This window comes from Streptomyces sp. NPDC096046, assembly GCF_040303285.1.
GTDB lineage: Bacteria > Actinomycetota > Actinomycetes > Streptomycetales > Streptomycetaceae > Streptomyces.
On the sequence record NZ_JBEOSZ010000009.1, the window covers coordinates 1 to 111520 of the forward strand.

A 111520-nucleotide genomic window follows, 5' to 3' on the forward strand; every position below is an offset into this window, starting at 1 on the left:
AGTACACCCAGTACGAGGGCTTGCACCCGGCACGCCGAGAGCACGCACCGGACGCCGCTCCTTGACGGGCAAACGTTGCCTGCCGCGGCACTAGAACGAGTTTCCATGGGAGGCGCCCCGGCGGTGTGCGGTCCGTGGACTCCTCGGGGCGGGGCTGGTATCAGTGGGCATACCTGATGCACCGTCAGAGCATGCTCCCGGGGAGGCAGTCGGCCATGACCGAGCTCGTGGAACACGGACAGCTGTTCATCGGCGGGGAGTTGACCGACCCCCTGGGGCGGGACGTCATCGAGGTGATCTCCCCGCACACCGAGGAGGTCATCGGACGCGTCCCGCACGCCTCGACGGCGGATGTGGACCGGGCCGTGGCGGCGGCGCGGCGGGCGTTCGACGAGGGGCCCTGGCCGCGCATGAGCCTCGACGAGCGGATCGAGATCGTGGGCCGGATCAAGGACGCCGTCGCCGTCCGGCACGACGAGATCGCCCGCCTGATCTCCGCCCAGAACGGCTCGCCGTACTCCTGGAGCGTCCTCGCCCAGGCCCTCGGCGCGGTGATGGTCTGGGACTCGGCGATCACCGTCGCCCGGAACTTCACCCACGAGGAGCGGCGCGACGGCGTGCTGGGCAGGATCCTCGTGCGCCGCGAGCCCGTCGGGGTCGTGGCCGCCGTGGTCCCCTGGAACGTCCCGCAGTTCGTCGCGGCCGCCAAGCTCGCCCCGGCGCTGCTCACCGGCTGCACGGTCGTGCTCAAGCCCTCCCCCGAGTCCCCGCTCGACGCCTACCTGCTCGGCGAGATCGCCCGCGAGGCCGGGCTTCCGGAGGGCGTGCTGTCCATCCTGCCCGCCGACCGGGAGGTCAGCGAGTACCTGGTCGGGCACCCCGGCGTCGACAAGGTGTCCTTCACCGGGTCGGTCGCGGCCGGCAAGCGCGTGATGGAGGTGGCCGCCCGCAACCTCACGCGGGTGACGCTCGAACTGGGCGGCAAGTCCGCGGCCGTCGTCCTGCCCGACGCCGACGTCGAGACGGCTGTGGCGGGCATCGCCCCCGCGGCCTGGATGAACAACGGGCAGGCCTGCGTCGCCCAGACCCGCATCCTGCTGCCGCGCTCCCGCTACGACGAGTTCGCCGACGCCCTCGCCGCCGCGGCGGGCGCCCTGACGGTCGGCGACCCGCTGGACCCGGCCACCCAGGTGGGGCCGCTGGTGGCCCGGCGGCAGCAGCAGCGCAACCTCGACTACATCCGTATCGGGCAGGAGGAGGGCGCCAAGATCCTCACCGGCGGCGGACGCCCGGCCGGCCTCGGCCGCGGCTGGTACGTCGAGCCGACCCTCTTCGGCGACGTCGACAACTCCATGCGCATCGCCCGCGAGGAGATCTTCGGCCCGGTGATCTGCCTGCTGCCCTACGACGACGAGTCCGACGCCGTGAGGATCGCGAACGACTCGGACTACGGCCTGAGCGGCAGCGTCTGGACCGCCGATGTCGAGCACGGCATCGACATCGCCCGCCGGGTGCGTACGGGCACGTACTCGGTCAACACCTTCAGCCTGGACATGCTCGGCCCGTTCGGCGGCTACAAGAACTCGGGCCTGGGACGGGAGTTCGGGCCCGAGGGGTACGGCGAGTACCTGGAGCACAAGATGATCCACCTCCCGGCGCAGGCGTAGCGATGGGCGACCGCTGGCACATCGAGGTCGACCGCTCCCTGTGCATCGGCTCCGCGCAGTGCCTCCACCACGCACCGGACGGCTTCCGCCTGGACGCCGCCCGCCAGTCCCGTCCCCTCGCCCCGGACACGGACGCGAACGAGCGGGTGCTGGAAGCCGCGGAGAGCTGTCCCACGGAGGCGATCACGATCACGCTGCGGGACGGCGGGGAGGCGGTGTTCCCGCCGGAGGAGTAGCGCCCGAAAAATCATGATGTGAGGGGTTTCATTCCCTTATGCGGGCTTCTATTCTGGAAATCGGCCTACGAGGCGAGTGAGGGAGTCCGACCGGAGTGGCCGACGTCGGCAGGAAGCCTCGGCTTCCGCGGGTGCCGACTGCGACGGTAGGGCTGAGAGGCCGAAGGGAGCGGGCCGAAAGGCCGGCACCCCGAGGCGACCCCCATCACCTGATCCGGACCATGCCGGCGAAGGGAACCCGTCTCGTAGGTCCTCGTCGTGTCCGGGGGCCGGGGCTGGGGCTGGGGCTGGGGGCTTACGAGGCATCCGGGGCTATGGGGCTCACGGGGTGCTCGGTGCCCTCAGGTCGATCAGGCGGCACACCGTCTCGATGTCGATCTTCACCTGGGCGATCGAGGCGCGCCCCGACAGCCAGGTGATCAGGGCCGAGTGCCAGGTGTGCTCGATGACCCGGACCGCCGAGAGCTGCTCCGGAGTCGGGTTCTCCTGGCCCATCGCGTCCAGGATGATCGCCGTCGTCTGCCGGGAGACCTGGTCGACCTCCGGGCTCACACTGCGGTCCGCGAAGGTCAGGGCCCGGACCATGGCATCGGCCAGATGCGGCTCGCGCTGCAGCGCCCGGAAAGCCCGCATCAGCGTCTCCGCGACCCGCTCGGCAGCCGTCTCGCCCTGCGGGGGCTTCTTCCGCAGGGTGCCGTGCATGTGCTCCAACTGGTCCTGCATCGTGGCGACCAGGAGGTGGATCTTGGACGGGAAATAGCGGTACAGCGTGCCGAGGGCCACCTGCGAGGACTCGGCGACCTCCCGCATCTGCACGGCGTCGAAGCCGCCCCTGCTGGCCAGTTGCGCGCTCGTGTGCAGGATGCGGCGCCGACGGGCCTCCTGCCGCTCCGTGAGGGGGGCGGAGGCGGGCGCCGCCGCTCTGGCTTCCACCTGGGCCGGCTTGTTCACCTTGGCGCTCACCTTGGCTTCTGCGGGCATGGTTCGAATCCCGTTCCGTGACCGTCCGTGAGGACGAGTGATCACACAGCATGGCACGGGACCGGCCGTGGCGTGAATCACCTGCTCCACTGGTCACAGCGCCCTTACCTGCCGGTAGATTCGGAGCCTCCGAACGATCAAGTCTGGAACTTGTTCTAGATTAGCGTCCCGGCGTAATCTCGCGGGACAGTGCAGGGAGAAGGGGGCTCGGAGTGACCGCTGAGGCCAGGGAGGCCGGGGCCCCGGAGGACCCCGCTGCCGACGGCTTGCGACCGCTCGACATCGCGCTCCTCACCTATAAAGGGAACCCGTTCTGCGGCGGCCAGGGCGTCTACGTCCGGCACCTGTCGCGCGAACTGGCCCGCCTCGGACACCGGGTCGAGGTCATCGGCGCCCAGCCGTACCCCGTGCTCGACGAGGGCTACGACGGGCTGAGCCTCACCGAGCTGCCCAGCCTCGACCTGTACCGTCAGCCGGATCCTTTCCGCACACCGGGGCGCGGCGAGTACCGCGACTGGATCGACGCGCTGGAAGTCGCGACGATGTGGACGGGCGGCTTCCCCGAACCCCTGACCTTCTCGCTGCGCGCCCGCCGCCACCTGCGCGCCCGCCGCGGCCGGTTCGACGTCGTGCACGACAACCAGACCCTCGGCTACGGCCTGCTGGGCGATGTCGGCGCACCTCTGGTGACCACCATCCACCATCCCATCACCGTCGACCGGCAGTTGGAGCTGGACGCGGCGGACGGCTGGAAGCGGCGCGCCTCGGTGCGGCGCTGGTACGCCTTCACGCGCATGCAGAAGCGCGTCGCGCGCCGACTGCCGTCCGTGCTCACCGTTTCCGGCACCTCGCAGCAGGAGATCGTCGACCACCTCGGTGTCCGGCGGGACCGCGTCCACGTGGTCCACATCGGCGCCGACACCGACCTGTTCTCGCCGGATCCGTCGGTGCCGGTCGTGCCGGGCCGGATCGTGACGACGTCCAGCGCGGACGTGCCGCTCAAGGGCCTGGTGCATCTCGTCGAGGCGCTGGCCAAGGTACGGACCGAGCACCCCGGCGCCCATCTCGTCGTCGTCGGCAAGCGGCCCGCCGAAGGGCCGGTCGCCCAGGCGATGGAGCGCTACGGCCTCGCCGGGGCCGTGGAGTTCGTCAAGGGCATCTCCGACGCGGAGCTCGTCGATCTCGTGCGCTCGGCGCAGATCGCGTGCGTGCCGTCGCTCTACGAGGGCTTCTCGCTGCCGGCCGCGGAGGCCATGGCCACCGGGACGCCGCTGCTCGCCACGACCGGTGGTGCCCTCCCCGAGGTCGCCGGCCGTGACGGGGAGACGTGCCTGGCGGTGCCGCCCGGCGACGCGGGCGCGCTGGCCGCGGGCCTCGGCCGGCTGCTGGGCGACGCGGACCTGCGCGCACGGCTCGGCGCGGCCGGGCGCGAGCGGGTGCTGCGGCACTTCACCTGGGCCAGGGCGGCGGAGGGCACGGTGGCCCGCTACCGCGAGGAGATCGACCGGGCCGGGATCCGCACCCTGCCGAGGACTTCCGGCCGTTCGGCCCTCCCGACGGGTACCGTCCCCACGGCACCCGCGAGTACGGCACCCGCGAGTACGGCACCCGCGAGTACGGCACCCGCGGTACCCGCAGGCACAGCAGGTGCTGTCTCCGCAGCCCCGGCAGATGTAGAAGGCGTCAACTCCGAAAGCAGGGCCACGTGCTGACCGTCGACTTCTCCCGGTTCCCGCTCGCCCCGGGTGACCGTGTCCTGGATCTCGGCTGCGGGGCCGGGCGGCACGCGTTCGAGTGTTACCGGCGGGGCGCACAGGTCGTGGCGCTGGACCAGAACGCCGAGGAGATCCGCGAGGTCGCCCGGTGGTTCGCGGCGATGAAGGAGGCAGGCGAGGCCCCCGAGGGCGCCACCGCCACGGCCATGGAGGGCGACGCCCTCGCGCTGCCCTTCCCCGACGAGTCCTTCGACGTCGTGATCATCTCCGAGGTGATGGAGCACATCCCGGACGACAAGGGCGTCCTCGCGGAGATGGTCCGGGTGCTCAAGCCCGGCGGGCGCATCGCCGTCACCGTCCCGCGCTACGGCCCCGAGAAGGTCTGCTGGAGCCTCTCCGACGCCTACCACGAGGTCGAGGGCGGCCACATCCGCATCTACAAGGCGGACGAACTGCTGGAGAAGATCCGCGAGGCCGGCCTCAAGCCCTACGGCACGCACCACGCGCACGCCCTGCACTCGCCCTACTGGTGGCTCAAGTGCGCGTTCGGCGTCGACAACGACAAGGCGCTGCCGGTGCGCGCGTACCACAAGCTGCTCGTCTGGGACATCATGAAGAAGCCGCTTGCCACCCGGGTCGCCGAGCAGGCGCTGAACCCGCTGATCGGCAAGAGCTTCGTGGCGTACGCGACCAAGCCGCACCTGCCGCGTCTGGCCGGCACCGGGGCGGACGCCACGTGACCACTCCCCGGACGGAACATCTGGTCCTGCCCGGGGTCCTCACCGCAGGGCAGGCCGCCGCGACCGTCGCCGGCATCCTCGCCGTGCAGCGCGAGGACGGGGCGATCCCCTGGTTCAGGGGGCACCACCTCGACCCGTGGGACCACGTCGAGGCGGCCATGGCCCTCGACACGGCCGACGAGCACGAGGCCGCCGAGCGAGCCTACCTGTGGCTGGCCCGGCACCAGAACGAGGACGGCTCCTGGTACGCGGCCTACACCGACGGCGAGTTCGACGCGGTCACCGACCGGGGCCGGGAGACCAACTTCGTCGCCTACATAGCCGTGGGCGTCTGGCACCACTACCTGTCCACCGGCGACGACGCGTTCCTGGACCGGATGTGGCCGACGGTGTCCGCGGCGATGGAGTTCGTGCTGCGCCTCCAGCAGCCGGGCGGGCAGATCGGCTGGCGACGCGACGACGACGGTACGCAGACGGCGGACGCCCTGCTGACGGGCAGCTCCTCCATCCACCACGCGCTGCGCTGCGCGCTGGCCATCGCCGAGCAGCGGGAAGAGCCGCAACCCGACTGGGAGTTGGCGGCCGGTGCGCTGCGGCACGCCATACGCCACCACCCCGAGCGGTTCCTCGACAAGAACCGCTACTCGATGGACTGGTACTACCCGGTGCTCGGCGGTGCGCTGACCGGCGCGGCGGCCAAGGCCCGCATCGAGGAGGACTGGGACCGGTTCGTCGTCCCCGGGCTGGGGGTGCGGTGCGTGGACCCCAACCCGTGGGTCACGGGCGGTGAGTCCGCCGAACTGGCCCTGGCGCTGTGGGCGATGGGGGAATCGGACCGTGCGCTGGAGATCCTCCAGTCGATCCGGCACCTGCGCGATCCGGAGAGCGGGCTGTACTGGACGGGATACGTCTTCGACGACGACGCCGTCTGGCCGCGGGAGCTGACCACCTGGACGGCGGGGTCGCTGTTGCTGGCCGTGGCCGCGCTGGGCGGGCACGAGGCCACCTGCCAGGTCTTCGGGGGCGAGGAGTTGCCCAGCGGGCTGGACACGGACTGCTGCGCCTGAGAGCCCGGATGGCCGGTGCCAGTGGCGGGCGCGGGTCGGATGCGGCTCGTCGCGCAGTCACCCGCGCCCCCTGGGGGCCTCAGTGCCGGTGCACTCGATTGGCGATGGCGTGGCCGATGAACAGGTACACCACCGCTGCCAGACCGTAGCCGCAGACCACTCGGGCCCAGGCCTCGTCGAACGTGAACAGGTCGTGCGACCAGCCGGCGAGCCAGCGGGCCGCGTCGTGGATGAACTGGACGAACGAGTTGCCGGGGTTGGCTTCAAGCAGGTACATCAGAATCCACAGGCCCAGGATGAGGGCCATGATGTCGGCCACGACCGCGACGATCGTGCCGGCCTGATTCGCACCGTTGCGATATCGAGGGGACATACCTTCCGGATTGCCCTGGAACCCGGGATGAAACCCGTGGATTCGCTCAGGAGTTCAACTCCGCCAGGACCCGCAGGGTGGGAAGGTCGGGGCCGAGCAGCAGCAGATCCGTCACCGGGCCCTCGCGCCACAACTCCAGTCGCCGTGCGATCCGTTCGCGCGGACCGACCAGGGAGATCTCGTCGGCGAAGGCGTCGGGGACCGCCAGCACGGCCTCCTCCCGGCGGCCGGAGAGGAACAGTTCCTGGATGCGGCGGGCCTCGGCCTCGTAGCCCATGCGGGCCATCAGGTCGGCGTGGAAGTTGCGGGCCGCGTGGCCCATCCCGCCGATGTAGAAGCCGAGCATCGCCTTGACGGGCAGCAGGCCCTCGGCGACGTCGTCGCAGACCCGGGCCCGGGCCATCGGCGCGACAAGGAAGCCCTCGGGCAGCTCGGCCAGGGCCGGGCCGTAGACCTCCGGGCGGGTCGGGGACCAGTACAGCGGCAGCCAGCCGTCGGCGATCCGGGTCGTCTGGGCGACGTTCTTCGGCCCCTCCGCGCCGAGCAGGACGGGCAGACCGGCGCGCAGCGGGTGGGTGATCGGCTTGAGGGGTTTGCCGAGGCCCGTGGCGTCCGGGCCCCGGTAGGGGTGGGAGTGGAAGCGGCCGGCCAGTTCGAGGGGGGCCTCGCGGCGCAGCACCTGCCGCACGACGTCGACGTACTCACGGGTGGCGGTGAGCGGGGAGGCGGGGAACGGGCGGCCGTACCAGCCCTCGACGACCTGTGGGCCCGAAAGCCCGAGGCCCAGCATCACGCGGCCGCCGGAGAGGTGGTCCAGGGTGAGGGCGTGCATCGCGGTCGTCACCGGTGACCTGGCCGCCATCTGAGCGACGGCCGTGCCGAGCCGGATGCGGGAGGTGTGGGCCGCGATCCAGGTGAGCGGGGTGAAGGCGTCCGACCCCCAGGACTCCGCCGTCCACACGGAGTCGTAGCCGAGCCGCTCCGCCTCCTGGGCCAGGCGCACATGGTCGGGGGACGGGCCGCGGCCCCAGTAGCCGAGCGCGAGACCGAGCCGCATGCCTGCCTCCTGACGGTGCGTCAGCTGACGGGACGCCGACTGTACGACAACGGCCCCCCGCCCGGAAGGGCGAGGGGCCGAGAGGCGCTGCGGGGCTCAGCCGCGCTGGATGCCCGACGTGTCCTGGAGGACACCGCGGCGGCCGTCCTGCGTCTGGGCGACCAGGGCCGCCCCGCGCTGCTCGACGGCCAGGTACCAGGTCCCCGGGGCGAGTTCGGCGATCGGCGTGGGCGAGCCGTCCTCCGCGAACAGCGGCCGCGGCACCGGCACCGCGAACCAGAACGGGGAGAAGTCCCCGGCCGGCGGCTGCGGGGCCTGGGCCTGCTGGGGCTGGGGCTGTCCGCCGAACGGCTGCCCGGGCTGCTGCGCCTGACCCGGCTGCGGCTGACCCGGCTGCGGGTGGCCGTAGCCGCCGGGCTGCTGCGCGCCCGGGTAGCCGTAACCACCGGGAGGCTGGGCGCCGTAGGGCTGCGGGGAGGCCGGACGGGGGGCCGGGAGCAGGGCGCCCTTGAGGGCGGGGACGAGGGGGGTGGCGAGGGCGGCGGCGGCCATCAGCAGGGCGCCGATCAGGCCGAGGACCAGGCCGGCGCCCACCTCGACGTCAAACCCCGCCGTGTCGATCGACCCCGCCGGGTCGATGATCGTCCAGAACGCGGCCCATGCGGCGAAGATCGTCAGCGCGACACCGACCTGACCGAGTTCGAGCCCGATGACGGTGCGTGGCTGCGGCAGCGCACGGGCGACGACGATCAGGACCGCGCCGATGATGCCGCCCACGTACACGCTCATCAGCAGGCCGAGGTTGTCCCAGGCGTTGGGAATGTTGCTGCTGTCGCCGCCGTAGGTGTCGAGGAACGACGCGATGAACAGCAACACCGCTGCTCCGATCACCACGCCGTCGCCTCGAGTGAGGGAGCGGATATTCACTTCAGTTCCTTCGCCAGTCGTCTCGTCGTCGGTGGAGGCGCCGCTGTCACCACGGCGCCGCGAGGGCGTGGTGGGAAGCGCGGGGGTGGCCCCTCATGGTACGGATGAGGGTATCCCTCGCTCGGCAGGGGTGTCTGCCCGGATCAACGGCCGTCCTGCGTCCTCTGCGAGAAAGCCGCCTGCCGGGAGACCGGCGGGCGACTCTGGCGCATGCGGGTGACAGTTCCCGCGGTGTGCTACTTCTCCGTGTACGTGAAGCAGACGCCGATCGGCTTGTAAGCCGTCTTGTTCTTCTCGACGATCTTGAACCGGATCTTGTCGTAGACGTCGAACTTCTTGCCGCTGTACTTGGCGTAAGCGGTCAGTGTTCCGTGCTTGCCGCGAGAAACTTCCCGGCTCCCGCTGACGGTAATGCTGCGGCTCTTCTGCACGTCCCAGCCGACGCCCGCGCTGATGGCGGTGTAGGTCACCCCGATGTTCTTCGACAGAGTGGTGCTCACCGACTTGGTCTCGGAGATGCCGAGCCTGGTGCCGCCCGGGCCGGACGCCTTCGCGAGCGGCTTCTTGCCGCACTTCGTTCCGATGGACTTGACGTGCACCAGCTTGCCGTACGGGTAGAAGGGGGCTCCGGCCGCTTTGACCGTTCGGGTCTCTGCGGTGAGCGATACCGGCTGGGCCTGAGCGGTGGTGGCGGTGCCCGCCAGACAGGCGGTCAGAGCGACGGTCATCGCTCCGAACTGGGCTGTACGACGCTTCATCGCGTTCCCCGTTCCTCTTTGGAGGCCAAGAGTGCCTCCGGTCGAAGCAAGTTGATCAAGTTGTCATGCGCACTTGCGATCAACTTGAGGAAGAACTGAGCATGTGCATGGCGGAGTGGGTTGCGTCGCTGTCAAGGCTGCGCAGCCGCCTACCTGTTCAGGAACCCTCTGATGCCCTCGGAGATCCCTTGCGCCGCCTTCTGTCGCCACGCGCCACTGGTGAGCAACGCCGCGTCCTTGCTGTCGCGCATGTTGCCGCACTCGATGAACACCTTGGGAACCGTTGACAGATTGAGACCGCCCAGGTCCTTACGCGTGACGAGTCCGCTGCCGTCGCCGAGGTAGTTGGAGGGCGTGCTGCCGGTGACCGCGACGAAGCGGCCCGCTACGCGCTCGCCGAGGTCGCGGGAGGGACCGACGATCGCCCCGGTGTCCGCGGCGCCCGCCTCGACCGCGCCGGGCAGGATCACATGGAAGCCGCGGTTGCCCGCGCCCGAGCCGTCCGCGTGGATCGAGACCACGGCATCGGCCTTCGCCCGGTTGCCGATCCGGGCCCGCTCGTCCACGCACGGCCCGTACGGCCGGTCGCCGTCCTGGGTCAGTTTCACCGTGGCGCCCTGCTTCTCCAGGAGGGTGCGCATCCGGTGCGCCACATCCAGCGTGAACGCGGCCTCGGTGTAACCGTCGTTGGTGGACGTGCCCGTGGTGTCGCACTCCTTCCGGTTCGTTCCGATGTTCACCTTGCGGTTGATCTCGGACGCGTGCTGGAAGTTGCCCGGGTTGTGCCCCGGGTCGATGACGACGACCTTGCCCTTGAGCGGGCCGGAGGCGGCGGGCGCGGCGGCCGAGGACGGGGCCGTGGGCTCAAGGGAGGGGCCCGGCTCCTTGGCGTCGTCGGAGGGCGCGCTCGACGCGGCGGGCGGCGAGGACCGTACGGCCGCCCGACCCGAACCGCCGTCGTCCCCCGAGACTCCCACCGTCTCGTACACCAGCCAGCCGAGCAGCGCCCCCGGCACCAGCGCGGCGAGCGCCACGGTCAGGGGGCCGCGGCGGGGGCGGCGGTTCTGGGGAGGTTCGAAGTCCGGGCCTACGTACGACACGCCTGCCACCCTAGCGGCCGTCAGCGGGGGCGGCGGGCCGAGGACGGCCCGCCGCAGCGCTGACTACGCCCCGTTCCCGTCGGCGTCCCCGCGCCGTACCGCCTCCTTCACCCGGGACTCGACCTCGGGACGCGGTGTGCCCTCCTGCCTCGCGTACCCGGTCACCGCCGCCTGGACGTCCCGGGCCAGATCGCGCCAGGCGCGCCAGGCCGTCTCCCACGTGGTGGTCTGCTGTTCGCTCCACTGGGTCTGGGTGGGCGGCCCGTACGCGTCCTGGAGGCGACGCACGCGCGCGTACGCCTCGTCCGCCGCGCGCTGCTTCTCCACGAGCTCTGCGAAGGTGTGTGCCACGCGCCCGGATCCTTGGGCAGTGGCCGTCGCCCGCCGACTCGCCACGCCGCCCGTGGGCCGACCGGGAGGGGCCGGACGGGGCGCGGTTCACCCGCCCAGCCGCCCCCTCAGACGCCCGGGCCCGTGCGGCGCAGGACCCGTAGCGAGTCCGTCGCCGAGACCTCCGTGAAGGCGCCGGACGCGAGCGCCCGGAGGTAGATCCGGTACGGGGCCTGGCCGGTGAACTCGTCCTGCGGGTCGGGGAAGACGTCGTGGATGAGCAGCAGGCCGCCCTCGGCGACGTGCGGGGCCCAGCCCTCGTAGTCGGCCGTGGCGTGCTCGTCGGTGTGGCCGCCGTCGATGAAGACGAACCCCAGCGGGGTCCGCCAGAACGCGGCGATCCGCGGGGAACGCCCGACCAGCGCGACCACGTGGTCCTCCAGGCCCGCCTTGTGGAGCGTGCGGCGGAACGTGGGCAGCGTGTCCATCAGCCCGATCTCGGGATCGACCGTCTCCGGGTCGTGGTACTCCCAGCCCGGCTGCTGTTCCTCGCTGCCGCGGTGGTGGTCGACGGTGAGCGCGCCGACCCCGGCCGCGCGGGCCGCGTCGGCGAGCAGGATCGTGGACCGGCCGCAGTAGGTGCCGACCTCCAGCAGCGGCAGCCCGAGCCGCCCGGCCTCCACGGCCGCCGCGTACAGCGCCAGGCCCTCGCCGGTGGGCATGAACCCCTTCGCCGCCTCGAACGCGGCCAGGATCTCGGGCTTCGGGGCCGCGGGCATGGGATTCCTCTCGGTCGTACGACGGTCAGGGCGCCATCGTGCCGTACCCCCTGCCGCGAGGACGACAGGGGGTACCGGCGAGTAACGGAATCGGGCGGCGGGTCAGGCGGAGACCGTCTCGCCCGGCAGCGACAGGTCCAGGCCGACCGGGCGCTCGTCGCCCCCCGGGGGTCGCGGACGAGGTCTGCATCACCGCGACAACGATGCCCGCGAAGGCGAGCACCGGGACCACGGCCCCGCTCGCTCTGCCGGCGGGGCCGTCTGCCGTCGTCTGCGTCATGAAGAGGGCCTCCGGGCCGGGATGCGTCGGGGTACGTCGGGGTACGTGGGCTCTGAACCTCGTACGTCCAGGCAACTATTCCGTTGCTTTGGCAGCCTGACGAAATCTTGACCCGTCCTTGGGATTCAGCGGGGTCCTAGGGCCCGGGACGGAGGTCACGACCCGGCGAAATCCCGATGCAAGGGGTGCGAGGCGGTTGAGAGCATGACACCCATGCTCGAATCCGCCGACGCCGACGCCGCCCGCACATCCCGCATATCCCGACGGTCCCGGCTGCGTCCGCGCGGGGCGCCGCCGATGTGGCTCGTCGTGGCGCTCACCTGCGCCGGGCAGTTCCTCGTCGTGCTCGACGTGTCCGTCGTCAACGTGGCGCTGCCCTCGATGCGGACCGGGCTCGGGCTCAGCGAGCAGGGCCTGCAGTGGGTCGTCAACGCCTACGCCATCGCCTTCGCCGGGTTCATGCTGCTCGGCGGGCGCGCCGGGGACCTTTACGGCCGCAAGCGGATGTTCCTCGTCGGGCTCGGTCTGTTCACACTGGCCTCGGCGGCGGGCGGGCTGGCGCAGGCCGACTGGCAGCTGCTCGTGGCGCGGGCCGCGCAGGGGCTGGGCGCGGCGGTGCTGGCGCCCTCGACGCTGACGATCCTCACGGCGTCGGTGCCCGAGGGCGCCGCCCGGGCCCGGGCCATCGGGACGTGGACGGCGGTCGGGGCCGGCGGTGGCGCGGCCGGCGGCCTGGTCGGCGGGCTCCTGGTGGAGACGCTCTCCTGGCGCTGGGTGCTGCTGATCAACGTCCCCGTCGGGGCCGTGGTGCTGTGCGCCGCCGCCTGGTTCCTCACCGAGGGCCGGGCCGGGGACGGCCGGCGCCTCGACCTGCCCGGCGCGCTGCTCGTCACGGCCGGCCTCGGCACGCTGGCCTACGGCATCTCCCAGACGGAGGCGGCGGGCTGGACGGCACCGGCCACCCTGCTGCCCCTGCTCGCCGGTCTGGCCCTGCTCGGGGCGTTCCTCGCGGTCGAGGCCCGCACGGCCAGTCCGCTGATGCCGCTCGGCCTCCTGCGCGTCCGCTCGGTCTCCTCCGCGAACGTCTCGATGTTCCTGTGCGGCTCCGCGATGTTCTGCATGTGGTTCTTCATGACCCTCTACGCGCAGAACGTCCTCGGCTACACCCCGCTCGAAGCCGGCCTCGCCCTGGTCCCGAGCTCCCTCGCCGTCATCCTCGGCTCCAAGCTCGCGCCCCGCCTGATGCGCCCGATCGGCCCGCGCGACGTCGCCGTGCTGGGCACCCTGGTCGCCGTGGCCGGCTTCGCCTGGCAGTCCACGATGACGCCCGACGGCTCCTACGCCACGGCGATCCTCGTCCCCGGCGTCCTCATGATGCTCGGCGCGGGACTGGCGGCGACCCCCCTCGCCTCCCTGGCCACCTCCGGCGCCGCCCCCGAGGAGGCGGGCCTGGTCTCCGGGCTCGTCAACACGTCCCGCACGATGGGCGGCTCCCTGGGCCTGGCCGTCCTGTCCACCCTGGCGGCGGCCGAGTCGGCGGGCCACACGACCCCGCAGGCCCTGACAGCGGGCTACGCACTCGCGTTCCGGGTGGGGACCGGGGTGCTGGCGGCCGGGGCCGTGCTGATGTGGGTGTGGCTGCCGCGGCGGGCGGCCCGGGTTCCGTGAGCCGGGTGGTCAGGTAGCAGTCCGCCGCGTCGTACTCCAGGTGGAAGACCAGCCGGGGGCTCGGCGCCCAGGAGTTGACGATCAGGTGGTGCGTGTCGGTGATGACCAGCCGGGGGCTCGGCGCCCAGGAGTTGACGATCAGGTGGTGCGTGTCGGTGATGACCAGCCGGGGGCTCGGCGCCCAGGAGTTGACGATCGGGTGGTGCGTGTCGGTGATGACCAGCCGGGGTCCCGGCGTCCAGGAGTTGACGATCGGGTGGTGCGTGTCGGTGATGACCAGCCGGGGTCCCGGCGTCCAGGAGTTGACGATCGGGTGGTGCGTGTCGGTAATGACCAGCCGGCCGGTCTCGGCGCCCAGGAGTTGACGGTCAGGTGGTACGTGTCCGTGATGACCGGCCGGTAGCGGGGGAGGGCTCAGGAAGTCACCCCGGAAGGCGACCGCGTCTCGGGGGCCGGGGCAGGGCGCTCGTACGCACTCCGGAAGGACACATGTCATCCCGCCGACCGACCTGACACGGCGTCAGGAGGCTTCACAAGTGCCGGGGCCTCGGCTATACAGAGGGCGCGGGACTGGAACGCGTTCCAGTTCGTGTTCCCGTTCGGTCCCAGACGGCCTCGGTGCGGCCGACGGTGCGGACGGCCGTACCGAGGTCCCTCCTTCCGGCGATCAGGAGCCCCATGCCCATCGACGCAGCCACGGCGCTCGCGGCCGAACCGCGGACCGGCGAGCTCTCCTGGGACCACAGGGACGTGCAGCTCTACCACCTCGGCATCGGCGCGGGCAGTCCCGCCACCGATCCCGACGAGCTGCGCTACACCCTGGAATCCCGGCTGCACGTCCTGCCGAGCTTCGCCACCGTCGCGGGCGGTGGAAAACCCGGCGTGACCAGCGGACTGTCCATGCCCGGCATCGAGGTCGACCTGGCCCGCGTCCTGCACGGCGGCCAGAGCCTCGTGATCCACCGGCCCCTCCCGGCGACGGGCACCGCCACCGCCACCCACCGGATCGCCGCCGTGTACGACAAGGGCACCGCTGCCGTCCTCGTCCTGCGCACCGAAGTCGCCGACGCCCAGGGGTCGTTGTGGACCAACGACGCGCAGATCTTCATCCGCGGCGAGGGCGGATGGGGCGGCGACCGCGGCCCCTCGGCCCGGCTCGAGCCTCCCACCGGCGAACCCGGCCGGACGGTCGAGCGGCCGACCCGCGAGGACCAGGCCCTGCTCTACCGGCTCTCCGGCGACTGGAACCCGCTGCACGCCGACCCCGAGTTCGCCAAGGTCGCCGGGTTCGAACGGCCCATCCTGCACGGCCTGTGCACCTACGGCATCACGCTCAAGGCCGTCGTCGACACGCTGCTCGGCGGGGACGTGACCCGGGTGCGGACCTACGCCACCCGGTTCGCCGGAGTCGTGTACCCGGGCGAGACCCTGCGGATCCGCATGTGGCACGAACCCGGATCCACCCGGGTCGCCGTCGCTGCCGCGGAGCGTGACGACGCCCCCGTCCTCGCCGACACCGTCGTCGAACACACCTGACCCAGCACGCCGTACGAGGGGAGCCCGCACCATGCGCGCAGCCGTACTGCACGAGATCGGCCAGGACAAGCTGGAGGTCCTCGACGACGTCGAGGCGGTGGGGTTCGGGCCCGGCAAGGTCAGGATCCGGGTGCGTGCCACGGGGCTGTGCCACTCGGACCTGTCCGCCATGAGCGGGGTACTGCCGCAGCCCGCGCCGTTCGTGCCCGGGCACGAGGGCGCGGGCGAGATCGTCGAGGTGGGTGAGGGCGTCACGCACCTGAGGGCCGGTGACCGGGTCGTGGTGTGCTGGCTGCCCGCCTGCGGCACGTGCCCCGCCTGCGAGCGCGGGCAGACCGAGCTGTGCCTGGCCGGGTTCATGAACGCGGGCACCCCCAACTTCAAACGGCCGGGTGGGGACGTCTTCGGCTTCGCCGGTACCGGCACCTTCACCGAGGAGGTCGTCGTCGACGCCGGCTGCGCGGTGCCGATCCCCGACGACGTGCCCTTCGACATCGCCGCGCTGATCGGCTGCGGGGTGACGACCGGCCTCGGCGCAGCCCTCAACACGGCCGACCTGGAGCCTGGTTCGTCGGTGGCGGTCATCGGTTGCGGGGGCGTCGGCATCTCCGTCATCCAGGGCGCGCGGCTCAAGGGCGCCGCCGAGATCGTCGCCGTCGACCCGATCGCCGCGCGCCGCGAGTCCGCGCTCGGGTTCGGCGCCACCCGGGCGATCTCCCCCGACGAATTGCCCGACGCCAAGCAGCAGGTCACGGCCGGCGAGGGCTTCGACCACGTCTTCGAGGTCGTCGGCAAGTCCGCCACGGCACGCACCGCGTACGACAACACCCGGCGTGGCGGCACCCTCGTCGTGGTCGGCGCCGGAGCCATGGACGACTTCCTCCAGCTCAACATGTTCGAGCTGTTCTTCGACGAGAAGCGGATCCTGCCGTCCCTGTACGGCGGCGGAGACGTGCTGCGCTCCTACGCGCGCACCATCGCCCTGTGGCGCGCGGGCCGGATCGACCTGGCCGGTCTGATCACCCACCGGGTCCCGTTCGCCGACATCAACGAGGCCCTGGACCAGATGCGGACCGGGACGGCCCTGCGCACCTGCATCGAGATGTGAGGGCCCACGCCATGGCGCTGCCCCTGGAAGGACGGTCCGCGATCGTCACCGGCGCGGGCCGCGGACTCGGCCGGGCCGAGGCGCTGGAACTCGCCCGGCTCGGTGCCGCGGTCGTCGTCAACGACTACGGACAGCCCGGCCGCGACGGTACCGGCGAGGCCTCGGCCGGACCCGCCGAGGAGGTCGCCGCCGAGATCCGCGCGGCGGGCGGGACCGCCCTCGCCCACACCGGCGACGTCTCCGACTTCGAGCAGGCGCGCACGCTCGTCGAGTCGGCGGCCGACACGTTCGGCAGGCTCGACATCCTCGTCAACAACGCGGGCATCCTGCGCGACCGCATGGTGTTCTCGATGTCCGAGGAGGAGTGGGACTCCGTCCTGCGCGTGCACCTCAAGGGCCACTTCAACACCACCCGGTTCGCCGCCGCGCACTGGCGCGAGCGGTCCAAGCGGGCCGGGGAGCCGGTGTTCGGGCGGATCGTGAACACCTCCTCGGAGGCGTTCCTCGCCGGATCCGCCGGGCAGCCCAACTACGCGGCCGCCAAGGGCGGGATCGTCGGCCTCACCACCTCCACCGCCCTCGCCCTCGGCAAGTACGGCGTCACCGCCAACGCCATCTGCCCGCGCGCCCGCACCCGCATGACGGAGGACGTCTTCGCGGGCGTCGAGCAGCCGGCCGGCCCGGGCCTCGACCCGCTCGCCCCCGAGCACGTGGCCCCCCTCGTCGGATACCTGGCCTCACCCGCCGCCGCCCACGTGAGCGGGCAGCTCCTCGTGGTGCACGGCGGGACGGTCGCCGTCGTCGAACGGCCGCGGATCGCCGCCAAGTTCGACACCGAGCAGGACACCTTCACCTACGACGAGCTGGAGGCCGTCCTCGGGCCGTACTACGCGGACCGCCCGGCGGGGGAGACGTTCGCGGCGGCGGAGGTACTGGGGCTGAAACGCGGGTGAAGGGCCAGGGCGCGGACGCTGGTGTGAAAGACACGGAACGGCCCTCCCCGCTGGTGGCGGGAAGGGCCGTTCGCCGTCTGGTGACCGACGTGCCGTCAGGCAGCGGTCACGGCCTGCCCGGTCTCCGCCACCGGCTTGCGGTGGCGTCCGCGCGGAGCCGTCTCGCCGTCCTGCGTGGAGACCTCACCACGGTGCCGGCCGTGGCCGGAGGAAGTGGAGGGCTGCCGGACGTCGGCAGTACGCGGCTGGTTCGTGCTGGCGTCACTCATCGGATGGAATTCACCCCGTCAACATGATCTTTTTTACAGCCGGGTGAGTCTAACCGGCACCCCTGACCTCGAATCCAGGCGGCCACGCCAACCGGCACTAGTTCGTTACAAGGCGTCCCAACGGAGCTTCCCGAAGCGGCACGGGGCGCGGCGCCGAGGGTGCGGGAGGAGGAGCGGACGGCGCTGACGGGGCGGGGGACTCGTGCTCCCCGCGCCCCCCGGGGGGTTCCGGAACCGGGGCTGTCGGCTCCGGCGGCACGGCCCCGGGCGGACTGACCCGCGCCACCCCGCACGGCACGGCCTGCGTCGCGTACGGCAGCCGCAGCACCCCCTCCGGTGTCCACAGGCCCGTGCCCGCCAGCCACCCCTCGGGCGCCCGGAGATGGTGCACCCGCCGCTCGGCGGGCCGCCAGACACCGACCCAGCTGCCCGCCGGCCCGTCCAGCCGCAGCGCCACCGCGCAGCTCTCGGGTGTGAGCACCTGCCCCGGCTGGATCGCGAACGGCGTGACGGAGCAGTCGCGCAGCCGCAGACACTCCGGGAAGCGCACCGGCAGCGAGCTGCCCAGCACGCCCCAGCCCAGCCGGTCCTGCCCCGGCGAGGGCGCGTCCGAGCGGACGATCAGCAGTCCGCTGTCGAGGTCGGCGAGCAGCAGCCGGTCGTCGCTCTCGGCTGCGATCTGCAGCAGCGGCGACACCTCTCCACCGCCGTCCAGGTCCACCACGACGGTCTTGACGCGCCCCCCGGCCTCCCGGTCCAGCGCCAGCAGCCGGCCCGTCCGGTCCAGCCAGACCCCGCCCGTGCAGCGGCCGGGCAGTTCGGCCAGTCGCTCGGGCCCGAAAGCGCCGCCCGCCACCAGCCACACCGACGTCGACCGCGGCCCGACGGCGAGGGCGTAGGCCCGTTCACCGCCCGGGGCGGGCGGCAGCAGCCGCAGCCGGGCGGTCGCGTCCGCGCACTCGACCGCACCCAGGGGCAGCTCGCCGGTGCCGGGCCCGGTCGGGTACAGCAGCGAGAAGGCGTGCCGGGCGGCCACCACCCGGTGGATGAGGACCCGCCCGTCGCCCATCGGCTGCACCTCGGTGCCGGGCTCCTCCGGCTGGTTGCGGGGCAGGGGCACCGCGTACGGCTCGGGGCCGTCCAGGGTCCAGCGCTCCGGGAACCAGGAGTCGCCGGCCGACGCGAGACGCGCGCCGTAGGCACCGTCCGCGGTGAGTGTGCAGCCTGCCGGCGCGGTCCCGTCCTCGTCCTCGGGTCCCGCCGAGGGTTCGATCGCACAGACCGTCATCGTTCGGTCACCTCCAGTGACGAACGTAGTTCTCGCACGCACGGGCGGGGAATTCCTCGGGCGCAGGCTTCACACATAAGGGTGTTCCAGGAACGATTCGCCTGAGGAAAAGGGGACGATTGTGCTGAGCGGGACGACGGGCGCCCGGAGCGGGCGGTGACGGTGCAACGCCACAGATCAGGCGGGTAGCCTTGCTTCCGTGCCCCGTCTGTCTGAAGTCATCGCCGCCCTGGAGACCCTGTGGCCCGCCGAACGGGCCGAGTCCTGGGACGCGGTCGGCACCGTCGCGGGCGACCCGGACCAGGAGGTCACGCGGGTCCTGTTCGCCGTCGACCCCGTCCAGGAGATCGTCGACGAGGCGGTGAAACTGGGCGCCGACCTGCTCGTCACCCACCACCCGCTCTACCTGCGCGGCACGACCACGGTCGCGGCGACGCACTTCAAGGGCCGTGTCGTGCACACCCTCATCAAGAACGACATCGCGCTGCACGTCGCCCACACCAACGCCGACACCGCCGACCCGGGTGTCTCCGACGCCCTCGCGGGCGCCCTGGACCTGCGGATCACCGGGCCGCTCGTGCCCGACCCCACCGACCCCGAGGGCCGCCGCGGCCTCGGCCGCCTCTGCGCGCTGGACCACCCGCTGACCGTCCGCGAGCTCGCCGCCCGCGCCGCCGAGCGGCTGCCCGCCACCGCGCAGGGCATCCGCGTCGCCGGTGACCCCGAGGCGCTCGTGCACACCGTCGCCGTCAGCGGCGGCTCCGGCGACAGCCTCTTCGACCACGTCCGCGCGGCCCGAGCCGACGCCTTCCTCACCGCGGACCTGCGCCACCACCCGGTGTCGGAGGCCCGCGCCCACAGTCCCCTCGCGCTGCTCGACGCGGCGCACTGGGCCACCGAGTGGCCCTGGTGCGAGCTGGCCGCGAGCCAGCTCGACGAGATCTCCGACCGGCACGGATGGGACCTGCGCGTCCACGTCTCGAAGACGGTCACCGACCCCTGGACCGCGCACGCGGCCTCAACCACTTCTGACCCCCTTGGAGCCCCGAACTGAACGCCGCGCCCGCCGACCAGATCCGACTCCTCGACCTCCAGGACCTCGACGTCCGCCTCCAGCAGCTCGCCCACAAGCGCAGGTCGCTGCCCGAGCACGCCGAGATCGAATCGCTGACCAAGGACCACACCCAGCTGCGCGACCTGCTCGTGGCCGCGCAGACCGAGGAGAGCGACACCGCCCGCGAGCAGACCAAGGCCGAGCAGGACGTGGACCAGGTGCGCCAGCGCGCCACCCGCGACCAGCAGCGCCTGGACTCCGGCGCCGTCACCTCCCCCAAGGACCTGGAGAACCTCCAGCGCGAGATCGCCTCCCTCGCCAAGCGGCAGGGCGATCTGGAGGACGTGGTGCTGGAGGTCATGGAGCGCCGGGAGTCCGCGCAGGAGCGGGTCGCCGAGCTGACCGAGCGCGTCACCTCCGTCCAGTCGAAGATCGACGACGCCACCGCGCGCCGCGACGCCGCCCTCGAGCAGATCGACGGCGAGGTCACCACGGTCACCAAGGAGCGCGAGGTCATCGCCGGTTCGATCCCCGACGACCTGCTCAAGCTCTACGACAAGCTGCGCGGGCAGCAGGGCGGCGTCGGCGCGGCCAAGCTGTACGCGCGCAGCTGCCAGGGCTGCCGGCAGGAGCTCGCCATCACCGAGCTGGCCGAGATCCGCAAGGCGGCACCCGACACGGTGATCCGCTGTGAGAACTGCCGCCGCATCCTGGTGCGCACGTCCGAGTCCGGTCTCTAGGCCTTCAGGGAGCCGTTCCGGTGCGGGAGTTCATCGTCGAGGCCGACGGCGGGTCGCGGGGCAACCCGGGGCCCGCGGGCTACGGGGCCGTGGTCAGCGACGCGGCGACGGGGGAGACCCTGCGGGAGACCGCCGAGTACATCGGCGTCGCCACGAACAACGTCGCCGAGTACCGCGGCCTCCTCGCGGGCCTGCGCGCCGCCCACGCGCTGGATCCGGCGGCGACGGTCCACGTCCGGATGGACTCCAAGCTCGTCATCGAGCAGATGTCGGGCCGCTGGAAGATCAAGCACCCCGACATGAAGCCCCTGGCGGCACAGGCGGCCCGCGTCTTCCCGCCCGGGCGCGTCACGTACGAGTGGATGCCGAGGGAGCGCAACAAGCACGCCGACCGGCTGGCCAACGAGGCGATGGACGCGGGGGCGAAGGGCGAGCGGTGGACGGAGTCGGCTTCGACGGCGGAGCTGGACGCGGGTGCCGGGGGTGCCGGGGGTGCCGGGGGTGCCGGGGGCGCCGTGCGCGCCGACGCCGCCGCGCTCTCCGGCCCGCCCGGTGACGCGGTGGCGGGTGCGGCGCGGGTGCGCGGGGCTCTGGCGGCGGGGCGTGCCGCCGCCGCGCAGGCCGGCCCCGGGGCGGACGCCGTGCCGCCTCACGCCCGTGGGGCGACCGGCCCGTCGGGCGGCGGCGACACGGAACGGGCTGCCGGGACGCAGGCCGATGCGGACGCGGACCCCGGCAGGCCCGGGGCTGCCGTTCGCCCGGCGGAGGCTGCCACCGATGCACGTGCCGCGCAGGTCGTCGCGAAGGGCGGCATCGCGAGGGCCGAGGCCGATGTCCGTGCTGCGGCGGCCGAGACGCCCGTGGTGAAGGCCGACGCCGGTGTCCGCGATGCTGAGGCCGGGTCTGCCGCCGATGGTCACGCCGTGATGGCGGACGCCCCTGCCGTAGGTCCCGGCGTGGGTGGCGGCGCCGCGAGGGCCGACGGCGACGATCGCGATGCGAAGGCCAAGGGTGTCGCCGACGCCCGGGCCGCCAAGGCCGAGGGTCCCGCCGACGGCCGCGCCGTGAAGACGGACGCCCCTGCCGCCGAAGCCGCCTCCGACGCCCGCGTCGCGAGGGCCGGGGCATCCGCCGAGAATGCCGACGCCGACGCCCGGGCCGCCAAGGCCGTCGCCGCGCCCGGCTGGGCTCCCGCCGACATGGGTGCGCCCGCCACCTTCGTCCTGCTCCGGCACGGCGAGACGCCGTTGACGCCCCAAAAGCGGTTCTCCGGCAGCGGCGGAACCGACCCCTCCCTCTCCGACACCGGCCGGGAACAGGCCGAACGGGCCGCCGCGATGCTGGCCCGGCGGGGCACCATCCAGGCGGTCGTGTCGTCGCCGCTCGCCCGGACGCGGGAGACCGCCGGGATCGTCGCCGCCCGGCTCGGACTCGACGTCGGCATCGACGACGGGCTGCGCGAGACCGACTTCGGCGCCTGGGAGGGGCTCACCTTCGCCGAGGTGCGCGAGCGCCACCCGGACGACCTGAACGCCTGGCTGGCCTCCCCGGACGCCGAGCCCACCGGCGGCGGCGAGAGCTTCGCGGCGACGGCCACCCGGCTCGCCGCCACCCGCGACAAGCTGGTCGCGGCCCACGCGGGCCGGACGGTCCTGCTCGTCACGCACGTGACCCCCATCAAGACGCTCGTCCGGCTCGCCCTGGGCGCCCCGCCGGAGTCCCTGTTCCGCATGGAACTGTCGGCCGCGTCCCTGTCGGTGGTCGCGTACTACGCGGACGGCAACGCCAGCGTCCGCCTCCTCAACGACACGTCCCACCTGCGCTGAGCGCCGCCGCCTCCCGGGCCAGCACCTCCACACGGTCCCAGTCGCGAGCCGCGACGGCGTCCCGCGGCAGCATCCAGCTCCCGCCCACACAGCCCACGTTGGGCAGGGCCAGATAGTCCGGGGCCGAATCCGGGCCGATACCGCCCGTGGGGCAGAACCGGGCCTGGGGAAGCGGCCCCGACAGCGACCTCAGATACGCCGTGCCGCCCGCGGCCTGCGCCGGGAAGAACTTCATCTCCCGCACCCCGCGCTCCAGCAGCGCCACGACCTCCGACGCGGTCGACACCCCCGGCAGGAACGGCACCCCGGAGGCCCGCATCGCCTCCAGCAGGACGTCCGTCCAGCCGGGACTGACCAGGAAGCGGGAACCCGCGGCCACCGCCTGCGCCACCTGCCCGGGACGGATCACCGTCCCGGCCCCGACCACGGTCCCGGGCACCTCCCGCGCGATCTCCCGGATCGCCTCCAGAGCCGCGGGCGTCCGCCACGTCACCTCGATCGCGGGCAGCCCGCCCGCGACCAGGGCACGCGCCAGCGGTACGGCGTCGGCGGCGTCCTCAATGACGACGACAGGGACGACGGGCGCGAGGTCCAGCACGGAGGCGGGCAGGGGAGGGGAGGCCATGGCGTCATCCTGCCGTCGGCGTGCAGACTGCGCAAAGGCCATTGCGTAGCATGCAACGCGCGTCAGTGGACCTCGTCCACCAGCACGTCCAGCGACCACGCCTGCCCCGCCCTGGCCGGCGCCTGCGCCTCCACGACGTACCCGAGATCGCGGAGCGCCTCCACCAGCTCGGCCGGCCCCTTCGGGTCGGTCCGGGAGGTCAGCAGGCTGCGCACGATCCGCCCCTTCGTCGCCTTGTTGAAGTGGCTGACCACCTTCCGCGTGGGCGCGTGCAGCACCCGCACCGACGCCGTACGCCCGGCGACCTCGCCCTTCGGCTTCCAGGCGGCGGCGTACGCGGCGGACCGCAGATCCAGCACCAGCCCGCCCCCGGCCACCTCCGGCAGCACCGACGCCATCGGCGTACGCCAGTGCGCGCCCAGCGCCCCGAGCCCCGGCAGCTTCACGCCCATCGAGCACCGGTAGGACGGAATCCGGTCCGTCACCCGCACGGCACCCCACAGCCCGGAGAACACGAGCAGCGAGCGCCCGGCCCGCCGCTTGGCGGCGGTGTCCAGGCTCGCCAGGTCCAGGGCGTCGTAGAGCACGCCGGTGTAGATCTCCCCGGCCGGCCGGGTGCCCGCGGTCCGCAGCTCCGTGTTCTTCGCGACCTCGCCCCGCAGCCCCTCGCTCAGACCCAGCACCTCACGTGCCTTGTCCTCGTCGCCGGCGCACAGCTCGACCAGCTCGCCGAGCACCGCCTCCCGGGCGGCGGTCAGACCCGGCAGCGACAGTGACTCCGGCTTCAGCGGCGCGCCACGACCGGACGATGCCTTTCCTTCGGACGGCGGCAGCAGGACAAGCACGGGTACTCCTTTTATCGAACTCCGCCGACAGCGTACGGGGGTGCGCGGGAAGCTCAGACGCGCGCCCGGCCGAGGGCGCGTACGAGCCCGTCGGCGTCGTCGGCGTGGAAGCGGACGACGCGTACCGCGCGGCGCCGCCCGAGGAAGGTGACGTGCGTGACGGGTTCCGACAGTTCGAGCGTGATGCTGGTCTGCGACCCCACCTCGACGTCGAGCTCCCCCTCGGCCCGCTCGTGCGTCATCCGCAGCTCACGCCGCACGGAGGCGATCCGCTCCAGCGGCACGCACAGGTCGACGTGGACGTACCGCCGGATCCGCAGCGAGCCGCGGTCCGCGTCCAGCACATGCGGACGCACGACGGACGAGGCGTGCAGCGCGATCACGAACACGATCGTGTACACGTCCAGGAAGAGAACCGTCGCGTGCACGGCCGGCCAGTCCCGCAACAGCACGGACATCGCCGCCGTCTCGACCAGGCACACGAAGCCGAACCCGGCCATCATCGCGCCCTGCCCGCCCGCGTACCCGAAGGCCCGGCCCCCGCCCGTCCCGTGCGTACGCCGCGCCACCCACAGGGCGAGACTCGCGAACAACCGCACCTCGTGCCGGACCAACAGCCGCCCGACCCTCATCGCCGCTCCTCGCCGAGGATCCGCAGGGCACGACGGACCGCCTCAGCCTGGGCCGGGGCGAGATCGTCGTAGAACGCGCGCAGGAAACCGTCGTCCTGGCCGCGCTCCCCGGGCTGCGGGAACAGCCCCGGCGGGATGCAGTCCGCGAGCACCCGGGCCGCCTCGGCGACGCGCGGATCATCGGGTTCGGCACCGGACAGCGCGTCGAGCAGCGCGTAGGCCTCACCGGCCCGCGCCACCGCCCCCGGACTCCCCAGCGCCTCACCCACCGACGACACCAGCCGCTCCCGGTCCCCGGCCGGCATGGCGGTCTCCAGGAAGGCGATGATCTCGCGGTCCTTGGCGGCCATCGGCGAGTCCGACAGATGCGCGGTCCCGGCGAACAGCGCGGCCAGCTCCGGCGACACGGGCCCTTCGGCAGGCACCCCACCCTCCGCGTCCAGCAGGGTCCGCAACCGCGCCCGCCGCTCCCGCAGCGCCTGCTCCTGCCGCGCCAGATCCTCGTCCAGCTCGGTCAGCACCTCGACGAGGTCCTTCCCGGCGTCGTCCGCGAGCACGTCCCGCACCTCCGCGAGCCCCAGCCCCAGCTCGGTCAGCCGCCGGATCCGCGCCAGCACGACGGCATGCCGCAACCCGTACTCCCGATACCCGTTCGCCCGCCGCTCCGGCTCGGGCAGCAGCCCCACATGGTGGTAGTGCCGCACGGCCCGCGTGGTGACGCCGACGACCCCGGCGAGTTCTCCGATCCGCATGCCACCAGTGAAGACGTTGACGCCGCGGCAGGGTCAAGCGGACGGCTCGGTGCCTGACGGTGACGTTGATCGTGTGCCACGATCGGGGCAGGGGATCCCCATCTCACGGACAGGTGATCAGCCGATGTCCCAGTCTGGCGAGCGACAGAAGGAGGGGCGCGACATGACTGCCATGGCCCACGAGCCGCTCTCACAGGAACAGGTCCTGCTGGAGGGCTTTCTCGCCCTGGACACACCGGAGGGTTTCCGGGCCGAGCTGATCGAGGGGGAGATCGTTGTGACGCCGCCGCCGGACGGGGATCACGAGAAGTACATCAGCCGAATCGTGAGGCAAGTGATCAGGCGCTCCAGGACCGACATGGACGTCTCGGGGAACAAAGGGCTGAAGATGAGGAGCGGGGGTGCCTGCCCGAAGAACCACCTGGTTCCGGACGTCACCTTCGGCCCCATCGAGCGCGACTTGTTCGGAGGAGCCGAGTCCTGGATGCCCTGCGACGGCGTCGCCATGGTGATGGAGGTGACCTCCACCAAGCCGCAGGCCGACCGCGAGGCCAAGCGCCGCTGCTACGCCCGCGCGGGCATCCCGCTCTATCTGCTGGTCGACCGGGACACGGCTCAGGTCACGGTGTTCAGCGAGCCGAAGGAGGACGACTACCGCGAGCACTGCGCCCGCCCCTTCGGCAAGTCCGTCACCCTTCCGGAACCGTTCGCCTTCGATCTGGACACCGCGGATCTCCTCTGATCCCCTGAGGGCGGGGGGCGACATGGGGATACGAGAACAGGCGAGATGGACAAGGGCACGAATCGGCCGGTCCGGCCCGCCGCTCGACCTCCTCACCGCCCACTTCGACCAGCACGTCTACGCCCCCCACGCCCACGACGAATTCACCATCGGCGTCACGGTCGGCGGCTCGGAGGTCATCGCGTACCGGGGCGGGCACATCCACTCCTACCCCGGCTCGATCGTCGTCCTGGAGCCCGGCGAGATGCACACCGGCGGCCCGGCCGCCTGCGACGGCTACGCCTACCAGGCCCTCTACGCCGAACCGGCCCTCCTCACCGACGGCACCCTCGGCGGCCTCCCGCACTTCCGCGACCCCGTCCTGCACGACCCGGAGCTGGCGGCGGCCCTGCGCGCCGCCCACACCGACATCAGCGCCTGCCCCGACCCACTGGAGGCCGAGTCCCGGCTGCCCTGGCTGCTCACGGCGCTGGCCCGCCGCCACTCCACGGCCCGGGCGGGCGAGGACACGGTGCCGGGTGCCGACGGCATCGCGAGGACCGTACGCGACCGCCTCGCCGACGAACTGCTGGAACCCCCGTCCCTGGCGGCCCTCGCCACCGACCTGGGCCTGTCCCGCTACCAGCTCCTGCGCGCCTTCCGCACGACCATGGGCGTACCGCCGTACGCCTGGCTCGCCCAGTACCGGGTGGCCAGGGCCCGCGGCCTCCTGGAAGCCGGGCTGCGCCCCGCCGAGGTCGCCGGACTCGTCGGCTTCGCCGACCAGGCGCACCTCACCCGCTGGTTCCGCCGGGTGCTGGGCGTGACCCCGGCGGCGTACCGCAACAGCGTTCAAGACCCGGCGAGGTGAGACGGCCCAGAATCGCCCCATGACTGCACGCGGCTGGTTCCTGTTCTCCCTGATGGGAGTGGTCTGGGGCGTCCCCTACCTGATGATCAAGGTGGCGGTGGACGAGCTGTCCCCCTCCATGGTGGTGTTCGCGCGCTGCGCCCTCGGCGCCGCACTCCTGCTCCCCTTCGCCCTGCGCCAGGGCGGCCTCGGCCGCACCGTCCGGGCCCACTGGAAGCCGATGCTGGCCTTCGCCGTCATCGAGATCGTCGGCCCCTGGTGGACCCTGACCGACGCCGAACGCCACCTGTCCAGCTCCACCGCAGGACTCCTCATCGCGGGCGTGCCGATCGTCGCCCTCCTCCTGGCCCGCTTCTTCGGAGCGGGGGAGCGGGTGGGCACCCGCCGCATCGCGGGCCTGGCCCTCGGCCTCGCGGGCGTCACCGTCCTGACCCTGCCGCACCTCACCGGCGGCGACGCCCTGTCGATGGCCGAGGTGCTGGTGACGGTCGTGGGCTACGCCACGGCCCCGCTGATCGCCGCCCGGTACCTCAAGGACGTCCCGACCCTCCAGCTGATCACCCCGTGCCTCACGCTGGCCGCCGTGGTCTACGCCCCCGCGGCCTTCCTGACCAGGCCCGCCACCATGCCGTCCGGTGAGGTCCTGGCAGCCCTCGCCGGCCTGGGCGTGGTCTGCACCGCGATCGCCTTCGTGGCCTTCCTGGAGCTGATCAAGGAGGTCGGCCCGACCCGGGCCGGTGTGATCACGTACGTCAACCCGGCGGTGGCGGTCGCCGCGGGCGCGCTGTTCCTGGACGAGAAGCTGACCCTCGGCATCGGCGTCGCTTTCACCCTGATCCTGGCGGGCTCGGTGCTGGCCACGGCCGCGGCGCCGAAGCGGGACGTGCGCCGGGTACCATGGTCGACACGGCAGACGAGCCGGGCGGACGGCCGCGTGGAGTCCCCCTGACGGGGAACTTCCCGAGGAACGTCCGGGCTCCACAGGGCAGGGTGGTGGCTAACGGCCACCCGGGGTGACCCGCGGGACAGTGCCACAGAAAACAGACCGCCCAGCACCTAGGTGCTGGGTAAGGGTGAAACGGTGGTGTAAGAGACCACCAGTGCCCAGGGTGACCTGGGCAGCTAGGTAAACCCCACCCGGAGCAAGGTCAAGAGGAGACACCTCTTCGAAAGAAGGGCGTCTCTGCGCGGACGATCGAGGGCTGCCCGCCCGAGTCCGCGGGTAGACCGCACGAGGCCGGTGGCAACACCGGCCCTAGATGGATGGCCGTCGCCCCGACGACCGCGAGGTCCCGGGGTACAGAACCCGGCGTACAGCCCGACTCGTCTGCCGCCTAGGCCCCTGACCGGTGAAATTGCTATCAGGGGCGCTTTTCTGTCGAATCTGAGACTCAGCCAGACCCGGTTCCGTACCGGTTTAAACGGGGTCGCACGGCTCCGTAGGTCGCCATGAAGGTAGCCATGGCCGACAACACTCAAGTGGACGCGCTTGCCGCCGTGCTTGCCGAGTCGATGACGATCCCGGACGTTGAGCGCGATGAGCTTCAACGGCGCCGCCGAGCCCCCATCGAGGCGGGCAGGAAGGGCGAGAGTACTGGCGGGAGTTCTACGGAACCGACTGGATTCGAGGCAATGACCTGCGATGTCGAGTAGAGCCTCGAGCCAATTGATCGAGGCCGTAGCAGCGGACCAGGAGGCTGAGAAGGGCGGCAGCAGGGCTGAGGCCGGTGGTGTGCCCAGCCCTGCTGAGGTTCGCCTTTCGTCGCTGCGACTACGGACGCCGACTCGTGAACACGACCCGCGCAGGCCGGGCCGGATGACGTTCGCAGCTCGGCGGTAGAGCCGTTTCGCGAGTCACACGGAACCGGCCGCCGTGTAACGCTCAGCGCTCTATGCCCCGCCCGCCAGGCGTCCCGCCGCGAGTCCGTCGCCGAGGCCGCGGACGAGGTCCGCGCCGAGGTCGGCGGCGCGGCGCAACACCCGCTCGGAGGAGTCCAGTTCACGGAAAACCTCGCCGTAGCGGCGCTGTTCGCCGAGCGGGACCTGGCGGACCTGGAGGCGGCGGACATCGATGCGGGAGGAACTCGTCGTGTGGGTGCCTGCCTGCCGGGCGTTGGCCGGGGCACGGAGCGAACCGGCGAGGAACCAGGCGTCGAGCTGTAGCGGCCGTCGATCAGCTCGCCTGTCGCCATGTGATGGACCCTCATCGCAACTCTCGCATTCCGTCGTCGGCCAGGGCTGCCTGCGGTCGCGGAGAGGATGGGAGTCGGAACGGCCGCGTTACATCCATAGCCGCCTCTGGAACCGAATCCGACGATGCATCAGGTGTAGACGAAGGGACATGGCGGGCTAGGAGGGAGTGCACCGAGGTGGCGTCGGCGGGCCTCTCGTCGGGGTGCTTCGCAAGGAGCCGGACGACCAGATCTTCGAGCTCCGGTGGGACATCGGGGCGGAGTGACGTGAAGGTTGGGGGCGCACTATTGCGGTGCGCCAACATGACGAGCGCTGGTGTCGGGGCGGTGAACGGGGGCTTCTCGGTCAGCATGAAGTGCAGTACGCAGCCCAGTGAGTAGAGATCGGCCCGTTGATCGACATGGGAATGGGGGCCGCCTTCCTGCTCCGGGGCCCGATAGTCCGGTGCGCCGATGTCCTCTCCGGCGGCGGTCAACCGTGTGGGCGTAGCGCCGGGCACGGCCACCAGGCCGAAGTCGGTGATCTTCAAGATGCCGTCGGGTGCAACCATGATGTTCTGCGGCTTGAGATCCCTGTGTACGAGACCTGCCGCATGTACGGCGGACAGCCCGGCAGCGATCTGCGCGCCTGCGGCGGCGGTTGCCTCCACAGTGAGCGGGCCATGCTCCGCCACGAGATCCGCCACAGTCGCCACGCCCGGCACGAGTTGCATGACGAGATACTGCATCGTCTTCCACTCACCGGCGTCGTGCACGGTCGCGACGTGGGGATGGTCGACCCCGGCGAGAGCGGCGGCCTCACGCCGGAAGCGCCGGATGACGCGCTGCCGTTCGTCGTCGGAGTCGAGGAGATCCGGACGGATGAACTTGAGGGCGACCTGCCGTTTCAGGCGCAGGTCGGTGCACTCCCATACCTCGCCCATCGCGCCGTGGCCGATCGGAGTGCACAACTCGTAGCGATCGGCGATGCGTTCTCCCCGAGACATCCGGGGCCTCCCCAAGCTCGTACGTCCACGTGACATGACAGTGCGTAAGCGATTGCTGACGATCCTAGGGCAGCTGAGCGAGCTGTCTGCAGCGAAGCCGGAGAGGGCTTTGTCGTCAGGTCATGGGGGTGGGCCGCGTGTGGCATGGTCAGAGGGTGCCCTTGGCCAGGATGAGGGCTGCTCGGCCTGGTGCGTCCGCGTGGCCAGGGAACCGGCGCACTCCATTTCGGCCTGACACGCGCCACGCGCCTGCCGGTGGGGGGACGGAGGCGTCACCCCGTGGTGGTGATGAGCTCGTCGAGTAGCTGCTCCAACAGATTGTTGTCACCGAGGAAGCTCTTCACCGAGGCGTCCTCGTTGCGTTGAGGGTCCATGCCCGACCAGTTCAGGGCGTATCCCGCGTCGGCGCTCAGCTGGGCCAGGAACGCCCGCTGGGCACGGCCGTTGCCCTCGCGGAACGGGTGTAGGACGTTCATGTCGCCGTACAACGTGGCCAGTTGGATGACGAATTCCTGCCGAGGGAGACTCCGCAGCCGGCCGGATGAGGCGAGACGGCCGAATACCTCTCCGGCGTAGGGCACCAGGTTTCTCGCCGGGCAGAAGGGTGTGCGCTTGGCGATGTTCACCGTGCGTAACTCGCCTGCCCACGGATAGATGTCGCCGAAGATCGCGGCATGGAACGCTTGGAAATGGCCGAGGTCGTACGCGCCGGGTAGGGGGCGTTCGGCGAGCATGACGAGGCGCGCCCGGGTGATGTCCGCCTCTGCTGCCGCGAGCAGCTGATGGTCGGTGATGCCGAGCTTGTTGCGCAGCACGCCGTTGGGCATGGCGTACGGATCGTTCACCCTGCCCGCCGCTCCGAAGTCTGTCGGTGGCGGGCGATCGCGCGGGCGACCAGGGTGTCCGCGTCGACGTCGCCCTTCACATACGCCTCGGTATCGCGGTCGGAGGCCTCGGAGGCGTGGAGCCCTTCGGCCTCGATGGAGCCGGTGGCCGAGGCGACGGCTGCACGTCGTGCCGCCCGGCCGCTCAGCGCCTCGAAGGCCTCGACGGACAGGAGGACGCCCTGGGGCTTGCGGTGGGCGCCGATCAGGACCGGGTCGGCATCCGCGCCGGACTCCGACAGGTCAGCCAGGATCTGCGACAGTCCCGCGCGCGCGTCGCTGACGGTCACGACCTCGGGGATCACCATGCTGTCACCGTACCCATATAGAGGCTTGATTCTGTACAGATTCTAGTACGGATTCCGGTGAGTGTCCCGTCCCGGGCGGGTTCGCCGTCCTGGAAGCGGAGCTGGACAACGGGCCGGTAGCGCCACAGGGGGCGGCCAGGTGCCGAAATGACCCGGGACTGCGAGGTTCTCGCCGATGTCGGCGGGGTTGAACCGGACTACCGGCACATCGCGCCGGTTGAGTTCGGTGATCTCCATGTCGGCGGTGATGCCGTCCGCCTCGGTTTCCACCAGAACCGGCCTCTCCGAGAACGACGAAGCCCCGTCCGGACCGCTCCGGCGCGGGGCGCCTCCTTACGTAGCCATCAAGGTAGCCACGGAAACGCCCTCCCTGAACGTTTGTGCAGGTCATAGCGTTGCAGTGATTCTCCCCGGCGTACAGCCCGACTCGTCTGCCGCCACCAGCGGCTTTGCCTGGGAAAGGGCCTCTGATCTGGGACGGAGGCTCTTTCCGGTCTTTCGGGGCTTGCTGCGTTACGCGGCGGAAAGTCCCTCGGAAGTCCCTCATACAGGGCTGAAAGTCCCTGAAAGGTCCCTTGCGCGGAGGGGCGGGCGAATCCTCTGGGCCGGGCACGCTGACCCTGCCACCGGGGGCAACCACCTGATGCCGACGGGCCTGAAGAAGAAGCCGACAGCCGGGGACACGGTCCCCCACCCTCCACATGGGCTTCGCCGCGTCCGACACGATCACCGTCAAGGCCCCGGTCGAACCGACGACGTACCAGCCCTCCAACTGACCCGGGACGAGGCCCCGGAGGCTCACTCGCTCCGCCGGGCCCTCGTCCGGGCCGCCCCTGCTTTGGGCCGCGCCCGCGACAGGGGTCGCGCCGATGGTGGGCGGCTGGCGGCTCACTGCCGACGCCGCGGGTGTGTGACGCCGAGCGAACATGGGCGGAGGGTGGCCGGGCCGTTCCGCGGGACGGGGCCCGGCGCGTCTTCGCGCACCGCCGACGAGATCGCGGCCATGCACGCGTGGCCAAAGCCGCGGCCCCACGCAAACAGCCGCTACCGCAGGGCCCCGCTGGGTCCGGTCCCGGCCGCTTCCCTCTGCGGTGCACGGCGAGGGCGTTCCTGTCGCCACCGGGAAGGCACAGGGCGAGGACCGGGCAAGGGTGGCCCGCAGGGCCGGCGATGGATTCGCGTGGGTGAATCATCGGAAAACTCCGTTCCCGCGCGCACTTCGACCACGTGGCGGACCGGGAGCGGTTCGCCGCGCAAGGGGCCGCCGAGGCCAAGGCCCGGGAGGACTGGGTGGCCTATCTGGCGGAGCGGCCCAGCGACGCCCAGATGGCGACCTGGCTGGACTACGACCAGCGAGCCCTTCGGATGGCGGCACTGGACAACTACGGGCTGACCAACTGGGAGGTCATCAACACCTTCTTCCTGCTGGAAGCCGCCGACGGCTGCAAGCGGGCCAGGGTGCGCAACGGGCCGCCCCGCTACTCCGCCTACGTAGTACGGCTGTTCATCCTCACCGAGGACGGTGTCTGGTACAACAAGTGGCCCCTGGACTTCCTGATCGGCCAGGAAGGCGACCGGTACGACGAAACCTTCCGGTACGAGGTCATCGCCCGGTGCCGGGTCACGGAAGCCGGCGTCTACCACGCGGACGGCCGCCGCCGGCGGGTGGACCTGAACACGGACGGTTCGCTGTCGTCGACATCCGTGCACGCGGGCGGACAGCGGGATCTGATCCTCTCCCAGACGGTGCAACTGGAATTGATGCACGGCGAGAAGATCCAGGTCCTGATCGACAACTTCGACCGGTTCGTTGACTCGGGGGAGGACGCGGAGGCGTTGCGGGACCTCGCCATGGAGGTGTCCGGCGCGACCGACGCGGTACGCATCCTGCAAGCCGTCGGGGGTGGAGGGAAGGACTGGTTCAAGCGCCAGCGTGAACGCTCCCGCCTCAGGCTGGCCGAGCTGATCCCCCACGACCCGGCCCTGCCACCGTCCCCCCGGCGCCCTCAACTGACGGCGGCCGAATCGACCCCGGACGGGGACGCCGAGGAGTGAACTTGTTCAGACCCACCTGAGCCACAGCACGACACCACGAGCGACCTCAGCAGACGCGCGCACCTCACGGGCTCGTCGGCGTAAGGTCCTGCAAACCGACCACCCGCAGCAGCTGCAAGCGCTGGTAGGACTCCGTGCCCGGGCGGGCCGTGTGGATGACGAGCTGCTGGTTGTGGCCGGAGTTGACCAGGACCTCGCAGTCGAGTTCGAGGATGCCGATCGCAGGGTGCCGGAAGCGTTTCGTGGAGGCGCGGCGTACGGCCACCTGGTGCTCGTCCCAGAGGCGGGCGAACTCCTCGCTCGCGGCGCGTAGTTCCGCCACGAGCGCGGCGGGTTCGGGGTCCGTGGGGCGGGCCGAGGACACCGCTCGCAGGCCGGCGACCTGCTCGCGGGCACGCTCGGGGCGGTCCTCGGGTGGGAACAGTTCCTGGGTCGCCGGGTCCAGGAAGAAGCGGCGGATCAGGTTGCGTCCTCGGGGCGGGCGGGCGAGGACGTCTCCGCTCAGCGCCCGCGACAGCGCGTTCTGGGCCAGGACCTCGCCGCAGTCGGTCGCCACCATCGCCGGGGTGTCGTGCAGCCGGTCCAGCATCAGGAGCAGAGCCGGGCGCACGTGCCTGCTGGTCGCCTCCCGGCGCGGCGGCTGTTCACCGGTGAGGTGGAAGAGGTGGTCGCGTTCGTCCTCCGTCAGGCGCAGGGCGCGGGCCAGCGCGGTGAGCATCTGGCGGGACGGGCGCGGGCCCCGGGACTGTTCCAGCCGCGTGTAGTAGTCCACGGACATGCCGGCCAGCTGGGCCACCTCCTCGCGGCGCAGCCCCGGCGTACGGCGGCGGGCTCCCGCCGTGAGACCCACGTCGGAGGGGTCCAGGCGGGCGCGGGTGCGGCGCAGGAAGTCCGCGAGTTCGCCTCGGTCCACCCCTCCAGGGTGCAGGAGGCCGGCCGGCTTATCCAGGGACTCCCGATCCCCTGATGAAGAGGTCTCTCCCGGTGGCTCCCGCATCGGCCGAGGCTGGTCGTCGACGACAGGCGACACAGTGCGTGAGGAGCACATCATGCTGACTTTGGTGACCGGTACGACGGGACAGGTCGGACGCCGCTTCGTGCCGAGGCTGCTGGCCCAGCGGCAGCCGGGCGAGCAGGTGCGGGTGCTGGTACGTGACGCGGCCCGCGGCGAGCGCTTCGCGGAGCTGGGCGCCCAGGTCGCCGTAGGAGACATGCGCGACGAGGAGACACTCGGCAAGGCACTCGCCGGCGTGGACGCCGTCGTGAACATCGCCGCCTCCTTCCGCGGGGTGCCGGACGAGGAAGCGTGGGCCGTCAACCGGGACGCCGCAGTGGCCTTGGGCCGCGTCGCGCAGGCCTCCGGCGTGGAGCGGTTCGTGCAGGTCAGCACGGGCAATGTGTACGGCGTCGGACGGGGCCGTCCGCTGACCGAGGAGGACGAGAGCCTGCCGGGCGGCGAGATGTGGGGAACCTACCCCGAGTCCAAGGCCGAGGCCGAACGCGAGCTGCTCGCGCTCAAGAGCCTGGACGTACGCATCGGGCGACTCCCCTTCGTCTACGGTGACGGCGACCCGCACCTCGCCGACTCCCTGCGCTGGGCCGCTGGTTGGGCACCGCACCGGCGCCTGCAGATGGCCCACCACGCGGACGTCGCCCAGGGTCTGATGCGTCTGCTGTACGCGCCGGGCATCGCCGGCCGGATCTACAACATCGCCGATGACGCCCCCGTCACGACGGTCGAGCTGTACCGGCTCAACGGCGTCGAGGTGCCGGACGGCCTCCACGACCTCACGGACCCCGACCCGTGGCTCGGGATCATGTCCAACCAGCGCATCCGCCGGGAGCTCGGCTTCCGGCCGATCCATCCGAGCGTCTGGACGGCCCGGGACGCCGGATCCTTGTGACGGTCGCACCGGCGGAGAACGCCCGCGCAGGCCTCGTGGCCGCCCTGGCCCAAGCCGCCCACACCTCCGGCCGGCTCCCGACCGACCTGGGCTAACGTATGCCGTCGCGAACAAAGGAACGGAACACGGCATGGCGCACCAGGGGTGGGGAACACAGGGGCCGAACGGGCCGCAAGGACCATACGGCCCGCAGGGGCCATACGGTCCCTACGGCTGGGGCGGCCGGCAGCCGCCACCGCCCAGACCGGGCGTGATACCGCTGGCACCGCTCGGGCTGGGGGCTGTCTACAACGGTGCGTTCTCGACGGTGGGGCGGTACGCGCGGCAGTTGTTCGGCGCGATGGGTGCGGGCCTCGCCTTGCTCTTCGCAGCGACGGCTGTCGCGTTCGCCCTGGTCTACCGCAGTGTCGAGGACGACTGGCAGGTACTGATCCACGCCGACGATCCGACCTGGGCCATGGCCAGCCCGATCGTGATCTCCGTAGTGGTGGCGTACGTGGTGCTCATGCTGCTCGCCTTGCTGGTGAACTCGTTCCTCTCCGCTGTCAGCCCGGCGGTCCTGGAACACGCCGTGCTGGGCCGGCGCGCCACGTTCGGTGCGGTATGGCGCCGCGCCTGGGCCCGTACACCGTCGGTGCTCGGCGTCACTCTCCTCATCTCTCTGCTGATCGCGATCCCGGTCGCCCTCTTCGTCCTGCTCTGGATCAGCCTGATCGCCCTGCTCGTGGCGGCCGAGAGCCCCCCGATGGCGCCGGGGCTCGTGTTCTTGCTCGGGCTGCTGATCCTGCCCTTGGTGACGTGGCTGCTGGTGTCCTTCTCGTTCGCGCCAGCCGCCGCGGTCCTTGAGTCAGCCGGCCCGATCACCGCCCTGAAGCGCTCGTTCCGGCTGGTCCGCGGTGCCTGGTGGCGCACGTTCGGCATCCTGTTGCTCACCTGGGGCATGGGGGCGGTCGGAGGGTGGATCGTGCAGATCCCGCTGCTGTTCGCCAGTCCGCAGCCCTCGTACGACGCCTACGGCCCGTACGACGAACCGCCCGCCGACCTCGGCGAGTTCTTCACCCACGTGTACGGCGACGACGTGTTGTACGACCTGTCGACCTATCTGGTCCTCACTGTCGTCGTCACGCTGGTGGTCCAGCTGCTCGCCACCGCCTTCACACAGCTGGTCAGTACTCTGCTCTACATCGACCAGCGCATCCGCCGCGAAGGCCTCGGCGAGAGCCTGGCCCGGGCGGCCGGCCACCAGTAGACCGGCACACGAAGGCACAGGAACACAGGAGACAGGCACTGGAGACCGGACGCTGACGGGGATGCCGGCGAACCTTCCCGGTCTGTTGAAGAAGGGCCTGATCATGTCCGTTGAGTCTGCCGTGCGGTGAACAGGTGGCGGATGAGGCCTTGGAACGTGCTCCAGGCGGCGGGATCGGTTCCGTCGCCCATCGGGTAGTGAAGAGCGGGTTTGCCCTCCAGGCCGACGCGCGTGGGCGTGGGGCCGAGGGGCGGATGCCCGGCGCGGGTTCGACCGACGGCGTCAGCCTCGTCACCGCCGAGCGTGAACGCGACCGGAACGGGCGGGGCTTCCAGGCGCGGAGGAACCGTGAGGTCGCGGCGCGCAGCGCGCAGCGACGTGAGCAGCGTGGCGAGACCGTGCTCGGCGTCGAGTGCGGTCGCGAGTTCCTCGACGGCGTCCAGGGGCGGTGTCTCGTCACGGCCGTAGCCGAGCGCGAGGGTGATGTCCTCCTCGACTCCCGCCGGTGTGCGCAGAGCGCGGAGGGTGGCGAGGGCGGGGCGGTCGGGGTGTCCGACGGCGACGAGCCAGGTGGGCCGGGGAGCACGGGCCCGGGCCAGGTCGGTCAGCTGGCGGGTGGACCATGGGAGGTTGACCGGTTCTGCCGTGCTCCATCCCGCGGGCGGTGCGCCGGTCAGGTGCCGGAAGGCCGTTTCGAGGGCGCGCCCCAGGACGAGGTTCTCGTCGGCGGGGTGGCGGGTGCGCAGGGTGAGGATCAGCTGGCGTTCGCCGGTGTCGGGTGCGGGGGCGAAGGCCTCGGCGACCCTGGTGGTGCCCTGCTCGTCCTGTACGGGAGTGAAGGTGCCGTTCTGCCAGTGGAGTACGGCGCCGGACAGGCCGTCGTAGTAGCCGTGCTCGGGGTCCTGGACGACCCAGCGGTTGGGCAGGCCGCGTAGCGCTGTGCGGGCCGGCAGAGTGAGGCGTGCCGTGGGCGGGGTGACGATCTGCACGGCGCGGTCGGCCGTGGCCGCGGTGCCCAGGGCGTCGGAGAGCCAGCTGGTCATGGCGATCAGGGGGCGGTCCTGGATGACCACGGCGGTGGTGGCGGTGAGGACGTCCACGGCGGGGGCGGTGGTGGCGGGGGCCGGGATGGCGGAGATGTCCGTGGCAAGGTGGACGACCTCCGTGGTGGCGGCCTCCGGCGGCCATACCGTCCCGCCCAGCACGGTGGCCAGGCGGCCGGCGAAGGAGCCCGCGAGCCGTCCGGCTTCGGCGACGGCGGTGGAGGCGCGAGCCTCCGTCCACCACACCGGTCCGTCCGCTGCCGGGTGATCGAGCAGGCGAGTGATCTCGCCGGGGACCTGGACGAGGATGGGAGTCTCCACCGAGACGACGGGACGGCCGTCGGGGGCGCAGAGCTGCACGACCGCGCCGCCGGCGGTGGTGTTCACGCCGAGGTCGGGGCCGCCGGCGTAAAGGCCCGCGAGCAGGCTGGGCAGGTCCGGCATCTCGGGGGTGAGGGCGATGACGTCCTTGGTCATGGGCCTGTCTCGTCTGCGAGGGCGGTCTGGATGAGCTGGTGGGGGCGTCCGCGGCGGACGAGTGTGCCCCGGCCGGGCGGCTGCTGGGACGCGTACAGGCCGGGGAAGAGCTGGCCCTCGGTGCGGTCTCCGGTCATGACGAGGGCGGTGGTGCCGGTTTCGCGCAGGGTGGTGAGGAGGGGTTCGTAGAGTGCGCGGGAGGATCCGGCGACGCGGCGGGCGATGACGAAGTGCAGGCCGATGTCCTGTGCGGAGGAGACGTACGGCAGGAAGGGTGCCAGGGGCTGTTGGCCGGCCGTGGTGAGGATGTCGTAGTCGTCGACCAGAATGACGATGCGGGGGCCGGTGAAGGCAGGTCCGTCGGTCGTCGGGGCGTCGGGGTCCGCCGTATCCGGAAGGCGCTTCTCCAGCTCTGCGGCGATGCCGGTGGACAGTGCGCCCGCGAGTTTGGCGTTGTGGGCGTAGCCGCCACGGTAGGGCTCGGGGACCACGCCGCGCAGGCCGCGGCGGGGGTCGTAGACGCCGAAGACGAGTTCCTCGTCTCCGTGCCGCTGGACGAGCTGGGTGGCGATGAGTTTCAGCAGGTTGGTCTTGCCGCACTCGTTGTCGCCGAGGATCAGCAGGTGCTGGTCGGTGTCGAGCAGGTCGAGCAGGATCGGTGAGAGGGTCTCCTGGTCGACGCCCACGGGAATCCTGGTGGGTTCGGTGGCCGGAGTCGGCAGCTCGGCTTCGGACAGTTGGGCGGGCAGTACCCGTACGGGCGGGGCGAGTTCGCCGTGCCAGGAGGCGCGGACGGTGCGGGCGGCGCGTGCGAGGGCCGGTCCCAGATCGCCGGTCTCCGGCCGGTTGTCGATGCGGGGCAGTGCGACCTGGGCGAAGAGCTTGCCGTCGGTCAGGGCCCGGCCGGGGGCGTCGGGGGCGAGGGTCTCGGACAGTTTGCGGTCGATGGACGAGTCGGCCGGGTCGTTCAGGCGCAGCTCGACGCGGGTGCCGAACATCGACTGGGTGGCGATGCGGACGTCGTTCCAGCGCAGCAGGCCGGCCACCACGTGGATGCCGTAGCCGCCGCCGCGCTTGAGCAGATCGGCCACGGCGTCGTCGAGATCGGCGAACTCGTCCCGCAGGGCCCCGTATCCGTCGATGATCAGCACGATGTCGGTGGCGGCCAGTTCCGGCAGCCGTCCCTGGGAGCGCAGGTGCCGCAGCTGATCGACGGAGTCGATGCCGTGCTCGCGGAACACCTCCTCCCGCCTCGCCAGCATGCCGCGCACCTCGGCGACCGTGCGGGCGGCCCGCTCGTGATCGGCGCGGGAGGCGATGCCGCCCACGTGCGGCAGTCCGGCGAGGGCGGACAGGCCGCCGCCCGCCAGGTCGAGGCCGTACACGGCGACGTCGTACGGGGTGTGCGTGAGGGCCAGGGAGAGGCCGAGGGTGCGCAGGAGGGTGGTTTTGCCGGACTGCGGGCCTCCGATCACAGCTGCGTGCCCGCCGGCGACGGTCAGGTCCAGCCGCCACGGCTGCTGCCACTGCCGGGCCGGGTCGTCCAGGACACCGAGAGGGACGTTCATCGCGCCGCTCGCGTGGGTGAGGCGCACGCCGTCCGTTCCGGCTCGGAGGGGACCCGCGGCCACGTCCAGGGTGATGGCGACGGGCAGCGGGGGCAGCCAGATGCGTCGTACGGGCGGTGCCGCTGTGGCGAGTTGACCGACCATGACGGACATGACCGACGGGCCGGTTTCCCGCTGCGTGGCGACGGTTTCCTGCTTCGCCGTATCGGTCTCCTGGAGGGTGCTGTACGCCGGGTAGGGAAGGGCGAGTGGTGCGTCGGCGTGCTGGTCGCGCCGCGCCGGTCCGCGGTAGGAGCCCGAGACGTATCCGGCTTTGAAACGCTCGTAGGTGGAGGTGTCGACCTTGAGGTAGCCGAAGCCCGGCAGCGGCGGGAGGTGGAAGGCGTCGGTGGTGTCGAGGACGGTGCGGGACTCGTCCGCGGAGAAGGTGCGCAGGCCGAGCCGGTAGGAGAGGTAGGTGTCCAGGCCCTTGAGTTTGCCGCCCTCGATGCGCTGGCTCGACAGCAGCAAATGAACGCCGATGGAGCGGCCGATGCGGCCGATGGACAGGAACAGGTCGATGAAGTCCGGCTTGGCGGTGATGAGTTCGCCGAACTCGTCGATGACGACGAACAGGTGGGGGAGGGGTTCCAGGTCGGGGCGGATGGTGGCACGCAGAGCGGCGTAGTGGCCGATGTCGGCGATGTTCCCGGCGCTCTTGAGTACCTGCTGGCGGCGCTTGACCTCGCCGGCCAGGCTGGAATGGACGCGTTCGACGAGCCCTGCCTGGTTCTCCAGGTTGGTGATCACGCCGGCCACGTGGGGGAGTTCGGAGAAGGGGGCGAAGGTGGCGCCGCCCTTGTAGTCGACCAGGACCAGGGCCAGGTTCTCGGGCGAGTGCGTGGTGGCGAGCGCGAGGACGAGGGTGCGCAGCAGCTCGCTCTTGCCGGATCCGGTGGCCCCGACGCACAGACCGTGCGGTCCCATGCCGAGCTGAGAGGACTCCTTCAGATCCAGCAGCACCGGCTCGTGGCGGTCGGTGAGGCCGATGGGGACGCGCAGGAAGTCCCGCTCTCCGCGGGGCGCCCACAGGCGGTGCAGGTCGAGACCGGCCGGGTCGTCGACGCCCAGCAGCGCGGGGAAGTCGACCGGGCCGGACACGGGCGTGCCCTCGGCCGCCGACTCGGCCGACAGGCGCAGCGGGGCGAGCATACGGGCGATCCCCTCCGCGCCCGCGGTGGTCACCGCGTCGGCCGCCCCCCGGGCGCTGCTCCCGCGCAGGTCGTCCACGACGATCCGGTCGCCGTCCACGGTGATGCGCACGCTCACCTGGTCGGGCTCGTGCACCTGCCGCTGAAGCAGGTGCAGCACGGTGACGCCCATCTCCGGCAGCCCGATCGCCGAGTCGGGGCGCGGGAGTTCGGCAGCGGTGTCGCCGTACGAGTCGCTGATCACCAGCATGCGGGAGGTCAGGCGCAGCGCGTCCTTGGTTCTCCCGGACAGCCCGCGGCGCACCTCGGCCGCGTACGCGGCGCGCTGACGCAGGTCCGGGCCGCACAACCGGGCCAGTTCGGCGAGGTGAGGGGCCATGCGGCGGGCGGCGACCGGTCCGTCGTACGTCCGTGGGTCCAGGACGTGGGGCAGCCACTTGGCCCAGGCCCACGCCGGCTCGTCGCCGGTGCCGAGGGCGACGGCGAGGTCGTCCGGCGCGTGCGTCACCGCCGCATGCAGCAGCAGCGCCCGAGCGACCCGCAGCACCCCGTCCCGGTCACCGATGACGCTGACGTTCCCGGCCCGGTCCAGCGGCACGGTGAGCGGGAAGTCCGTGGCCGTGCCGAAGCGGCCCTGGAGGGCGCGGGCCTCGTTGAGCATGAACGGGTCCGGTGGGGTGAGCACACCGCCGGTGCTGTTCTGCGCGATGCCCAGCTCGTGTGCCGGTACGTCGCCGGTGCCGGCCCGCACCGAGAGGAAGTCCGCGTCCTGGCGCCGCCGCTCCCACAACCTGGCCGGGTCCCGGACGAGGTCGTACAGGGCCTCGGGCGGCGGGTTCAGCTCGCGTGCCGCCTGCCGTCGCTCCCGCTCGGCGGTGCCCAGCTCCTCGCGCAGTTCCTCCAGGTACTCCAGATAGCGCTCACGCTGCACACGCCGGGTGCGCTGCGCCTTGCCGCGCTGGGACAGGAACAGCGCCACCGCTCCGAACAGGGCGACGACCAGCACGATCGCGCCGATCGCGGCGAACCGGCTGTTGCGGATGACCGTCATCAGTACGACCGAGCTGACGACCCCGGCCATGGGCAGCAGCGCCGTGGCGGCGTTGCCGACCTTGCCCTCCGGGAGGTTCGGGGGCGCCTCGACGGTGCGAGGTGCGGCCGGAGCGAGGGGGCGGGTACTGCGGGCGGGCCGATGGACCAACTGCTGGGTCATCGCACCCTCACCGCTCGCTGCATCGCCTCGGCCGCCAGGCGGACGGCCGCGTCCCGGGTGCTCCGGCCCAGCATGGCGGTGTGGATGGGGCCTCCTTGGGCGAGGTGACGGTCGTAGGGAAGCAGGACGACGGGCACGCCGGGTTCCCGCAGGTGCGCGGTGGCCGACTTCGGGTCGATGGTGGTGTCGGGGGAGTTCGCGCTGAGGGCGACCACCGTGGTGGCCAGCGCGGAGTGCGGCAACTGGCCCAGCCAGTCGAGCACCTGGCGTGTCCCGTGGATGCCCTCGGCGGTCATCGGCGCTACCACGACCCGTGCGTGGGCGGTGTCCATCGCCGTACGTGCCACCTCGCCGGGCAGCGTCTCGCAGTCCGCCACCGTCACGGCGAAGTACCGGCGCAGCGCCAGGGTCACCGTCCGGTAGGTGCGCATGTCCATCGGGGCACCGACGCGCCCCTGGCTCGCGGGCAGCAGCCAGCCACCATCGGCCACGGGCGCCAAGTAGCCGGTGATGTCGGTGAGCTGCATCGCGGGCGTCAGGATCCGGGCGAGGTCGGCGCAACACCAACGCACGGTGTCCACACCCATCCGCACCGGAAGCGTGCCGAGGGCCGCGTCCGCCTCCAGGGTGAGCACCGGGTCGTGCCGGTAGTGGTTGAAGGTACGGCCGAGCAGCGCGGAGACCGTTGACTTGCCGACACCGCCGCGGATCGAGGTGACGGCGATGACCCGCCCGGTCGTGACCGGCTGCTGCAACTCCTGCGCCAAACGCGTCTGTTCGGCGACCTCCTGGGTGGCGGAGGCGGTGAGGCGGCGCAGGGAGGCTCCGGCGCGGCGTGCGGCCGAGTCACCGTGCTGCGGGCTGCCGAGGGCGACGGCGAGGCGGGGGTCGACGGTGGGGTGGGATTCGGGGGCCGGGGCCGGGACGTGCGGGACACGGGCCCGGTGGGGAACCGGTGCCGGGGGAGGAGCAGAGGCGGGGGGTTCGGCGGCAGCGGCCGACGCTGCCGAGGGCTCAGACACGGCAGGGGTAACCGGGGCCGGATTCCCGTCGATGAGCTCGTGCAGCACGTCGCGCTGCCAATCCCCGCCTCCTGCCACGCCGGTCACCCTGTCCTAGGCGAAGGTGCCGAGCAGCCGCCCGTACACCCCGAACGCGCCGATCACCAACGGGAACAGGGCGATCACCGCCGCGGACTCCAGAAGGTCACCGGTCCGCCGCAGCCGCACCCGCACATGCTCGGCCGGCTCCACGGCCAGCAGCACCAGAGGAACGACGGCGAGCAATCCGAGCACGGCGACGGGACCGACGGCCCCCGCGGCGTGGTCAGCCCACACCACGACGAGCCGCACCGCCACGACGGCCGCCGCGACGAGCAGCACCACGACCTCGGCGGTCAGTGGAAAGGCACGCGCACGCAAGGCGAGCACGACCATCACGACGATGGCGAGCGACACCGTCCACACCGACGCCGTGCGCAGAACGAGGACGCCGGCAGCGCCCGCGGAGGCAGCGAGCGCCACGGTGGCCAGCACCAGCCCGCGGTGAGTGGCCGCGAGCGCCGTCCCCACCTGGTAGCGGCTCACCGACACTCCGCCCGTACGCCGGTCGTCCAGCCCGCTCAACCCCGACGCCATCAGCGCGAGCCGCGGCAGCGTCCCGAGGACGACGACGGAGACGACGGCGAGCAGCGCACCGACCCGCGCCTGCTGGGTGGCGGTCTGCGCCCCGCCCTGCAGCCCGAGGGCCGCTTCCCACGCGACCAGGCAACCGGCGACGGCCCCGGCACCGATCAGCGCACCACGCCCCAACGGCGTGAACCATCCGGCGAGCACCAGCGCGAGCGTCACGCCACCCGCGACACCCGCCAGCCGCATGGCACCGTTCCAGCCGTAGGCATCGGCGCAGGTCCACGCGCCCAGGACGGCCAGCGCGGCGGCCGTGACGATCAATGTGGCGGCGAGCGCGTGCCGCCGGGCGCGCCCGAGCAGGACACCGGCCATGGCGCATCCCGCGGCAACGGCGAGAAGCCCGGCACCGACGGCGGACAGCGCGAAATGGTTCCGGGCCAGGAGCCCGGCCGCCAAGGCCCACAGGACGGCCGCACACCCGGCGACGGCGCGCCGGACCGCGGGCCGCCACCGCCAGAGGCGCAGGTCGAGATCGTCGGCGACTTCGTCGGTGACGTCATGGACGACGGGCGCGGACGGGGCGTCCTCCACCCGGACGAGCCGCAACACGGCCCCGTCGGCCACGCCGGCCGACTCCAGGGTGCTGTCATGCGCGAGCGCGGAGCCGTCAGGGGTGAGCAGATGCCGCAACTCGGGCCGGTCCCCTACGCGGTCGTCCAGGAGTCGCATGACCTCCGGCAGCAGGACCCCGACCGGCTCCCGCGAAGGCAGCACGAGGTCGACCCGACGCCGCTCACCGACCAGGGTGACCCGGCTCAACGCCGAGCGGTTGTCGGCCGCCGGACGACTCAAGTACCCCGTGGAGATCACGCGTTCGAACCTATCACCGAGATGAAGGGGCAGACGGGGCAGAAGTGGTGGGGGAGTTCTGCCCTGAGGACGGCACGGCTGCGCCGTACGGGCTCTTCCCGATGATCCGGTGCGACACGAACGACCACCCCACGCACCCTGCGCACACCACCGCCGCGATCACGATCCCGGCGAACATCTTCCCCACCCGCTCGTCGAGCGACCGCCGCTGCCGCTGCGCGCCGAAGAGGAGGGCGTCGCGGAGGCGACGGCGGCGGACGGAGACCGACTCGAGGAGCTGGTTGTCGTAGTCCTGGGCTGTCACAGTCTTCGGTCACCTGTTCATCCGGGGAAGCTCAGCATTCGATCTGGGCACACGCCTCACACCGGAAACTCGCCTACCCAGGTCCGCCGCAGTAGGTGATGGGGCAGGTAGTCGGATTCGACTTCGATGGGGAAGCCTGCATCGTAGGCGAGACATGCCATGGCAAGCGGGCCGAGGGCGAGAGAGCCGACGAGGTCTGCCGTCCGATCCTCGTTCGCGGTCCAATAGGCCTTGTGCAGCTCCAGAGCCTCGACCAGTGCAGCACTGAAGCCTTCGTGGTCCTTGCGCAGGAAATGGTAGAACAGGTTGATCGGCGGATAGAGGACGTTCTGAAGAAGGTCCCTGGGGGCGACGGTCGCCACTTCAGGATGGGACGTCTCGATGGCAGCGGTCAGCTTCTCGATCAACCCAGACTCTTCGAGCCAGTAGGTCTGCAGTGCATCGACCCAGTGGTAGGCGAACTCATCGCCCTGGGCTCCCGAAGCGCGTAGAACCTCAATGGGGATTCGGCACATCTGTGTCATTCGTGCCTGGTCGCGGCAAATGATCACGAAATACAGCGACGTCAACCAATTGCCCGCGTTGGCGTAGGGCTGGGGCCCCGTTGCCGGTAGCGTTCGTACCTCGTCGACGATGCGGCGTTGAACGGTGCCCTCTGTGGCTGCTGCCGCAGCGAATGCCGCTTCACCGACCTGCATGGCGCTGACCGTGGCCTCCCATGTCTCCAGGAGATTGGCCCGCGGGTTGGTCTCAGCCCGTGCTTGTACGAGCAGGAGCGCCTCGTTCAGTGCCATACCGAACAGCGTGGGCGACTGACCCAGGTCCTGGATGCTGTCCTTCAGCTCGTCGGCGAGGTCCCGCACAGCGGCATCGTCCAACTGCTGCGGCCTGCTGTGCCGCGTTCCGGCCACGGAAGGATCCTCTCGCAGTCTCACGGCGAACTCATTCGCCCTCAGTGATCCGAGAAGCCAGGTGCAACGTAAGCTCCGCGCTAGCCAGCATCCTGGTGATTTCGACAGGCAGATTGTCGAACTCTGCTCGAACGACATCAGCAGGGTCAACCCTGCGTGTTTCAGCGTCCCGGCCCGCCGCTTCGATGACGTAGCGATAGCCGCGCGGTGTTGTGGAGTCATCCACAACACGCCAGTGTGCACCATGCCGTCGGATCAGGAAGTCCGCCACGTAGGACATCAGATCACTGTGAAGCGTGATCCAATCCGATTGCTCGAATTGCTCCAACGGGAGACGCGACACGTAATTCTGCAGGGCTGGAATCAGGGTCAATGGGTCACTGGCGTAAGTTTCCGGAGGCACCCCCAGCATGTCGGCAATTCCAATGATTGTCCTGCGCCCCTCCTTGATCCACTGTTCGAGATTCGGGCCGGGGGTATTCGTCCTCGCCATATCGTGCACCTTCCGTGGCGACCGAGCTTAATCCTTAGGGGCAGGTCCGTATTCAACGAATACTATACGGGCCTGCATCAGGTAGTTTCTGAGGGCTTGAGACGGCGGTGCGTGCATGAACACCCAGCGCGGATCGTACTTCGGGTCTAGTCGCCGCAGAGTGAGGTCCTTGTTGATCTGCTCAATGATGCCCTTGCTCAGCGGCACTTCCCCCTTGACGACCTGATTTGTTCCGTCTGCGAGCTTAATCGTCCGGAATTCAAGGTAGTGCTTTATCTCTACGGCTAGGGTCCGCCCGTCCGGTAGATCCACGGGCACATCTACTTTACGTCCCCCCGGGGCCTCTACAGGGTAGTAGGGGTGGTCATGAGTCGGAACCCGGAAGTGACGCTCCGCGCCACCCCCATACATTTCCCGGCCTATCTCCTCGGCCATGGTGTAGCGATGGCGTCCGCCACGAAGCGCGCGCAGTTCGCGGAGAGACAGCTGCGCCTCGCCGGGAGGCAGGGTAGGACGGGAGAAGTCAGGCTCGCTGTCTCCTCCACCGTGCTGTTGTGCCTCCGGAGAGGAGCCCGTGTCGTCGCCGGTACCTGGTTCCTCGTGCCCGTCGGGTAGTTCCTGAGTATCCGCACGGGCTGCTTCGTAGCCGCGGAACGATTCGTGGGAACTGCCGGAGTCAGGTCCTTCTGGCCCAGCTGTGCGCTCTGTTCCCTGCCCAGCGCGGCTGACTGCGGACGAGTCGCCCTGGCCAGGGGCCATGTGGCTTGTGCCCGCCGGGCCAGCACCCGATGCGGTCGTGTTGTCGCCAGTGGCGTGCGTAGTTCCGGCGCGGCCAGATGTCGGGCCTGTACTGCTGCCTCCGCTGGGCGCCTCGTGGCCGGCTCGCGGCGGGAGATGCTCGCCAGTCCCAGTCCCAGTTCCAGCCCTCGGCGCCCGCGACGTCGCCCCGACTCCGGCGAACTCCCGTTCGGGAACCGGCGGCATCTGCTCCGGCGTGGCTTGGGCTCCGACGGAACGTTCCCGCAGGGGCGCATCGGTGATGACCTCGGCGTCCTTGAGGACCACGAACCTGCCATCCTCGACGACGAGCACGGAACGCCCCGAGGCGTCCGAGAACTCCAGAACGCTGTGCGGGGTGCCCAGTGCGGGGACGCTGTTGACGCCGCGCAAGCTCTCCGTCACCTGGGCGATCCTCGGAACGGCATGCCCCGTCACCTTGACCGCGGCGCCGAGCGGGTCGATGATCTCGCCGACCTTCGCGACCGTGGCAGCGGTCCTGGCGGCTGCGCCGGCCTTGCCGGCCGATGCCACCTTGAGCGGGCCGACGCCCAGGGTGAGTCCGTTGAAGACGACGGTGGCCGCGGCACGGGACGGGTTCTCCTCCCACATGTCCCAGGCGACGAAGCCCTTGGCGAACTCCTTGGCGTATCCCTTGCTCTCCTGCGCGAAGTCGGACGCGAAGACCCCGGTCGGCTTCTGGCCACCGGACTCCATGAGGTAGGTCTCCGCCCCGACGATGGCCCGGACCAGGCCTTCCCAGGCCTGGCCCGCGCTGTCCGAGCCGTGGAAACCGGCCAGGGTCGCGAGACCGTCGACGGTGCCCCAGACGTTGTCGACGACGATGCCGTCCCAGAAGAAGCTCTTGGCGTAGTAGCCGAGGTCGTCCGGGTCCCACCAGTCGTGGGACTGGGTGACCGGTGTGCCCCAGGGGAGTCCCTCGGCCTGGTCCAGCACTTCGGCGCTGTAGCCATAGAGCTCCGCGCCGCGCGGGATGAACTGCTTCGCGCCTGTGTTCATCACGAACTGGGTGCCGCCGACCAGTGCCGTGATCTTGTTGTTGCAGGCGATCTCGGCAGCGGCGAACGCCGCCTGCGCGGCGTTCACGTCATGCATCAGAGCCTGGTGTTCCGAGACCTTGTCCGCGTCGTCGGTCCAGTTCTCGTCGAACGCCCCGCTGTCGGTCTTCAGCCCCGCGACGAACGTGGTGGCCTGGCTCTGCAACTGCTCCAATCGCCTGGCGATCGGGGCGACTTCCGCCGCGTACGTGCGCAGTGCGTCGGCCACCGTGGCGACCTTGTCCCCGAACCTGTCGGCGGCATCGCGCACCGGCTTGGTGGAGGCGAAGAGGTCTTCTGCCTCTGGCGCCTGGTAGAAGGCCGACAGCCCCTGGAACTGCCGATGGGCCTCCCCGCCGGCCTGGCGGATGCCGTCCGCCTCCTCGCGCAGGGCGTCTGTGTGCTGTTCCAGCCGGCCGAGATCGCCGGTGAACAGCGGAATGGACTCCGGCTTGATCACAGGCGGCCGGCCTTCCAGCCGCCAGGCATGTCAGGCCTGATCAGTCCAGCTGCCCGATGCTGCACCTCGGCAGCCATCTCCAGGTCACCGTCCCGGTACGCCACCGTGGCCTCCACCGCGCCACCCACCGACTTGCCGACGCGCTCGCCGATGAACTTCAGCTCGTCAGCGGTGCCTTCCATGAACTCGGCGAGCGCTGCGGCGACCAACCCGGTCTGCCCCTTGTGATCGCCACCCGCCCCGCCTTGAGCGAGCGTCCCCGCCGAGGTGGCCGCGCCCTGCACGTCACCCGAGTACGCCTGGACGATCTCGTCCAGGACCTTCATGACGTCGCTCACGTTCGAGACCACACCTTGGACCCCGGACGGAGAGATGTCCCACGCAGGCATGCGTCAGCCCCCGTTCCCTTCCCCCTGTTTACTGCTCTGCGTCAGCCGATGTTGTCGACGGCCGCCCGTGCCCTGGCCAAGGTCGTCTGCGCGGTCCCGTCGTTCTGCTCCATGGTCGTGCGGACCAGCCGGATGATTTCGCGGACCTCACCGGCGGCACGGTGCCAGCGGGCCTCCTTGCCGTGGTACTCGTCGGCGACGCCATCCGCGGTGAAGTCGGCCATCGCAGCCTTCACGGCGCGGTCGCGGTCGGTCAGGACGCGCTCCAACTGCCCGATGACGGAGTGCAGGCTGATCTGCACCTCGCCGGAGGCGCCGGTGTCGTACGAACGGCGGTCCAGGTTCTGGCCCATGGTCGGATTCCCCCTCGGAAACGGTGACAACGGTGACGGTGAAGGTGGCTACGGCGGGCGGCGGGCGGCGGACGGCCGGCGAAGGCGCGGCTCGTGCGCGGCCCAGTGGTCAGCGCGCGCCGAAGCGAGCCGCGTCGAAGTTGGCGGCACCCATGTTCTGATGGGCGTTGTCCTCCAGCTCCACGTCACCGGTCCCGAACGCGGTGTCCATACCGGACTGGCCGCCCAGGATTGCGCTCAGCGAACTGTTCAGTGCAGCCGTGATCTCGTCGGCGTTCAGCTTGAAGGTGTCGAACGCGGCCTTGCCTGCCCCGTTGAACTTTCCTTCCAGCGGCTCCGCTGCCTGGAGCAGCCACTTGATCAGCGTGCCCAGATCTTCACTCGACCCGACGGTGCTCTTCCCGAGCTCCGACAGGGTGGTCGACCCCATGTCGAACTTCATGCCCCTACCCCCGTAAGCGTGTTGCGAAGTGGCGCTGTGCGATCACTGCAGCGTACTCATGCGGTGCGTGTGACACACGTTCGTCGAACATCTTTCCGTACCTGGTGTTGCAGGCGCAACGCAGATGAGACTGAACTGGCTTGACCTCGTAGGTGGATGCCCGGGGTCCACTTACTCGCCAGCTTTTCCAGGACGGCCACCTCCTTCGGGGTCGCCGGAGCCGGAACCGGCAGGGAGGGACCGCGTTCGGCCCAGGGCTTGCCCTTGAGTCCGTCGCGCACCTCGCGGTCGGTCTTGGTCCGCCTGATGTAGAGGTGGTCGAGGTCGGCGACCTTGTAGTTCTTGGCGTCGGCGATAGCCGCCGGATCGAGCATCTCAATCAGCTCGGCGAAGGACTCGGCGTTGCCGTTGTGCGGGGTGGCGGAGGCCAGGATCAGCGCATCGGTCTGCTCGGCGAGGCGGCGGGCGAGGCGGTTGTTGGGGGTGCCCATCAGAGCCCGTCGTGCCCGGGCCGGACTCGTCCCCAGCAGGCGCAGGAGATCGGCACACTGCCGGGTCACCTCCTCCAGAGAGGGGCGGTCCTCCGCCTTGTGCGCCAGCATGGCCGTCACGACGGGAGCGAGTTCGTCGGGCAGCCCGGACAGGTCGGGGCCGATCTCGGGGTTGACCACCTGCGCGGCAACCGCCTCCCAGCGGGCGCCGTCGTACGGGTAGTGCCCGGTCGCCGAGTAGAGGAGTACGGTGCCGAGGCCGTACACGTCGGCTGCCTGCGTCGCGTCCAGTTCGCCCAGGGCCTGTTCGGGCGGCATGCAGCGCACCGTGCCGATGACCGCGCCGGCCTGCGTGAGCGACCCCTTGGACGCCCCGAAGAAGGCGCCGAGACCGAAGTCGATGATCACCGGGCCGAAGTCGCTGAGGATGACGTTCTGCGCCTTCAGATCCCGGTGCAGCAGACCCGCGGTGTGTACGGCGGCGAGCCCCTCGGCCAGCAGCGCGCCCAGGCTCGCCACGAGTGACGCGGTCAGCGGACCCTGATCCCGAACGACGTCGGAAAGGGGGCGGCCGGGGAGGTAGTCCATGGCCAACCAAGGCTGTTCGGCGAACGGATCCGCGTCGATGAAACGGGCCACACGGCCCGTTCCCGAGATCGTCCGCGCGATCGTCGCCTCGCGTTCGAACCGAGCGCGGGTGTGCGGATCCGTGCGGTCCGGCCGGATCACCTTCACGGCGACAGGTTCACCCGCGACGGAGTAGGCGAGGTAGAACCTCTCCCATCCCGCCCGCGCCGAGCCGCCGCTCGACCAGGTACGGCCCTATTCGTAAAGGCAGAGTCGCGCCGTTCACCGCACATCCCCATGACTCCCGCAAAGTTTGCAGGACCGTACAGCCTACTTACTGATCGTGGCCGTACAAGTGTCAGACCAACTCGACGAATCCGGCCCATGCTTCACGCGACACCGTGAGAAGGGGGCCGGTGACGTTCTTGGAGTCCCGGATGTGGACGGCGTTCGTAGCGGTCGCGACCTCTACACACTGGCCGCCCTCGGCACCGCTGTAGCTGCTCTTGAACCAGGCGAGGCCAGAGGTGACGGTCGAGGACTCGGCATTGTTCATAGCGATCCCAGCAACCCTTCGACGAACTCCGGTGACTCCCGCGGAGTGAGAGCCTGTGATCGGATGATCCCATAGCGTGCGGCGGAGAGAGCTGCCTGTTTCGGATCGGTTTCGAGGGTGCTGGTTCCCTGCGCCTCGGCGTACACGAACTTCTTGCCGTCTGTGCGCGTGACGACCGTGAACGGCCCGTCCACGCCCGCGCTCTCCATGCAGTCGAGCGGCATGACCTGAATCTCGACGTTCTGTTTCTGGCCGACCAGGAGGAGCTGTTCCAACTGTCCCTGGAGGACGTCTCTACCGCCGTACGGGCGTCGTAGCACCGACTCGTCCAGCACGAAACTCAGCAAGGGTGCCGGGCGCCGGTCAAAGATGTCCTGCCGGGCCAGCCGCGCGATCACGCGCTGCTCGACGGTCTCTGGATCCAATGGAGGGCGCCGCATTCCCATCAACGCCCTCATGTACTCCTCGGACTGGAGCAGGCCGTTGACAACGAGCGTGTCGTACATCAGCAGCTCAATGCACTCCTTCTCCAGCGCCGCCATCCCTTGAAAGAACCCCGGATACTGAGCCCGCTCCACCTCCTCTTTCCACACGCTCAACAGCCCACCCGCGTGTAGCACTTCATCCGCACGGTCGATCGTCCTGGGCGACGGGATTCTCCGTCCCTGCTCGTACGAGGCGACGGTCGCGGCCGAGTACCCGATCCGCTTGCCGAACTCCTCCCGGTCCATGCCCTCCCGCAGGCGCAGTGTCTTCAGGTTCTTGCCGAACGCGCAGACCACGCCCTTCCCGGCCTCGTCCTCCGGCCGCCGCCCCACCCCGCCGTCGCCGCTCTCCCAAGCGTCTCCGAGACTCACAGCCGCTCCACCGCCCCCGCCCGCCAAGGCGTCCGCACCCGCACGCTCCGTCATCCCAGCCACCGCCTCCTCGGCCCAACGCCCGCCCCCGGACGCCGTCACGCCGCGCATCTCGTACCAGGCCGCACACCGCGCGTACAGCTGCACCGCGTCTGTGCGTCACCACTGGTGACGCTACGCCACCAACGGGACCGTAATCAGCGTGATGACCAAGCCCGACAGCACCAGCAGCAGGACCGAACTCGGCGACCCGGGGGAGACCGGACGCGTCTTCGAGATGTGCTTCACCTCCACGCCCCGCGGCGCCCGCCTCGCCCGCCGCCTGACCGCCCTCCGGCTGGACGAGTGGGGCACCCCGTACGACTCCCCTCCCCACGACGACCTGCTCCTGATCGTCGCCGAGCTGGCCGCCAACGCCGTCCGCCACGGGAACGTCGCCGGCCGGGACTTCCGCCTCCGTGTCCACGCGATCGACGACGGCGGCACCGTACGCGTCGAGGTCACCGACACCCGCGCCGAACGCCTCCCTCGCCGCCCCGCCGCCCACGACACTCCGGACGTCGAGGAAACCGGCCGGGGGCTGCTCCTCGTATCGCACCTGGCCGCTCGCTGGGACTGGCACCCGCGCCCGGACGGACCGGGCAAGACCGTCTGGGCCGAGTACGCGCTCGCGAAGTAGTCACGTCATCAGGGCGGTTCCTGACTTGCTCCTCTCCTGGTCGCACGAGCACCGGTCGAGGAGCCGGGCGCTCAGGCTGTCTCCCGCTTCTCCCAGCGGTCCCGGAACCACGTCAGGGTCTCGGCGAGCAGCTCGCGATTGCGGTCCTTCTCCAGCACCGAAAGACGGAAGCTGGGACGCAGCTCCAGCTTGCCCTCCGGGATGTCGACGCCCTCTATTTCGTTGAGCCGACCGAGGAGCTCGACGCGCAGCGCGCGGTCGGTGAACGGTTCACGGGCGGCCAGGTGCTGGAACACCACTTCCACCGTGCCGCCGCGCCCGGTGCCCGGATAGATCGTCAAGGGCCAGATACCGCGACCGGGTGCGCCCGCCGCACCCAGCATGAGGTAGGCGCTGGTCGTGACCTGGCCCGCCCCGTGGCCGATCCAGCCGCCGAGTTCCTCCCAGCGGGTGAGGAGCGCGCGGACGGCCTCCACCGTCTCGGGGGAGTCGTCCGCCGAGAGCTGACGGAAGAACCTGTCGGCGCGTGTTTCCTCGCCGTTGCCACCACCCGGCGGGCGCTGTGTGGTGTCCTCGCCGTCCTCGTCGTCGGCTTGGCCGTCGTCCTCGGGGATGAGCACGGCGAGGTCGTCGGCCGTGAGACGCTGCGCCGGATCGGCGGCTCCGTTGACCGTGAACCGGACGCCGTCGGCGATCAGCCGGGAACGGACGTCGCCCCCTTCGTCCTCGGGCGTCCAGCGGAAGCCCTCGGAGACCTTGCCCTCGGAAGTGAGGACCCGGTACGCGTTGGCCACCCCCGGCGTGCTCGCCAGGTGGTTTCCCACCGCCTGGGCGCCGGAGCCGAGGAACGCGGCGAGATCGCCGTACGACGTCCACGTGCCGTGGGGGAGGGCCGCGAGCACCTGGTGGGCCAGGTGCCAGTCCCGGCTGCGCTCCGCGCGACCGACTCCGCGCAGCGGAGCGGGCCACAACGCGATCGCACGGTCGGAGAGTTCGCCGGCGCGGGCGAGGATCTCCTTCGCGCCCCAGCGCTCGGTGGCGGCGATACGGCGGTTCATCTCCAGGTGGCTGCCCTGGAGTAGACCCTGTTTGCGCTCGAAGGGGTGGTTCGACAGCTCCGAGTTGACCGCGGTGAGCGTCAGGTTTCCGAGGGTGTGGTGCAACCGGGAGTGCAGGTCCTCGGCGCTCTCTCCGTCGGCCGCCTCCTCGCCCAGCATGCGCAGCCACTCGTCACCGGGCGACTGCGGCATGACGTGCTCGATGGTGAGCTGCGCCGCGGCGAAATCCACCGGCTCGGGATGCTCGTAGCTCTCCTCCAGCCGTTGCAGCACCATCTTGCGCTGCTGGGAGCGTCCGAACTGGTAGAAGGGCGCCTTCTGGATCTTCTCGCGCAGCTCGTCGTCGTCGGGCCAGAACCGGTTGGCGGCGGAGAGCAACTGGTGCAGTCCGTCGGCGACGGGCACGTCGAGCGGGAGCTGCCCGGGCACGGCCTGGAAGATCCGGTTGAGGTTGTTGGTCGGCACCCGGCAGATCATCCGGCGCACCAGAAAGCTCTCGATGTACGACATCGCGCGGGCCGTGTCAGCCGAGTCGAGCTCCCCGCGCTCGCGCCGGTCGAGCAACAGCATCAGCGCGGGGTAGGTGACCTGGGCCTGCCAGGCGTCCAGGCGGCGCAGATGAGCGCGGACCGACGTATCCGGCTCCTCCTCGGGGTGGAGCAGGCGGCGGAAGAGAGCGGCACGGCGGTGCAACTCCCTGATGTACGCCTCGATCTGCGTCTCGCTCGCCTCGCCGCGTTCGAAGCGCTGCTGCTGGGCCGCGTACAGGTCCTGCCGGCGCACCCGGTCGTCCCCGTCCAGGACCAACTGGAGCCACATGAGCTGTTCCAGCTCCTCGTTGCTCAGACTGTCCTGCAGCGGAAGCCAGTAGGTCTCGTAGACGTGCTCACCGCGGGTGTGCAGCTTCATGAACAGGTAGTTGCGCAGCAGGTCCGCCTGACTGAGCTTCAGGCCGGTGTTGTTGAGGGACTCGAAGATGCGGTGCACGTTGTCGCCGCGCTCCGCCGTCACCGCCACCAGCGTGAGCCGGGACGTGATGGCCTGCTCGATCCGGAACACGTCCTGCGGTGCTGCCGGATCCGCTGCCTCGACCAACTTGCGGCGGAAGAAGCCGTAGGCCGCCGCGACGCTTCCGCCGGGGGACTGCTCCGCGAGCGGGCCGCGGATGTACGCGGCGAACTGCGCCCGGTCGGCCTGGGTGGGTAGCAGCCGGAAGTGGTCGCTACCGCCCTTGCGTTTGTTGATCAGGTATTCCTCATCGATGCGTTCGGCCTCGTCGGGCTCTGAGTCCCTGATGTGATCGCGGACGGCAGCCAGGGCGATGGACAGTGTGGTCAGCCTCTGCTGACCGTCGACGACGAGCCAGCGGGGGAACGTCGCCTCGTTCTGCGGTGACGGTGCGAGCACCACGGACCCCAGGAAGTGGGTACTCGCCTTCTCCCCGTGCTCAAGCAGCTCGGCCTGCTCCAGGATGTCGCTCCACAACTGCCTGAGCTGCTTCTCCGTCCAGGAGTACGTCCGCTGGTAGAGCGGTACTTGGAACTGCTGGGCCCTGCCCTGCACGAGGTCGGCGAACAGCGTCTCCTTGGCCTGCATCGTGGTCCCCCTTGACGTTGATGCGGTCGTGGCACGTGGGAACGACCATATGGCTTCCCACCGACGGCCGTGGCCTATCGCCCTTTGCTCTTCGTCCTGCACCTGGACGCCGGCCGATGCGCCGTCGGGGCGCGTTGGTGAGCTGACGGCCGCCGTGAATGACCGGAGCAGGTTCCCCTCCACCAGCGACTGTTCCCTCTCAGGGACGCACCGGCCTCCAGAGTCATCTCGACCGTGGTCACCCGCCTCGTCGACCAGTGAGCGGAGGAGGCGCTGAGCGGAGCGCGGAGTCCGTCGTAGCGGCACCGTGCACAATCCCCGCGACGGACCCCCCACCCTCCCCCGTAGAGCAGACGACAGGAAGTTCACCGGGAGAGGAACAGGACGTGGCAGGGCACAGGGGCAGACGCGTCAGGAGTACGGCGGCCGCGGTGGCGGCGATGGCGGCGCTCACCGCGTCACAGGCACCGGGGGCGGTCCCGGCGCGGGCCTCCGCACCGGCGCCCGGGCAGGCACCCGCCGGGGACGGACCGAGCGTGTCCGGCGACGCACCGTACCGCACCGAGCTGCCGCCGCTGCGGACCGGGAAGCCCACGGGCGGCGGGGCGGCGGCGGAGGTGGGCGGGGCGCTGCCGGCGAGCGTGTTCGCCGCCTATCGGCGGGCCGAGGACCGGCTCGCGCGCGAGACGCCCGGCTGCCGGCTGCGCTGGCAGCTGCTGGCGGCGATCGGGCAGGTGGAGTCGGGGCAGGCGCGGCGCGGAAGGGTGACGTCGGACGGTACGACCGTGGCGCCGATCCTCGGCCCGCGGCTGGACGGCGTGGCCTTCGCGCTGATCCGGGACACCGACGGCGGTGTCCACGACGGGGACACGGCGTACGACCGCGCGGTCGGGCCGATGCAGTTCATCCCGTCGACCTGGGCCCGCTGGGGTGCGGACGGCAACGGTGACGGGCGTACGGATCCGAACAACGTCTTCGACGCGGCACTCGCCGCCGGACGGTATCTGTGTGCCGGTGGCCGGGACCTGTCCGTCCCCGCCGAGCTGGACCGGGCGATCCTCGGCTACAACCACTCGACGGCCTATCTGCGCACGGTCAGGGCCTGGTACACGTACTTCCTGGAAGGGCACCGGGTGGTGCCGGACGGCTCCGCCGGGTCCTCCTCCGCGCGCCCGGAGCCGTCGCGGCCGGCCACTACGCCGAAGCCGTCGCCGACGTCCTCGGCCCGGCCGAGTGCCCCGCCGGCCCGTACCCCGTCGCCCCCCGCCTCCCCGGCCCCGGCCAGAACCCGCCCGGCCACCGAACCCCAGAAGCCGGACGAGCCACGACTCCCCGCCCCGGAACCGGACTTGGAGCTCACCGCCCCCGACCTGCTGCCCAGTGGCGCCCCACTCACCAGTAACAACGCGGACTCGATGACCGCCTCCCCCTCCACAACCGTCGATACTGGGCGGTAATGTCGCCCACCGCCGGACAGCACGGGGCCGGTGGTGAGTGCGAAGGGGCCCTCATGGCGACGGACATGCCCGCAGAGACACCTGTGGAGATGCACGCGGCCGACGAGCGATGGCGCCACATGTGGAGTCACCGCGAGCATTTGCTCAAGGTCGCCCGGCGCAGGTCGATGAGCGCGGAGGACGCCGAGGACGCGGTACACGAGGCGATGCTGCGCGCCGCCGAGCGGCCCGACCTGGACGAGGAACGGCTGGCGGCCTGGCTGACGACGGTGACGATGCGCCTGTGCGTCGACCGCTACCGGCAGGTGAACCGCGAGGCCGAGGTGCGGACCAGCCCGACGCTCATCGCCCCCGGGCCGGTGCCCGTCGACGAGGCGGTGTGCGACCGGGCCGAGGCGAAGTGGCTGGCGGTGCGCAGTGGTGAGCTGCCCGCGCGGCAGGCCGAGGCGCTGCGGCTGAAGGCGGAGGACCTGGACGTCGGCCAGGTCGCCGTCCGGATGGGGCTGAGCTACCGGACCGTCGAGTCGCTGCTGGCCCGGGCCCGGCGGACGCTGCGGCAGTCGCTGGCCGCCACGCTCGGGTTCGCGCTGTTCCTGATCGGATGGGGGCGGCCGCGCGGGGTCGGCAGGGCACAGGCCGTGGCGGTCGCCTCGACGGCGGCGTCCCTGGCGGTGGCGGGGTTCGTGCTGCCGTACGCCTTCGACGGCGGCGGAGGCGGTGGCGGTACGGCGCCTCGGCCCGCGGTCGCCACGCCGGACGCGGAGACGATGTGGCCGGAGGGCGGTGGCGATGGCCGTACGCCTCGGGGAACTGAGCCCACGGCTGCCGCAGGCGCGCGTGGAACGGCCGAGGCTCCCGCCGGCGAATCGTTCCTCCCACTGTCGGTGCCGTCGCTGCCGGAGGTCCCGGTCGTCGCGCAGGTCCCGGACGTTCCGGAGGTCCCGGTGTCGCCGCTGCCCGGGCTGTCCGCGCCGGAGGTTCCGCAGGTGCCCGACGTCCCCGACCTGCCGGGGGAGCCCTCCGCCGTGCCTACGGACATGGCGGAGGTGGCGGACATGGCGGACACGGCCGTACCGGAATCCCCTGAGGCTTCCGACGCACCGTCCGTCTCGTTCCCCGAACTTACGGCGAGCCCGCTTCCGTAGCGCTGCCGGGAAGCCCGCCCGGGTAGCGCTGTCCGGCAGCCGCCCGCAGGCGCTGCATGGCAGCCGACCCAGGGCGCCGCCCACCGCCCCGCAGCGGTGCCCGGAATCCGGAATCCGCCCCCGGGCGCCGCCCCGCAGCGGTGCCCGGAATCCGCGCCGCAGGTGCCGCCCCGCAGGCGCTGTCCGGCAGCGGTGCCCGGAATCCGGAATCCGCCCCCGGGCGCCGCCCCGCAGCGGTGCCCGGAATCCGCCCCCAGGTGCCGCCCCGCAGGCGCTGTCCGGCAGCGCCGCCCGGGCGCCCACCCGAAAGCACCGCCCGGAAACCCGTCCCAGAGCGCCGCCCGGAAGCCCACCCGGAAACCCGCCCGAAAAAATCCGCCACCCGAGCGACGGACGCCCGGCCCCTCCCCGTAGAGCAGATGTCAGAGCTGCTCCAGGGGCTGAAGGGTGGACCGGATGGGTGTCGAGATCTGTGTGGAAGGGCTGACCAAGTCCTTCGGTCACCAGGTCATCTGGCAGGACGTCTCGCTGACGCTGCCCGCCGGGGAGGTCTCGGTCATGCTCGGCCCCTCGGGCACGGGCAAGTCGGTGTTCCTCAAGACGCTCGTCGGACTGCTGAAGCCGGAGCGCGGCTCGATCACGATCCAGGGCCGGGACATCACCAAGCTCCGCGAGCGCGACCTGTACGAGGTGCGCAAGCTCTTCGGTGTGCTGTTCCAGGACGGCGCGCTGTTCGGCTCGATGAACCTGTACGACAACATCGCCTTCCCACTGCGCGAGCACACCCGTAAGTCCGAGAGCGAGATCCGGCGCATCGTGCTGGAGAAGATGGACATGGTCGGGCTGATCGGCGCCGAAGAGAAGCTGCCCGGCGAGATTTCCGGCGGGATGCGCAAGCGCGCCGGGCTGGCCCGGGCCCTCGTCCTGGACCCGGAGATCATCCTGTTCGACGAGCCGGACTCCGGCCTCGATCCGGTCCGCGTCGCCTACCTCAACCAGCTCATCGTCGACCTCAACGCCCAGATCGACGCGACCTTCCTGATCGTCACGCACGACATCGCCTCCGCCCGCCAGGTGCCGGACAACATCGGGCTGCTGTTCCGCCGCGAGCTGGTGATGTTCGGGCCGCGCGCAGAGCTGCTGACCAGCGACGAGCCCGTCGTTCGGCAGTTCCTGAACGGCCGGATGCAGGGCCCGATCGGCATGGCGGAGGAGAAGGACGCGGCGCAGGTCGAGCAGGAGCTCGCGCAGATCGACGACAGCGCACGCGTGCAGGAGCTGACTCCCCGCCTGCTGCCGGGACCGGGCATCACCCGGCCGCCCCGCTGGCAGGCGATCGCACGGCGCGAGGGCCGGCTCCACCACAAGGAGGTGGCCGGCGCATGAGCCTGTCACCGGCCGGAGCGCTGCGGCACTCCGGCAGCCTCTTCGCGATGGCGCTGGACGTCGTCCGGACGATCCCCCGCCGCCCCTTCCAGGCACGGGAGTTCATCCAGCAGGCGTGGTTCGTCGCGAGCGTGACGATCCTGCCGACGGCCCTGGTCTCCATCCCGTTCGGGGCGGTCATCGCGCTCCAGATCGGCAGTCTGACCCGGCAGCTCGGCGCCCAGTCCTTCTCCGGGGCCGCCTCCGTGCTCGCCGTGCTGCGCGAGGCCTCGCCGATCGTCACCGCGTTGCTGATCGCGGGCGCCGGCGGCACGGCGATCTGCGCCGACCTCGGGGCGCGGAAGATCCGCGACGAGATCGACGCGATGCAGGTGCTGGGCATCGACCCCATCCACCGGCTGGTCGTTCCCCGCGTGCTGGCGTCGATGCTGGTGGCGGTGCTGCTCAACGGCCTGGTGTCGGTGGTCGGCGTGGCGGGCGGCTACTTCTTCAACGTCGTCCTCCAGAACGGCACTCCCGGCGCCTACCTGGCCTCCTTCACCACGCTCGCCCAGCTCTCCGATCTGTGGGCGGCCGAGGTCAAGGCGCTGGTGTTCGGTGCGATCGCCGGGATCGTCGCCTCCTACAAGGGACTGACCGCGAAGGGCGGACCCAAGGGGGTGGGCGACGCGGTGAACCAGTCCGTGGTGATCACCTTCATGTTGCTGTTCCTGACGAACTTCGTGATGACCGCCGTGTACTTCCAAGTCGTTCCGCAGAGGGGCTGAGGCATGGCGCTGCTGAGTCGTCTGGAGGAGCTGGGTGCCCAGCTGTCCTTCTACGGGCGGTCACTGGCCTGGACCGGCCGCACCCTGCGCCGGTACAAGAAGGAGATCCTGCGGTTGCTCGCCGAGGTGAGCTTCGGCCGGGGCGCGCTCGCCGTCGTGGGCGGCACGGTCGGCGTGATCGCCTTCCTGTCGTTCTTCACCGGCACGGAAGTGGGGTTGCAGGGGTACGCCGCGCTCAACCAGCTCGGCACCTCCAACTTCGTGGCGTTCCTGTCGGCATACTTCAACACCCGTGAGATCGCCCCGCTGGTGGCCGGGCTCGCGCTCTCCGCGACCGTGGGCGCCGGCTTCACCGCCCAGCTGGGCGCGATGCGGATCAGCGAGGAGACCGACGCGCTCGAAGTGATGGGCGTGCCCTCGCTGCCGTTCCTGGTGACGACCCGGATGATCGCCGGGTTCGTCGCGGTGATTCCGCTGTACGTGATCGGCCTGCTGTCCTCGTACCTGGCGGCCCGCACCATCACCACCGGCTACTACGGGCAGTCCACGGGCACGTACGACCACTACTTCCAGCAGTACCTGCCACCGGTGGACGTCCTGTGGTCCTTCGGGAAGGTGCTGGTCTTCGCCGTCCTGATCATCCTGGTGCACTGCTTCTACGGCTACTACGCGAGCGGTGGCCCGGCGGGCGTCGGCGTCGCGGTGGGCCGCGCCGTGCGGACCTCGATCGTGGCGATCAACGTCCTGGACTTCTTCCTGTCGCTGGCGATCTGGGGCGCCAGCACGACCGTACGGATAGCGGGGTGAGCCGTCGTATGAGGGTGTGGAGACTGCGGTTGTACGGTGTCGTCTTCATCGCCGTACTCGCGCTGCTGCTGTCCCTGTCCGTGGCCGTCTACCGGCAGGCGTTCACACCGGTCGTGCGGATCACGCTGGAGGCCGACAGCCTCGGCAACCAGCTCGATCCGCGGGCCGACGTCAAGCTGCGCGGGCTGCTGGTCGGCGAGGTGCGCGAGGTGCGGGCCGACGGGACGAAGGCGACGCTCGACATCGCGCTCAAGCCGGAGCACGTCGTCCACATCCCGTCCGACGTGCACGCGCGCCTGCTGCCCAAGACGCTGTTCGGTGAGAAGTACGTCGACCTCGTCCCGCCCGAGCGCTCCGCGTCCTCCTCGGCCCGGCCCATCCGTGCCGGTGACGTCATCACCCAGGACCGCACCCGCGTCGGCATCGAGCTCCAGCAGTTGATGAACGACCTGCTGCCGCTGCTGCGGACCGTGCAGCCCGGCAAGCTCAACGCCACCCTCTCCGCGTTCGCCACCGCCCTCGACGGCCGCGGCGACCGGATCGGCGACAACCTCACGCGACTGGAGAGCTACCTGCGCCGCCTGAACCCGCATCTGCCGTCCCTCACCGAGGACATCGCACGCTTCGCCGAGGTCGCCGAGACGTACGGCGACGCGGCGCCCGACCTGATGGAGATCCTGCGCAACACCGTCACCACCAGCCGCACGATCGTCGAGCAGAAGGACCGGCTGGCGGCGGCCCTGAAGTCCACGGCGACCGTCGCGGGCACCGCCGAGGACTTCCTCGACGCCAACGGCGACCGGCTGATCACCCTCGGCCAGGTCTCCCGTCCCACGCTGGAGCTGTTCGCCCGCTACTCCCCCCAGTACCCCTGCCTGCTGGCCGGCCTGGTCCGGCAGGAGAAGGCGTCAGAGGAGGCGTTCCGGGGCGGCAAGATGCACATCACGCTGGAGGTCGTACGACCGCGGGGCGCGTACGAACCGGGTGAGGAACCGCGCTACGGAGAGCGGTCCGGCCCCGACTGCCGTGATCTGCCGCACCCTCCGGTGCCTGCGCCCGGCACCCACCTCGACGACGGTTCGAAGCCGGCAAGTCCGTCCTCGGGTCCGCACGGCGTCTCCGCCACCCGGGCCGAGCAGCGGGCCGTCGGCTCGCTCGTGGCGCCGGTGCTGGGCGTGCCCGCGGACGAGGTGCCGCCGGTCGCGACGCTGCTGTTCGGGCCGATGGCGCGCGGGACGGCGGTGAGCGTCGCATGAGCACCACAGGAGCCCGGCAGACCGCCGCGCCGCTGATCAAGTTCAGTCTCTTCGCGCTGGTGACGGTGGTGGCGACGGCCCTGCTCGCCGCCACCATCGTGAACATCTCCTTCACCCCCGAGCACGAGTACCGCGCGGTCTTCAGCGACGTCACCGGCCTGGAGGAGGGCGACGACATACGGGTGGCCGGAGTGCGGGTCGGCGAGGTCGAGGGCATCCGGATCAAGGACCGGACGCTGGCCGAGGTCACCTTCACGGCCGGCCGGGACCGGCCGCTGCTCACCAGCACCGGCGCCGTCATCCGCTACCGCAACCTGGTCGGGCAGCGCTACATCGCGCTGACCGAGGGCGCCGGCGACGGCACCCGGCTGCGCCCCGGCGGGACGATCCCGCTCGCGCGCACCCGGCCGGCCCTCGACCTGAACGCGCTGCTGAACGGCTTCAAGCCGCTGTTCGCCGCGCTCAGCCCGAAGGACGTGAACCAGCTCGCCACCGAGATCATCAAGACCCTCCAGGGCGAGGGCGGCACCGTCAACAGCCTGCTGACGCACACGGCGTCGCTCACCACGACGCTGGCCGACCGGGACAAGCTGATCGGCTCGGTGATCGACAACCTCAACACCGTGCTGAAGACGCTCGACAAGCGCGGCGCCCGCTTCTCCGGACTGCTCAAACAGCTGCGCCGGGTCATCTCGGGCCTGTCCGCCGACCGCAAGCCCATCGGGGAGTCGCTGGTGAGCATCGGCGATCTGACGGAGGCCACCTCGGGTCTGCTGAAGGACGCGCGTCCGCCGCTCAAGGACGACATCGCGGAACTGACCGAACTCACCGGGACGCTGAACGACAACGAGAAGACCGTGGAGGGCGTGCTGAAGCGGCTGCCGAACAAGCTGGGCGAGCTGACGGGGACGGCCTCCTACGGTTCGTGGTTCAACTTCTACCTGTGCGACTTCGACGGCCGGATCGTGCTGCCGAAGACGAAGCAGGTGCTCACCCCCGAGATGCACGTGGCGAGGGCGAGGTGCGGGGCATGAGCCGCAAGCGCCGCCCGGAGCCGCTGGTCAAGGTGCGGGTCGACCCGCCGAAGTCGCCGAGCGTGCGACTGCCGAAGATACCGCTCCTGCCGCGCCGCAAGCCGCGTCCGCAGCCGCTGGTCAAGGTCCGGGTCGACCCGCCGAAGCTGCCGGGGATACGGCTGCGCCGCCCGCACCTCGGCCTCTTCCGCGACCGGAACCCCATCGTCATCGGCGCGGTCGGACTCACCGTCCTGGCGCTGCTGGCCGTGGCCGCGTTCAACGCCGACCGCCTGCCGGTGATCGGCAACGGCGAGACGTACAGTGCCGCCTTCGCGGAGGCGGGCGGCCTCAAGCCGGGTGACGAGGTGCGGATCGCCGGGGTCAAGGTCGGCAAGGTCGAGGAGGTCGACCTGGACGGCGACCATGTCAAGGTCACCTTCAAGATCAAGGGCGAGCCGGGGTTCGGCACCGAGACCGGCGCGTCGATCCGGGTCAAGACGATCCTCGGCGCCAAGTACCTCGCCCTGCACCCCAGAGGGCGCGGCCAGTTGGAGCCCGGCAGCGAGATCCCGCTGAAGCGGACCGTCCCCGTCTACGACGTCGTGCAGGCGTTCAGCGATCTCACCACCACGACGGAGAAGGTCGACACCGACCGGCTGGCGAAGGCGCTGGACACCATCTCGACGACCTTCGAGGACTCACCCGCCGAAGTGCGGTCGTCCATCAAGGGCCTGTCGCGGATCTCCCGGACCGTGGCCTCGCGCGACAAGGCCCTCAGGGAGCTCCTCGACCACGCGAACGGCGTGACGGGTGTACTCGCCGACCGGTCGGGCGACTTCACCGCCCTGGTCAAGGACGGCGACAAGCTGTTCAAGGAGATCAGCAAGCGGCGTGCGGCGATCCACAAGCTGCTGAAGACCTCCGCCGCGCTCGGCATCCAGCTCTCCGGCCTGGTCCAGGACAACGAGAAGGAGATCGGGCCCGCGCTCAAGGGCCTCGACACCGTGGTGAAGATGCTCGAACGCAACCAGTCCAGCCTCGACCGGAGCATCGAGCTCCTGGCGCCCTACGTGCGGGTCTTCACCAACACCCTCGGCAACGGCCGCTGGTTCGACTCCTACGTCCAGAACCTGGTCGCCGCCCCCGTGGTGCCGCGGACGGGAGGCGAGCGGTGAGCAACCGATGGAAGAAGCCCCTGGCCCTGCTGACCGCCCTGGCCGTGGTCGCCGCGCTGACCTACGCCTTGTGGCCGCGGACCGAGCCGGCCCGCGTCACGGCGTACTTCCCCCGCACCGTCGGCATCTACCCCGGCTCGGACGTCCGCGTGCTGGGTGTGCGGATCGGCGAGGTCAAGAAGATCACGCCGGAGGGCGGCCGGGTGCGGGTGGAGCTGGAGTACGACGCGGACCGGAAGGTCCCGGCGGACGCGCAGGCCGCGATCATCAACTCCTCGGTGGTCAGCGACCGTTACGTGCAGCTGCTGCCGGTGTACCGGAGCGGCCCGGTACTGCGGGACGGGGACGAGATCCCCGAGTCGCGCACCGCCGTGCCGGTCGAACTGGACCGTGTCTTCGACAGCCTGCACACCACGGCCGAGGCGCTCGGCCCCGAGGGCGCCAACAAGGACGGCGCCCTGTCACGGTTGCTCGGCGTCAGCGCCGACAACCTCGACGGCCAGGGCGAGAACCTGCACCGGACGGTGAAGGACCTCTCGGAGGCGGTCACGACCCTGTCCGACGGCCGCACGGACCTGTTCGGCACGGTCCGCAACCTCCAGGTGTTCACGGCGGCGCTGGCGGCGGACGACAAGAGCGTGCGGTCGTTCAACAGCAGCCTCGCCAAGGTCGCCGGGCAACTCGCGGGCGAGCGCAAGGACCTGGCGGCGGCGCTGAAACACCTCGGCACGGCGCTCGGTGACGTGTCCGCCTTCGTGAAGAAGAACAAGAAGTCGCTGACGTCGAACGTGGAGGGCCTGAGCAAGGTGACCAAGGTGCTCGTCACTCAACGGGCGGCGCTGGAGGAGCTGCTGGAGGTCGCCCCGACGGGCATGTCGAACCTGCACAACGCCTACAACCCTTCCGCCGGCACCCTCGACACCCGCAACAACCCGGACCATCCGCAGGATCCGGCCGCACTGCTGTGCTCGATCCTGAAGACGACCGGGGAGAAGACCGACTGCGGGGAACTGAGGGACCTCTTCGACTCCCTGCCCGCAGTGCCCCGGGGCACCTCGGGCGCCGGCACGGTCGACCGCACCCTCGGCGGAATCCTGGGGGCGAGCGCATGAGCCCCCTGCGCAAGGGCGGGGCCGTGGCGTGGGCGGCCGTCGGGACGCTGCTCCTGTCCGGCTGCGAGTTCAACGGCTGGTACGACGTCCCGCTCCCCGGCGGAGCCGCCGCCGACGGCCACGCCTACCACGTCACCGTCGAGTTCCGCGACGTCCTGGACCTGGTTCCACAGTCGTCGGTCAAGGTCGACAACGTCACCGTGGGCGCGGTGGAGAAGGTGGAGCTGGAGGGCTGGCACGCGAGGGTCCGCCTCCGGGTCGCCGACGCGGTGAAGCTGCCCGCCAACGCAATCGCCGAGCTGCGGCAGACCAGCATGCTCGGCGAGAAGTACGTGGCGCTGTCCAGGCCGCCGGAGAGCACACCGGTCGGCCGGCTCCGCGACGGTGACGTGATCCCGCTGTCCCGCAGCGGCCGCAACCCGGAGGTCGAGGAGGTGCTGTCCGCCCTGTCCGCCCTGCTCAACGGCGGCGGCGTGGCCCAGCTCAAGACGATCACCACGGAGCTGAACAAGGCCCTGGAAGGCCGGGAGAACCGGGTCAAGTCCCTGCTCAAGGAGCTCGACACCTTCATCGGCGGCCTGGACGACCAGCGCCAGGACATCGTCCGCGCGCTGAAGGCCGTGGACCGGCTGGCCAAACGGCTGGGCAAGGAGAAGACGACGATCGCCGAGGCCGTCGACACCATGCCGCCCGCGCTGAAGGTCCTGGCCGACCAGCGCCGCGACCTGACGAGGATGCTCACCGCCCTGTCCAGGCTGGGCAAGACCGGCACCAAGGTGGTCAACGCCTCCCACGAGGACACGGTCGCCAACCTCAAGCGGCTCCGGCCGATCCTGCGACAACTCAACAAGGCGGGCAGCGACCTGCCCAACTCGCTGGAACTGCTCACCACCTACCCCTTCCCGCGCAACGTGGTGGACGCCATCAAGGGTGACTACGTCAACCTGCACGTCACGGCAGACCTCGATCTGGCCGGCGTCTACGGCAACCTGACGGACGAGCCGGGCGACGGGAACGGCGGGGACACACACGTGCCGGAGCTTCCCGAGGCCCCGGACCTGCCGGACGTACCGGATCTCCCGGAGGCACCGGATCTCCCGGACGTGCCGAAGCCCACCGCGCTGCCGAGCGGTCCGACCGTGCCGTCGGCCCCGTCCGCCCCCTCGGGCGGCGACGACCCGCTGTGTCCGCCGGTGTGCACCGCCGGCTACGGCTCCAGCGGCCACCGCACCGGGGGCGACTGGCCCGAGGGCATCAACCTCGATCTCGCCGAGCTGCTGCTGAAGGGGGTCCAGCCGTGATCACCCGTACGGTCAAGGCGCAACTGATCGCCTTCGCCACCCTCACCGCCGTGGGCGTGTCGTACGTCGGCGCCGAGTACACGGGCCTGGTGGACGAGGTCCTGGACCGCGGCTACACCGTGCGGGCCGACTTCGCCGACTCCGGGGGCGTCTTCCCCGGTGCCGAGGTCACCTACCGCGGGGTGCCGGTGGGCAGGGTCGGCGCGCTGCGCCTGACCGGCTCGGACGGGGTCTCGGTCACGCTCGACATCGAGGACGGGGCGCCGCGCATCCCGGCGGACACGCTGGCGGTGGTGGCGAACCGTTCGGCGGTGGGCGAGCAGTACGTCGATCTCCAGCCCCGGGCCTCCCGCGGCCCGTACCTGCTGGAGGGCAGCACGATCCCGCGCGAGAGCACACGGGTGCCGCTGTCGACGACGGACATGGTCCTCAGCCTGGACCGCCTGGTGAACTCGGTCGGCAAGGACGACCTGCGGGTCACGGTCGACGAGTTGGGCAAGGCGTTCGCCGGCACCGGCCCGAACCTGGGCCGCCTGGTGGACTCGGGCAACAGCCTGGTCGAGTCGGCGTCCGAGACGCTGCCGGAGACGATCGCCCTGATCGAGGACTCACGGAAGGTCCTGAAGACGCAGGCCGACCAGAGCTCGTCGATCAAGTCGTTCGCGCGTGATCTGGCGGCGCTGTCAGCCCAGTTGAAGGCCAGCGACGGGGACCTGCGCAAGCTGATCGGCAACGCGCGGCCGGCGGCGCAGGAACTGAACTCGCTGCTGAAGTCGACCGGGCCGCAGCTGTCGGTCCTGCTGGCCAACCTGATCAGCGGCGGCCAGGTCACGCTGGCCCGCCTCCCCGGCGTGGAGCAGGCCCTCGTCACCTTCCCGCTGACGGTGGCGGGCAGCTACACGGTCGTCCCCGGCGACGGCACCACCCACTTCGGCCTGGTGCTGAACGCCGACGAACCGCCGGCCTGCACCCAGGGGTACGGCACGGTGCGCCGCGACCCGGCGGACACCAGCACACGCGAGGCGAACACCGACGCCCGCTGCACGCTGCCGCGCGGCAGCGAGTCGTCGGTACGCGGCGCGCAGAACGCCCCGGGCGCGTCGACCCCCGACGGCGGCGCGAACCGGGCGGCGTACGTCACCCCGTACGACCCGGAGACCGGCACCACCACCGGCCCGGACGGAAGGAACGTCGAGATCGGCTCGGCGGGCGGCCAGCAGGCCGTGTTCGGAAAGGAGTCGTGGCAATGGCTGCTCGTCGGTCCCATGGCATGAGGCGGGTACGACCCCGGGTGATGACGGCGGGACTCGTCGCGGCGACCGTCATCACCACAGCGCTGGCGCTCTGGCTGGCCTTCGGAATTTACGAACAGCGCGAGACGGACCAACGGCGCCAGGGCATCCTGGCCGCGGCCCGCCAGTCGGCCCTGAACTTCACCTCCCTCGACTACCGGCACTACGACCGCGACAGCGCCAATGTCCTGGCGGGCGCGACCGGCGACTTCAAGAAGCAGTTCACAGCCCAGACGGAGCAGCTGACGAAGCTGGTGGCCCAGAACAAGTCCGTGTCGGAAGGCCAGGTCCTGGAGGCGGGCATCGTCCGCTCCGACGAGAACTCGGCCCGTGTGCTGGTGGTCGCCGACAGCAAGGTGACCAACACCGCCGTGCCCGGGGGAGAGGCGCGCACGTACCGGCTCCAGCTCGACCTCGTACACCAGGACGGCCGCTGGCTGACGTCCGACGTCGAGTTCGTCGGCTGATCAACGGGCCGATCCGCCGACCGACAAGCACCGACGAGGAGTACCACCATGCCGAAGACGACCACCGGCCGCGCCCCCGGTCCCGGTACCCGCCGCACCATGACGGCGGCCGCCCGCGCGGCGGCGAAGCGCGCGGAGCGCGGCCACCGTGAAGCGGGGGCCGTGACGGCCACCGACGAGAGGTCCCCGCGCCGGGCCGGGCGGCCACTCGCCGGACGCACCGTCCTCGTCGAGGCCCCGAAGGGCGGCTGGGAGGACCCGCCGGAGCCGTCGACGGAGTCGTTCGAGGAGGACGGCCCGCAAGAGCGGAGCGAGCCCGGTCCCGGCGGGCGTGGCAGGCTGCTCACCGCGGTCCTGGCCGTCCTGCTCGTCGTCGGCCTGGTCGCGCTCGCCGCCCTGGGGTGGCGGTACCGCGAGGGCCGCCTGACGGAGGACGCCCGGACCGAGGCGCTCGCGGCCGCGCGAAAGGCGGCGCCGGTCGTCCTGTCGTACGACTACCGGCACCTGGACAGGGACTTCTCGAAGGCCCGCGCCCACCTGACCGGCGACTTCCGCGACGAGTACGGCAAGACCACGAAGACCGTGGTCGCCCCGACGGCCGGGAAGTACCGCGGTGTGGTGAAGGCGAGGGTCGCCGCCCCCGGCTCCGGCGGCGCCCCGGCCGCCTCCGTCGTCTCGGCCTCCCCCGACAGGATCGTCGTCCTGCTCTTCGTCAACCAGGTCACCGAGAGCACCCAGGTGACGGGCTCCCGCCTGGACCAGAACCGGGTGCGGATGACGATGGACCGCACGGGCGACGGGTGGAAGGTGAGCGCGGTGGACGCGCTGTGAAGGCAGGACCGGCTTCTCGGCGGCATCTCGTCGGGGATCCGGTCGGCGTGGAACCCCTGCCAGTGCGGGCGCTTGGCGGAAAAGAGAACGGGCTCTCGTGCGGTACCCGGTGATCAGAGCGACCGACGCGGAACGTCCGCCGGTGCCGGCCGGGCCGTGGATCGTCGTGTCACCCGCTCCAGGTGCCGTGCGAAGACCTCTCGTGCCTCCGGCGTCAGCGTCCGCAACGCCACCAGTGCCGTGATGACGACATCGCACAGCTCCGACTGCACGTCATCCCAGGTGTGTGTGACGCCCTTGCGCGGGTTCTGCCCCGTCGCCCCGATCACCGCCTCCGAGACCTCGCCGACCTCCTCGGACAGTTTCAGGACGCGCAGGAGGAGGCCCTCGCGGTTCTCGACGGGGCGGTTGGCGTCGAGCCACTGCGTGAGGGTGTCGACGGCGGTCCACAGATCGGGTCCGTGCGGTGTCTGGTCGCTCATGGACGCAGCCTGCCACCGGGGTCTGACAACGCCCCGGCCGTCGCCGCTACTCCATGTACTCCTCCTCGAACAACGCCTCCTGCTCCCCCTCCTTCGCCTTCCGCAGGCGCCTCGCCCGGGCCCCCACCACCACCGCCGTGCCCGCCGCCGTCGCCGCGAAGGCCGCCGGGATCATCCAGCCGCGGTTCACCGCGTGGCCGAGCAGGTGGTCCAGGGAGAGGCGGCCCGGGCCGGTGACGGCCAGGCCCGCTGCCGTCAGCCCCAGGGTCGCCGCGTACTCGTAGCCGCCGCCCTGGTTGAAGAAGCCGTTCGGGGCGTGCACCGCCGCCGCGCCCGCCATCGCTCCGGCCGCCGCCGCGCCGGCGGCCGGGGTGGCCAGGCCCAGGGCCAGCAGCGTGCCGCCGCCGGTCTCCGCGAGCCCGGCCGCGGTCGCGCTCGCCTTGCCGGGGGCGTAGCCGACGGACTCCATGAACCGGCCGGTCCCCTCGATGCCGTGCCCGCCGAACCAGCCGAAGAGCTTCTGCGTGCCGTGGGCGGCCAGCACACCCCCCGCCCCCAGCCGGAGCAACAGCAGACCCAGATCACGTCGGTCGTTACGCGTCACGTCGTCTCCCGGAGTGGACAGCAGGACAGGCGGGCGTCTCCCGTCGGGTTCCACCGTCGCACCCGCGGCCCCGGGCGACATCTGGCGGAGCCGCCCGGGACGCTGTTCGGGTGGCACCGGTGGCGTGGGGCGGTGGCCGGTACGAAGCTGGCTCGTATGACGATTCAGACCACGCGCCTGAGCGATCCGGCCGTCCGTGCCTTCGTGGCCGCCGTGAACAACCACGACCGTGAGAGCTTCATGGCGCTCCTCGCGCCGGGCGCGACCATGGCGGACGACGGTTCGGACCGGGATCTCGCCGACTGGGTGGACCGGGAGATCTTCTTCTCCCACGGCCACCTGGAGGTCGACAACGAGTCCAACGGGGGCCGCTCCCTCCTCGCCCGCTACAGCAACGACACCTGGGGCGAGATGCGCACCCGGTGGAGCTTCACCGTGGACGAGGACGGCAGGATCACGCGCTTCGAGACCGGGCAGGCCTGAACCCCGCCCTACGCAGGGGCTTGCGTTCGTGTGCGCGGCGCCGACCCGGAGTGGCTCGCCCGTGTCGACGCTCTCAGGGAAGTCCTCACCAGCGGCGCTCGCACGCTCGCCCAGGGCGCGCTGGCCTGGCTGTGGGCGCGCAGCCCGCGCACGGTGCCCATTCCGGGCTTCCGCTCGGTCGCCCAGGCGGAGGAGAACGCGGGGGCTCTGGAGAAGGGGGCGCTGACCGGCGCGCAGGTCGCAGAGGTCGACCGGTTGTTGGGGCGGTGACCCTCGGGGAACCTCGGGCCGGCCGGCCGGTCCTCGACGTGTGCGGCAGCCGTTCCACGCGCACCGGTGCGTACTTCGCGGTCCCTCGCGAAGTCCACCCCCACCCGGTGCGGTGGAACGACCGCCGCCTCCCCCCTGGATGTGGCCTGCGGAAGCCCTTTGCTCCAACTGTGAAGCTTTCGTGTAGGAGAGTTGAGCATAGGCTCCCTATCGGCCGCAATGGGGCGGACGTTCCTATTCCGATTGTGCAGGTTGACGACTTGACGAACTCCGTCGCGTTCTCAGCCGCGTCCGACGTACGGCATCGCCGTCGCCAGTACGGTCGCGAACTGCACGTTCGCCTCCAGCGGCAGCTCCGCCATGTGCCGCACCGTGCGGGCCACGTCCGCAACGTCCATGACCGGTTCCGGGGCGACTTCCCCGTTTGCCTGGATGGCTCCCGTCTGCATACGGGACGTCATGTCGGTGGCCGCGTTGCCGATGTCGATCTGCCCGACGGCGATCCGGTACGGCCGCCCGTCCAGGGAGAGGGACTTCGTCAGGCCCGTCAGCGCGTGCTTGGTCGCCGTGTAGGCCACCGACAGCGGGCGGGGCGTGTGCGCGGAGATCGAGCCGTTGTTGATGATCCGGCCGCCGTGGGGGCACCTCCCTGCTCGAACGTAGTTGAGAGCTTGGGGGAGGGTCCTGCTCCTTCATCTGCCGGTACGCCGCCTGCGCGCACAGGAACGTCCCGTTGAGGTTGGTGTCCACCACGTGCCGCCACGCCTCGTAGGGCAGTTCCTCGACCGGGACACCGCCGGGGCCGAACGTGCCGGCGTTGTTGAAGAGCAGGTCGACCCGGCCGAAGCGCTCGACGGTCGCCGCGAACAGGGCGTTCACGTCCTCGGGGCGTGAGACGTCCGTCCGTACCGCCGCAGACGCGGCCCCGGGCGCCAGGGCCGCCGTCTCCTCCAGCGTCTCGACGCGCCGGCCCGCCAGCGCCACCGACCAGCCCGCGCGCAGCAGTTCCACCGCGACCGCCCGGCCGATGCCGGAACCCGCCCCGGTCACCACCGCGATTGCATTGTCCTTGGCATTCATGCGCCCGCAGCGTACGGGAGCCACTCCCGTACGCTGCGGGCCCATGGCTCAAGCCGGCGTGAGCTCCGTCGTGAGGTCCTCGTCCGGGCTCTCGCCCGGGTAGCGGACGCCGACGCGGTCCCGGATCGTGTCGAGCGTCCGCATCACGGCGAGCGTGCCGTCGAGCGGCACCAGCGGGGACTCCGTCTCACCGGCGCGCACGGCCCGCATCACCTCCAGCGCCTCGTGGCGCATGCTGTTGCGGGGGCCGTCCGCCGGGTCGGCGATGAACTCCTCGGCGTCGCGGCCGTCCCGGTGCAGGACGAAACCCTGCGGGAAGAAGAAGCCGTGCGGGATGTCGATCCGGCCCTTCGAGCCGGTGACCGAGGCGGAGGTCGCCGTACCGCCCACGATCGAGCAGTGCACCGAGCCGAGCGCGCCGCTGTCGAAGGAGAGCACCGCCGCCGTCTGGAGGTCGACGCCCTCCTCGGAGAGCACCGCCCGCGCCGCGACGTCCGACGGCTCCCCGAGCAGCAGTTGCGCGAACGACACCGGGTACACGCCCAGGTCGAGCAGCGCGCCGCCGCCCAGCTCCGGGTTCCGCAGCCGGTGCGAGGGCGGGAACGGGCCGGCCAGCCCGAAGTCGGCCTGGACGCTGCGCACCTCGCCGATCGCGCCGTCGTCGACCAGCGCCTTCAGCCGCCGCACCAGCGGGTTGCAGTACATCCACATGGCCTCCATCAGGAACCGCCCGTGCTCGCGCGCCAGCGCGACGAGTTCCTCCGCCTCGCGCAGGTTCAGCGTGAAGGGCTTCTCACACAGCACGTGCCGTCCGGCCGCGAGACACAGTCCGGCTGCGGCCCGGTGCGCGGTGTGCGGGGTGGCGACGTAGACGACATCGATGTCCTCGTCCCGCGCGAGCGCGCTCCAGTCGCCGTAGGCCCGGGGTATCCCGAACCGTTCCGCGAACGTCTTCGCCGACGCCTCGGACCGCGACGCGACCGCCACGACCTCCGCGTCCGGCAGGTCGATCAGATCCGCGGTGAACGCGCCCGCGATCCCTCCGGTCGCCAGGATTCCCCACCGCACCGTGTCCAACGTCATCGCGCCCCGCCTCCACCTCGTGACCCCGAGCAGTCCGTACGAGCTGAGAGCATAGGTGGCGATCGACTCGCAGAGGGAGGGACTCATGCCCGAGGGTGGGGCGTCCATATCGAACACCGCGCAGGAGGCCGCAGCCGGGAGGGAACGGCCCGACCGCACCGCGCACCGCCGCACCGGGCTCCTGGTCACCTTCCTCCTGGGAAGCCTGACCGCCGTGCCTCCGCTGGCGATGGACATGTACCTCCCGTCCCTGCCGGAGGTCACCCGTTCCCTGCACGCGCCGGCCGCGACCGTCCAGCTCACGCTCACCGCGTGCCTGGCCGGCATGGCGCTCGGGCAGCTCGTGGTCGGGCCCATGAGCGACCGGTGGGGGCGCCGCCGCCCGCTGCTCGCCGGGCTCGCCGTCTTCGTCGTCGCCACCGTGCTGTGCGCCCTCGCCCCCACCATCGAGCTGCTGGTGGCCTTCCGGCTGGCCCAGGGCCTCGCGGGCGCCGCCGCCATCGTGATCGCCCGGGCCGTCGTGCGCGACCTCTACGACGGTATGGCCATGGCCCGCTTCTTCTCCACCCTCATGCTCATCTCCGGGGTCGCCCCGGTCGTGGCACCGCTGATCGGCGGGCAGGTTCTGCGCGTCACGGACTGGCGGGGCGTGTTCGTCGTCCTCACGGTCATCGGCGTGCTCATCGGGGTCCTGGTGTGGGCCCGGCTGCCCGAGACCCTGCCGCCGGCCCAGCGGCACAGCGGCGGCGTCGGCGAGGCCCTGCGCGCGATGCGCGGCCTGCTCGCCGACCGTTCCTTCACCGGCTACATGCTCACCGGCGGCTTCGCCTTCGCCGCCCTCTTCGCCTACATCGCGGCGTCCCCGTTCGTCATCCAGGAGATCTACGGCGCCTCCCCGCAGACGTTCAGCCTGCTGTTCGGCGTGAACTCCGTCGGGCTGGTCGTCGTGGGCCAGATCAACGGCAAGATCCTCGTCGGCCGGGTCAGTCTCGACCGGGTCCTGGGCATCGGCCTCGCGGTCGTCATCACCGCCGCGACCGCGCTGCTGCTGATGTCCCTGGGCGTCTTCGGCGAGGTCGGACTGGCGCCCGTCGCCGTCGCGCTGTTCGTGCTGATGTCCGCGATGGGCATCACCCTGCCCAACACCCAGGCCCTCGCCCTGATGCGCACCAAGCACGCCGCCGGCTCCGCGTCGGCCCTGCTCGGCACGTCCTCCTTCCTCATCGGCGCGATCGCCTCCCCGCTCGTCGGTGTCGCCGGGGAGGACACCGCCGTCCCGATGGCCGTCGTCCAACTGGCCGCCGCACTGGTGGCACTGGCCTGCTTCATGGGAATGTGCCGACCCTGGACGAAGGAGAGCGGCCGCCCGAGCGCGGAGGGAGCAGTCAGCTGAGCGCACCCAGACTGCGCGACGGCACGCCCGAGCGGGCCGGCCTCGACCCCGCGGAACTGCGCCACCTCGTCCGGGAGATTCACGTCCTCACCACGGGGCAGCGCCCCTGGGCCCCCGGCGCCGTCCTGGTCGTCGGGCGCGGCCCGGTGATCGCGGTCGAGGAGGCGGCGGGCTGGGCCGTGCGCTACGCGTCCTACGACCCCGGCACCGACGCCGGGGTGGAACTGCCCCCCGAGGACCGGGTCCCGATGACCGTCGGCACGCCCTTCGACCTCGCGTCGCTCACCAAGCTGTTCACGTCCGTGGCCGCCGTGCAGCAGATCGAGCGCGGCACGCTCGGCATCGACGCGAAGGTCGGCGCGTACCTGCCCGACTTCACGGGGACCGCCCGGCACGGCATCACCGTGCGGCAGCTGCTCACCCACACGTCGGGGATGCGGCCCGAACTACCCCTCCACGACTACGCGGACGACGCGCAGCGGCTCGCCGCGCTCCAGGCGGAGGCGCCGGTCGGGGCGCCGGGCACGTACGGCTACTCCGATCTGAACATGCTCCTCCTCCAGCACGTCCTGGAGCGCCTCACCGGCCGCCCCCTCGACGTCCTCGTCCACGACGGCATCACCCGGCCGTTGGGCATGACGTCGACGGACTTCGGGCCGTGCCCGGACGCCGCGGCGACGGAGGACCAGCGGCGGCCGTGGGCCAAGGCGGACCGGGGGATGCTGCGGGGCGAGGTCCACGACGAGAACGCCTGGGCGCTGGGGGGCGTGGCCGGCCACGCCGGGCTGTTCTCCACCGGCCGGGACCTCGCGGTGTTCTGCCGCACCCTCCTCGCAGGCGGCTCCTACGGCCCGGCCCGCATCCTCGGCCCCGACTTCGTCGAGCTGCTCTTCACCCCGCCGGGTCTCGGGTTCTCCCTCGACCAGCCGTGGTTCATGGGCGACCTCGCGGGCCGCGGCGCGGCGGGGCACACGGGCTTCACGGGCACGTCCCTCGTTCTCGACCCCGCCACGGACACGTTCCTGGTCCTCCTCACCAACGCGGTCCACCCGCGCCGCCGTCGCCCGGACAGCGCCCCGAGGGCCGCGGCGGCGTCCCGGCTGGCGCGGGCGGTGCGGTGACCCTCCGGTGAGGGGGGAGGTCGGGGCGGCCGGTCGGGGAGCGGTGTCGTCGCCTCACGGCTTGGGCGGCGTACGCGGAATCCGTGGGGGCCGTCGCGTCATCCCGCGGTGACCGGCACGGGCGGCCAGGGAGAGCCCGGCCGCCGTGAGCCTCCACGACCGTCCGGACCACGGCGCACGATGGGCCGGGAAGCGGCTTGGTGGCGGTCGCGGCGGGCATGGCCTGGCCGCCGAGCCGAGCCGGGGCAGGCCGGTCCTGGGGCCGGGCCCGGGACCGGGACCGGAGCCGGGGTGGAGGCGGACGGCGGCGGCGCCGTCGGACGGTGGCCGGAGGCCCGGGCGCGGACCGCCGCCGGGGAGCACCGCGCCCGCCCCCGCCCGCCTCGTAGAATCGCCGGGTGAACGCCCCCGCACCCCCGGCCGAAAACCTCCGTGCCGCCCTCGCCGGTCTGCTCGACGGGCTGCCGCCCCGGCAGGCCTCGCAGGCGGTCGAGCGGCTGATCGCCAGTTACCGGGGCGCCACTCCGACCGACGCCCCCATCCTCCGGGACCGGGCCGACGTCGCCGCCTACGCCGCCTACCGGATGCCCGCGACCTTCGAGGCCGTACGCGCCGCGCTGGAGGCGTTCGCGGACGCCGTGCCCGCGTGGGTGCCGAACGGGCACACCGACCTCGGCGGGGGCACGGGCGCCGCCGCCTGGGCCGTGAACGCGGTCTGGGGCGGGGAGCGGCCCGTCACCGTGCTCGACTGGGCCGATCCCGCGCTCGCCCTGGGGCGGGAGATCGCCGCGGCCAACCCGGAGCTGCGGGACGTCCGCTGGCAGCGCTCCCGGATCGGAGCGGCGCTCACCCTCGAGAGCACGGACCTCGTCACCGTCTCCTACGTCCTCAACGAGCTGACCGCCCCCGACCGCACCGCCCTCGTCGACGCCGCCGCGGCCGCCGCACAGGCCGTCGTGATCGTCGAGCCCGGCACCCCCGACGGCTACGCCCGCCTCATCGAGGCCCGCGACCGGCTGATCACGGCCGGTTTCCGCATCGCCGCCCCCTGTCCGCACAGCGCCGCCTGCCCCATCGCCCCCGGCACGGACTGGTGCCACTTCTCCGCCCGGGTCAGCCGCTCCTCCCTGCACCGCCAGGTCAAGGGCGGCTCCCTCGCCTACGAGGACGAGAAGTTCGCCTACGTCGCCGCCGCCCGCTTCCCCGTCGAACCGGCTGCCAACCGGGTCGTCCGGCGTCCCCAGATCCGCAAGGGCCAGGTCCTCCTCGACCTGTGCGAGAGCGAACCGTCCCTGCGCCGCGCCACCGTCACCAAGCGCCACGGCGATCTGTACAAGGCCGCACGCGACGCCGACTGGGGAGACGCCTGGCCGCCCTCCTGAACTCCGGCGCCTCCTGAGCTTCTGTCAGGTACGCCGTAGCGTTGCCCGCCCCGGGGTCGGCCGGTGCCGAGCAGGACCGCCGGTTCCGTTCGCCGGGGGTGAGGACCGCCTGGTGGGCGGGAACCCGCCGGTCGCGGGGGCGCGACCGACTCAGTACATCCGCCGGACAGCCCGGGCGGACCCCCTCCCACAGGGGTCCGCCCTCGCGCGGGGGAGGCTCACGACGCCGTGTCGGCCGTGCCCTCCTGCTGCGCTACGCGCTGTCGTTTCTCCCGGAGCGTGCGCAGCAGTTCGCGCTTCTGGGCCTGCGGGTCGACACCGCCGCCGATCCGGTCGCCCTGGCCGCCGCCGCGCAGCGCGTTGCGGCCGAGGTTCCTGCGCGATCCGCCGACACCCAGCATGTTTCCGGCTCCGCCTCGGGTCATCTCGGACTCCTTCCGTGGTCATCATCCGCGACGAGACGGTTCGTCTCGTGCGCGTTCCCCCACTGTCCGCGAGACGCTCCGTCTTGTCAACCTGATAAATTCGCGCCATGGCCGTCCAGAAGTCCACCCAGCCCGCTCCCGGCAAGCCCGCCCCCGACTCCGCCCGGCGCAGCGAGAAGTCCCGCCGCGCCATCTACGACGCCGCCCTCGCGCTGGTCGTCGAGGTCGGCTACCCCAAGACCACCATCGAGGGCATCGCCGCCCGTGCCGGTGTCGGCAAGCAGACGATCTACCGATGGTGGTCGTCCAAGGCGGACGTGCTGATGGAGGCGTTCCTCGACCTGGCCGAGCGGTACGTCCCGGAGGCCGGACCCACGCCGTACACCTTCCCGGACACCGGCGACCTCGCCGCCGACCTCAAGACCGTCCTGCGGGCCACCGTCGACGAACTGCGCGACCCGAGGTTCGAGGCGCCCTGCCGCGCGCTGGCCGCCGAGGGCGTGGTCAACGAGCAGCTCGGGCGCGAGTTCGTGGCCAAGCTGACGCAGCCCTCACTCGACCTCTACATCGGCCGGTTGCGCGCCGCGCAGGACGCCGGCCAGGTGCGGCCCGAGATCGACCCGCGCATCGCCCTGGAGCTCTTCGTCTCCCCGCTCGCCCAGCGCTGGCTCCAGCACACGGGCCCGATCTCCTACGAGTACACCGACACTCTCGTCGAATACGCCCTTCACGGCCTGGCCCCGCGCTGAGCGGCCCGGGCCAGGCGTCCCGGCGCGTCCGTGATCACACCGTCGCAGCCCAGCGCCAGCACCCGGTCCCGCTGCGCGTCCGTCACCACGGTGTGCGCCCACACCCGGGCGATCCCCGAGTTCACCGCGCGCACCAGGTCCGCGTCGCGCGCCCGGTGGTCCACGTCCAGCAGATCCACGTACGACCGCCAGCGCTCCGGGCGGTCCGTGCGCAGCTGCTGCGCCGAGCGCCACAACTGCGAGAGCAGCCCGAGGCGGTGGACGCGCCGGGCCACCTCGGGGTCGTTGGAGTTCACGAACACCGAGCGGGTCAGGCCGCGCGCCCGGATCAGCTCGGCCAGCCGGTCCAGACCGTGCGGGTCCTTCGCCTCCAGCATCAGCACGATCCGCCCGCCGAAACGATCCAGCACCTCGGCGACCGTCGGCGGCCGCTCCGATCGCCAGCTCCCGGGCAGCCTGTCCTTCGGGCGCAGCCGAACGCCCTGCCACTCCCGGGCGTCCATGGCGCGCACGTCACCGCCCAGGTAGGTGGTGCGGTTCAGGGTCTCGTCGTGGAACACCACCGGCGTGCCGTCGCGCAGCACCCGGGTGTCGAAGTCGAGCACCTGCGCCGTCCCACGCTCGTAGGCGGCGGCCAGTCCCGTCATGCTGTTCTCCGGGACCTCACGGGCGCCGCCGCGGTGCGCGACGTAGGTGATCCGGGGCAGGGCCGCCACGGTCAGCGGCCCCGCGCCCCACTCCAGCGGGGCCGGGGCGCGGCCGCCGGGTCCGGCGAGGGTCAGCGAGACCACCGAAGCCACGGAAGCCAGACCCGTCAGCGCGATCCTTGTGACCATGGCGACCACGGTAGGACGCCATGTCATGGCAAAGCAGGCAATGACACCCGATCGTGGGGAGGGCGGGGCTCGCCCGTTCTCCTCCCATCGGGTGCTCGGTGTACGTTGCGTTCCCTCCTGTCCCGGATGTGGGCACTGGCCCCCGGTGCGCGGGAAGATGGGACCATGAGGCATGCTGTTCGGCACGACGGCGAGGCGAGGGGATAGATGAGCGCGGAGTTCGGCGGCCGGACCGGCCTGCGGGGCAAATTCACCCGGTGGCTGCGCGCCGGGCGCCGACCGAAGGAGGCCGCCGGGGACGGCGGCCGTGAGGCCCTGCTGCTCGCCACCGCCGACGCGGGACTGCCCCTCGCGCCCGCCGCCCACCCCTCCGGGTACCGCTGCTCCTGCGACCGGGTCGGCTGTCCCACCCCCGCCCGGCACCCGGTGTCCTTCGCGTGGCAGACGCAGTCCACCACCGACCCAGCCCAGATCGAGCGCTGGGCCCGCCATCAGCCGCAGGCCAACTTCATCACCGCGACCGGCATGGTGCACGACGTCCTCGACGTGCCCCTCGATGCCGGTCGCGACGCGTTGGAGCGGCTGCTCGCCGCCGGTGTCGAGGTCGGGCCGGTCGCCGAGAGCGACGACGGCCGTCTCCTCTTCTTCACGCTCACGCGGGGCACGCCGGAGGACGAGGACGAGTGGTGGCCGTGCGAACTGGACTGCCATCCCGAGACGGTGGACGAGCACCCCGGGCTGCGCTGGCACTGCCGGGGCTCCTACGTCCTCGTGCCGCCCGCGCGGCTGCCCGGTGAGGGCCGGGCGGTGCGGTGGGTACGCGGGCTCGAGCACGCGCTGCCGGATCCGCTGAGCCTGCTGGAGGTGCTCACGGAGGTCGGCGGACGGTACGCCGCTGAGGACTCCGACCACGCCGCCGGGGCCGCCTGGCCCACGCGGCGGCACTGAAGCCGGTCGGCGGCCCGTGTCGTGAGGGCCCGGGCTACGAGCCCTCCGCCGCGGTCAGGCCCTGGATGCGGCCCAGGATCGTCACCTTGCCCCGGCCCTTGGGGTCCAGCGCCACCTCGTTGGAGACGAACTCCATCGTGAGGGACTGCTTGATCTCGCCCTTCGTCAGGGCGAGGACGTCCTTGCCCGGGGCGGGCACGGACGTGCCAGCGTAGGCGGTCTGCTTCTCGTAGTGGCGCGTGGTGAAGAACACCAGCGCACCGCCGTCCGTCGTACGCAGCGCCAGCGGTGCGTAGTCGCCGTTCGTCAGCGGCTCGTCGATGTACTGGGTGACCATGCCCGGCTTCTTGGAGTTCTTCTGGCGCAGGGCACGCCACTGGCTGGTGTGGGCGCCGTCCGTGAAGGTCTCCCCGCCGCTCCTCAGGTACGTCGCGTACGCCCGGCTCAGGTCGCCGGGGCCGGCGGCCAGGTCGGTCGACTCGGCGGGGACGGGCTCGGCCCAGCCGTCGGCGTCCGTCTTGAACCGCGGGACCTTGCCCGGGGCGACGAGCGTCAGGTAGGCCACCTGGAACGGGTCGTCGAGGCTGCTGCGGGTGAACACCAGCAGCCAACGGGCGCTGCCGCCCTTGTTGCCGGCCGCGTCGACGACGAACCAGCGGGGCCACCCGGCCTTCTTGGGGATGGTGAACTTCGCGTCGGTCAGCTTCAGCGGGGTGTGGTTCGGGTTGCCGGCCGGGTTGTTGGCCTTCCCTGCCTTCAGGCGGGCCGAGTCGATGTCGGCGAGGGCGCCGGTGGTGTGGTCGGCGTCCAGGGCGCCGTCGTAGGCCTTGTCGGCCTCGTTGTACGCGGTCGTGAACTCCTGGAGGGCCTCGGCGGCTTCGGCGCGGGTGGTGGCCGGGAGGATCTCCCGCTCGCCGTGCACGACGACACATCCACTGGCCGTCAGTGACAAAGCGGCCACCGAGGTTGCTATGAGGGCGCTCCGGGCGGGCCTGCGGAGCGTACGAGGGTCGCGATCCCTGCTCATCGGGTACCTTCACCTTCCCCTTTCCGGAGGCGAACCCTACCGGGTGCCTCCGGCGGTTGGGCGGCGGTGGTGGGGCGGGTGTGGTGCTTTGCCTCGCGGCGGGCGGGGGTGCGTGTCCGTTTCGCTTCGTGCCGTGTGGGGCGCGTGTCCGTTTCGCTTTGCGGCGGGTGGGAGTGCGCGTCCGCTTTGCTTTGCGGCGGGTGGGAGTGCGCGTCCGCTTTGCTTTGCGGCGGGTGGGAGTACCCGTCCGTTTCGTCCCATGACGGGTGGGGGTGCGCGTCCGCTCGGTGGGGGTGCGCGTCTTCGCCTGGCGCCGGGTGTGGGTCGGGGGCCGCGCCGGGGGGTGTCCCTCCTCGGAACGGCGCGATGGGGTCTCACGCCGACGCACTGGCGTTGACGCGCCAACCGCTGCGGGCGGACACCGCCGACACGTCCCCTTGCGCGGTCCGGCGGCTGCGGGAGCGTTCCGGCATGCGCCGCAGCCGCACCGCTGCGGGGGCCCACCCGGCCTCGGTGGGGTGTCGTCACACCGTGTCGCGCACCGGTGTCGGCGTCCGGGCCGGTGCGAGGAACAGGGCCAGGGTAGGGATCAAGTAGAGGAGCCAGACCGCCACTTGGAACGTGGTGGGGTCCGGCTGGAAGTTGAAGACGCCCTTGAGGAGCGTGCCGTACCAGCTGTCCGGGGGGATCGTGCCGGAGATGTCGAAGGCCTTGTCGGTGAGGCCGGGCAGGAAGTCGGCCTCCTGCAGGTCGTGGAAGCCGTAGGCCAGGACGCCGGCCGCGACGACCACCAGCATGCCGCCGGTCCAGGTGAAGAACTTCGCCAGGTTGATGCGCAGCGCGCCCCGGTAGAACAGCCGGCCCAGGAGGATCGCCGTCAGCAGACCGAGGGCGACGCCGAGCAGGGGGCGGGGCGTGCCGTCGCTCGCCGCGTGGACCGAGGCCCAGACGAACAGGGCCGTTTCCAGGCCCTCGCGGCCCACCGCGAGGAAGGCGGTCGCCACCAGCGCGCCCGTGCCCATCGCCAGCGCCGCGTCCAGCCTGCCGTGCAGCTCCGACTTGAGGTGACGGGCCGTGCGGCGCATCCAGAACACCATCCACGTCACCAGGGCGACCGCGAGGATCGACAGCGAACCGCCGAGCGCCTCCTGCGCCTTGAACGTCAGTTCCTGAGAGCCGAATTCAAGGGCGCAGCCGAAGCCGAGCGCGAGGGCGATCGCGACGGCTATGCCGGTCCAGATCGGCTTGAGGGCGTCCCTGCGGTCCGTCTTGACCAGGTAGGCGATGAGGATGCTGACGACGAGGCTCGCCTCCAGGCCCTCGCGCAGACCGATCAGGTAGTTGGAGAACACGGGTTCAGGCCTCCTTGGAGAACAGCGTCCGGCCCCACCAGTCGTCCTTGTCGCGGACGCCCGGCGGGATGGCGAAGAGGGCCGAACCCACGTGCTGGATGTACTCGTTGAGGGAGTCCGCGGCCAGACTGCGCTGGATCGGGATGAAGCCCTTGCGGACGTCACGCTGGTAGGCCAGGAAGAACAGGCCCGCGTCCAGGCGGCCGAGGCCGTCCGTGCCGTCGGTGAAGGAGTAGCCGCGGCGCAGGATCGTCGCCCCGTGGTTGGTGTCGGGGTGGGCGAGCCGGACGTGCGCGTCGGGCTTCATCGCCTTCAGGAACGGTTCGTCCCGCTCCTTGGCCTTGCCGACGGGGGCGCCCTCGCCCTTGTCTCGGCCGAAGATGTCCTCCTGTTCCTGCAGGGAGGTGCGGTCCCACGTCTCGATGTGCATGCGGATGCGGCGGGCGACCAGGTAGGAGCCGCCCTCCATCCAGGGCGGGCCGTCCTTGCCGTCCACCCAGACGAACTTCTTCAGGCGGTCCGTCTCGGTGCCCGCGATGTTGCGGGTGCCGTCCTTGAAGCCCATCAGGTTGCGCGGTGTCTGCGCCTCGGGTGTGGTCGAGGACGTCTTGCCGAAGCCGAGCTGCGACCAGCGGACGACGACCTTGCCGAAGCCGATGCGGGCCAGGTTGCGGACGGCGTGGACCGCGACCTGGGGATCGTCGGCGCAGGCCTGGACGCACAGGTCGCCGCCGCCGCGGTTCGTGTCGAGGTTGTCGCCCGCGAACTTCGGCAGGTCGACCAGGGCCTCCGGGCGATGTCGCGCGAGGTCGAACTTCTCGAACAGGGACGGGCCGAAGCCGATGGTGAGGGTCAGGCGGGAGGGCTTCAGGCCCAGTGCCTCGCCGGTGTCGTCCGGGGGCGCCTCGGCCAGGCCGCCGTAGGCGCCCTCGCCGACGGTGTGCCCGGCCGTCATGCGCCGGGCGGCCGCCGTCCAGTCCTTCAGCAGTGCGACGAAGGCCTCACGGTCGTCGGTCGTCACGTCGAACGCGGCGAAGTGCAGACGGTCCTGCACCGGGGTGGCGATGCCCGCCTGGTGCGGTCCGTGGAAGGCGATCGCCGAGCCGGCCGGTTCGGTGTCGTCCCCGGTGCGGGCCATGGCCACCGCGCCGCCTGCCGCGGCCGCGCCGAGCGCCAGGCCGGCGCCGCCCCAGCCGAGCAGGGAACGGCGGCTGGGGGAAGGTGTGGTCTCGTCCGTCATCGTGGCCCCGCCTACTTCACCACGGCCGCGGCGAGCTTCGACAGCGGCTCCGCCAGGGCGTTGACCGCGTCCGAGAGCTCCTTGCGGTCGGCCTTGCCGACCTTGTCGTAGGAGGTGAAGCCGTACGACGTCGGGTTCGGGCGGTACCGGTCGAGCAGCTTGTCCAGGGCCGCGAACTGCTCGTCGAGTTCGGTGACGAGAGCCGCGTCGTTCTCCTTGGCGACCGGCTTCAGCAGGTCGTACGACTTGTGCGCGCCCTCGACGTTGGCCTTGAAGTCGACCAGGTCGGTGTGCGAGTAGCGCTCCTCCTCGCCGGTGACCTTGCCGGTGGCGACCTCGTCGAGGAGTTCCTTGGCGCCGTTGGCCATGGACGTCGGGGTGATCTCGGCCTTGCCGACCCGGTTCTGCCAGTCCTTCAGGTCCTTGATCAGCAGGTCGGCGAGTTCCTTCTCGCGGTCGCCGATCTTCTTGTCCTGCCAGAGGGCCTTCTCCAGGCGGTGCCAGCCCGTCCAGTCGGTGGCCGGGTCCTGGCCGTCCTCCAGACCGTCCTCGCGGACGTCGACCTTGGGGTCGATGTCACCGAACGACTCGGCGACCGGCTCGGTGCGCTCCCAGCCGATGCGGGAGGGCGCGTACGCCTTCCTCGCCGCTTCGAGGTCGCCGTCCTTGACGGCCTCGGCGAACGCCTCGGCCTTCGGCAGCGTCTCGTCGGCCTGCTGCTGCGCGTAGGCGCGGTAGGCCGCCACGGCCTTGTCCAGACGCGGGTCGCGCTGGACGGCCTTGCCGCCGGTGGCCTTGACGGCCTGGCGGATACCGTCGCCCTTCATCCCCGGCTTGCAGGCGATCTGGTAGTCACCGGCCTTGACCTCGGCGGTGACCCGCTGCTTGGTGCCGGGGCCTATGTTCTCCCGCTCGGTGACCACGCGGTCGTCGGGGAAGAGGACGTAGACCTCGGTGACCTTGGAGCCCTTGTTCTCGACGGCCAGCTCGACGTGCCCGGCCGGGAACTCCTTCTTCGACACCTCGCACGTGTCGTCCGTCGCCGTCACGTTGATGACGTGGCCGCCGTCCTTCGCGTCGCTCTTCTCGGTGCAGCCGGTGACGGCGGCCAGGGCCGCCGCGGCGGCGATGACGACGGAAGCGGGACGGGCGGGTCGCATATGGGCTCCAGGAGACAGGAAGGTGAGGCTCGCCTAAGACGGCACATAAGGATTACCTAAGTGGCTCAAAATCGCTCCCATGGATGGGTCAAGGAACGTCAAAGGTCGACTGCGCTCCCTGCGTCACGGCCTGCCCGGCGGTGACGCCGCCCGGGACGGCCCGGCCGCCCCGGCGATGTGAGAATTCCTCTCGTGACTGACTACGACGTGCTGCGCGTCTTCTGCGGACCGAACGGTGGGTACGGCAATGAGCTCGGGGTCGTGCGCGAAGGATCCGTGCTGCCCGAGCGGGACGAGCGGCAGGCGTTCGCCGCGAAGGTCGGATTCGGCGACACCGTGTTCGTCGACGACCCCGAGCGCGGAGTGATCGACCTCTACACGCCGACGCTGCGGCTGCCCTTCGCCGGGCATCCCTGCGTGGGGGCGGCATGGCTGCTGGACGTGCCCGAGCTGGTCACGCCCGCCGGAGTGGTCGGTGCCCGGCAGGACGGGGAGTTCTGCTGGATCGAGGCCCGCGCGGAGTGGGTGCCGGCGCGGACGCTGCGGCAGTACGGCACCGCCGCCGAGGTCGACGACCTGGCCGTGCCGCCGCCGGGGGAGTGGGTGTACGCCTGGGCGTGGGAGGACGAGCCCGCCGGGCGGATCCGGGCCCGGGCCTTCCCCGGCCGGGGCGACGGCATCGACGAGGACGAGGCGACGGGGGCCGCGGCCCTGCTGCTCACCGACCGGCTCGGCCGGGCCCTCAACATCACCCAGGGCGCGGGCTCGCAGATCCTGACCGCGCCCCAGCCGTACGGGTGGACCGAGGTCGGCGGCCGGGTGCACCTGGAACGCTGACCCGGGCGGAGCGCCTCCGTGCGGGTGGAACCGCGTGTGTGCGAGGCGGCGAGCGGGGACCTCTGGGCGTGACCAGGCACCACCGCGAGAGCAGTCTCCTGCGCATGCGATCCGCTCGGGCCGTCGTCGCCCTCACCGCCGCCCTGTCCGCCGCCGGTGCGGCGACGGCCTCCGCCGGCGACGGTCAGGGCTACCGCGACGACCACCACGTGGTGTGCAGCCCGTACTTCGGCGAGCTGGAGGCCGAGACCGCCGGGATCGAGTGGGGCGGGGCCGTCTGCCACAACGGCCCGTTCGACATCTGAGCGGCACGGGACCGGCTGATTCCCGAGCCGGCACCCGGGGCGCCCTCGCCGCGCGCGAGGGGGCCCCGCCCGTTCACGCCGTCAGGGGGAACTCCTCGCCCAGCGCCTCGAACATCTTGTTGTTCAGCCCGTACGCCCGTTTGCACTCGGCCACGATCCGCTGCCGCTCCAGTTCGTCACCGGGCATCGCGTCCAGCAGCGCGCAGTAGGTCCGCTTGAAGGCGGCCGGGTTGGGGATCTCCTCGAAGACGTAGAAGCGGACCCCGTCGCCCTTCTTCGAAAAGCCCCAGGTCTTCTCGGCCGTGTCGCGGATGATCTGCCCGCCGGAGAGGTCGCCGAGGTAGCGGGTGTAGTGGTGGGCGATGTAGCCGGCCGGCCAGGTGCGGGCGCATGCGGTGATCCGCTCCGCGTACTCCAGCGTGGCCGGCAGCGCGTCGGCCGTCGTGCGCCAGCCGGGGCCACGCAGGTACTCCAGGTCCCGCTCCAGCTCCGTCACGCGGAACAGCTCCGGCCGGACGAAGGGGCCGGCCACCGGGTCGCCGGCCAGCTTCCGGGCGCCGGCCTCCAGCGCGCCGTACACGAACCACAGCTGCTCCGTGTAGCGCGCGAACGCGTCGACCCCCAGTTTGTGCCCCAGCAGGTCGCCGATGAAGGTCGAGCCCCTGACCTCCTCGTGCTGTTCGCGAGAAGCGGCCCGAAGGAGCGTGGAGAAGGATTCCATGGGCGTCCTTTTCCCGACGGGCTGTCGGGAAAAACCTGACGCCGAAACGAACGACCCGCCCCCCGGGGAGGAGGGCGGGCCGAGCGGTGGTCTGCGAGGGGGCGGGGAGAGCTACGGCAGCGTGAGGATCTCCGCGCCCGTGTCCGTCACCACGAGCGTGTGCTCGAACTGGGCCGTCCGCTTGCGGTCCTTCGTGACGACCGTCCAGCCGTCGTCCCACATGTCGTACTCGTGCGTCCCCAACGTCAGCATCGGCTCGATCGTGAACGTCATGCCGGGCTGGATGACCGTCGTCGCGTGCGGGCTGTCGTAGTGCGGGATGATCAGGCCCGAGTGGAACGACGAGTTGATGCCGTGCCCGGTGAAGTCCCGGACCACGCCGTAACCGAATCGCTTGGCGTACGACTCGATGACCCGGCCGATGATGTTGATCTGCCGGCCCGGCCTGACCGCCTTGATGGCCCGCTCCAGGGACTCCCGGGTCCGCTCCACCAGCAGCCGCGACTGCTCGTCGACGTCACCCACCAGGTACGTGGCGTTGTTGTCGCCGTGCACACCGCCGATGTACGCCGTCACGTCGAGGTTGACGATGTCGCCGTCGCGCAGCACGGTCGAGTCCGGGATGCCGTGGCAGATGACCTCGTTGACGCTCGCGCACAGCGACTTCGGGAAGCCGCGGTAGCCCAGCGTCGAGGGGTAGGCGCCGTGGTCGCACATGTATTCGTGCGCCACCTTGTCCAACTCGTCCGTGGTCACCCCGGGGGCGATCAGCTTCGCGGCCTCCGCCATCGCCCGGGCGGCGATCCGGCCGGCCACGCGCATCGCCTCGACCGTCTCGGGCGTCTGCACCTCCGGTCCGGTGTACGGCGTCGGCGCGGGCTTGCCGACATACTCGGGACGGCGGATGTTTCCGGGCACGGAACGGGTGGGGGACAGCTCCCCTGGGACGAGCAGCGACTGGCCAGACATGCCAGCGAGTCTAACCAGCGGCCAGGGGGGAACATGTCGAAGGCGAGAGGAGCTGGTCATGGCCCTGTTCAAGAAGCGGACGGTCGGCAAGCCGGGTGAGTGGTACTACTGCCTGGAGCACAAGAAGGTCGAGGAGGGGCCGGAGTGCCCCAACAAGGACCGGTTCGGGCCCTACGGCTCCCGCCCGGAGGCCGAACACGCGATGGCGACCGCCCGTGAGCGCAACCTCCAGTGGGAGAACGACCCCAAGTGGCACGACGCCCCGGCGGGCGGCCGGGACGACGAGAACTGATCCCACCCGCGCCCGGGGCCGCGGCAGCCGCGGCCCCGGGCGCCCGTGACGTCCGGGTGCCGCTCCCGGATCACCAGCGGGCCGGTGGCGGTGCCGTCAGGTGCTCCGCCAGCCGCGCCATCCGGTCCCGGAAACGGTGCCGCCCCCTCGGGGTCGGCAGGGCGTTCTCCCCGGCCGCCGCGCTCACCAGGTGCTGCACCGTGTCGAGGTCCAGCTCCGAGCCGTCGGGGACGGGCAGCGCCTCGTGCGCCACGGACGCAAGCTCCCCCCGGCCCGGGCCGAGCGTCAGGACCGTCGCACCGGCACGGCGTGCGCCGGACACCCGTTCGAGGAGTGGCGTGGCGGGGTTCCCGGGGGCGACCACCAGCAACGTCTCGCCCCGCCGGGCCGCTTCCAGCCGGCCCAGACCGACCGCCAGGTGCGCCGGATCCGAGGGGCGGGCGGCGTGCCGCACCAGCGTCGGGGCCAACTCCGGCGTGCCCGACCAGGCGGCCTCGTCCACCAGATGAGCGGCCAGATGCCAGGGCTCGTACTCCGGGGTACCGACGAGCAGCAGCCCGCCCCCGTGCGACACCACCGAGCCGCGCAGCGCCCCCGCGAAGCGGCGGGTGGCCCCCAGCCACTCCGTCCCGGCGAGCACTTCCCGCAGCAGCGCGACCCGTACCGCATCCATGGGGCCGCATCCTGCCCCCACCGGGCACTCGTGACGTGGAGTTCACCACGCATTCGCCCGGCCTGGGTAGACCGACCGGTCACGCGTACCGCTGTCGAACGACCGGAGGAACCCGCCGATGACCGAGACCAGCGTCCCCTTCCGCGCCGGACAGGAGGGGTACGCCGGTTTCCGTATCCCCGCCGTCGTCGCCACCGGCACCGGTGACCTGCTCGCCTTCTGCGAGGGCCGGGTCGCCTCCCGGGACGACTTCGGGAACATCGACGTCGTACTCAAACGCTCCTCGGACGGCGGCCGCACCCGGGGCCCGCTCCAGGTCGCCGCACACCACGGCGACGCCCTCGCCGGCAACCCGGCCCCGGTCGTCCTCGACACCGGCCGCGTCCTTCTCGTGCACGTGCGCAACGCGGCCCCGCCACCGAGGGCGCCATCCGGCGCGACCTGAGCCTCCCGGCGCGGTGACGCGGTCGTAGAGTCGGGGCCATGACCTCTACCGACAGTGCTGCCGCCGACACCGCCCAGAAGGCCCCCGCCAAGGACCCCTGGGACCTGCCCGACGTCTCCGGACTCGTGGTCGGGGTGCTCGGCGGAACCGGGCCGCAGGGCAAGGGCCTGGCCTACCGGCTCGCCAAGGCCGGACAGAAGGTGATCATCGGCTCGCGGGCCGCCGACCGCGCTCAGGCGGCCGCCGAGGAACTGGGCCACGGAGTCGAGGGCGCCGACAACGCCGAGACCGCGCGCCGCAGCGACATCGTGATCGTCGCCGTGCCGTGGGACGGCCACGGCCAGACCCTCGCGTCGCTGCGCGAGGAACTGGCCGGCAAGCTCGTCGTCGACTGCGTCAACCCGCTCGGCTTCGACAAGAAGGGCGCCTACGCGCTCAAGCCCGAGGAGGGCAGCGCCGCCGAGCAGGCCGCCGTCCTGCTCCCGGACTCCCGGGTCACGGCCGCCTTCCACCACCTGTCCGCCGTCCTGCTCCAGGACCCGGAGGTCGACGAGATCGACACCGACGTGATGGTGCTCGGCGAGGTGCGGGCGGACGTCGAGATCGTCCAGGCCCTGGCCGGGCGGATCCCCGGGATGCGCGGCATCTTCGCCGGGCGGCTGCGCAACGCCCATCAGGTGGAGTCGCTGGTGGCGAACCTGATCTCCGTCAACCGCCGGTACAAGGCGCACGCGGGGCTGCGCGTCACCGACGTGTGAGCCGGTGAGGTGCATGGGGGACACTGGACGGCAGCAGCAGTGCCGCAGTGTCCCCCGACAGGAGTCCACCCCATGCCCCGCCTCGCCCTCTACGCCCTGATCGTCTGCGTCCTCTCCGTGGCCGCCGCCGTCGTCTCCTTCACCCGGGGCAGCTTCCTGGGGATCGTGTGGGTGCTGCTGGCGGGCCTGTCGTCCAACATGTGCTGGTACTACGCCAAGCGCGCCAAGCAGCGGAAGTCCGTCACCGGCTGACGCGGGCCCGTCAGGGGGCCGCCGAGCAGAACTCGTTCGAGCCCTGCCAGAAGCGGTATAGCTCCTGACCGCAGTACGTCTCGACGTCGCTGATCCCGAGAGACCTCAGGATCGTGTCGACCACGTCGAAGAAGACGCCGTTCACCGCCGGCAGCCACAGCAGCGCGAACACGAAGAGCAGGCCGAACGGCGCGAACGGCTCCACCTGGCGCCGGATGCCGTACGACAGCCAGGGCTCGATCACGCCGTAGCCGTCCAGGCCCGGCACCGGCAGGAAGTTCAGCAGCGCGGCCGTCACCTGGAGCAGAGCGAGGAAGGCCAGCGCGAAGCGGAAGTCGTTCGGCACACCGTCCAGCGCGTCCAGCCAGAACGGGGCGGTGCACACTACGGCGAACAGCACGTTCGTCAGCGGGCCCGCCGCCGAGATCAGGCTGTGCTTCCAGCGCCCCCGGATCCGGCCGCGCTCGATGAACACGGCGCCACCGGGCAGGCCGATCCCACCCATGATCACGAAGATCACCGGGAGCACGATGCTGAGCAGCGCGTGCGTGTACTTCAGCGGGTTGAGGGTCAGATAGCCCTTCGCGCCGATGGAGATGTCGCCGCTGTGCAGGGCGGTGCGGGCGTGCGCGTACTCGTGCAGGCACAGCGAGACGATCCACGCCGCCGTCACGAACAGGAACACGGCGACGCCGGGCTGCTCGGCGAACCCGGTCCAGGTCGCCCATCCCGTGACCGCCGTCACGGCGAGGATCCCGACGAACACGGGACTGATCCGCCGCTCGCTGTGGCGGGTGGTGACGGTGGTCATGGGGCTCCCTGGACTCTCGGACACGCGGTGGGACGGCCCGACAGTACTGGGCGCAGGTGAAAAACGTCTCGCGCGGGTGGTCGGTTCCGGAGAGGGTGGGTGCATGGGGCTCTGGCACGTGTACTACGAGGACTGGCAGATGGAGTGCTGCGGTACGCCGTTCTCGGTGGGGGACGAGGTGAGCTGGCCCCTGCTGCTCCGGGACTCCGGCACCGCGCCGGGCGGCGGCCGGCACGACCGGCTCACGGAGATCACGGGAGTCGTCGAGCACGTGGGCGGCGTGCCGATGGTGCGGGCGGAGACGGGCCTGCCGGTTGCCCTCGGGGCGGACCTCGCCGACGAGGCCCGGCGCCCGGAACCGGGGGGCCGGACCCGGTCGGTCGGGCTGCTGTGCGTGGAGCGGCACGGCGCGAAGTGGCCCGAGGCCCGCGGACACGTGCGGGCCGTGCAGGTGCTGACCCGGACCTGGGCCGAGACGGCGCCGGGCTCGCGCTCCTACGAGCCGGTGCCGGGGGAGCACCGGCTGCGGACGGTGGACCGGTGCCCGAAGTGGTTCGGGGAGATCGAGGCGGAGCCGTCGGCAGACGGGCGGGGACGGCACTCGCGCGCATCGGGGGTGGTGGTGACCCTGGACGTGCCGGGCACGGACTCCCCTCTCTCGCCTCCGGCCGGCCGCGCCCGGCGCCGCCGAGGATCCTGATGCCGCGCCTGCTCCCGGCACCCCCTGAACGCCCGCCGCGCCGTCAACCGCCGTGACCCGCCCCCGCATCCCCGGAGACAATGAGCCCGTGCACTACCGCATCCTCGGCACCACGCAGGCGCTCCGCACCGACGGGACGGTCGTTTCGGTCGGTGGGGCGCGGTTGCGTGCGCTGCTGACCGTGCTCGCGTTGCGGGCGGGGCGCACCGTGCCCACCGGATCGCTCGTCGACGAGGTGTGGGGCGCGGACCCGCCCACCGACGCGCCGGGCGCGCTGCAGGCACTGGTCGCGCGGTTGCGGCGGACGCTCGGGGCGGACAACGTGGCCTCCGCGGCGGGCGGGTACCGGCTCACGGCCGCGCCCGACGACGTCGACCTGCACCGGTTCGACCGGCTGGCCGGCGAGGGGCTGCGGGCGCTGGCCGACGGCGATCCCGCCAAGGCCGCCGTGGTCCTCGACGACGCCCTCGCCCTGTGGCACGGCCCGGCCCTCGCCGACCTGCCCGACCGCACCGCCGAGGCGCCCCGCTGGGACATCCGCCGCCTGGACGTGCTGCGCGCCCGCCACACCGCCGCCCTCGCCCTCGGCCGGGCCGAGCAGTCCCTGCCGGAACTGGCCGCGCTGTGCGACGGCCATCCCCTGGACGAGCCCCTCCAGGCCCTGCGCCTGCGTGCCCTGCGGGAGGTCGGCCGCACGGCGGAGGCACTGGACGCCTACGAGGACGTACGGCGTCTGCTCGCCGACCGTCTCGGAGCCGACCCGGGGCCGGAACTGCGAGCGCTCCACGCGGAGTTGCTCCGCCTGGGAGACCCGCCCGTCCTCGCACGCGCCGCCGGGGGGCCGGGCCGGTCCGCCGGGAACCTCCGGGCGCGCCTGACCTCCTTCATCGGTCGGGAGACCGATATCGAGACCATTCGCGGGGACCTCGCCGCGGCCCGGCTGGTGACCCTGCTCGGGCCCGGCGGCGCCGGGAAGACCCGGCTGTCGCAGGAGGCCGCGGAGACCGTGCGCGAGGCCATGCCCGGCGGCGTGTGGCTGGCCGAACTCGCCCCCGTCGACGACCCGGACTCCGTACCGGAGGCCGTACTCACCGCCGTCGGGGCCCGCGAGACCGTGCTGTACGGCGCCGGCTCCGAGGGCATCAGGGCCGCCGTCGCCGACCGGCTCGACGATCCCGTCGAGCGGCTTGCCGAGCACTGCTCCCGGCCCCGCATGCTGCTCATCCTCGACAACTGCGAGCACGTCGCCGAGGCCGCCGCCCGGCTCACCGAGGAACTGCTGGCGCGCTGCCCGGACCTCACCGTCCTGGCGACCAGCCGTGAACCCCTCGGCGTGCCCGGGGAGTTGCTGCGCCCGGTGGAGCCGCTGCCCGAGCCGGTCGCGCTGCGGCTGCTCGCCGACCGGGGCGCTGCGGCCCGGCCCGGCTTCCGGATCGGGGACGATCCCGAGGCCTGCGCCGAGATCTGCCGGCGCCTCGACGGCCTGCCGCTGGCCATCGAACTCGCCGCCGCCCGGCTGCGGATGCTCACCCCCCGCCAGATCGCCGACCGGCTCGACGACCGCTTCCGCCTCCTCACCTCCGGCAGCCGCACCGTCCTGCCCCGCCAGCAGACCCTCAGAGCCGTCGTCGACTGGTCCTGGGATCTGCTCGACGAGGACGAACGGGACGTGCTGCGGCGGCTGTCGGTGTTCGCCGGCGGCTGCGACCTGCCCGCCGCCGAGGCCGTGTGCGGACCGGCCGCCCTGGAGGCGCTCGGGTCCCTCGTCGACCGCTCCCTGGTCGTCGCCGCCCCGCCCGGCGGGCCCGCCGACGGGGAGATGCGCTACCGGCTGCTGGAGACCGTGGCCGAATACGCCGCCGAACGGCTGGACGAGTCCGGGCAGCGCGCCGACGCCGAGCGCGCCCACCTGACGTACTTCCGTGAACTCGCCCGCACCACCGACCCGTTGCTGCGCGGTCCCGGCCAGCTCGCCGCCATCCACCGGCTGGAGCGGGAGTACGAGAACCTGCGCACCGCCCTGCGCCACGCCGTCGCCATGCCCGACGAGCAGGAGGCGCTCTGCCTGGCGCTGTCCCTCGTCTGGTACTGGCAGATGCGCGACCTGCGCATCGAGGCCCGCAACTGGTGCACCGAGGTCATGGCGCTCGGTCCCGACCCCTTCACCGAGCCGGTCCGTCCCGCCACCGCGGTGTGGGAGCGCTGCACCGACGCCCCGCCCCCGATGACCGGCGAAGTCCTGTGGGAGGCCCGGCGCGGGGTGCATCTGGCCCATCTCGGCTGCATGGACACCGAACTGGACGCCTGGCAGACCCCGCGGTCCGAGGAGAAGCTGCGCGCCATCGCCCGTACCTATGAGCCCGGCCTGCCGCAGAACTGCCGCCTTCCCGGCCTGCTCTGGTCCTTCGCCGTGATGCTCACCGGCGACATGGACCGATTGCGCGTCATCATGGACGCGTCCGTCGAGACCTGTCGCCGGACACCCGGCTTCGACTGGGAGCTGGCCTCCGGCCTCCAGATCCGGGCCAACTTCAGCGCCAACCGCACCGACTGGGCGGGCGACGCCGCGCGGGACGCCGACGAGTCGCTGGAGATCTACCGGCGCCTCGGCGACGCCTGGGGCACCGCCGAGGCCCTCTCCGCCCGCGCCGAGGCCCGCGAACGCAGAGGCGACTGGGCCCTGGCCGCCGCCGACTACGAGGCGGCCATCGGCCACGCCGAGTACCTCGGCGCCCGCGCCCAGGCAGCGGTCCTCGCCGCCCGCCTCGGCAGCGCCCTGCTGGAGGCCGGCGAGGGCGAGCGCGGTGAGCGGCTGCTGCGGGAGGTGATCGCCCAGCGTGAGGACTCGCACAGCGAGGCCATGCCCGTCGCCCGTCTGTTCCTGGCCGGCCGGCTCGGCCTGACGGGCCGCGTCGCCGAGGCCCGCGAGCAACTGCACCGACTGCGGCGGGATTTCCGTATCGCCAGCTTCGTCATCTTCGACGCGTTCATCCTTGGCGTGGAGGCCTGGCTGGACGCCGAGGAAGAACGCTACGACGACTGTCTGGACCGGACCCGCAGGGCGCTGGAGCGGGCCGCCGACCCGCTGTCGGCCGCCATCGCACCGCAGCTGCGCGCGGTGTACCTGACCATCGGGGCCGGAGCCCTGGCGGGCCTCGACGGGGGGCACCGCGCAGCGGACGCGGCCCGCTGCCTCGGCGCCGCCGACGCGTTGCTGCCGCCGGGCCATGTGGCCCCGCGGCAGGAGCGCGAGGCCCGCGAGCGGGCGGAACGACGCGCGCGTGCGGTCCTCGGCGACCCGGCCTACGAGGCCGCGTACGCCGAGGGCGGCGGCCTCTCCCTGGAGGAGGCCGCCGCCCTCGTCTGACGCGGACCGGGCGCGTTCGGTCAGCTCTTGGTCCGGAACTTGTGGATGGCGACCGGCGCCATCACAGCCGTGATCGCCACGGACCAGCCGAGCGTCAACCACAGGTCTTGGGCGACCGGCCCGCCCACCATCAGACCGCGCGAGGCGTCGGCGAGGGTGGACAGCGGGTTGTAGTCGGTGAAGGCCTGGAGCCAGTCCGGCATCGACGTCGTCGGCGCGAAGATCGACGAGCCGAACTGCAGCGGGAACAGCACCAGGAACCCCATCGCCTGCACGGACTGCGCGCTCTTCATGATCACGCCGAGGGTGAGGAACACCCACATGATCGACGAGGCGAAGGCCGTGGACAGGGCCACGGTCGCGAACAGCCCGGGCCAGTTCGTGATCTCGAACCCGACCGCGACGGCGACGATCATCAGCACGGCGGTCGCGAACAGCATCCGCAGCAGCTCCACCGAGATCTTCGCGAACAGCACCGAGCCGCGGCCGATGGGCAGGGACCGGAAGCGGTCCATGACACCGGAGTTGAAGTCCTGGCTGAAGCCGGTGCCGACGCCCTGGGAGAGGGTCATGCTCATCATCGCGATCATGCCGGGGATGACGTACTGCACGTACTGGTCCTGCCCGCCGCCGAGCGCCTGCCCGATCGAGCCGCCGAACACGAACACGAACAGCAGGGTGAAGACGACCGGCATCAGCAGCGCGTCGGCCATCGACTCCGGGTCCTGGCGGATCCACAGCAGGTTGCGGCGGACCAGGGCACCGGTGTGCCGCAGGTGCCCGCGCAGGGAGATCCGGGCGTCGTCGGCCGGCGCGGGGGCGGAAACGGTGGCGGCACTCATACGGCGACCTCTTCGCGGTCCTCGGTGGGCACGGTGTCCTGCGGCGCACTGGCGCGGTGGCCGGTGAGGGACAGGAACACCTCGTCCAGGCTGGGCAGTTCGGTGGTGACGGCGGCGAGCGTGACGCCGCGGGCCGTGACGGCACCGACGACGGCGGTCAGCTGCTCGTCGCTGAGGATCGGTACGAGGAGGGTCCCGGAGTCGCTGTCCACGGTCGTCGTCGCGAGTCCGGTGATGCCGAGGTCGTCCAGGTGCGCGGCGAGCGGCCGCAGGTGCAGGGCGTCGGCCGGCCGGATCCGCAGGGTGCGCCCGCCGACCTTGGCCTTGAGTTCCTCGATGCCCCCGCCCGCGACGACCCTGCCCTTGTCCACGACCATCAGCTCGGAGGCGAGCTGCTCGGCTTCCTCCATGTACTGCGTGGTCAGCAGCACCGTCACGCCGTCGCCGACCATGGTCCTCACCTCCTGCCACACCTCGTTGCGGGTGTGCGGGTCGAGCCCGGTGGTCGGTTCGTCGAGGAAGAGGACGGCGGGCCGCCCGATCATCGAGGCGGCCAGGTCGAGCCGCCGCCGCATACCGCCGGAGTAGGTGCTCGCGGGCCGCTTGGCGGCCTCGGTCAGCGAGAACCGTTCCAGCAGTGCGTCGGCACGCGCGCGTGCCTCCTTGCGGGGCAGGTCGAGCAGCCGCCCGATCATGTACAGGTTCTCCCAGCCGGGGAGCTTCTCGTCGACGGAGGCGTACTGCCCGGTGAGCCCGATCACCCGGCGCAGCTGCCGCGGCTGCCGTACGACGTCGTACCCGGCCACGGTGGCCCGCCCCGAGTCGGGCGCGAGCAGTGTGGACAGGATCCGGACGAGGGTCGTCTTCCCGGCCCCGTTCGGCCCGAGCACCCCCATCACGGTGCCCTCCCGCACCTCCAGGTCGACCCCGTCCAGAGCCTTGGTCTCCCCGTAGTGCTTCACCAGCCCCCGCACGGTCACAGCGGCGCCGCTGGTCTGCTTGTCGATTCGCGTCATGGGACTGACGTTCTCAAGGCCCACCGACAAATCACCGACAAGCTACCGACACCTCGACAACGACCACCGCGACCGTCGAACGACGACCACCGCGACCATCAATTGAGGAACCACGACGGCGAGCAGCCACCTCCGCGAGAGCGGCGCCGGTTTAGGCGCAAAAGGGGGACAGCCCGTCGACGGGGGACGATCGACGGGCTGTCCGTGGTACCGCTGTGGCTCTAGTGGACGGAGTGCTCCTCCCGCGGGAACGTTCCGCCGACGACCTCGTCCGCGAACGCCTTCACCGCGTCACCCATGACCTCACGCAGATGGGCGTACTGCTTCACGAACTTCGGCATCCGCCCGCCGGTCAGACCCAGCATGTCCGTCCAGACCAGCACCTGCGCGTCGGTCTCGGCGCCCGCCCCGATGCCGACGGTCGGGATGTGCAGCACCCGCGTCACCTCGGCGGCCAGCTCCGCGGGGACCAGCTCCAGCACCACCGCGAACGCGCCCGCGTCCTGCACGGCCTTGGCGTCCCGCAGCAGCTGCTGGGCCGCCTCCTCGCCGCGCCCCTGCACCCGGTAGCCCATCGCGTTGACCGACTGGGGGGTCAGCCCGATGTGCGCCATGACCGGGATGCCGGACTCGACGAGCAGCCGGATCTGTTCGTGCGACCGCTCGCCCCCCTCCAGCTTCACGGCCTGCACGCCCGCCTCCTTCACCAGCCGGGTCGCCGAGCGCAGCGCCTGCACCGGACCCTCCTGGTAGGAGCCGAAGGGCAGGTCGCCGACGATCAGGGCGCGCGAGGTGCCCCGTACGACCGCCGCCGACAGCATCGTCATCTCGTCGAGGGTGACGGGCACGGTCGTCTCGTACCCGAGGTGGCAGTTGCCCGCCGAGTCGCCGACGAGCATCACCGGGATGCCGGCCTCGTCGAAGACGGACGCCGTCATCGCGTCGTACGCGGTGAGCATCGGCCACTTCTCGCCGCGCTCCTTGGCGGCGGCGATGTCGCGCACGGTGATACGGCGGGTGCCCTTGCCCCCGTACAGCGACCTGCCGCTGTCGGAGGACTTCGCCCGAGCACTCTGGGCAGCCGGAAGCTGCGTCATTACACGGCTCCTCACACGTCATCTCGAGGCGCCCTGACGGCGTCCCCGGACCACGTCCATGGTGGCACCTCGTGCCACCGAGGGCTAGGGGAGCCCCCGTGAGTTCCGCCCCGGCTCCGCAGGCGGTGCTGTGTAAGAGGCGGGTAAGATGATTGCAATACGAGACGGTCTCGTATCGAAAAGGCTCTAGGCTCGACCGTATGACTACCTCTGCCGACCCGGCCGCGCCCACCGGCCCCCGCGTACCGGAAGCGGTGCACCGGCGCCGCTGGGCGATCCTCGGCGTGCTGATGCTGAGCCTGCTGATCGTCGTGCTCGACAACTCGATCCTGAACGTCGCCATCAAGACGATCTCCACCCCGGCCCCCACCGGCCTGGGTGCCACGCAGAGCGAGCTGGAGTGGGCGATCAACGCCTACACCCTCGTCTTCGCGGGCCTGCTGTTCACCGCGGGGCTGCTCGGCGACCGGCTGGGACGCAAGAAGACGCTGCTCGGCGGTCTCGCCGTGTTCGGCATCGGCTCCGCGTTCGCCGCGTTCTCCGGCTCGGCGGGCGAGCTGATCACCTTCCGGGCCGTGATGGGACTGGGCGCCGCGTTCGTCATGCCCGCCACCCTCGCCGTCCTCATGAACGTCTTCGAGCGCGAGGAGCAGCCGAAGGCCATCGGCGTCTGGGCGGGCGGCGTCGGCCTCGCCGTCGCCATCGGCCCGATCACCGGCGGCGTGCTGCTGGAGCACTTCTGGTGGGGCTCGGTCTTCCTCGTCAACGTGCCGATCGTGCTGCTCGCGCTCGCGCTGATGCTCTGGCTGGTGCCCGACTCGCGCGACCCGCGCCCCGGCCGGGTCGACCCCGTCGGCGTGGTGCTGTCCGTCGTCGGCCTGGTCCTGCTCGTCTACGGCATCATCGAGGGCGGCCAGCACGCCGACTTCACCGACGTCACCGTGCTGTCCACCATCGGAGCCGGTCTCGCCGTGCTCGTCGCGTTCGTCGTGTTCGAAAAGCGCAGCGACCACCCGTCGATCGACGTCACGTACTTCCGGAGCAAGGCCTTCTCGGCCGCCATCGCCGCCATCGCGCTGGTCTTCTTCGCGCTGATGGGCGTGACCTTCTTCTCCGTCTTCTACACGCAGAGCGTGCGCGGCTACTCGCCCCTGCAGACGGGCCTGCTGATGCTGCCGCTGGCCGCCGCCCAGCTGATCTTCGCACCGCGTGCCCGGCTGGTCGTCGACCGCTTCGGCAACAAGGTCACGACCACGGCCGGTCTGCTCGTCATCGCCGCCATGCTGGCCGCCTTCGCCACCCTGGACGCGGACACCCCCATCTGGATCCTGGAAGTGATCTTCTTTCTGATGGGCGCCGGCATGGCGCACATCATGACGCCGGTCAGCGTCGTCATCATGCAGGCCCTGCCCCGCGAGAAGGCCGGCTCCGCCTCCGCGCTCAGCAACACCTTCCGGCAGGTCGGCGGCGCCCTCGGCGTCGCCGTCCTGGGCTCGGTGCTGTCCACGGCGTACCGCACGGACATCGAGGACAAGCTCGGCGCGCTGCCCCCGGCCCTGCGCCACACCGCGGGGGAGTCCATCGAGGCCACCCTCGGTGTCGCGGCCGGGCTGGGGCCGCGGGGCGAGTCCCTGGTCGCCCCGGCCTACGCCGCGTTCCTGCACGCGATGCACGTCACCGCCCTGTGGGGCGCGGGCGTCGCCCTGGCCGGCGCGGTCGTCGTGGCGCTGTTCCTGCCGGGCAGGCCGCCGGCGCCCCGGAAGACGGAGGGAGAGCAGGAGTTGTCGCACACCAGATCGTAGGCCTGCGGGAGAATTCACTCCCGCGCAGCAGACTCCCGCGCAGCAGGAAACGGTCTCCACCCGGTCAGGAAAGGACGCAGCGACGTGAGCCTCGCCGAACGGCATCCCCCGCACGACGGCCCCGGGAGGGGCCGCCCCAGAAGCGAGGCCGTCGAGGGCGCCATCATCGAGGGCGTGATGAAGCTCCTGGAGGAGGGCGTGACCCTGGCGGAGCTGTCCATCGAGCGCATCGCCCGCACCGCCGGGGTCGGCAAGGCCACCATCTACCGCCGCTGGCGCGGCAAGGAGGAACTCTTCGTCGACGTCGTGCGCGCCGCCGAGCCGCCGGACCCGCCGCTCCCCGGCACCTCCCTGCGCGACGACCTCGTGGTCCTGCTGGAACAGGTGCGCCGGCGCGGCCTGGCCAACCGCTCCTCGGCGATCCTGCACAGCGTCCAGGCCCAGATGAAGAGCAGTCCGAAGCTCTGGGCGGCGTACCACGCCACCGTCGTCGCCCCGCGCCGCCGGCTCGGTCTGGAGGTCCTGAGCCGCGGTCAGGAGAACGGCGAACTGCGCGCGGACCTCGACCTGGAACTGCTGAACGACCTGTTCGTCGGCCCGATGCTCGTGCGCGCCGTGCTGAGTCCGGACGCCGAACTTCCCGACGACCTCGCCGAGCAGATAGTCGACACCCTGCTCGCGGGACTGCGCCCCGACAGCTCACCGCCCGTCAGTTCGACCTCCCACGAGGCCTAGTGTGCGCGTTTCGTCACAGAGGGCGCTTTCGGCGGGCGTGAGCGGAACTCGCCGCGGGGACTCGGACGTCATCGCCCCTGTACGGCCGTCGAGGACGACGGGAACGGAACGGATCATCCCCTAGGGTCGTAAGACACGGGGGCGATGGTGTGCACGGCAGGCAGTGAGGCGACGGTATGGCGCAGCAGGCGTACATGACGGAGACGGACAACGGCGGCTCGGGGCCCGAGCACCGGGGAACCCGGCTTCGGCGCCTGTTCGACCGGCTGGCGGGTCCCTGGCGGGGCGATCCGCGGATCTGGCGCCGCGGGCTGGTCCTGGCCGGGTGCGCGGTGCTGCTGACCCTGGTCATGGGGCTGCACTCCCGCATCCCGAACAGGATCGGCAACCTGGGCAGCCTCATCGAGACGTTCCTGCCCTGGCTGGGGATCCCCGTCGCCCTGCTGTTCGTCCTCGCCCTGGTCCGCCGGTCCGCGACCGCGCTGATCGCGGTGGTGCTGCCGTCCGCGGTCTGGCTGAACCTCTTCGGCGGCCAGCTCAGCGACAAGACCGCGACCGGCGGTGACCTCACCGTGGTCACCCACAACGTCAACGCCGACAACCCCGACCCCTCGGGCACCGCCCGTGACGTGGCCGCCTCCGGCGCCGACGTGCTGGCCCTGGAGGAGCTGACGCCGGCCGCGGTCCCCACGTACGAGAAGGCGCTGGCGTCGACGTACCGCTACCACTCGGTGCAGGGCACGGTCGGGGTGTGGAGCAAGTACCCGCTGAGCGGTGTCCGGGACGTCGACCTCGACATGGGCTGGACCCGCGCGATGCGCGCCACCGTGACCGCCCCGGCCGGGCAGGTCGCGGTCTACGTCGCCCATCTGCCGTCGGTGCGCGTGAAGATGGAGGCCGGCTTCACGGCCCGGCAGCGGGACCGCAGCGCCGACTACCTCGGCGAGGCCATCGCCGACGAACCGCTGAAGAACGTGGTCCTGCTCGGCGACCTGAACGGCACCATGAACGACCGGGCGCTCAACGCCGTCACCTCCCAGATGCGCTCCACGCAGGGCGCGGCCGGCAACGGGTTCGGTTTCAGCTGGCCCGCGTCGTTCCCGATGGCGCGCATCGACCAGATCATGGTCCGGGGCCTGACACCGGAGAGCTCGTGGACCCTCCCGCGAACGGCCAGCGACCATCTGCCGGTCGCCGCCCGTGTGAGGGTCGCCACAAGCGGCTCCTGAAAACCGCTGGTCAGGGCTCTTCGGGGCCGACACCCGCAGCTACGGCGTGACGCCGTGGAACAGTGCGCCTGCGAGACTTTGTTCCGTACTTGAACATACGCGTACGGATCTCCCGGCAAGTCTCGAAAGGCTCCTTCATGCCCCTGGCCCTGCTCGCCCTCGCCGTGGGCGCCTTCGGCATCGGTACGACCGAGTTCGTGATGATGGGGCTGCTGCCCGATGTCGCGAACGACCTGAACATCTCGATACCCGCCGCCGGCCACCTGGTGTCGGTGTACGCGCTGGGCGTCGTCATCGGCGCCCCGCTGCTGGCCGCGGTCACCGCGAGGATGTCCCGCCGCACGGTCCTGATCGGCCTGATGGGACTGTTCGTGGTGGGCAACGCCCTGTCGGCCCTCGCGCCCGGCAACGGCTGGCTGCTGGCCGCCCGCTTCCTGAGCGGCCTGCCGCACGGTGCCTTCTTCGGCGTGGGCGCCGTCGTCGCGACGAACATGGTCGCCCCCGAGCGCAAGGCGCGCTCGGTCTCGCTGATGTTCCTCGGCCTGACGGTCGCGAACGTCGCGGGCGTGCCGGTCGCGACCCTCACGGGCCAGCACCTCGGCTGGCGGGCGACCTTCCTCGGCGTCAGCGCCATCGGCCTGGCGGCGATCGCCGCGCTCGCGTTCCTCGTCCCGCACGACCACGAGCACACCACCGCCCAGGGCCTGCGCGGCGAACTCGCCGCCCTGCGCTCCCTGCCGGTCTGGCTGTCGCTCGGCACCACCGTGGCGGGCTTCGGTGCCCTCTTCGCGGCCTACAGCTACATCACGCCGATGCTCACGGACGCCGCCGGCTACACCGGCGCCGGCGTCACCCTGCTGCTGGCGCTGTTCGGCGTCGGCGCGACCGCCGGCAACCTGCTGGGCGGCCGCCTGGCCGACCACTCCCTGCGGGGCACCCTGTTCGGCGGCCTCACCTCGCTGGTGGCGGTCCTGGCGCTGTTCCCGCTGCTGATGCGCACGGAGCTCACGGCCGCCGTGGCCGTGACCCTGCTCGGCATGGCGGCCTTCGCCACCGGCTCCCCGCTGCAGCTCATGGTCATGGAGAAGGCCTCCTCGGCCCCGTCCCTGGCCTCCTCGGCCAACCAGGCCGCCTTCAACCTGGCCAACGCGGGCGGCGCCTGGATCGGCGGCCTCGCCCTGGCGGCGGGCTTCGGCGTCACCTCCCCGGCCACGGCCGGCGTCGCCCTGGCCGTCCTCGGTCTGGCCGTGGCGTCGCTGGCCTACGCGGTGGACCGCCGCCGGGCGCCGGTCGCCGGACGCGAGCGGATCGTGGCGAGCCATGTCCCGCAGGAGGCGCGAGCGGCACACCACTGACGGCTTGCGGTGCGCGGCGGCCCGGGGGACGAGGCCCCGCGGGCCGCCGTCGCGTCTACCGGGGTGCCCGGCGCCGCGCCGCGACGATCGCCGAACTGGCGGGCGTGGTGAGGACTTCGGCCGCGTCCAGGTCCGGATGGGTCAGGTAGAACAGGCGCAGCTCGTCCACCTCACCCTCGAACCGGGGCGGCCACTGGGCCGACGGAGTGAAGTCGTCCAGGACGAGGATCCCGCCGGGGGCCAGCAGATCGACGACCCTGCGGGGATCGTCCCGCTTGCCTCCGCCGTCGCAGAAGAAGACGTCGAACGGGGCGTGCGGTTCGAGCAGCCGCCAGTCGCCGGTGAGGACGCTGACGCGGCTGTCGTCCGCGAAGACACCGGCCGCCCGACGGGCCAGCTCCTCCTCACGCTCCACGGTGACGAGCCGCGCCCCCTCCCCGAGGCCGCTGTGCAGCCAGGCCGTCCCCACACCCGATCCGGTCCCGCTCTCGGCGACGACCCCGCCGGGCTTCGAAGCGGCGGCCGTCCTCAGCAGCCTGCCCACCTCACGGATGCAGCTCTTCTCGAACCCCGCCTCGACGGCGAGACGTTCGGCGGCTTCGACACGGGACGGAACAGCACGCACTGCCATGGTCGGCCTCCCCTTCGCGGTGGGCCCGACGCTACCTGACCAGTTGTCAGGGCACGGACCGATCGGTCGCGGGTGGCACCGACGGCACCCGGCGCCGCCACCCGGTCGAAGCGGTGACGCACGCGGGAGGCGGCCCGTGCGGCCGGCCGCTACTGCGGCTGCGACGCGATCTGGATCAGGTTGCCGCAGGTGTCCTCGAAGACGGCCGTGGTGACGGGGCCCATCTCCAGGGGCTCCTGGAGGAAGCGGACACCGAGGCCGCTCAGGCGCTCGTGCTCGGCCCGCACGTCGGCCACGGCGAACTGGGCGAGCGGGATGCCGTCGCCGACGAGTGCGTCGCGGTAGGTCTTGACGGCCGGGTGGCCGGCGGGCTCCAGGAGCAGCTCCGTGCCGCCGGGCTCCTCGGGAGAGACGACGGTCAGCCACCGGTCCTTCTCGCCCACCGGGACGTCGTGCTTCTTCACGAAGCCGAGGATCTCGGTGTAGAAGCGGAGGGCCTTGGCCTGGTCGTCCACGAAGATGCTGGTGAGGCGGATTCTCATGGGGTGTTCTCCTCGGGTCCGGGTGCCTCGCGGCCGAGCCATCGCTCGGTGATGTGGCGCAGCGGGGCCGTGTTCAGGTCGTGGAACTTGTAGCGGCCCTCCCGCCTGGTCTCGACGAGCCCGGCGGCCTCCAGCACGGCGAGGTGCTGGGAGACCGCCTGGCGCGAGATGCCGAGCCCATGCCGCATGCTCAGCCGTGAGCAGATCTCGAACAGTGTCTGCCCGGACCGCTCCGTGAGCTCGTCGAGGATGGTGCGACGCGTGGGGTCGGCCAGGGCTTTGAAGAGGTCGTCGGCCACGACCTCACCATAGGCAAGTATTCACTTGCCTATCAAGTCCTCGCCGCCGGCCCGACCCGTCAGAGCGACTCCCGCCACCCGTTCGTGATCGGCAGCCGCCGGTCCTTCCCGAACCCCTTCGCCGAGATCTTCGTGCCCGGCGGGTACTGCCGCCGCTTGTACTCCGCCGTGTCCACCATCCGCAGCGTCTTCGCGACCAGCGCCGGGTCGTACCCGGCCGCCACGATCTCGTCCGCGCCCCGGTCCCGGTCGACGTACAGCTCGAGGATGGCGTCCAGCACCGGGTAGTCGGGCAGCGAGTCCGTGTCCACCTGGCCCGGGCGCAGCTCCGCGCTCGGCGGCTTGGTGAGGGAGTTCTCCGGGATCGGCGGCGTCTGGCCGCGTTCCCGGGCGGCCCGGTTGCGCCACTCCGAGAGACGGAAGACCGACGTCTTGTAGACGTCCTTGATGGGGCCGTACGCCCCGACCGAGTCGCCGTAGAGCGTCGAGTAGCCGACCGCCAGCTCCGACTTGTTGCCCGGGGCGAGAACGATGTGGCCCTCCTGGTTGGAGAGCGCCATGAGCAGCGTGCCGCGCAGACGCGACTGGAGGTTCTCCTCCGCCAGACCCGTCAGGCCCAGCGACCCCATGTACGCGTCGAACATCGGCTCGATCGCGACCGTGCGGTAGTTCAGGCCCGTGCGGCGGGCCAGTTCGGCCGCGTCGTCCTTGGAGTGGTCCGAGGAGTACTTCGACGGCATCGACACGCCGTACACGTTCTCCGGGCCCACCGCGTCGCACGCGATCGCCGCCACCAGTGACGAGTCGATACCGCCCGACAGGCCGATCAGGACCGACGTGAAGCCGTTCTTCGCGACGTACGCCCGCAGGCCCACGACGAGCGCCGAGTAGACCTCCTCGTCGTCGTCCAGGCGCTCCGCGTAGCCGCCCGCGAGCTCGGGCTCGTAGGGGGGCAGCGGTTCCTCGGAGAGCACCACGCGGTCGATGCGCAGGCCGTCGTCGACCACGCCCGTCGGGGCGTCGGCCGACGCCGCCGGCAGCTCCAGGTCCAGGACCACGCAGCCCTCGGCGAACTGCGGCGCCCGGGCCACGACCGCGCCGTCCTTGTCGACCACGATCGAGTCGCCGTCGAACACCAGCTCGTCCTGGCCGCCGATCATGGCCAGGTACGCCGTGGTGCAGCCGGCCTCCTGGGCCCGCTTGCGGACCAGCTCCAGGCGCGTGTCGTCCTTGTCGCGCTCGTAGGGGGAGGCGTTGATCGAGACCAGCAGGCCCGCCCGCGCCGAGCGGGCGGCGGGGACACGGCCGCCGTCCTGCCAGAGGTCCTCGCAGATGGCCAGGGCGACATCCACGCCGTGCACCCGCACGATCGGCATGCTGTCGCCGGGCACGAAGTAGCGGAACTCGTCGAAGACGCCGTAGTTGGGCAGGTGGTGCTTGGCGTAGTTCAGGACCACCTCACCGCCGTACAGCACCGCGGCCGCGTTCTGCGGCGCGCCGGCCGGCTGACCGTACTTCGGCTGGGCGGTCGCACTGCGGTCGAGGTAGCCGACGATCACCGGCAGCTCTCCGAAGCCCTCCTCGGCCAGGCGCGCGGCGAGCGTGCGCAGCGCAGCGCGTGAGGCCTCCACGAAGGACGACCTGAGCGCCAGGTCCTCGACGGGATACCCGGTCAGCACCATCTCCGGGAACGCCACGAGGTGCGCTCCCTGCTCGGCGGAGTGCCGGGTCCAGCGGACGATCGACTCGGAGTTGCCGGCGAGGTCGCCCACGCGGGCGTCGATCTGGTTCAGGGCGAGACGTAGTTGAGGCACGCCGCCCAGTGTAATCGTCAGAGCGACACAATGGGGTGGTGTGGGTCACCCCACACCACCCCGGTCCCCGTGCGGAGGTCAGTGCCGCCGGTACGACTCGACGTAGCCGCCCGCGGGCGAGCCCACGCCGGTGACGTCGTCGTAGCCCTTCACGGCCGTGAGGGAGCCGTCCTTGCCGAGACCGCGCACGGAGGTGGCCGGACCGCCGGTGGCGTCGTAGCCGTTCACGAAGTCGACGCGGGCCACGGCGAGGCCGGAGCCCGTCGGGTCGTCGGTGACGTCGTGGTAGACCCGGGCCGAGACCCGGGCGCCGTCGGAGGTGGCGCCCTTGTCCGCCTTGGCCGTGGCCCATGCGGGCCGGGTCCCGGCCGGCAGGGCGCGGACCGGATGGTCGGCGGCGTTGGCCGCGGGTATGCCGAGCGGCCGGCGCACCGGCGAGCATCGGCAGTGTCGCTGCCATGCTCACCCCGGCGCGCACGATGGCGCGGTTGGATCTCATGGAACCCCCTGTGCGGTTCGTCGCGAGTGGATCACTCGACGGACGCCACTCTCGCGATGAACCGTTCATGCCAGGGAATGGTCCAGCCCAAGAAGCTTTCCACGGAGGCCAAGAAGAGCCCAAGAGGCCGCAGTCAAGGGCGATTTGAGGCCTACGCGCAGGCCGCCGCTAGGAACGCGGCGCTGCGCCCCGCTCCTTGAGCATGTCCGCCATCAGGGAGATCTCCGACTCCTGCGCCTCCACCATGCCCTGGGCGAGCCGCTTCTCCACCCCCACCGCGCACCGGTCCACGCACCCCTCGGCCATGTGGACGCCGCCCTGGTGATGGTCCGTCATCAACTGGAGGTAGAAGACCTCCGCCCGCTTCCCGCTGAGCTCGCCGAGCTTCTTCATCTCCGAGTCGGTCGCCATGCCCGGCATCAGCGCGCCGTCCTCGCCGGAGGCCATGTCGCCCATGTCCATCCAGGTCATGGGCGGTTGGGAGGACACCTTGGGCAGAGCCCACAGATCGAGCCAGCCGAGCATCATGCCGCGCTGGTTGGCCTGCGTCTGCGCGATGTCGTACGCGAGGCGCCGGACCTCCTCGTCCTCGGTGCGGTCGCGCACGATGTACGACATCTCCACGGCCTGCTGGTGGTGCACCGCCATGTCCCGCGCGAACCCGGCGTCCGCGGACGCGGCGGAGGGGGTCACGCCGCCGCCGTCGTCCCCGGCGACCGCGTAGGTGATCGCACCGGCCGCGACGAGCGCCGCCGCCGCGGCCCCGGTGATCAGACCGACGTGCCTCACTTGGAGAGCCCGTTCGTGCAGGCGGCCCCCGGCTCGGGAGTCTGCTCGCCCTGGACGAACTTCTCGAAGAAGGCGTCCACGTTCGGGTCGCTCGCGCCCGTCACCGTGCGCTGGTGGCCCCACGCCGAGAGCATGATCGGGTCCTTCTGGTCGTCCAAGGGGCTCATCAGCGTGTACGGCGTCTTCTTCACCTTCGCCGCGAGCGCGTCGATGTCGGCCTTCTTCGCGGCCGCGTTGTACGTCACCCACACCGCGCCGTGCTCCAGCGAGTGCACGGCGTTGGTGTTGTTCAGCGGCTCGGTGTAGACGTCGCCGTTGCAGTTCATCCAGACCGGGTTGTGGTCACCGCCGACCGGCGGCTCGGAGGCGTACTTCACGGCCTTGGTGACGTGGTTGCGGGCCAGCTTCCCCTCCCAGGTCTTCACGCCGTCCTCGCCCGTCACGAACCTGCCCTTGCCCGAGGAGTCGCTCGCCACGGCGCCGCTGCCCTTGTCGCCGTCCTGGGACCGCACGAGCACGACACCGCCGACGACGAGACCGGTGACGACCACGACGCAGGCCGCGATGGTGAGGATCCGGTTGCGGCGCTCGCGGGACTGCTCGGCGCGCCGCATCTCCTCTATGCGCGCCTTGCGGTCCGTGCGGGTCTTGTTGGCGGAGCCCATGAGGTGTCCTTCGTGGGAAAAGTGACGGTCGGGTCGGCTGATCGTAATGCGGGAGACGGGGCGCCTCGTAGAGCGGCCGCGGGAATGGGCCGAATCGATACGGCACCGACAGCGGCACGACAGGTTCACCGACCCCGGCCCGCACTCCCGCCGGATCATGAGAACCACGGATTCCGTTTACCTGCGCTGCCTGTATGCCTGTATGCCTGTATCCCTGCCTGCATGCGGCTGCTGCGCTCCACCGACCCGGCCCTGCGGGCCCTGACGCGGCTCGCCGTCGCGGGCCGGTCCAGTCCGACGACCCGGGAGGTCGCGGACGGCATGGAGGTGCCCTGCCCCCACCTCGCGCAGGTCGTCGCCGAGCTCCAGCACATCGGTCTGCTCACGGCCCGCCGCGGCCGCGGCGGCGGCCTCACCCTCACCGAGCGGGGGCGTACGGCCCCGGTCGGTGAGGTCGGCCGCGCCTTCGAGGGCAGCGGCGACGTCGTCGACTGCGAGGACACCACCCCCTGCGGCTGCGCACCGCCCTGCGCCGGGCCCAGGAGGCGTTCTTCGCCTCGCTGGACCCGGCCACGACGGAGGACATCGTGGCGGAGCCGACCGGGGCTCTGCTGCTGGGATCTCGCGGGGCGCCGATCCCCGCGGGGCCCAAGCCGCACATCAAGTGGACGCGCGTGAGAGGAACCGGCCGTTACGGATGTCGGCGCGAGCAGGCACTATGGGCGGAAGAGCAGTTCACCTGCCGTAGGCGAGGCGTTCGACCCCGGGTCGGCCGGGCGATCATGGTCCGCAACGCGTTCGAAATGGTGGTGTGGTGGGATGCTCAGGTGCCCGACCGCCTCCCGTGGTACGGAAGACAGGCGGCCTGACCAGCAAGGATGGGGAAGCGGAAGATGGACAAGCAGCAGGAGTTCGTGCTCCGGACGTTGGAGGAGCGCGACATCCGGTTCGTACGCCTGTGGTTCACCGACGTGCTGGGCTTCCTCAAGTCCGTCGCCGTGGCCCCGGCCGAACTGGAACAGGCCTTCGACGAGGGCATCGGCTTCGACGGCTCCGCGATCGAGGGCTTCGCCCGGGTCTACGAGTCCGACATGATCGCCAAGCCGGACCCGTCGACCTTCCAGATCCTGCCCTGGCGCGCGGAGGCCCCGGGCACGGCCCGCATGTTCTGCGACATCCTCATGCCGGACGGCTCCCCGTCCTTCGCCGACCCGCGCTACGTGCTCAAGCGCGCCCTCGCCCGCACCTCCGACCTGGGCTTCACGTTCTACACCCACCCGGAGATCGAGTTCTTCCTGCTGAAGGACCGGCCGCTGGACGGCAGCCGCCCGACGCCCGCCGACAACTCCGGCTACTTCGACCACACCCCCACCAACGTCGGCATGGACTTCCGCCGCCAGGCGATCACCATGCTGGAGTCGATGGGCATCTCCGTGGAGTTCTCCCACCACGAGGGCGCGCCGGGCCAGCAGGAGATCGACCTGCGCTACGCCGACGCGCTCTCCACCGCCGACAACGTCATGACGTTCCGCCTCGTCATGAAGCAGGTGGCACTGGAGCAGGGCGTGCACGCCACGTTCATGCCGAAGCCGTTCTCCGAGCACCCCGGCAGCGGCATGCACACGCACCTGTCGCTCTTCGAGGGCGACCGCAACGCGTTCTACGAGTCGGGCTCGGAGTACCAGCTCTCCAAGGTCGGCCGCTCCTTCATCGCGGGCCTGCTGCGGCACGCGGCGGAGATCTCCGCGGTCACCAACCAGTGGGTCAACTCCTACAAGCGCATCTGGGGCGGCGCGGAGCGCACGGCGGGCGCGGGCGGCGAGGCCCCCTCGTACATCTGCTGGGGCCACAACAACCGCTCGGCGCTCGTCCGCGTCCCGATGTACAAGCCCGGCAAGACCGGCTCGGCGCGCGTGGAGGTGCGCTCCCTCGACTCCGGCGCGAACCCGTACCTGGCCTACGCCCTGCTGCTGGCCGCCGGCCTCAAGGGCATCGAGGAGGGCTACGAACTCCCGCCGGGCGCCGAGGACGACGTCTGGGCCCTCTCCGACGCGGAGCGCCGCGCGATGGGCATCGAGCCGCTCCCCCAGAACCTGGGCGAGGCCCTGACCCTGATGGAACGCAGCGACCTGGTCGCCGAGACCCTCGGCGAGCACGTCTTCGACTTCTTCCTGCGCAACAAGCGGCAGGAGTGGGAGGAGTACCGCTCGGAGGTCACGGCGTTCGAGCTGCGGAAGAACCTTCCGGCGCTGTAGCGCCCGCCGGAGCGGGGTGAGCGCTGTCCGGTGAGGGGGGCCGGCGGGTCACGAACCGTCGGCCCCCTCCGCTGGGCGAGCCCCAGCGCGCCCGGGTCTGCTGTGCGGGCCCCGGCCGCGCCCCGTTCCGCTGCGCGAGCAGCGGGCCCCGGCCGCACCCGGTTCCGCTGCACGGGCAGCGGGCCCCGGCCGCACCCGGTTCCGCTGCACGGGCAGCGAGCCCCGGCCGCACCCGGTTCCGCTGCACGGGCAGCGAGCCCCGGCCGCACCCGGTTCCGCTGCGCGGGCCCCCGCGCCCCGTTCCGCTGCGCGAGCAGCGAGCCCCGGCCGCGCCCGGTTCCGCTGCACGGGCCCCGGCGCCCGCAGGTGCCCTTCACCGGCGCCCGCAGGTTCCCTTCGCCGGGGCCTGCGTCCCCGGCGCGCTCACACCGACGCGTTCTGCGACGCCGTCGTCCAGGCGAAGCCGTCCGGGTCGGTGAACGGTTCCGCGTCGGCGCCGATGGTGAGGCGGTGCGAGCCCGTGCCGTCGGGGGAGACACCGGCGACCTTGGCGAGGCCGCGGCGCTTGTACAGGGCCAGCTTGACCGGGCCCGTGCCGGTGTCGAACTCGACGTACTTGCCGCCGAAGCTCTTCGCCACGGCCAGACCGTGCTCCACGTAGAACCGCTTGCCGGCCTTCACGTCCTCCACGCCGAGCAGCAGGACGACCTCGTC

The 111520-nt window shown here is 71.5% G+C and carries 107 protein-coding genes, 1 other RNA gene and 6 pseudogenes (1 of these 114 cut by a window edge); 56 read left to right on the forward strand and 58 right to left on the reverse strand.

Annotated features, from left to right (window positions below):
- The first annotated feature begins 215 nt into the window (after positions 1 to 215).
- Together ABTX62_RS10425 and ABTX62_RS10430 are read left to right on the forward strand one after the other, a co-directional pair.
- Complete coding sequence (locus ABTX62_RS10425) at positions 216 to 1667, forward strand: aldehyde dehydrogenase (protein WP_352115775.1); 1452 nt, start codon at positions 216 to 218, stop codon at positions 1665 to 1667.
- Between the two features lie 2 nt (positions 1668 to 1669).
- Positions 1670 to 1903 carry a ferredoxin gene (locus tag ABTX62_RS10430; protein WP_283969932.1) on the forward strand — a complete coding sequence of 78 codons (234 nt, stop codon included), beginning with the start codon at positions 1670 to 1672 and terminating at the stop codon, positions 1901 to 1903.
- Positions 1904 to 2224: 321 nt separating this feature from the next.
- On the opposite strand, the gene ABTX62_RS10435 is transcribed toward ABTX62_RS10430, so the two are convergent.
- Positions 2225 to 2884: a TetR family transcriptional regulator gene (locus ABTX62_RS10435; protein ID WP_352115776.1), complete on the reverse strand. Its 660-nt coding sequence runs from the start codon at positions 2882 to 2884 to the stop codon at positions 2225 to 2227.
- Positions 2885 to 3096: 212 nt separating this feature from the next.
- Between ABTX62_RS10435 and ABTX62_RS10440 the strand changes: the two genes are divergently transcribed.
- Genes ABTX62_RS10440 through ABTX62_RS10450 form a run of 3 tightly spaced genes read left to right on the forward strand, consistent with a single transcriptional unit; the run spans position 3097 to position 6406 of the window.
- On the forward strand, positions 3097 to 4596 hold the full coding sequence (locus ABTX62_RS10440) for a glycosyltransferase family 4 protein (protein ID WP_352115777.1): 1500 nt from the start codon (positions 3097 to 3099) through the stop codon (positions 4594 to 4596).
- Entirely contained in the window at positions 4590 to 5339 is a 750-nt protein-coding gene (locus ABTX62_RS10445) for a class I SAM-dependent methyltransferase (RefSeq protein ID WP_352115778.1), read from the forward strand. Before ABTX62_RS10440 ends, ABTX62_RS10445 begins: the two co-directional genes overlap by 7 nt.
- Complete coding sequence (locus ABTX62_RS10450; protein ID WP_352115779.1) at positions 5336 to 6406, forward strand: prenyltransferase/squalene oxidase repeat-containing protein; 1071 nt, start codon at positions 5336 to 5338, stop codon at positions 6404 to 6406. The genes ABTX62_RS10445 and ABTX62_RS10450 overlap by 4 nt, the downstream gene beginning before the upstream one ends.
- A 79-nt stretch (positions 6407 to 6485) precedes the next feature.
- Here ABTX62_RS10450 and ABTX62_RS10455 read toward each other — a convergent pair whose 3' ends face one another.
- The 7 genes from ABTX62_RS10455 to ABTX62_RS10485 form a co-directional block, all read right to left on the reverse strand.
- On the reverse strand, positions 6486 to 6779 hold the full coding sequence (locus tag ABTX62_RS10455) for a hypothetical protein (protein WP_283969927.1): 294 nt from the start codon (positions 6777 to 6779) through the stop codon (positions 6486 to 6488).
- Positions 6780 to 6825: 46 nt separating this feature from the next.
- Entirely contained in the window at positions 6826 to 7836 is a 1011-nt protein-coding gene (locus ABTX62_RS10460; protein WP_352115780.1) for an LLM class F420-dependent oxidoreductase, read from the reverse strand.
- Between the two features lie 96 nt (positions 7837 to 7932).
- Complete coding sequence (locus ABTX62_RS10465) at positions 7933 to 8763, reverse strand: hypothetical protein (protein ID WP_352115781.1); 831 nt, start codon at positions 8761 to 8763, stop codon at positions 7933 to 7935.
- A gap of 236 nt (positions 8764 to 8999) precedes the next feature.
- A complete protein-coding gene (locus ABTX62_RS10470) occupies positions 9000 to 9521 on the reverse strand; it encodes a hypothetical protein (protein ID WP_352115782.1) in 522 nt (173 codons plus the stop codon).
- A gap of 149 nt (positions 9522 to 9670) precedes the next feature.
- The gene (locus tag ABTX62_RS10475) at positions 9671 to 10621 is read right to left on the reverse strand and encodes an N-acetylmuramoyl-L-alanine amidase (RefSeq protein WP_352115783.1); all 951 of its coding nucleotides are present in this window, start codon (positions 10619 to 10621) and stop codon (positions 9671 to 9673) included.
- A 63-nt stretch (positions 10622 to 10684) separates the two neighbouring features.
- On the reverse strand, positions 10685 to 10972 hold the full coding sequence (locus ABTX62_RS10480) for a hypothetical protein (RefSeq protein WP_352115784.1): 288 nt from the start codon (positions 10970 to 10972) through the stop codon (positions 10685 to 10687).
- A gap of 107 nt (positions 10973 to 11079) precedes the next feature.
- A complete protein-coding gene (locus tag ABTX62_RS10485; protein ID WP_352115785.1) occupies positions 11080 to 11730 on the reverse strand; it encodes a class I SAM-dependent methyltransferase in 651 nt (216 codons plus the stop codon).
- Positions 11731 to 12214: 484 nt separating this feature from the next.
- On the opposite strand from ABTX62_RS10485, the gene ABTX62_RS10490 reads away from it, so the two are divergent.
- The 5 genes from ABTX62_RS10490 (at position 12215) to ABTX62_RS10510 (ending at position 17275) form a co-directional block, all read left to right on the forward strand.
- Entirely contained in the window at positions 12215 to 13678 is a 1464-nt protein-coding gene (locus ABTX62_RS10490; protein WP_352115786.1) for an MFS transporter, read from the forward strand.
- A gap of 101 nt (positions 13679 to 13779) precedes the next feature.
- A complete protein-coding gene (locus ABTX62_RS10495) occupies positions 13780 to 14043 on the forward strand; it encodes a hypothetical protein (protein WP_352115787.1) in 264 nt (87 codons plus the stop codon).
- Positions 14044 to 14356: 313 nt separating this feature from the next.
- The gene (chsH3, locus tag ABTX62_RS10500) at positions 14357 to 15214 is read left to right on the forward strand and encodes an enoyl-CoA hydratase ChsH3 (protein ID WP_352115788.1); all 858 of its coding nucleotides are present in this window, start codon (positions 14357 to 14359) and stop codon (positions 15212 to 15214) included.
- A gap of 31 nt (positions 15215 to 15245) precedes the next feature.
- On the forward strand, positions 15246 to 16322 hold the full coding sequence (locus ABTX62_RS10505) for a Zn-dependent alcohol dehydrogenase (protein WP_352115789.1): 1077 nt from the start codon (positions 15246 to 15248) through the stop codon (positions 16320 to 16322).
- Between the two features lie 11 nt (positions 16323 to 16333).
- The gene (locus ABTX62_RS10510; RefSeq protein WP_352115790.1) at positions 16334 to 17275 is read left to right on the forward strand and encodes a 3-oxoacyl-ACP reductase; all 942 of its coding nucleotides are present in this window, start codon (positions 16334 to 16336) and stop codon (positions 17273 to 17275) included.
- 95 nt (positions 17276 to 17370) lie between these two features.
- Here the strand turns inward: ABTX62_RS10510 and ABTX62_RS10515 are convergent, their stop codons facing one another.
- A complete protein-coding gene (locus ABTX62_RS10515; RefSeq protein ID WP_352115791.1) occupies positions 17371 to 17544 on the reverse strand; it encodes a hypothetical protein in 174 nt (57 codons plus the stop codon).
- Positions 17545 to 17641: 97 nt separating this feature from the next.
- Positions 17642 to 18832 (reverse strand): hypothetical protein, encoded by a 1191-nt coding sequence (locus tag ABTX62_RS10520; protein ID WP_352115792.1) that lies wholly within the window; start codon positions 18830 to 18832, stop codon positions 17642 to 17644.
- Between the two features lie 199 nt (positions 18833 to 19031).
- Here ABTX62_RS10520 and ABTX62_RS10525 point away from each other — a divergent pair, with 199 nt between their 5' ends.
- Genes ABTX62_RS10525 through ABTX62_RS10540 form a run of 3 tightly spaced genes read left to right on the forward strand, consistent with a single transcriptional unit; the run spans position 19032 to position 22452 of the window.
- Positions 19032 to 19886: a Nif3-like dinuclear metal center hexameric protein gene (locus tag ABTX62_RS10525; protein ID WP_352115793.1), complete on the forward strand. Its 855-nt coding sequence runs from the start codon at positions 19032 to 19034 to the stop codon at positions 19884 to 19886.
- Entirely contained in the window at positions 19883 to 20626 is a 744-nt protein-coding gene (locus ABTX62_RS10530; RefSeq protein ID WP_352115949.1) for a zinc ribbon domain-containing protein, read from the forward strand. The genes ABTX62_RS10525 and ABTX62_RS10530 overlap by 4 nt, the downstream gene beginning before the upstream one ends.
- A 20-nt stretch (positions 20627 to 20646) precedes the next feature.
- Complete coding sequence (locus ABTX62_RS10540) at positions 20647 to 22452, forward strand: bifunctional RNase H/acid phosphatase (protein WP_502997934.1); 1806 nt, start codon at positions 20647 to 20649, stop codon at positions 22450 to 22452.
- Here the strand turns inward: ABTX62_RS10540 and ABTX62_RS10545 are convergent.
- The 4 genes from ABTX62_RS10545 to ABTX62_RS10560 form a co-directional block, all read right to left on the reverse strand.
- Positions 22427 to 23077, reverse strand: coding sequence for a bifunctional 4-hydroxy-2-oxoglutarate aldolase/2-dehydro-3-deoxy-phosphogluconate aldolase (locus ABTX62_RS10545; RefSeq protein ID WP_352115794.1), 651 nt, complete (start codon positions 23075 to 23077; stop codon positions 22427 to 22429). The two genes, ABTX62_RS10540 and ABTX62_RS10545, sit on opposite strands and share 26 nt — an antisense overlap.
- Positions 23078 to 23139: 62 nt before the next feature.
- Positions 23140 to 23922 (reverse strand): peroxide stress protein YaaA, encoded by a 783-nt coding sequence (yaaA, locus tag ABTX62_RS10550; RefSeq protein WP_352115795.1) that lies wholly within the window; start codon positions 23920 to 23922, stop codon positions 23140 to 23142.
- Between the two features lie 53 nt (positions 23923 to 23975).
- Entirely contained in the window at positions 23976 to 24554 is a 579-nt protein-coding gene (locus ABTX62_RS10555; protein ID WP_352115796.1) for a hypothetical protein, read from the reverse strand.
- Entirely contained in the window at positions 24551 to 25306 is a 756-nt protein-coding gene (locus tag ABTX62_RS10560) for a MerR family transcriptional regulator (protein ID WP_352115797.1), read from the reverse strand. The genes ABTX62_RS10555 and ABTX62_RS10560 overlap by 4 nt, the downstream gene beginning before the upstream one ends.
- 163 nt (positions 25307 to 25469) lie before the next feature.
- Here ABTX62_RS10560 and ABTX62_RS10565 point away from each other — a divergent pair, with 163 nt between their 5' ends.
- The 5 genes and pseudogenes from ABTX62_RS10565 to ABTX62_RS10585 all read left to right on the forward strand — a co-directional run bounded on the left by ABTX62_RS10565 (position 25470) and on the right by ABTX62_RS10585 (position 28551).
- The gene (locus ABTX62_RS10565; protein ID WP_352115798.1) at positions 25470 to 26048 is read left to right on the forward strand and encodes a Uma2 family endonuclease; all 579 of its coding nucleotides are present in this window, start codon (positions 25470 to 25472) and stop codon (positions 26046 to 26048) included.
- Between the two features lie 22 nt (positions 26049 to 26070).
- Positions 26071 to 26898 (forward strand): AraC family transcriptional regulator, encoded by an 828-nt coding sequence (locus tag ABTX62_RS10570; RefSeq protein ID WP_352115799.1) that lies wholly within the window; start codon positions 26071 to 26073, stop codon positions 26896 to 26898.
- Between the two features lie 82 nt (positions 26899 to 26980).
- A pseudogene (locus tag ABTX62_RS10575) lies at positions 26981 to 27697 on the forward strand (DMT family transporter); the annotation flags it as partial.
- Between the two features lie 115 nt (positions 27698 to 27812).
- Positions 27813 to 28228: RNase P RNA component class A (gene rnpB, locus ABTX62_RS10580), an RNA gene on the forward strand.
- Between the two features lie 131 nt (positions 28229 to 28359).
- Positions 28360 to 28551, forward strand: a complete 192-nt coding sequence (locus ABTX62_RS10585; protein ID WP_352115800.1) for a hypothetical protein — start codon at positions 28360 to 28362, stop codon at positions 28549 to 28551.
- A 550-nt stretch (positions 28552 to 29101) separates the two neighbouring features.
- Here the strand turns inward: ABTX62_RS10585 and ABTX62_RS10590 are convergent.
- From ABTX62_RS10590 to ABTX62_RS10600, 3 genes are all read right to left on the reverse strand, one after another.
- Positions 29102 to 30076 carry a serine/threonine-protein kinase gene (locus ABTX62_RS10590; protein WP_352115801.1) on the reverse strand — a complete coding sequence of 325 codons (975 nt, stop codon included), beginning with the start codon at positions 30074 to 30076 and terminating at the stop codon, positions 29102 to 29104.
- Positions 30077 to 30348: 272 nt separating this feature from the next.
- Entirely contained in the window at positions 30349 to 30921 is a 573-nt protein-coding gene (locus tag ABTX62_RS10595) for a Fic/DOC family protein (RefSeq protein ID WP_352115802.1), read from the reverse strand.
- Positions 30918 to 31268 (reverse strand): antitoxin VbhA family protein, encoded by a 351-nt coding sequence (locus tag ABTX62_RS10600; RefSeq protein WP_352115803.1) that lies wholly within the window; start codon positions 31266 to 31268, stop codon positions 30918 to 30920. The genes ABTX62_RS10595 and ABTX62_RS10600 overlap by 4 nt, the downstream gene beginning before the upstream one ends.
- Positions 31269 to 32495: 1227 nt before the next feature.
- On the opposite strand from ABTX62_RS10600, the gene ABTX62_RS10605 reads away from it, so the two are divergent.
- Entirely contained in the window at positions 32496 to 33323 is an 828-nt protein-coding gene (locus ABTX62_RS10605) for a hypothetical protein (RefSeq protein WP_352115804.1), read from the forward strand.
- 64 nt (positions 33324 to 33387) lie between these two features.
- Here the strand turns inward: ABTX62_RS10605 and ABTX62_RS10610 are convergent, their stop codons facing one another.
- Positions 33388 to 34236 (reverse strand): helix-turn-helix transcriptional regulator, encoded by an 849-nt coding sequence (locus tag ABTX62_RS10610; RefSeq protein ID WP_352115805.1) that lies wholly within the window; start codon positions 34234 to 34236, stop codon positions 33388 to 33390.
- A gap of 136 nt (positions 34237 to 34372) precedes the next feature.
- Between ABTX62_RS10610 and ABTX62_RS10615 the strand changes: the two genes are divergently transcribed.
- Together ABTX62_RS10615 and ABTX62_RS10620 are read left to right on the forward strand one after the other, a co-directional pair.
- Positions 34373 to 35227 (forward strand): NAD-dependent epimerase/dehydratase family protein, encoded by an 855-nt coding sequence (locus ABTX62_RS10615; RefSeq protein WP_352115806.1) that lies wholly within the window; start codon positions 34373 to 34375, stop codon positions 35225 to 35227.
- A gap of 250 nt (positions 35228 to 35477) precedes the next feature.
- On the forward strand, positions 35478 to 36476 hold the full coding sequence (locus tag ABTX62_RS10620) for a DUF7847 domain-containing protein (protein ID WP_352115807.1): 999 nt from the start codon (positions 35478 to 35480) through the stop codon (positions 36474 to 36476).
- 101 nt (positions 36477 to 36577) lie between these two features.
- On the opposite strand, the gene ABTX62_RS10625 is transcribed toward ABTX62_RS10620, so the two are convergent.
- The 14 genes from ABTX62_RS10625 to ABTX62_RS10690 form a co-directional block, all read right to left on the reverse strand.
- Complete coding sequence (locus tag ABTX62_RS10625) at positions 36578 to 37996, reverse strand: DUF6177 family protein (protein WP_352115808.1); 1419 nt, start codon at positions 37994 to 37996, stop codon at positions 36578 to 36580.
- On the reverse strand, positions 37993 to 41967 hold the full coding sequence (gene eccCa, locus ABTX62_RS10630; RefSeq protein ID WP_352115809.1) for a type VII secretion protein EccCa: 3975 nt from the start codon (positions 41965 to 41967) through the stop codon (positions 37993 to 37995). Before eccCa ends, ABTX62_RS10625 begins: the two co-directional genes overlap by 4 nt.
- Complete coding sequence (locus ABTX62_RS10635; RefSeq protein ID WP_352115810.1) at positions 41964 to 43067, reverse strand: CpaE/TadZ family protein; 1104 nt, start codon at positions 43065 to 43067, stop codon at positions 41964 to 41966. Before ABTX62_RS10635 ends, eccCa begins: the two co-directional genes overlap by 4 nt.
- Positions 43068 to 43082: 15 nt before the next feature.
- Complete coding sequence (gene eccD, locus ABTX62_RS10640; protein ID WP_352115811.1) at positions 43083 to 44468, reverse strand: type VII secretion integral membrane protein EccD; 1386 nt, start codon at positions 44466 to 44468, stop codon at positions 43083 to 43085.
- Positions 44469 to 44481: 13 nt separating this feature from the next.
- The gene (locus ABTX62_RS10645) at positions 44482 to 44772 is read right to left on the reverse strand and encodes a hypothetical protein (RefSeq protein WP_352115812.1); all 291 of its coding nucleotides are present in this window, start codon (positions 44770 to 44772) and stop codon (positions 44482 to 44484) included.
- Between the two features lie 56 nt (positions 44773 to 44828).
- Entirely contained in the window at positions 44829 to 45683 is an 855-nt protein-coding gene (locus ABTX62_RS10650; RefSeq protein WP_352115813.1) for an immunity 49 family protein, read from the reverse strand.
- Between the two features lie 31 nt (positions 45684 to 45714).
- Positions 45715 to 46176 (reverse strand): hypothetical protein, encoded by a 462-nt coding sequence (locus ABTX62_RS10655; protein ID WP_352115814.1) that lies wholly within the window; start codon positions 46174 to 46176, stop codon positions 45715 to 45717.
- Between the two features lie 27 nt (positions 46177 to 46203).
- On the reverse strand, positions 46204 to 48471 hold the full coding sequence (locus ABTX62_RS10660) for a hypothetical protein (protein WP_352115815.1): 2268 nt from the start codon (positions 48469 to 48471) through the stop codon (positions 46204 to 46206).
- The gene (locus tag ABTX62_RS10665; protein WP_352115816.1) at positions 48468 to 48860 is read right to left on the reverse strand and encodes a DUF6507 family protein; all 393 of its coding nucleotides are present in this window, start codon (positions 48858 to 48860) and stop codon (positions 48468 to 48470) included. The genes ABTX62_RS10660 and ABTX62_RS10665 overlap by 4 nt, the downstream gene beginning before the upstream one ends.
- Positions 48861 to 48901: 41 nt before the next feature.
- On the reverse strand, positions 48902 to 49213 hold the full coding sequence (locus ABTX62_RS10670; protein WP_352115817.1) for a pore-forming ESAT-6 family protein: 312 nt from the start codon (positions 49211 to 49213) through the stop codon (positions 48902 to 48904).
- 109 nt (positions 49214 to 49322) lie between these two features.
- Positions 49323 to 49655: a hypothetical protein gene (locus ABTX62_RS10675; RefSeq protein ID WP_352115818.1), complete on the reverse strand. Its 333-nt coding sequence runs from the start codon at positions 49653 to 49655 to the stop codon at positions 49323 to 49325.
- Positions 49656 to 49711: 56 nt separating this feature from the next.
- Positions 49712 to 50881, reverse strand: coding sequence for a protein kinase domain-containing protein (locus tag ABTX62_RS10680; protein WP_352115819.1), 1170 nt, complete (start codon positions 50879 to 50881; stop codon positions 49712 to 49714).
- A 190-nt stretch (positions 50882 to 51071) separates the two neighbouring features.
- Complete coding sequence (locus ABTX62_RS10685) at positions 51072 to 51269, reverse strand: DUF397 domain-containing protein (protein WP_030950791.1); 198 nt, start codon at positions 51267 to 51269, stop codon at positions 51072 to 51074.
- Entirely contained in the window at positions 51266 to 52180 is a 915-nt protein-coding gene (locus ABTX62_RS10690) for a helix-turn-helix domain-containing protein (protein ID WP_352115820.1), read from the reverse strand. The genes ABTX62_RS10685 and ABTX62_RS10690 overlap by 4 nt, the downstream gene beginning before the upstream one ends.
- 151 nt (positions 52181 to 52331) lie before the next feature.
- On the opposite strand from ABTX62_RS10690, the gene ABTX62_RS10695 reads away from it, so the two are divergent.
- A complete protein-coding gene (locus ABTX62_RS10695; protein WP_352115821.1) occupies positions 52332 to 52805 on the forward strand; it encodes an ATP-binding protein in 474 nt (157 codons plus the stop codon).
- 71 nt (positions 52806 to 52876) lie between these two features.
- Here ABTX62_RS10695 and ABTX62_RS10700 read toward each other — a convergent pair whose 3' ends face one another.
- Positions 52877 to 55459 carry a GmrSD restriction endonuclease domain-containing protein gene (locus tag ABTX62_RS10700; RefSeq protein ID WP_352115822.1) on the reverse strand — a complete coding sequence of 861 codons (2583 nt, stop codon included), beginning with the start codon at positions 55457 to 55459 and terminating at the stop codon, positions 52877 to 52879.
- Positions 55460 to 55899: 440 nt separating this feature from the next.
- Between ABTX62_RS10700 and ABTX62_RS10705 the strand changes: the two genes are divergently transcribed.
- The 13 genes from ABTX62_RS10705 (at position 55900) to ABTX62_RS10765 (ending at position 69471) form a co-directional block, all read left to right on the forward strand.
- Positions 55900 to 56916 (forward strand): lytic transglycosylase domain-containing protein, encoded by a 1017-nt coding sequence (locus ABTX62_RS10705; protein WP_352115951.1) that lies wholly within the window; start codon positions 55900 to 55902, stop codon positions 56914 to 56916.
- 53 nt (positions 56917 to 56969) lie between these two features.
- Positions 56970 to 58061 (forward strand): RNA polymerase sigma factor, encoded by a 1092-nt coding sequence (locus ABTX62_RS10710; RefSeq protein WP_352115823.1) that lies wholly within the window; start codon positions 56970 to 56972, stop codon positions 58059 to 58061.
- 456 nt (positions 58062 to 58517) lie between these two features.
- Entirely contained in the window at positions 58518 to 59447 is a 930-nt protein-coding gene (locus ABTX62_RS10715) for an ABC transporter ATP-binding protein (protein ID WP_352115824.1), read from the forward strand.
- Positions 59444 to 60214 (forward strand): MlaE family ABC transporter permease, encoded by a 771-nt coding sequence (locus ABTX62_RS10720; protein ID WP_352115825.1) that lies wholly within the window; start codon positions 59444 to 59446, stop codon positions 60212 to 60214. The genes ABTX62_RS10715 and ABTX62_RS10720 overlap by 4 nt, the downstream gene beginning before the upstream one ends.
- A gap of 3 nt (positions 60215 to 60217) precedes the next feature.
- Positions 60218 to 61021 carry an MlaE family ABC transporter permease gene (locus ABTX62_RS10725; RefSeq protein WP_184845712.1) on the forward strand — a complete coding sequence of 268 codons (804 nt, stop codon included), beginning with the start codon at positions 60218 to 60220 and terminating at the stop codon, positions 61019 to 61021.
- Between the two features lie 8 nt (positions 61022 to 61029).
- A complete protein-coding gene (locus ABTX62_RS10730; protein ID WP_352115826.1) occupies positions 61030 to 62277 on the forward strand; it encodes an MCE family protein in 1248 nt (415 codons plus the stop codon).
- Positions 62274 to 63311, forward strand: a complete 1038-nt coding sequence (locus ABTX62_RS10735; RefSeq protein ID WP_352115827.1) for an MCE family protein — start codon at positions 62274 to 62276, stop codon at positions 63309 to 63311. Before ABTX62_RS10730 ends, ABTX62_RS10735 begins: the two co-directional genes overlap by 4 nt.
- Positions 63308 to 64468 carry an MCE family protein gene (locus ABTX62_RS10740; protein WP_352115828.1) on the forward strand — a complete coding sequence of 387 codons (1161 nt, stop codon included), beginning with the start codon at positions 63308 to 63310 and terminating at the stop codon, positions 64466 to 64468. The genes ABTX62_RS10735 and ABTX62_RS10740 overlap by 4 nt, the downstream gene beginning before the upstream one ends.
- Positions 64465 to 65580, forward strand: a complete 1116-nt coding sequence (locus tag ABTX62_RS10745; RefSeq protein ID WP_352115829.1) for an MCE family protein — start codon at positions 64465 to 64467, stop codon at positions 65578 to 65580. The genes ABTX62_RS10740 and ABTX62_RS10745 overlap by 4 nt, the downstream gene beginning before the upstream one ends.
- On the forward strand, positions 65577 to 66881 hold the full coding sequence (locus ABTX62_RS10750; RefSeq protein WP_352115830.1) for an MCE family protein: 1305 nt from the start codon (positions 65577 to 65579) through the stop codon (positions 66879 to 66881). Before ABTX62_RS10745 ends, ABTX62_RS10750 begins: the two co-directional genes overlap by 4 nt.
- Complete coding sequence (locus ABTX62_RS10755; protein ID WP_352115831.1) at positions 66878 to 68155, forward strand: MCE family protein; 1278 nt, start codon at positions 66878 to 66880, stop codon at positions 68153 to 68155. Before ABTX62_RS10750 ends, ABTX62_RS10755 begins: the two co-directional genes overlap by 4 nt.
- Positions 68156 to 68175: 20 nt before the next feature.
- Complete coding sequence (locus ABTX62_RS10760; RefSeq protein ID WP_352115832.1) at positions 68176 to 68640, forward strand: Rv1363c family protein; 465 nt, start codon at positions 68176 to 68178, stop codon at positions 68638 to 68640.
- Between the two features lie 48 nt (positions 68641 to 68688).
- A complete protein-coding gene (locus ABTX62_RS10765; RefSeq protein WP_352115833.1) occupies positions 68689 to 69471 on the forward strand; it encodes an Rv1363c family protein in 783 nt (260 codons plus the stop codon).
- 113 nt (positions 69472 to 69584) lie between these two features.
- On the opposite strand, the gene ABTX62_RS10770 is transcribed toward ABTX62_RS10765, so the two are convergent.
- Entirely contained in the window at positions 69585 to 69953 is a 369-nt protein-coding gene (locus tag ABTX62_RS10770) for a MazG-like family protein (RefSeq protein WP_352115834.1), read from the reverse strand.
- Positions 69954 to 69999: 46 nt separating this feature from the next.
- The gene (locus ABTX62_RS10775; RefSeq protein ID WP_352115835.1) at positions 70000 to 70557 is read right to left on the reverse strand and encodes a DoxX family protein; all 558 of its coding nucleotides are present in this window, start codon (positions 70555 to 70557) and stop codon (positions 70000 to 70002) included.
- 156 nt (positions 70558 to 70713) lie between these two features.
- Here ABTX62_RS10775 and ABTX62_RS10780 point away from each other — a divergent pair, with 156 nt between their 5' ends.
- Together ABTX62_RS10780 and ABTX62_RS10785 are read left to right on the forward strand one after the other, a co-directional pair.
- A complete protein-coding gene (locus ABTX62_RS10780; protein ID WP_352115836.1) occupies positions 70714 to 71040 on the forward strand; it encodes a nuclear transport factor 2 family protein in 327 nt (108 codons plus the stop codon).
- A 36-nt stretch (positions 71041 to 71076) separates the two neighbouring features.
- A pseudogene (locus tag ABTX62_RS10785) lies at positions 71077 to 71310 on the forward strand (aldo/keto reductase); the annotation flags it as partial.
- Between the two features lie 281 nt (positions 71311 to 71591).
- Here the strand turns inward: ABTX62_RS10785 and ABTX62_RS10790 are convergent.
- Both ABTX62_RS10790 and ABTX62_RS10795 read right to left on the reverse strand, forming a co-directional pair.
- Positions 71592 to 72390: pseudogene (locus ABTX62_RS10790) on the reverse strand (SDR family oxidoreductase).
- A gap of 48 nt (positions 72391 to 72438) precedes the next feature.
- On the reverse strand, positions 72439 to 73473 hold the full coding sequence (locus ABTX62_RS10795) for a Gfo/Idh/MocA family protein (RefSeq protein WP_352115837.1): 1035 nt from the start codon (positions 73471 to 73473) through the stop codon (positions 72439 to 72441).
- Positions 73474 to 73558: 85 nt separating this feature from the next.
- Here ABTX62_RS10795 and ABTX62_RS10800 point away from each other — a divergent pair, with 85 nt between their 5' ends.
- From ABTX62_RS10800 to ABTX62_RS10810, 3 genes are all read left to right on the forward strand, one after another.
- Positions 73559 to 74866: a multidrug effflux MFS transporter gene (locus ABTX62_RS10800; protein WP_352115838.1), complete on the forward strand. Its 1308-nt coding sequence runs from the start codon at positions 73559 to 73561 to the stop codon at positions 74864 to 74866.
- Positions 74809 to 75987 (forward strand): serine hydrolase domain-containing protein, encoded by a 1179-nt coding sequence (locus tag ABTX62_RS10805; protein ID WP_352115839.1) that lies wholly within the window; start codon positions 74809 to 74811, stop codon positions 75985 to 75987. Before ABTX62_RS10800 ends, ABTX62_RS10805 begins: the two co-directional genes overlap by 58 nt.
- 398 nt (positions 75988 to 76385) lie before the next feature.
- Positions 76386 to 77369, forward strand: a complete 984-nt coding sequence (locus ABTX62_RS10810; RefSeq protein ID WP_352115840.1) for a small ribosomal subunit Rsm22 family protein — start codon at positions 76386 to 76388, stop codon at positions 77367 to 77369.
- 218 nt (positions 77370 to 77587) lie between these two features.
- Here ABTX62_RS10810 and ABTX62_RS10815 read toward each other — a convergent pair whose 3' ends face one another.
- Entirely contained in the window at positions 77588 to 77794 is a 207-nt protein-coding gene (locus ABTX62_RS10815) for a DUF6243 family protein (RefSeq protein WP_352115841.1), read from the reverse strand.
- 107 nt (positions 77795 to 77901) lie between these two features.
- Between ABTX62_RS10815 and ABTX62_RS10820 the strand changes: the two genes are divergently transcribed.
- A complete protein-coding gene (locus tag ABTX62_RS10820) occupies positions 77902 to 78543 on the forward strand; it encodes a TetR/AcrR family transcriptional regulator (protein WP_352115842.1) in 642 nt (213 codons plus the stop codon).
- Here ABTX62_RS10820 and ABTX62_RS10825 read toward each other — a convergent pair.
- Positions 78522 to 79379, reverse strand: a complete 858-nt coding sequence (locus ABTX62_RS10825; protein ID WP_352115843.1) for a glycerophosphodiester phosphodiesterase — start codon at positions 79377 to 79379, stop codon at positions 78522 to 78524. The genes ABTX62_RS10820 and ABTX62_RS10825 overlap by 22 nt on opposite strands.
- A 207-nt stretch (positions 79380 to 79586) precedes the next feature.
- Here ABTX62_RS10825 and ABTX62_RS10830 point away from each other — a divergent pair, with 207 nt between their 5' ends.
- Positions 79587 to 80327 carry a bifunctional DNA primase/polymerase gene (locus ABTX62_RS10830; RefSeq protein WP_352115844.1) on the forward strand — a complete coding sequence of 247 codons (741 nt, stop codon included), beginning with the start codon at positions 79587 to 79589 and terminating at the stop codon, positions 80325 to 80327.
- Between the two features lie 34 nt (positions 80328 to 80361).
- Here the strand turns inward: ABTX62_RS10830 and ABTX62_RS10835 are convergent, their stop codons facing one another.
- The 4 genes from ABTX62_RS10835 to efeO all read right to left on the reverse strand — a co-directional run bounded on the left by ABTX62_RS10835 (position 80362) and on the right by efeO (position 85106).
- On the reverse strand, positions 80362 to 81354 hold the full coding sequence (locus ABTX62_RS10835) for an SCO2278 family lipoprotein (protein ID WP_352115845.1): 993 nt from the start codon (positions 81352 to 81354) through the stop codon (positions 80362 to 80364).
- A 524-nt stretch (positions 81355 to 81878) separates the two neighbouring features.
- The gene (efeU, locus tag ABTX62_RS10840) at positions 81879 to 82706 is read right to left on the reverse strand and encodes an iron uptake transporter permease EfeU (RefSeq protein WP_352115846.1); all 828 of its coding nucleotides are present in this window, start codon (positions 82704 to 82706) and stop codon (positions 81879 to 81881) included.
- Positions 82707 to 82710: 4 nt separating this feature from the next.
- Positions 82711 to 83946: an iron uptake transporter deferrochelatase/peroxidase subunit gene (efeB, locus tag ABTX62_RS10845; protein ID WP_352115847.1), complete on the reverse strand. Its 1236-nt coding sequence runs from the start codon at positions 83944 to 83946 to the stop codon at positions 82711 to 82713.
- 11 nt (positions 83947 to 83957) lie between these two features.
- Entirely contained in the window at positions 83958 to 85106 is a 1149-nt protein-coding gene (efeO, locus tag ABTX62_RS10850) for an iron uptake system protein EfeO (RefSeq protein ID WP_352115848.1), read from the reverse strand.
- 192 nt (positions 85107 to 85298) lie between these two features.
- Between efeO and ABTX62_RS10855 the strand changes: the two genes are divergently transcribed.
- Positions 85299 to 85943: a PhzF family phenazine biosynthesis protein gene (locus ABTX62_RS10855; protein WP_352115849.1), complete on the forward strand. Its 645-nt coding sequence runs from the start codon at positions 85299 to 85301 to the stop codon at positions 85941 to 85943.
- 104 nt (positions 85944 to 86047) lie between these two features.
- Positions 86048 to 86248: a hypothetical protein gene (locus ABTX62_RS10860; RefSeq protein ID WP_352115850.1), complete on the forward strand. Its 201-nt coding sequence runs from the start codon at positions 86048 to 86050 to the stop codon at positions 86246 to 86248.
- Positions 86249 to 86321: 73 nt separating this feature from the next.
- On the opposite strand, the gene ABTX62_RS10865 is transcribed toward ABTX62_RS10860, so the two are convergent.
- Both ABTX62_RS10865 and map read right to left on the reverse strand, forming a co-directional pair.
- Positions 86322 to 86969: a biliverdin-producing heme oxygenase gene (locus ABTX62_RS10865; protein ID WP_352115851.1), complete on the reverse strand. Its 648-nt coding sequence runs from the start codon at positions 86967 to 86969 to the stop codon at positions 86322 to 86324.
- Between the two features lie 111 nt (positions 86970 to 87080).
- The gene (gene map / locus ABTX62_RS10870) at positions 87081 to 87938 is read right to left on the reverse strand and encodes a type I methionyl aminopeptidase (RefSeq protein ID WP_352115852.1); all 858 of its coding nucleotides are present in this window, start codon (positions 87936 to 87938) and stop codon (positions 87081 to 87083) included.
- A gap of 58 nt (positions 87939 to 87996) precedes the next feature.
- On the opposite strand from map, the gene ABTX62_RS10875 reads away from it, so the two are divergent.
- The gene (locus tag ABTX62_RS10875; RefSeq protein ID WP_352115853.1) at positions 87997 to 88230 is read left to right on the forward strand and encodes a hypothetical protein; all 234 of its coding nucleotides are present in this window, start codon (positions 87997 to 87999) and stop codon (positions 88228 to 88230) included.
- A 70-nt stretch (positions 88231 to 88300) separates the two neighbouring features.
- Here ABTX62_RS10875 and ABTX62_RS10880 read toward each other — a convergent pair whose 3' ends face one another.
- Positions 88301 to 88903: a hypothetical protein gene (locus tag ABTX62_RS10880; protein ID WP_352115854.1), complete on the reverse strand. Its 603-nt coding sequence runs from the start codon at positions 88901 to 88903 to the stop codon at positions 88301 to 88303.
- Positions 88904 to 89021: 118 nt separating this feature from the next.
- Here ABTX62_RS10880 and ABTX62_RS10885 point away from each other — a divergent pair.
- The 3 genes and pseudogenes from ABTX62_RS10885 to ABTX62_RS10895 form a co-directional block, all read left to right on the forward strand.
- A pseudogene (locus ABTX62_RS10885) lies at positions 89022 to 89341 on the forward strand (sialidase family protein); the annotation flags it as partial.
- Positions 89342 to 89386: 45 nt separating this feature from the next.
- Positions 89387 to 90106 (forward strand): NADPH-dependent F420 reductase, encoded by a 720-nt coding sequence (gene npdG, locus ABTX62_RS10890; RefSeq protein WP_352115855.1) that lies wholly within the window; start codon positions 89387 to 89389, stop codon positions 90104 to 90106.
- 72 nt (positions 90107 to 90178) lie between these two features.
- Positions 90179 to 90358 carry a hypothetical protein gene (locus ABTX62_RS10895; protein WP_283969852.1) on the forward strand — a complete coding sequence of 60 codons (180 nt, stop codon included), beginning with the start codon at positions 90179 to 90181 and terminating at the stop codon, positions 90356 to 90358.
- A gap of 10 nt (positions 90359 to 90368) precedes the next feature.
- On the opposite strand, the gene ABTX62_RS10900 is transcribed toward ABTX62_RS10895, so the two are convergent.
- Positions 90369 to 91169, reverse strand: coding sequence for a site-2 protease family protein (locus ABTX62_RS10900; protein WP_352115856.1), 801 nt, complete (start codon positions 91167 to 91169; stop codon positions 90369 to 90371).
- A 103-nt stretch (positions 91170 to 91272) separates the two neighbouring features.
- On the opposite strand from ABTX62_RS10900, the gene ABTX62_RS10905 reads away from it, so the two are divergent.
- Together ABTX62_RS10905 and ABTX62_RS10910 are read left to right on the forward strand one after the other, a co-directional pair.
- Positions 91273 to 91869, forward strand: a complete 597-nt coding sequence (locus ABTX62_RS10905) for a DUF6578 domain-containing protein (protein WP_352115857.1) — start codon at positions 91273 to 91275, stop codon at positions 91867 to 91869.
- 88 nt (positions 91870 to 91957) lie between these two features.
- Entirely contained in the window at positions 91958 to 95236 is a 3279-nt protein-coding gene (locus ABTX62_RS10910; protein WP_352115858.1) for an ATP-binding protein, read from the forward strand.
- Positions 95237 to 95256: 20 nt separating this feature from the next.
- Here ABTX62_RS10910 and ABTX62_RS10915 read toward each other — a convergent pair whose 3' ends face one another.
- The 3 genes from ABTX62_RS10915 to panB form a co-directional block, all read right to left on the reverse strand.
- Positions 95257 to 96078, reverse strand: coding sequence for an ABC transporter permease (locus tag ABTX62_RS10915; protein ID WP_352115859.1), 822 nt, complete (start codon positions 96076 to 96078; stop codon positions 95257 to 95259).
- Positions 96075 to 97094, reverse strand: a complete 1020-nt coding sequence (locus tag ABTX62_RS10920; RefSeq protein ID WP_352115860.1) for an ATP-binding cassette domain-containing protein — start codon at positions 97092 to 97094, stop codon at positions 96075 to 96077. Before ABTX62_RS10920 ends, ABTX62_RS10915 begins: the two co-directional genes overlap by 4 nt.
- Before the next feature lie 221 nt (positions 97095 to 97315).
- Positions 97316 to 98191, reverse strand: a complete 876-nt coding sequence (panB, locus tag ABTX62_RS10925) for a 3-methyl-2-oxobutanoate hydroxymethyltransferase (protein ID WP_352115861.1) — start codon at positions 98189 to 98191, stop codon at positions 97316 to 97318.
- 200 nt (positions 98192 to 98391) lie between these two features.
- Here panB and ABTX62_RS10930 point away from each other — a divergent pair, with 200 nt between their 5' ends.
- The 4 genes from ABTX62_RS10930 to ABTX62_RS10945 all read left to right on the forward strand — a co-directional run bounded on the left by ABTX62_RS10930 (position 98392) and on the right by ABTX62_RS10945 (position 103312).
- Positions 98392 to 99993, forward strand: coding sequence for an MFS transporter (locus ABTX62_RS10930; protein WP_352115862.1), 1602 nt, complete (start codon positions 98392 to 98394; stop codon positions 99991 to 99993).
- 84 nt (positions 99994 to 100077) lie between these two features.
- Positions 100078 to 100728, forward strand: a complete 651-nt coding sequence (locus ABTX62_RS10935; protein WP_352115863.1) for a TetR/AcrR family transcriptional regulator — start codon at positions 100078 to 100080, stop codon at positions 100726 to 100728.
- Positions 100729 to 100904: 176 nt separating this feature from the next.
- Positions 100905 to 101957 carry an endonuclease/exonuclease/phosphatase family protein gene (locus ABTX62_RS10940; RefSeq protein ID WP_352115864.1) on the forward strand — a complete coding sequence of 351 codons (1053 nt, stop codon included), beginning with the start codon at positions 100905 to 100907 and terminating at the stop codon, positions 101955 to 101957.
- A gap of 137 nt (positions 101958 to 102094) precedes the next feature.
- On the forward strand, positions 102095 to 103312 hold the full coding sequence (locus ABTX62_RS10945) for an MFS transporter (protein WP_352115865.1): 1218 nt from the start codon (positions 102095 to 102097) through the stop codon (positions 103310 to 103312).
- Positions 103313 to 103367: 55 nt separating this feature from the next.
- Here the strand turns inward: ABTX62_RS10945 and ABTX62_RS10950 are convergent, their stop codons facing one another.
- The 7 genes and pseudogenes from ABTX62_RS10950 to ABTX62_RS10980 all read right to left on the reverse strand — a co-directional run bounded on the left by ABTX62_RS10950 (position 103368) and on the right by ABTX62_RS10980 (position 108551).
- Positions 103368 to 103943 carry an O-methyltransferase gene (locus ABTX62_RS10950; protein ID WP_352115866.1) on the reverse strand — a complete coding sequence of 192 codons (576 nt, stop codon included), beginning with the start codon at positions 103941 to 103943 and terminating at the stop codon, positions 103368 to 103370.
- Between the two features lie 149 nt (positions 103944 to 104092).
- Positions 104093 to 104485, reverse strand: a complete 393-nt coding sequence (locus ABTX62_RS10955; protein WP_352115867.1) for a VOC family protein — start codon at positions 104483 to 104485, stop codon at positions 104093 to 104095.
- A complete protein-coding gene (locus ABTX62_RS10960; protein ID WP_352115868.1) occupies positions 104482 to 104784 on the reverse strand; it encodes an ArsR/SmtB family transcription factor in 303 nt (100 codons plus the stop codon). Before ABTX62_RS10960 ends, ABTX62_RS10955 begins: the two co-directional genes overlap by 4 nt.
- Positions 104785 to 104843: 59 nt before the next feature.
- Complete coding sequence (locus tag ABTX62_RS10965) at positions 104844 to 106598, reverse strand: NAD+ synthase (RefSeq protein ID WP_352115869.1); 1755 nt, start codon at positions 106596 to 106598, stop codon at positions 104844 to 104846.
- Positions 106599 to 106676: 78 nt separating this feature from the next.
- Positions 106677 to 106889, reverse strand: a pseudogene (locus tag ABTX62_RS10970) (serine protease); the annotation flags it as partial.
- A 376-nt stretch (positions 106890 to 107265) separates the two neighbouring features.
- On the reverse strand, positions 107266 to 107886 hold the full coding sequence (locus ABTX62_RS10975; protein ID WP_352115870.1) for a DUF305 domain-containing protein: 621 nt from the start codon (positions 107884 to 107886) through the stop codon (positions 107266 to 107268).
- On the reverse strand, positions 107883 to 108551 hold the full coding sequence (locus ABTX62_RS10980) for a thioredoxin-like domain-containing protein (protein ID WP_352115871.1): 669 nt from the start codon (positions 108549 to 108551) through the stop codon (positions 107883 to 107885). The genes ABTX62_RS10975 and ABTX62_RS10980 overlap by 4 nt, the downstream gene beginning before the upstream one ends.
- 222 nt (positions 108552 to 108773) lie before the next feature.
- Between ABTX62_RS10980 and ABTX62_RS10985 the strand changes: the two are divergent.
- Positions 108774 to 109192 (forward strand): annotated as a pseudogene (locus ABTX62_RS10985) (Rrf2 family transcriptional regulator); the annotation flags it as partial.
- A gap of 252 nt (positions 109193 to 109444) precedes the next feature.
- The gene (glnA2, locus tag ABTX62_RS10990) at positions 109445 to 110806 is read left to right on the forward strand and encodes a gamma-glutamylpolyamine synthetase GlnA2 (protein WP_033312643.1); all 1362 of its coding nucleotides are present in this window, start codon (positions 109445 to 109447) and stop codon (positions 110804 to 110806) included.
- A 423-nt stretch (positions 110807 to 111229) separates the two neighbouring features.
- On the opposite strand, the gene ABTX62_RS10995 is transcribed toward glnA2, so the two are convergent.
- Positions 111230 to 111520, reverse strand: the 3' portion of a protein-coding gene (locus tag ABTX62_RS10995; RefSeq protein WP_352115872.1) for a glyoxalase. 336 nt of this gene lie beyond the right edge of the window; 291 of the gene's 627 nt are visible here — the last part of the coding sequence; its start codon lies beyond the right edge, outside the window; it ends in the stop codon at positions 111230 to 111232.

Excerpts from the sequence above, each read along its gene's own strand:
- ABTX62_RS10425 (WP_352115775.1), top strand. The coding sequence starts at position 216 with ATGACCGAGCTCGTGGAACACGGACAGCTGTTCATCGGCGGGGAGTTG.
- ABTX62_RS10430 (WP_283969932.1), top strand. The coding sequence starts at position 1,670 with ATGGGCGACCGCTGGCACATCGAGGTCGACCGCTCCCTGTGCATCGGC.
- ABTX62_RS10435 (WP_352115776.1), bottom strand. The coding sequence starts at position 2,884 with ATGCCCGCAGAAGCCAAGGTGAGCGCCAAGGTGAACAAGCCGGCCCAG.
- ABTX62_RS10455 (WP_283969927.1), bottom strand. The coding sequence starts at position 6,779 with ATGTCCCCTCGATATCGCAACGGTGCGAATCAGGCCGGCACGATCGTC.
- ABTX62_RS10460 (WP_352115780.1), bottom strand. The coding sequence starts at position 7,836 with ATGCGGCTCGGTCTCGCGCTCGGCTACTGGGGCCGCGGCCCGTCCCCC.
- ABTX62_RS10470 (WP_352115782.1), bottom strand. The coding sequence starts at position 9,521 with ATGAAGCGTCGTACAGCCCAGTTCGGAGCGATGACCGTCGCTCTGACC.
- ABTX62_RS10485 (WP_352115785.1), bottom strand. The coding sequence starts at position 11,730 with ATGCCCGCGGCCCCGAAGCCCGAGATCCTGGCCGCGTTCGAGGCGGCG.
- ABTX62_RS10490 (WP_352115786.1), top strand. The coding sequence starts at position 12,215 with ATGACACCCATGCTCGAATCCGCCGACGCCGACGCCGCCCGCACATCC.
- ABTX62_RS10495 (WP_352115787.1), top strand. The coding sequence starts at position 13,780 with ATGACCAGCCGGGGGCTCGGCGCCCAGGAGTTGACGATCAGGTGGTGC.
- chsH3 (WP_352115788.1), top strand. The coding sequence starts at position 14,357 with ATGCCCATCGACGCAGCCACGGCGCTCGCGGCCGAACCGCGGACCGGC.
- ABTX62_RS10505 (WP_352115789.1), top strand. The coding sequence starts at position 15,246 with ATGCGCGCAGCCGTACTGCACGAGATCGGCCAGGACAAGCTGGAGGTC.
- ABTX62_RS10510 (WP_352115790.1), top strand. The coding sequence starts at position 16,334 with ATGGCGCTGCCCCTGGAAGGACGGTCCGCGATCGTCACCGGCGCGGGC.
- ABTX62_RS10515 (WP_352115791.1), bottom strand. The coding sequence starts at position 17,544 with ATGAGTGACGCCAGCACGAACCAGCCGCGTACTGCCGACGTCCGGCAG.
- ABTX62_RS10520 (WP_352115792.1), bottom strand. The coding sequence starts at position 18,832 with ATGACGGTCTGTGCGATCGAACCCTCGGCGGGACCCGAGGACGAGGAC.
- ABTX62_RS10545 (WP_352115794.1), bottom strand. The coding sequence starts at position 23,077 with ATGGCCTCCCCTCCCCTGCCCGCCTCCGTGCTGGACCTCGCGCCCGTC.
- ABTX62_RS10555 (WP_352115796.1), bottom strand. The coding sequence starts at position 24,554 with ATGAGGGTCGGGCGGCTGTTGGTCCGGCACGAGGTGCGGTTGTTCGCG.
- ABTX62_RS10560 (WP_352115797.1), bottom strand. The coding sequence starts at position 25,306 with ATGCGGATCGGAGAACTCGCCGGGGTCGTCGGCGTCACCACGCGGGCC.
- ABTX62_RS10565 (WP_352115798.1), top strand. The coding sequence starts at position 25,470 with ATGACTGCCATGGCCCACGAGCCGCTCTCACAGGAACAGGTCCTGCTG.
- ABTX62_RS10570 (WP_352115799.1), top strand. The coding sequence starts at position 26,071 with ATGGGGATACGAGAACAGGCGAGATGGACAAGGGCACGAATCGGCCGG.
- ABTX62_RS10585 (WP_352115800.1), top strand. The coding sequence starts at position 28,360 with ATGGCCGACAACACTCAAGTGGACGCGCTTGCCGCCGTGCTTGCCGAG.
- ABTX62_RS10590 (WP_352115801.1), bottom strand. The coding sequence starts at position 30,076 with ATGTCTCGGGGAGAACGCATCGCCGATCGCTACGAGTTGTGCACTCCG.
- ABTX62_RS10600 (WP_352115803.1), bottom strand. The coding sequence starts at position 31,268 with ATGGTGATCCCCGAGGTCGTGACCGTCAGCGACGCGCGCGCGGGACTG.
- ABTX62_RS10615 (WP_352115806.1), top strand. The coding sequence starts at position 34,373 with ATGCTGACTTTGGTGACCGGTACGACGGGACAGGTCGGACGCCGCTTC.
- ABTX62_RS10625 (WP_352115808.1), bottom strand. The coding sequence starts at position 37,996 with ATGACCAAGGACGTCATCGCCCTCACCCCCGAGATGCCGGACCTGCCC.
- eccCa (WP_352115809.1), bottom strand. The coding sequence starts at position 41,967 with ATGACCCAGCAGTTGGTCCATCGGCCCGCCCGCAGTACCCGCCCCCTC.
- ABTX62_RS10655 (WP_352115814.1), bottom strand. The coding sequence starts at position 46,176 with ATGGCGAGGACGAATACCCCCGGCCCGAATCTCGAACAGTGGATCAAG.
- ABTX62_RS10665 (WP_352115816.1), bottom strand. The coding sequence starts at position 48,860 with ATGCCTGCGTGGGACATCTCTCCGTCCGGGGTCCAAGGTGTGGTCTCG.
- ABTX62_RS10670 (WP_352115817.1), bottom strand. The coding sequence starts at position 49,213 with ATGGGCCAGAACCTGGACCGCCGTTCGTACGACACCGGCGCCTCCGGC.
- ABTX62_RS10675 (WP_352115818.1), bottom strand. The coding sequence starts at position 49,655 with ATGAAGTTCGACATGGGGTCGACCACCCTGTCGGAGCTCGGGAAGAGC.
- ABTX62_RS10685 (WP_030950791.1), bottom strand. The coding sequence starts at position 51,269 with ATGAACAATGCCGAGTCCTCGACCGTCACCTCTGGCCTCGCCTGGTTC.
- ABTX62_RS10690 (WP_352115820.1), bottom strand. The coding sequence starts at position 52,180 with ATGACGGAGCGTGCGGGTGCGGACGCCTTGGCGGGCGGGGGCGGTGGA.
- ABTX62_RS10695 (WP_352115821.1), top strand. The coding sequence starts at position 52,332 with ATGACCAAGCCCGACAGCACCAGCAGCAGGACCGAACTCGGCGACCCG.
- ABTX62_RS10700 (WP_352115822.1), bottom strand. The coding sequence starts at position 55,459 with ATGCAGGCCAAGGAGACGCTGTTCGCCGACCTCGTGCAGGGCAGGGCC.
- ABTX62_RS10705 (WP_352115951.1), top strand. The coding sequence starts at position 55,900 with ATGGCGGCGCTCACCGCGTCACAGGCACCGGGGGCGGTCCCGGCGCGG.
- ABTX62_RS10710 (WP_352115823.1), top strand. The coding sequence starts at position 56,970 with ATGGCGACGGACATGCCCGCAGAGACACCTGTGGAGATGCACGCGGCC.
- ABTX62_RS10715 (WP_352115824.1), top strand. The coding sequence starts at position 58,518 with ATGGGTGTCGAGATCTGTGTGGAAGGGCTGACCAAGTCCTTCGGTCAC.
- ABTX62_RS10720 (WP_352115825.1), top strand. The coding sequence starts at position 59,444 with ATGAGCCTGTCACCGGCCGGAGCGCTGCGGCACTCCGGCAGCCTCTTC.
- ABTX62_RS10725 (WP_184845712.1), top strand. The coding sequence starts at position 60,218 with ATGGCGCTGCTGAGTCGTCTGGAGGAGCTGGGTGCCCAGCTGTCCTTC.
- ABTX62_RS10730 (WP_352115826.1), top strand. The coding sequence starts at position 61,030 with ATGAGGGTGTGGAGACTGCGGTTGTACGGTGTCGTCTTCATCGCCGTA.
- ABTX62_RS10735 (WP_352115827.1), top strand. The coding sequence starts at position 62,274 with ATGAGCACCACAGGAGCCCGGCAGACCGCCGCGCCGCTGATCAAGTTC.
- ABTX62_RS10740 (WP_352115828.1), top strand. The coding sequence starts at position 63,308 with ATGAGCCGCAAGCGCCGCCCGGAGCCGCTGGTCAAGGTGCGGGTCGAC.
- ABTX62_RS10750 (WP_352115830.1), top strand. The coding sequence starts at position 65,577 with ATGAGCCCCCTGCGCAAGGGCGGGGCCGTGGCGTGGGCGGCCGTCGGG.
- ABTX62_RS10760 (WP_352115832.1), top strand. The coding sequence starts at position 68,176 with ATGACGGCGGGACTCGTCGCGGCGACCGTCATCACCACAGCGCTGGCG.
- ABTX62_RS10765 (WP_352115833.1), top strand. The coding sequence starts at position 68,689 with ATGCCGAAGACGACCACCGGCCGCGCCCCCGGTCCCGGTACCCGCCGC.
- ABTX62_RS10770 (WP_352115834.1), bottom strand. The coding sequence starts at position 69,953 with ATGAGCGACCAGACACCGCACGGACCCGATCTGTGGACCGCCGTCGAC.
- ABTX62_RS10780 (WP_352115836.1), top strand. The coding sequence starts at position 70,714 with ATGACGATTCAGACCACGCGCCTGAGCGATCCGGCCGTCCGTGCCTTC.
- ABTX62_RS10795 (WP_352115837.1), bottom strand. The coding sequence starts at position 73,473 with ATGACGTTGGACACGGTGCGGTGGGGAATCCTGGCGACCGGAGGGATC.
- ABTX62_RS10800 (WP_352115838.1), top strand. The coding sequence starts at position 73,559 with ATGCCCGAGGGTGGGGCGTCCATATCGAACACCGCGCAGGAGGCCGCA.
- ABTX62_RS10815 (WP_352115841.1), bottom strand. The coding sequence starts at position 77,794 with ATGACCCGAGGCGGAGCCGGAAACATGCTGGGTGTCGGCGGATCGCGC.
- ABTX62_RS10820 (WP_352115842.1), top strand. The coding sequence starts at position 77,902 with ATGGCCGTCCAGAAGTCCACCCAGCCCGCTCCCGGCAAGCCCGCCCCC.
- ABTX62_RS10825 (WP_352115843.1), bottom strand. The coding sequence starts at position 79,379 with ATGGTCACAAGGATCGCGCTGACGGGTCTGGCTTCCGTGGCTTCGGTG.
- ABTX62_RS10830 (WP_352115844.1), top strand. The coding sequence starts at position 79,587 with ATGAGCGCGGAGTTCGGCGGCCGGACCGGCCTGCGGGGCAAATTCACC.
- ABTX62_RS10835 (WP_352115845.1), bottom strand. The coding sequence starts at position 81,354 with ATGAGCAGGGATCGCGACCCTCGTACGCTCCGCAGGCCCGCCCGGAGC.
- efeB (WP_352115847.1), bottom strand. The coding sequence starts at position 83,946 with ATGACGGACGAGACCACACCTTCCCCCAGCCGCCGTTCCCTGCTCGGC.
- efeO (WP_352115848.1), bottom strand. The coding sequence starts at position 85,106 with ATGCGACCCGCCCGTCCCGCTTCCGTCGTCATCGCCGCCGCGGCGGCC.
- ABTX62_RS10860 (WP_352115850.1), top strand. The coding sequence starts at position 86,048 with ATGCGATCCGCTCGGGCCGTCGTCGCCCTCACCGCCGCCCTGTCCGCC.
- ABTX62_RS10865 (WP_352115851.1), bottom strand. The coding sequence starts at position 86,969 with ATGGAATCCTTCTCCACGCTCCTTCGGGCCGCTTCTCGCGAACAGCAC.
- map (WP_352115852.1), bottom strand. The coding sequence starts at position 87,938 with ATGTCTGGCCAGTCGCTGCTCGTCCCAGGGGAGCTGTCCCCCACCCGT.
- ABTX62_RS10875 (WP_352115853.1), top strand. The coding sequence starts at position 87,997 with ATGGCCCTGTTCAAGAAGCGGACGGTCGGCAAGCCGGGTGAGTGGTAC.
- ABTX62_RS10880 (WP_352115854.1), bottom strand. The coding sequence starts at position 88,903 with ATGGATGCGGTACGGGTCGCGCTGCTGCGGGAAGTGCTCGCCGGGACG.
- npdG (WP_352115855.1), top strand. The coding sequence starts at position 89,387 with ATGACCTCTACCGACAGTGCTGCCGCCGACACCGCCCAGAAGGCCCCC.
- ABTX62_RS10895 (WP_283969852.1), top strand. The coding sequence starts at position 90,179 with ATGCCCCGCCTCGCCCTCTACGCCCTGATCGTCTGCGTCCTCTCCGTG.
- ABTX62_RS10900 (WP_352115856.1), bottom strand. The coding sequence starts at position 91,169 with ATGACCACCGTCACCACCCGCCACAGCGAGCGGCGGATCAGTCCCGTG.
- ABTX62_RS10905 (WP_352115857.1), top strand. The coding sequence starts at position 91,273 with ATGGGGCTCTGGCACGTGTACTACGAGGACTGGCAGATGGAGTGCTGC.
- ABTX62_RS10915 (WP_352115859.1), bottom strand. The coding sequence starts at position 96,078 with ATGAGTGCCGCCACCGTTTCCGCCCCCGCGCCGGCCGACGACGCCCGG.
- ABTX62_RS10920 (WP_352115860.1), bottom strand. The coding sequence starts at position 97,094 with ATGACGCGAATCGACAAGCAGACCAGCGGCGCCGCTGTGACCGTGCGG.
- panB (WP_352115861.1), bottom strand. The coding sequence starts at position 98,191 with ATGACGCAGCTTCCGGCTGCCCAGAGTGCTCGGGCGAAGTCCTCCGAC.
- ABTX62_RS10930 (WP_352115862.1), top strand. The coding sequence starts at position 98,392 with ATGACTACCTCTGCCGACCCGGCCGCGCCCACCGGCCCCCGCGTACCG.
- ABTX62_RS10940 (WP_352115864.1), top strand. The coding sequence starts at position 100,905 with ATGGCGCAGCAGGCGTACATGACGGAGACGGACAACGGCGGCTCGGGG.
- ABTX62_RS10945 (WP_352115865.1), top strand. The coding sequence starts at position 102,095 with ATGCCCCTGGCCCTGCTCGCCCTCGCCGTGGGCGCCTTCGGCATCGGT.
- ABTX62_RS10950 (WP_352115866.1), bottom strand. The coding sequence starts at position 103,943 with ATGGCAGTGCGTGCTGTTCCGTCCCGTGTCGAAGCCGCCGAACGTCTC.
- ABTX62_RS10955 (WP_352115867.1), bottom strand. The coding sequence starts at position 104,485 with ATGAGAATCCGCCTCACCAGCATCTTCGTGGACGACCAGGCCAAGGCC.
- ABTX62_RS10980 (WP_352115871.1), bottom strand. The coding sequence starts at position 108,551 with ATGGGCTCCGCCAACAAGACCCGCACGGACCGCAAGGCGCGCATAGAG.
- glnA2 (WP_033312643.1), top strand. The coding sequence starts at position 109,445 with ATGGACAAGCAGCAGGAGTTCGTGCTCCGGACGTTGGAGGAGCGCGAC.